This is a genomic window from Kribbella sp. NPDC051586, assembly GCF_044453965.1.
Classification (GTDB): Bacteria; Actinomycetota; Actinomycetes; order Propionibacteriales; family Kribbellaceae; genus Kribbella.
Genome location: NZ_JBITDF010000004.1, coordinates 1,265,780 through 1,379,705, shown reverse-complemented (window position 1 = coordinate 1,379,705; position 113,926 = coordinate 1,265,780). Strand labels below are relative to the sequence as shown.

The following is a 113,926-nucleotide window of genomic DNA, read 5'->3' as shown; positions in this document are numbered from 1 at the left end:
GGATCGACCCCAGCTCGTCCAGCTTGGCGAACGAGACCCCCATGAAGGTGGGCGTCGTCACCGCGATCTCGTCCATGATCTGCGCGGCCGAGTCGTAGTGCATCGGATACCCCATCGCCTGCGCGATCTCGCAGACGATCTCCCACTCCTGCTTCCCGGTCTGCGGCGCCATGATCGGCCGCACCCGGTTGATCCGACGCTCGGCGTTGGTGAACGTCCCGTCCTTCTCCAGAAAGGATGTCCCCGGCAACAGAACGTGCGCGAACTTCGCCGTCTCGTTGACGAACAGATCCTGGACGACGAGCAGATCCAGTGCGCCCAGCGCCGCGAAGACGTGCTGCGTGTTCGGGTCCGACTGGGCGATGTCCTCGCCCTGCACGAACAACGCCCGGAACGACCCGTCGATCGCCGCGTCGAACATGTTCGGGATCCGCAGCCCCGGCTCGTTCAGGATCGGCGTACCCCAGAGGTGCTCGTAGATCCCGCGGACGTCGTCGTCCGACACGTGCCGGTACCCGGGCAGCTCGTGCGGGAACGAACCCATGTCGCACGATCCCTGCACGTTGTTCTGTCCGCGCATCGGGTTCACGCCGACGCCGGCGCGGCCGATGTTGCCGGTCGCCATCGCGAGGTTCGCCATCCCCATCACCATCGTGGAGCCCTGGCTGTGCTCGGTGACGCCGAGGCCGTAGTAGATCGCCGCGTTCCCACCGGTCGCGTACAACCGGGCCGCCGCGCGGATCTCCGCGGCCGGTACGCCGCAGATCTCGGCGACCGCCTCGGGACTGTGCTCGGGCTGGGCGATGAACGCCTCCCAGGTCTCGAAGTCCTCGCACCGGGCGGCGACGAACTCGCGGTCGACCAGCCCTTCGGTGACCGCTACATGCGCGAGCGCGTTGATGATCGCGACGTTCGTGCCCGGCCGTAGCTCGAGGTGGTACGCCGCCTCGACGTGCGGCGACCGGACCAGGTCGATCCGGCGGGGATCGATCACGATCAGCTTCGCGCCCTGGCGGATCCGCTGCTTCATCCGCGACCCGAACACCGGGTGCGCGTCGGTCGGGTTGGACCCGATCACCAGGATCACATCGGACTCGTCCACAGACCGGAAGTCCTGCGTGCCGGCCGATTCGCCGAACGTCTGCTTCAGCCCGTACCCGGTCGGCGAGTGGCAGACCCGGGCGCACGTGTCGACGTTGTTGTTGCCGAAGACCGCGCGGACCATCTTCTGGACGGCGTACACCTCTTCGTTGGTCGTCCGCGACGACGTGATCGCGCCGATCGAGCCCTGGCCGTGCTCGGCCTGGATCTCCCGCAGCCGGCGCGCGGTGAACGTGATCGCCTCCTCCCAGGAGACCGTCCGCCACTCGTCGGCGATCGTGTCGCGGACCATCGGCTCGAGCACCCGATCGGGGTGCGATGCGTACCCGAACGCGAACCGGCCCTTCACGCACGAATGCCCCTCGTTCGCGCCGCCGTTCTTGTACGGGACCATCCGGACCAGCTCGTCACCGCGCAGCTCGGCCTTGGACGAGCAGCCGACCCCGCAGTACGCGCACGTCGTCAGGACGGTCCGCGTCGGCATCCCGAGCTCGACCACCGACTTCTCCTGCAGGGTCGCGGTCGGGCATGCCTGCACACACGCGCCGCACGACACACAGTCCGACTCCAGGAACGACACCCCGGCACCGGCCGCGACCTTGGAATCGAACCCACGCCCTTCGATCGTCAGCGCCAGAGTTCCCTGTACTTCGTCGCAGGCGCGGACGCAGCGCGAACAGGCGATGCACTTGGACGCCTCGAAATCGAAGTACGGGTTGGAGGTGTCGGTCTCCAGATCCATGTGGTTCGCGCCGGCCTCGACGCCCGAGCCGTAGCGGACCTCGCGCAGCCCGGTGACGCCGGCCATGTCCTGCAGTTCGCAGTCGCCGTTGGCCGAACACGTCAGGCAGTCGAGCGGGTGATCGGAGATGTACAGCTCCATCACGCCGCGGCGGAGTTTGCCGAGTCGCTCGTTCTGGGTGCGGACGTTCATGCCCTCGCGGACCGGCGTCGTACACGAAGCCGGAGTGCCCTTCACGCCGTCGATCTCGACCACGCACAGCCGGCACGACCCGAACGCCTCCAGGTTGTCGGTCGCACACAGCTTCGGTACGTCGACCCCCGCCTCCTTGGCCGCGCGCATCACCGACGTACCAGGTGGGACCGTCACGTCGACCCCGTCGATGGTCAGGTCGACCGTCGCCTCGCCGGGACGGGCCGGCGTACCGAAATCGGGCTCTTTGAGCAGAGTCATGCGTTGAAGTCCTCTCCGAAGTGGCGGACGGCGCTGAGTACGGGCATCGGGGTCAGGCCGCCCATCGCGCAGAGCGAGCCGTCGGTCATCAGTTCGCACAGGTCCTCGAGGACGACAAGGTTCTTGTCGCGCTCGGTGCCGGCTGTGGCAGCCAGGATCCGGTCGATGGTCTCCACACCGCGGACCGCGCCGACCCGGCACGGCGTGCACTTGCCGCACGACTCGGCCGCGCAGAACTCGAACGCGAAGCGCGCCATCGCGGCCATGTCCACGGTGTCGTCGAAAACCACGATCCCGCCGTGTCCGACCATCGCGCCGGCTTGGGCGAACGCCTCGTAGTCCATGGGCAGGTCGAACTGCTCGACCGGGAGATAGGCGCCGAGCGGGCCGCCGACCTGGACGGCTCTCGTCGGCCGTCCACTGGCTGTTCCGCCGCCGAAGTCGTTCACCAGTTCGCCGAGCGTGATGCCGAACGCGGTCTCGACGATCCCGCCGCGGGCCACGTTCCCGCCGAGCTGGAAGACGCTGGTGCCGAGCGATCGGCCGGTGCCGTAGTTCGCGTAGGCCTCGGCCCCGTGCGCGAGAATCGTCGGGACGGTTGCCAGGGACAACACGTTGTTGACGACGGTCGGCCGGCCGAAAAGCCCTTGCAGGGCGGGGATCGGCGGTTTCGCGCGGACCACGCCGCGTTTGCCCTCCAGGCTGTCGAGCATCGAGGTCTCTTCGCCGCAGATGTACGCACCCGCGCCGACCCGGACGTGCAGGTCGAAGCCGAACCCTGAGCCGAGAATGTCCGGCCCCAACCAGCCCTCCGCCCGAGCAACCTCGATCGCGCTCTTCAGCGTCGCCACCGCGTCCGGGTACTCCGAACGCAGGTAGACGTACCCTTCCGCGGCGCCGACGGCGTACGCCGCGATCGTCATCCCCTCGATCAACGTGAACGGATCACCCTCGATCAGCATCCGATCCGCGAACGTGCCCGAATCGCCTTCGTCCGCGTTGCAGCACACGAACTTGAGCTCCGCCTCGGCGCCGAGCACCGTCCGCCACTTGATCCCGGTCGGGAACCCCGCGCCGCCGCGCCCACGCAGCCCGGAATCGACCACTGCCTCGACGACATCGCCAGGCTCCATCGCGAGAGCTGTCCGCAGCCCGGCTATCCCGCCGTGCTCCGTGTAGTCCACGACCGACAGCGGATCCACCACGCCGACCCGCGCGAACGTCAGCCGCTCCTGCCGCCGCATCCACGGCAACTCCTCCACCAGACCCAACGAGTCACCTTCGCCGCTGAGCATCCCGCCGGCAATCAACCCGTCCACGTCCTCCGGCGCGACAGGGCCGTAGCCGACCCGTCCGGCGGCCGTCTCGACCTCGACCAACGGCTCCAGCCACAACATCCCCCGCGAGCCGGTGCGCACGATCTCGACATCACGGACCTGGGCCTGCGCGGCGATCCGCTCGGCTACCTCATCCGCCCCCACCGAACGAGCAGCCGAATCCCGCGGCACGAAGATCTTCATCGCGTTTCTCCCAGCAATGCATCGAGGCGGGCGGGGCTGACTCGCCCGTGCAGCTTCCCGCCGACCTGCACCGTCGGCCCCAGCGCGCAGTTCCCGAAGCAGAACACCTCGTCGAGCGTGATGCGCCCGTCGGCCGAGGTCTCACCGAAACCACAACCGGTACGCAGCCGCGCATAGTCGGCCAACTCGACCGCACCGACGGCACGGCAGGCCTCCGCCTGGCAAACGGCCACCGTCGTACGACCGGCAGGAGCCCGCCGGAAGTCCTTGTAGAACGTGACCACCCCGTGCACCTCGGCCACCGACAAGTTGAGTACGTCGGCCACCACCGCGACGTCGTCCTGAGCGACGTACCCCAGTTCCTCCTGCACCGCATGCAGGATCGGGATCAGGGCGCCGCGCAACGCGCGCAGTTCACCCGCGATCTCGCGCACTCGTTGGGCACGCCCGGGGACCGGGACGGGGGCGGTGGCCAGAACCTCACTCGTCATGTATACAACATTCCGTCGCCACTACCGCCTGGTCAAAGCAATGCTGCCTATGACCTGATAGCCGGCACCTATCAGGCGGCCCGACCTGCAGCTCGACAGTACGTATACGCCCACTGGCGAGGGACGCCCGGTCAGCCGAGCGTGGATCGGGCTCTGATCGGCGGACACCTCCTGTCGAGATGCAGAGCCGGACCGTAGAGGGCGGCGGGGCGGTCTTCGGTGTAGGCCCAGTAGCGGTCGCCGTAGGACCAGTGCCACCACTCGGTGGGGTAGTTGACCAGGCCGGCCGCAGTGAGTACGTCGGCCAGTAGGGCGCGGTTGGTCCGGGCCTCGCGGCTGATGTTGGTTGCGGCGAAGAAGCATGCGCCGTTGCTTTGCTCGGGTGTGGCGTCGATCGGGGTGCCGAGGTCGAGCGGGCCGTGGGCGCCTACCAGGGTCAGATCGACGGCCGCGCCGGCTACATGTGGCGCGACCTCGACCGGGGACACGAACCGGCTGGCCAGGACGTGCACGTCGTGGTCGGAGATGCCGGGATGTAGCCGTTCGAGCTCGGCGCGGTAGCCGTCGTAGATCTCCTGCTGGCTCTCGACCGGGCGCAGTCCTTCGACGACCTGCAGCCGGACGCCCGCCGGCAGGAACGTGTCGGCCAGCGCGAGCCGGTCCGCAACGCTCTCCCGGGCGAATTGCCGGCCGGTCGTCGCCACATCCCGGGTGAACAGCTCGACCAGCGGCTCGCCGTTCTCGATCGCCGGGATGCTCGTGATCCGGTCGTCGCTGAGCAGTACGGTCATCCGCGCGCCACCGCCGTACGGATCAGGGTGTCGACCACCTCGGCGTACGACAGTCCGGCCGCGGCCCACATCCGCGGGAACTGCGACGCCGGCGTGAACCCGGGGAACGTGTTGATCTCATTGACCACCGGCTCCCCGTCGTTCGGTACGAAGAAGTCCACCCGGGCAAGCCCCGAACACCCGAGGGTTTCGAAGACGTCGATCGCCGTACGCCGCAACCGCTCGGCCAATCCAGCATCGAGCGGCGCCGGTACGACGAATCGCGTGGCCGAGCTGTCGTACTTCGCGGTCGCGTTGAAGAACGGCTGCTCCGGGTCGGCATGGATCTCCAACGCCGGCGCGGTCTCGATCCGCCCGTCCGGGAACTCGAGCACCGCGAGGTCGATCTCGCGTCCGAGCATCTCCCGCTCCACCAGCACCTGCGGATCGAGTGCGGCGGCGTCCGCGATCGCGGCCAGTAGCGTCGGCAGGTTGGTTGCCCGGGTCACCCCGAAGCTCGAACCGCCGTTGCCCGGCTTCACGAACAGCGGGAAGTCCAGGCCGGCTGCCTTCAGCTTCTGCAGAGCCGCTTCGGTGTCGGTCAGTTCGGTCCCGCGGAGCGTGATGCCCGGTGTGACCGGGAGGCCGTGTGCCCGCAGGACGGCCTTGGTCAGGTGCTTGTCCAGGCCGACGGCGCTCGCCGCGATACCGCTGCCGACGTACAGGACCCCCAGTTGCTCGAGGAAGCCCTGCAGCCGACCATCCTCGCCGCCCTCGCCGTGCAGGGCCGGGACGGTGACATCGCACGCCTGCAGGATCTCGATCGCCTCGTGCTGCCCGTCCATCCAGTGGCCCTTGGCATCGATCACCATCGGGATCGCCGTATGGCCGAGCAGCTCGACCGCCTTCGCGATCCCCTTGCCGCTGGCAAGCGATACCTGGTGCTCCGGGCTCGCTCCACCCATCACCACTGCGACCTTCATCGACTGCCCTCCTCGTAACGACGAGTTACCCGGGACCCGATGCCGCAGTAGATCTCGTGCGGGATGGTGCCGGCCCAGTCGGCCCAGTCGGACGCGGTCGGCTCACCTGCCGACCCGTCGCCGAAGATCGTGACCGGTTCACCCGGTTCGACCGCGACATCACCTGCGTCGACCACGAACTGATCCATCGCGATCCGCCCGATCACCGGCATCCGTACGCCGCGGCACAGCACGCTCGCCCGCCGTACGGCGACCCGCGGGATGCCGTCGGCGTACCCGATCGGGACCAGGCCGATCGTGGTGTCGGAGTCCGTCACGAAGTCGTGCCCGTACGAAACCCCTTCACCCGCGCGGATCCGCCGTACCTGGGTCAGCTTGCTCATCAACCGCATCGCCGGCCGCAGCCCGAGCCCGACCTCGTCGATCCCGTACAGCCCGGCTCCGATCCGGACCAGGTTGCAGTCCGGCGCGTCGAGCGTGATCGCACCGGCCGAGTTGGCCAGGTGTAGGACGCCGGGCCGCAGCCCGGCCCGGCGCGCGAGACCTACCCCGGTCCGCAGGAGCTGCAACTGCCGCGTGCTCTGCACGGCACCGGCGGAGTCGCCGTGCGAGAGATGCGACCAGATCCCGCGGACCGTGACGGCGCCGAGCGCCTCGTAGTGCGCCGCCGTTCGGGTGAGTTCGATCCACTGGTCAGGTGCACTGCCGGCTCGGTGGAGACCGGTGTCCAGCTTCAGGTGCACGGAGTGGACGGATGGGATGGAGACGAGCCGCTGCAGCTCGGCAACGGTCGAGACGCTCACGTCGACGTCCACATCGCCGAGCAGCATCAGTTCAGCTGCGTCGTACAACCAGGTCAGGATCGGTACGGTCAGCCCGGCCGCGCGGAGCTGCAACGCCTCGTCGGCATGTGCGACGCCGAGCCAGGTCGCCCCGGCCTCGACCGCCGCGCGGGCCACCGGTACGGCGCCGTGCCCGAAGGCGTCGGCCTTCACCACGGCCAGGACCTCCTGCGGCACCTGCCGCCGGAACGTCCGGACATTGGCACGAATGGCGGACAGGTCGACGACGGCCTCCGACAATCCGGCGATCCCACGTGTCGCCGGGCGGTGGCGGGACTGAACCAGGGTCATGTCACTCATTGTTGTTTCCGGCAACGATCCGCTTCATCGGATCGCGGACGGATGTGCGCGGCTGCTGACTACGACCCTGGTATGACCCCCGTCATCCACCTGAATCAACTTCCCCCCGGTCACCGAACTTTCCGGGGGATACTGGAGGCGTGGAGGCCACCGATCACCTGAAGGCGTCGTTGTCCGCGGCGATCGCGCTGGCGAACACCTTCGGATCCGACCCGCGCCAGGGTCGTCCGGCGGCGCCCCCCGACGTCGGCGCCGTCCGCGCCGCGCTCCGCCTGACGACCAACCGCGTCCCCGCCGTCGAGGCCGCCGACTACGCGGCCGGCGCCACGACCTTGTACGACGCTCTGCGCCGGCTGCCGGATGTCGACGCTGCCGTCGACCTCGTGAACGGGCTGCTCAAGGAGACGAAGGCGGCACCGCAACTCGTCCGCGGCGAGGGCGCGCCCTGGCATCTGCACTTCGGCAGCCCGGACGAAGCCACCGGCTGGCTGGCTGAGCTCGCCACCGCCGTAGCGATGCTGCTCGGCAGCGGCGAGGTCGAACGGCTCCGCCGCTGCGAGGCGACCCGATGCGAGGACGTGTTCCTGGATTCGACCCGCAACCGCACGCAGCGGTTCTGCTCAACGGCCTGTCAGAACCGCACCAAGGTCGCCGCTCACCGCGCGCGCGTCTCCTGACGCCGTCACCATGGTTGCTTCTGGCAACCAGCCGAGCTTCCGGTAGAGGTGGAACCCGTCGGTGGTTGCCATCAGCAGGCCCATGGTCGCACCACGCTCGAGTGCGCGCCGGGTCAACGCACCCATGACGACGCTGCCGAGGCCTCGTCGCCGGAAGTCCGGATCGGTGTGGATGTCGTGCATCACCGCGTCCGTGCCGACGATCGCCACCATGCCGCGGGCGGCGATCGTGCCGTCGATCAGCACCCGCACGTACTCCAGCGGGCCGTCCGACTCGAGCTCTTCCACCGCCGATGTCCCGACCTGCGGCGTCGGGTGGTTGTGCAGGTCGATCGACATCAGCGTCTTCTGCTCCTCGAACGGCCGGACACCGGCGGCCTCGAGCAGGCGCGCAATCTCGTTGCCGTCTTGAGTGGTAACGGTCAGCCAGGTGTCCGCGCTCAGCCCTGCGGCAAGCCTGTCCACGGCGGCCGCATCATCACTGCGCGCGAACAGCTCCCGCTCCCGACCCGGCAAGCGCAGTACGACGGCGTACGCGTCGCCGTACTCGATCACCGGCTCCAGCCCGCGGCACAGCCGCCAGCCCTCCAACCATCGCCTCACGAGGTCCATGCCGGCGAGTGTAACTGCTTATCTCGAAATAGTCAGTTACGTAGTGCCGAGTACGAAGGTCTGGATGGCGACGACCGCGGCGCCTCGCGCCCATTCGCTGAAGTCGGCGGGCTGGAGAACCATCGGCAGTTCGGCGGCCGACGGGTGCCGGTCGGCGTGCAGGGCCGCCAGCAGATCGTCGTGCGCCACCTCGGCCAGGCGGACGCCCTCGCCGCCGAGGACGACGAGTTCGGGCATGGTGAAGTTCGCCGCCGCCGCGATCAGCTTGCCGAGCGCGCGACCGGCCCGGTCGATCACCTCGCGCGCGCCCGGATCGCCTTTGGCGGCGAGATCGAGCGCCTCGTCGTACCCGACCTGCCGGCCGATCGCCGTACCGACCTGGTCGGTGATGGCGCCGACGGTCAGCAGGCTGAGCGCGCAGCCGTGGTGGCCGCGGTCGCAGGTCGGGCCGTCCGGCAGAAGCGGGTGATGGCCGATCAGGCCGATGGTGACGTCGGGGCTGTCGACGACCTGGTTGTGGACGACGAGCCCGTACCCGACGCCGGCGCCGATCGTGACCAGCACGAAGCGGTCGGAGTTGCGGCCGGCGCCGAACCAGTGGGTGGCCTCGGTGAGCGAGGTCAGGTCGTTCGTGACCACGACAGGGACGCTCGTGTGCGCGGCGAGGATCTCTCCGAACGGTACGTCGACCCAGTTGAGGTACGGGCCCCAGCGGACCTCCGATCCGTCCGCGACCCGGCCGCCGATCGAGACGCCGAGCCCGGTGATCGCAGTACCGCCAGGCACCTGGACCGCCAGCTCGTCGGTGAGATCCAGGACGAGGTCGGCGACCACGGAAGGGGTCGGATCGGTCAGCGGGCGCTCGACGCTTGCGATCACGTCCGCGCGCAGGGTCGTCAGTACGCCGATCGCCGAGTCGCCGGTGAGCTTGATGCCGACGAAATGGTGGGCGTTCGCGTCGAGGTCGAGCGGTTGCGACGGGCGACCGACCCGGGCGTCCGTCGGGCCGCCTTCGACCTCGACCAGCAGGCCGGACTCGACCATCGGCTTGGTCAGGCGCGTCAGGCTGCCGGGTGAAAGGCCGACGCGGCGGGACAACTCGGCGCGCGACAACGGGCCGTCCAGCAGGATCTCCAACGCGACCTGCCGGGACGGACCGGACAACGGCTGCCAGGCGCCCATTGCGTCAGGGTAACCGGCGGCTCACCGCGACGAGAGCTGCTGCAAGGGTGAGGACGCCGGGACGTGACCCGGTCCGCCGTTCTGGCCGCACAAATCCCGGCGTCAAGCTCACCCAATGACAGACAGATGTCCACACCCCTCGAATCGAGTGAACACCGTGCAGGCGAAGTACCCAACTCTTCTCGAAGTATGCAACGGATTTCGGCCGGTGTTGCCTGGACAACGGTGTCAGAATGCGCCGCAGTCGGTCAGTGCGGGAGTTTCCGGGTGTCGACCAGGTGCTGGGCGACGTCGCGGAGCTTGGTGTTGGTGTCCTGGGAGTACCGCTTGAGGATCGCGAACGCCCGGTCCGCGTCCACGTCGAAACGCTCCATCAGGATGCCCATCGCCTGGCCGACCAGCTTCCGCGCGTCGACCGCCTGCGCCATCGTCTCCTCGTGCCGCGCGGAGGCCACCGCGACCGACGCATGCCGCGCGAGGATGTACGCGATCGCCTCGTCGTCGGCGCTGAACGCGTCCGGCATCGGGCTGTACAACCCCAGTACGCCGACGGTCTGTCGCGTTGCGTCACCGGTCGCCAACGGTACGTCGAGAACGCTGCGTACGCCGAGCGCCGCAACCTTCGCCGCCCACTCCGGCCAGCGGTCGTCGGTGTAGGTGTCCCGGATCAGGATCGCCGTGCGCTCCCGCAGCGCGGTGACCAGCGGGCCGGTCTCGGTGCTGATCTGCAGCTCGTAGACATCGGCGACCACGGGGTCGGTGACCGCGGCGATCTCCGCCCGGGAGCCGCGCGTGTACAAGGCCACGCCGGCGTACATGCAGTTCAAAGCCTGCAGCGCGAACTGCACAACAGCGTCGACGGTCTCCTCGACACCAGGCGCATCATGCAACTCGATCGCCAGCCGGGCAAACGTATCCGCCGACGTAGCGAGGTCAGACTCGGTCACAGGGGCTCCAGGACAGGTACGTGCATCGGGCACGCACATCATGCAGCCCAGCCCTCCGCCACCGTTAGCCAGTCCACCAAAAGAACACCCCACGGCCCTCCGCGCGGGGCTGGTTACAGTTTGCGTGTGGCGGACTTGTCTGGTCTGTTGAGTGGGCGGACCAACTGGCGGCGCGAGGTTGCGGCGCCGCTGCGGTCGTTTCTCCGGACCGAGGCGGGGAGTTCCGGCGTTCTCGCGGCCGCGATCGTGCTCGCCCTGGTCTGGGCGAACCTCTTCCCGGGCATGTACGACGACCTCTGGCGGACGCAGCTGTCCATCGGGCTGGGCGACGGCGAACTGAGCCTGGATCTGCGCGAGTGGATCAACAGCGGCCTGATGACGCTGTTCTTCCTCGTCGTGGGCCTGGAGGCGCGCCGCGAGTTCGACCTCGGCGACCTGCGCGAGCGCAGCCGCTTCGTGCTGCCGATGCTGGCCGGGATCGCCGGAATGGTCGCTCCGGTGCTCATCTACCTGGCGCTCAACGCCGGCGGCCCGGGGTCGCACGGCTGGGGCGTCGCGATGTCGACCGACACCGCGCTGGCCCTCGGTCTGCTCGCGCTCGTCGGCCGCGGTGTGCCGGACCGGGTGCGGGTGTTCCTGCTGACGGTCTTCGTCGTCGACGACCTGCTCGCACTGGTTGTCATCGCGGTCGTCTACAGCGAGGACATCAAGCTGATGCCGCTCGTGCTGGCGATCATCGCGTTCGCGATCGTACTGACCCTCTCGCTGTTCCACGTCCGCAAAGCCTGGGTGTACGTCGTTCTCGGCGTACTGATGTGGGCCGCTCTGCTGAAAAGCGGGGTCGACCCGGTCGTAGCCGGCCTGGCGATCGGCCTGACCGCCCCGGCGTACTCACCCGGACGGGAGGAACTGGAGGAGGCGACCGGCCTGTTCCGCCTGTTCCGCGAGCAGCCGACTCCGGAACTGGCGCGCTCCGCGACCGTCGGCCTCACCACGACGATCTCGCCGAACGAGCGCCTGCAGTACCTCTACCACCCGTGGACCAGCTACCTGATCGTCCCGCTGTTCGGGCTCGCGAACGCCGGGGTGACGATCGACATGGCGTTCCTCGGGCGTGCGTTCACGTCGCCGATCACGCTCGGCATCCTGCTCGGGTACGTGATCGGCAAGCCGGTTGCCGTGACGTCGGTGTCCTGGCTGCTGGAACGCCTCAGCGGCGGGCGGATCCGGCCGGGCGTCGGCTGGGCGGCAGTGCTCGGCAGCGGGACGATCGCCGGGATCGGCTTCACCGTCTCGCTGCTGATCGCGACGATCGCGTTCGACGGATCGCAGCTGGCCGAGGCGAAGGTCGGCCTGCTGTCGGCGGTCGTCATCGCGGCGGGGCTCACCTGGCTGGTGTTCCGCGCCGCCAAGCTGCTCTCCCCGCCGAAGAAGGCGCTCGCCCTGCTCGGCAACGCGGAGCAGCTACAAGACCTGACCGACCCGGTCGACCCGGAGCGGGACCACATCCGCGGGCCGGAGACGGCGTCGGTGACGCTGGTCGAGTACGGCGACTTCGAGTGTCCGTACTGCGGGCGGGCCGAGTCCGTCGTCCGGGACGTCCTGCAGGACGACGATCTGCGCTTCGTGTGGCGGCACCTGCCTCTGTCCGACGTGCACCCGCGAGCGCAGATCGCCGCCGAGGTGTCGGAGGCGGCGGCCGCGCAGGGCGCGTTCTGGGAGATGCACGACCTGCTTCTCGCGAACCAGGACAACCTGCAGCCGACCGACCTCATCGGGTACGCCAGGCAACTCGGACTGGACGCCGACAAGTTGCACGACGACGTGAAGCGGCACGTGGCCGCGGCCCGGGTCGCGCAGGACGTGGAGTCCGCCGACACCAGCGGAGTGTCCGGTACGCCGACATTCTTCGTGAACGGTCAGCGGCACTACGGCGCGTACGACGTGGAGACCTTGAAGGCGGCGATCAAGGTGGCACGCGCGCGGGCCAAGATCACCGACCGCAGTGGCTGAATCTTGATGCACTAGGGCATTTCCGCCACTGTCGCCGTACCGCCGGATCGCAGACGCTGGCTCCATGACCAAGCAGATCGACCAGGCCGCCGTCGCACACTTCGCGGAGCGGCTGGCCTATGAAACAGATGTGTCAGATGTCGCCTCGGACATCGGCGGCGGGGTGACGGGCTGGGTGCTGATCGACAGCCGCAGTCAGGAGAGCTGGGACCAGGGGCACGTGCCAGGTGCTGTTCACCTGCCGACCCGGGAGATCGCGGCCCGCGCGGCGTCCGTCGTACCCGAAGGCGCGGCCGTCGTCACGTACTGCTGGGGGCCGGGATGCAACGGTGCGACCCGCGCCGCGCTCGAGTTCGCGAAGCTCGGGTATGCGGTGAAGGAGATGATCGGCGGGTTCGAGTACTGGACCCGTGAGGGCCTGCCGGTGGAGACGGACGACGGGGTCGATCGGCGGCGGCCGGATCCGCTCACCGCGCCGCGTGGGGTGGCGTGCGCTTGCTGAAACCCCTGTAGGTGTTGAGGTTTTACACAGACTGAACTCGCCGTGGTGAAACGCTGACTCTCTGTGCGTTACCCTCGTAGTGGACGTGGAGAGCCTCGAGGCGAGGAGACAGTGTGACCGATCAGCCGATGAATAACGGTGGGCTGGTCGCGTTCGGGATCGACACGACACGGCCGAGCGTCGCCCGGGTGTACGACTACGCCCTGGGCGGCAAGGACAACTACGAGTCCGACCGTGAGCTCTATCGGCAGATCATGAAGATCGCGCCCGAGACCCCCGAGTGGGCGAAGGCGAACCGGCGCTGGCTCAACACCGTGATCACCTGGCTGGCCGAGGAGGCCGGAGTACGGCGTTTCATCGACGCGGGCTCCGGCCTGCCGACCGCGGAGAACACGCACCAGATCGCCCAGAAGGTCAACGCGGACGCCTCGGTGATCTACATCGACAACGACCCGTCCGTGGTCGCCCACGGTCGGGCCCTGCTGCTGGACAACGACCGGACGCAGTTCACCGCGGCGGACCTGACCAAGCCGGAGGAGGTGCTGGCCGACCCGTCGATCCGGGATCTGCTGGCCGCCGGCGAGCCGGTCGCGCTGGTGATGGCGCTGATGCTGCACCACATCGCCGACTACGAACAGACCCTGGACATCGCCCGGAAGTACGCCGCCGCCCTGCCGCCGGGGTCGTATCTGGCGATCACGCACGCGTGCAACCCGGGCGACGGAGGTCCGGTCGACGTGCTCGTCGCCGAGCTGCTCGAGAACGTCAAGGACGCGTTCCCGACGCTGGCGTTCCGGTCGGTCGAGCAGATCTCGTCCCTGTTCGGCGACCTGGAGATCCTCGAGCCGGGCGTCGTCCCGCTGAGCGAGTGGCACGTTCCCGGCGGCCGCGTCGAGGACGAGCACCCGACCGACATCCGCGACGCGATCTTCGGCGGCGTCGCCCGCAAGGCGTAGGTCTGGCCAACCTCAGCTGAGGTTGGCCAGGTAGTCGGCGTTGCCGCGGATGGCGGCTTCGTAGCGCTTGATCTCCGCGGAGTCGACCTTGTCGGCGATCACCAGCAGCAGTGTGGCCAGCGCCTTGTCGTTCTTCCCGGCCGCGTGCAGCGTCAGCGACTTGAAGACCCGCAGCGAGTCCGAATCGGGATACTCCGCGCACGCGTCCTTGAACACCGCGAGCGACTCGTCGAAGCGCCCGAGGTTGCGCAGCGTGCTGCCGTACTGGAGCAGGCACTTACGGCGGGTCTCCCCGGTCAGCCCCGGCAGCGCGCGTTCGTAGTACCCGACCGCCTTCTCCTCCTCGCCGGCGGTGTCGTACGACCCGCCGACCTCGTAGAGCACGTGCGGGTTGTCCGGGTGCTCGGTCAGCAGCTTCTCGAAGAAGGCGATCGTCGGGCCCATGTTCGCCCGGTCCCGCTTGGCGAACGCCTCCTCGATCGTCGCGGCCAGCTCCGGCGTCAGATCAGTCTTCACAGCTCCATCATGCCGCGTCCGGCTGGTTGGGCGCCGCCGCTTTTTCGCCGGGGCAGATGTTCTGGTTGAGGTGGAAGACATTCGCCGGGTCGTACGCCGTCTTCAGCGCCACCAGCCGCTCCAGCTTGGCCGGCGGGAAAGCGCGCTGGATCGGGTCGCCGTTCAGCGTGTTCACGTACGCCCCGCTCGCGTACGGCGCCAGCGTCGCGGCGTACTCGCGCAGTTGGGCGATCCGCGCGCGATCCTCCTCCGCGTCCTCCCACCGGGTCGCTGTGACGAACTCGAACAGCGTCTCCCGGTGACTGAACGCCGCGTCTCCGTCCGGTACGTCGGCGATCGCCCCGCCGTAGGCCTGCAGGCTCGCGGACACACCCGGCGTCCGTAGCAACGCGCGGATCGCGTCGTCGGGCAGTGCCTTGAAGTAGTGCCCCTTCCAGTACCGCCGGTACCGGTGACCCTGCACGCTGTCGTCGCGCGTCTGCAGCTTCAGGTACGTCGTCTCCTCGACAACCTCATCGACCACCGGGCCGAGCGCGCGGAACGCCGGCAGCAGGCTGTACCCACCCTCGCCGACCCACACGTACCCGATCGTCACCGAATCCGGCTTGATGCTCGCCGTGAAGGTGGCCTCGCGCGGCGCCCGCTCGTTCAGCTCGCGCCAGCCCCGCAGTACATGGAAGCCCGCCGACGCCGGGTAGGTGAACTCGACGATCAACGCCCGCGTCCCGATCTCGTGCAGCTGGAACTCGAACCGCGTGACGATCCCGAAGTTCCCGCCGCCGCCGCGCAGCCCCCAGAACAGCTCGGGGTTCTCGTCGGCACTCGCCCGGACGACGGCACCGTCCGCGGTGACGACCTCGTAGGACACCATGTTGTCGCAAGCCAGACCGAACCGCCGCGCCAGCCACCCCATCCCGCCGCCGAGCGTCAGGCCGCCGACGCCGGTGTGTGACACGTTCCCCGCCGTTGTCGCCAGGCCGTACTCCTGCGCCGCCTTGTCCAGCTCGCCGAGCATCGCCCCGCCCTGCACCCAGGCTCGCTTCAGCGCGGGGTCCACGTGCACCGCGTTCATCGGCGTCAGGTCGATCATCAGCCCACCATCGGGTACCGCGAGGCCGGCGATGTTGTGCCCGCCGCAGCGGACCGCGATCTCCAGCCCGGCCGCCCGGCCGAACCGCACCGCCTCGACGACGTCCGCAGTGCTGCTGCACCGCGCGATCACGGCCGGCCGGCGGTCGATCATCGCGTTCCAGACGGTCCGGGCCTCGTCGTACCCGGCGTCGCCGGTGCGCAGCATCGTGGTCATCGGTCTCTCCTTGTCGGTTGGTCTGCTCACAACCCTGACAGCGAAGCGGTACTCCGATAAGGTCCAGTTGTGTGAGCCGAATGAGGACCAGTTCCGGAGCTGGTGAACTCCTGGTGGAGCTCGACCGCGACAACGGCGTGCCGCTGCACCAGCAGTTGGAGGGCGGGATCCGGACCAGGATCCGGGCCGGCCTGCTGCGGGCCGGGACGGTGATGCCGTCCACCCGCGCGCTCGCTCAGGACCTCGGGCTGTCCCGCGGCGTGGTCGTCGAGGCGTACCAGCAACTGGTCGCGGAGGGGTATCTGGTCAGCCAGGGCGGCGGCTACACGCAGGTCGCGGATATCGCCGTGGTCGAACCGACGGCTGCGCACAGGTCCGCGAGTGGTCCGCCGCGGATCGATTTCCGCTACAGCCGGCCCGACGTCTCGCAGTTCCCCCGCGCCGCGTGGCTCCGGTCGATACGCCGGGTGCTGAACGAGACGCCGTACCGGAGCCTCGCCTACATCGACGGTCGCGGCACTATCGAGCTGCGGACCTCGCTCGCCGACTACCTCAACCGGGTCCGCGGCACGGCGGCACGCCCGGAGAACATGCTGATCTGCAACGGATTCGCCCAGGGGTCGCGGTTGCTCCTGCAGGTGCTGGCGGCGCAGGGGTACCGACGGCTCGCGGTCGAAGATCCGTCCGACAACGATCTGCGCGACGTCGCGCGGGCGGCCGGGCTCGAGGCGGTCGGCGTACCGGTGCTCGAGTCGGGGATCGATGTCGACGCGCTCGAACGATCCGGCGCGGATGTCGTGCTGGTGACGGCTGCGCATCAGTTCCCGACCGGGGCGGTCACCTCGGCGGAGACCCGCGCCGCGCTGGTCGCGTGGGCCTCCCGGCACGACGGGCTGGTGATCGAGGACGACTACGACGCGGAGTACCGCTACGACCGCGAGCCGATCGGCGCGATGCAAGGGCTGGCGCCGGAGCGGGTCGCGTACGCCGGGACGGCGAGCAAGACGCTCGCGCCCGGGCTACGGCTGGGGTGGTTGAGCCTCCCGGCCTGGCTGGTCGAGCCGATGGCGCAGGCGAAGCTGATGGACGACCGCGGGTCGCCGGTGTTCGACCAGTTGGCGTTCGCGGACTTCGTGGCGCGGGGTGAGTTCGACCGGCACCTGCGGCGGATGCGGCCGCGGTACCGGCTGCTGCGGGACACGCTCGTCGACGAGCTCGCGGCGCGGATCCCGGAGCTCGAGCCGGTCGGGGTGTCGGCCGGGCTGCACGTGATGACCTTCCTGCCGCCGGATCTCACCGAGGACGCGGTCGGGGCGGCAGCGTCGGAGCGCGGGGTCGGGGTGTACGGGCTGGCGCCGTACTGGGTGTCCGGATCGGGGCCGGGCGGGCTGGTCTTCGGCTACGGGTCGCTCAACCAGAAAGAAGTTGTCGAGGGCATCGAACTGCTGGCGGACGCGATTGCGACGATCCGCAGTCGATGAATAAATATCCATTTCATTGCAATTCGATCCGGACGGTTCTACTCTTGGTGAGGTGATCGCCCCAGCTCGCATCGACTCCCTGATGAACCAGGCCTGGCCCGCCGCGGACAGCACCGAACTCGACGGCTGGCTGGTCCGCCGCAACGCAGGAGTCACCCTGCGAGCCAACTCGGTCCTGCCGGCCAATGCGCCCTTCGACGTCCACGGGGCCTTGGATTACGTGGAACGCCTGTACGTCGCGCACGACATCACGCCGTCGTTCCAGATCAGCCCGGCGGTCCAGCCGAGCGACCTGGACGCCCATCTCGAAGCGCGTGGGTACACGGTCCGCAACCCGACGCTGGTCCAGTGCGCCGCGATCTCCGACGTGCTCGCGAAGCTGCCGGAGACGACGGCCGAGGTGAATATTTCCAGGGCTCCGTCCGCCGCCTGGATGGACTGCTGGTGGAGCGTCGACGGCCGCGGTGGTGCAGCCAGCCGCACCACCGCCGAGCAGATCCTTGCCCGGGGCAAGGCTCTCTACGCGTCGATCTCCGACGGCCGGCAGGCGAAGGCGATCGGCCGGCTCGCGCTCGTCGACGGCACGGCCGGCCTCTACTGCCTCGCCGTCGACGAACGCTTCCGCCGCCAGGGCCTCGCTTCGGCCGTCATCCGCGGTTTGTTGCAGGCAGCAACAACTACCGGAGTGAAGTGGGTCTGGCTGAGCGTGCTGGAAGACAACACCCCGGCCCGGACCCTCTACGACAGCCTCGGCTTCAGCACGGTCTCGCGGTACCACTACCGCGTCAAAGCGTGATCTTCTGCAGGTGATCGATGACGACGAGCTCCGCGCCGGTGCGTTCCACTGACGCCCGGAGCGGGGCGAGGTCGGTCCACGGGACGCCGGGGTCGTCGAGGGGCTTGTCGAAGTCGTCCCAGTGGGTGGCGATCACCTTGCGCACCGGCTTGATGGTCCGCAGCAGGTGGTCGGTGATGCCGGGCTCGCCGCCGGGGGCCGCGAAGACGACGTCGACCTGCAGGTCGCGCAGGGCGTTCGGGTCGAAGTTCGCCGTACTGAGGCTGAGGATGCGCAGGCCGCCGATCGTGATCACGAACGCGAGCGTGCCGCCCTCGACCAGGTCCTCGATCACGCGCGGACGCGGCGGTACGGCGTACCGATAGCCCGGGTACGCGTAGGTGTGGCGCTTGCCGCTGCAGGAGTGCAGCGACGGGAAGACCTCGACCGTGAAGCCGTCGAACGGCAGGTACTCGCCGCCGCGCACGGGTGAGAGCAGCTCGTCCGGCGTCCGCATCGCGCGCAGCAGGTTGGCGTGCGTCTCGGTGCACAGCACGGTGGCCTGCGTCTTCTTCGCGACGTACGGTACGTCGGCCATGTGGTCGTAGTGCCCGTGATGGACGAGGATCGCGTCGGCGGTACTCAGGTGCTTGTCGATCACCTCGGGCTTGATCACGAGCTTGGTCTTCGGGTCCGCACCTTCCGGCGTGAACGTGCCCGTCTTGAAGCGGGTCAGCCACGGATCGGTCAGTACGACGTTCTTGCCGGACCGGAGCTGCCACGCATGAGTCCCGAACCAGGTCAGCTCGACCGGCTCGCGTTCCGGCCGTGGCGCCGGCGTCGTCGCCGCCTCGCTCCGGCCCTCCAGGCCGACCACTCCGGCAGCTCCCACCGCCGCCGCACCGACCGCGGCCGCGCCGGTCAGCATCCCTCTCCGACTCACCTTCACGCTGTCTCCTCTCGTCGTCCTGGACCTTCAGTCAAGGCGAGCGCTGACCGGCCTGTCGAATATGCTCTTGAGCATGGGCCGATTGTCTGGAGATATCACCGCAGGTCAGTCACATCATGTTGACTGAGAGACACCTGCAGATCTTCATCGCGCTCGCCGAGGAGCAGCACTTCGGCGACGCGGCCCGGGTCGTCGGCATCACCCAGCCGCCGCTGTCGCAGGGGCTGCGCCGCCTCGAGGCCCTCGTCGGCGCCAAGCTGTTCGAGCGCGGCGCCGGCCAGGTCGAGCTCACGCCCGCCGGGGCCGCGCTCCTGCCGTACGCGCGCCGTGCGCTGACCTCGATCGAGGAGCTGCACCAGGCCGCGGTCGACCGCGATCCGGAAGGACCGGAGATCCGGCTCGGTCTCGCACCCGAGGTCCCGCCCTCGGCCGGCGCAGCTGTCGCCGCGGCCTCCGGCGCGGTGATCCCCGGCAGTCGGGTCACGGTGGTGACCGCCTCGACCAGTTCGCTGATCAACCAGGTGAATACGGGGCGGCTGACCTTGGCCGCCGTACTGCATCCCGTCGTCCTGGACGGGTTGGAAGCCGGCCCTGTCTCGCTGCTCCCGACCTGGGCGCTCGCGCCGGCCGGCCTCGTCGACGCGGAAGTCGCGGGTTTGCGCCAGTTCAAAGGACTCCCGGTTGCGGTCCGGCCGCGGACCGAGGCTCCGGCGGCCCGCGACCTGTTCCTGGACACGCTCGCCCTGCATCGACCCACCGGCGGGACGGTCGTCGTCACCGATGAGCGAGCCGGGTTGGCGATGGCCGCGGCGGGACAGGCAATCGTCGTGACCGCAGACCCGGGCCTGGCCGCGCCAGGGGTGACCCGGCACCGGCTGGCCGACGATCCGCTGCCGTTGCGGCTCCGGCTCGTGTGGTCGAGGACCCGTACGCCGTTCCTCCGGCCGGACGACGTGATGAGGCAGCTGACCGAAGCGTTGGTGGCGTCGTGAACGCCCGGATCCGAGGCGTGTTCGAGGACGCCGGCGTACGGGGCTGGCTGCATGCGGTCGCACTGGATCAGCCCGAGTCGACGGTCGAGGTCGACGCGGACGGGATCGTGCCGCTGGCGTCGGTCTACAAGCTGCCGTTGCTGGCCGGGTTCTGCCGGCTCGTGGAGCTCGGCGAGGTGGATCCACGCGAGCAGCTCACGATCGATCCGTCGACCAAGACGGCCGGGCCGACCGGGTTGTCGGTGTTCGCGGACCCGGTGACGGCGTCGCTGCGGGACCTCGCGCTGTCGATGATGACGGTCTCCGACAACGCCTCGGCGGACGCGCTGCTGGACGTCGTCGGGCTGCGGCGGCTGGGCGAGTTGCTGAAGTCGTTCGGTCTGCGGCGGACCTGGGTACGGCGCGGTACCGCGGGCAATCTGCTCGATCTGCAGCGGCGTACCAGGACGGACGATCCGGACGAGGCGCTCGCCGTACTCGCGGACAACGACCGGACCGATCCGGCCGGGATCTACGAAGCGGTGAACGCGTCGGCGAGCACTGCGCGCGAGATGACGCTGTTGCTGCGCCGGTTGTGGTCGGGGGAGTTGTTGTCGCCCGAGCAGACCGAGTTCGTCAAGGCGACGATGTATCGGCAGGTGTTCCTGCACCGGTTGGCGTCCGGCTTCCCGCACGACGGCGTACGCGTCGCGGGGAAGACCGGGACGTTCGGGGCGTTGCGGCACGAGGTCGGCGTGGTCACGCTGCCGGGCGGCGCGGCATTCGCGATCGCCGTCTTCACCCTCGCCGCCCGCGGCGACAACCGCCAACCCCGAGTCGACACCGCTATCGGCGAAGCCGCCCGCCTCGCGGTCGACGTCCTGCGTTAGACGATGGCGAAGGCCTCGATCTCGAGGAGCACTTCGGGGCTGAAGAGGGCGGCTACCTGCACCGCGGAGGCGGCCGGCTTGGTGCCGGGGATGTATCGGTCCCGGACCGCGCGGATGGCCGGCAGGTGCGTCATGTCGGTGACGAAGATGGTCATCTTCGCGATGTCCTCGAAGGTCGCGCCGGCGGCGGCCAGGCAGCGCTCCAGGTTTGCGAACACCTGCTCGGCCTGGGCGCCGGGATCGCCGACGCCGACGAGCTTGCCGTCGGGGTCCAGGGCGACCTGCCCGGCGATCGCCACCCACTGCCCGTGACCGGTCACGACGTGGCTGTAACCGTTGCCCGGGGCAACTCCTACCGCGCGCGGATACTCGAGATTGCTCATCCCCCAGATATACCCGGGCAGGGGTTGAGAAACCGGTTTCCGTCGAGAGAGGATACGCAGGTGGGCCGGACACCGAAGGACTCGATCACGATCGCCGACGTCGCGCGGTTGGCCGAGGTGTCGCGGGCGACCGTGTCCCGGGTGATGAACGGCCGGCTCAGTGTCGCACCCGAGATCGTCGCCCGGGTGCGCGCGGCGGCCGACCGGCTCAACTACCGGCCCAGTGACCTCGCCCGCAGCCTGTCCCTCGGCCGGACGAACATGGTCGCGCTGGTCGTCCCCGACCTGGGCAATCCGCTGTTCCAGCAGATCCTCCGTGGCATCACGAACGCGTCCGCCGCGGCCGGCTACCGGGTGCTCGTCGCCGAGACCGACGAGGACCCGACCGCCGAGGCCGAGATCGCGATCGAGGCGCGGCGGCGGTGCGACGCGCTGATCATGGTCTCGCCGCGGATGGACGAGGAGCGGCTGCTCGAGCTGTTGCCGCAGGTGCAACCGGTCATCCTCGTCAACCGGCAAGGTCCGGAAGAGGTCTCGTCGGTGGTGGTCGACTACGGCCGCGCCGTGCGGATCGTGGTCGATCACCTGGTGGGGCTCGGCCATCGGCGGCTCGCGTTCCTGTCGGGCCCGGCGGCGAGCGCGTCGAACATGCTCCGGGTGCGGGCGCTCGAGGTCGCCGAGCGGGAGATCCCGGGGCTGGACCTTGTCCGGCTCGAGTGCGGGCGGTCGATCGAGGACGGGTACGCCGCGGTGGAACGGGTGCTCGAGTCGCATGTGACCGCGGTGGTCGCGTTCAACGATCTGGTCGCGTTCGGTTTGCTGGCCAGGCTGAACGAGGTCGGCGTCGCCGTGCCGGCTGATCTGTCGGTGACGGGGATGGACGACATCGGGCTCGCGCGGTTCGCCGTACCGTCGCTGACGACCGTGCGGGTGCCGCAGAAGGATCTCGGGGAGCTGGCGTGGCGGCGGCTGCACGCGTCGATCGCCGCACCGAACGGCGGCGCGGACGCCGTACCTGAGCTGCGCTTGGCGGTGCGTGCGAGCACCGGGCCGGTGCGGCAGGAGCCGCGGTTGCAGGGCGGTGCGTCGGCCGGTCGGGTCGCGTGGCAGCAACAGGGCGACATCTTTGCGCTCGGGAGTGACTCGGGACTGCTGGCGCGGTACGAGTTCGGCCGACGGATGCCGCAAGTACATGCGCCGCGGCCGTACCTGCATCCGGTCCGGACGCTCGGCGGGCATCCGTTGACCGAGGTGAGCCCGGTCGACCACCGGCATCACTACGGCGTCTCGCTCGCGGTACCGATGGTCAACGGCACCTCGCATTGGGGCGGCCGGACGTACGTCCGCGACCAAGGACCCACCCTGCTGACGAACCACGGCCAGCAGCGCAGCCGCGGAGTCACCGCCAACGAGCACGAGCTGGTCGACGACCTCACCTGGTACGACGAACAAGGGCGACCCCAGCTCGTCGAACGCCGTCGTCTCGTCGGAGAGCAGGCTGTCGGCGGCTGGCGACTCGATTGGCAGAGCGTCCTGACCGCCCGCTATGGATCGGTGCAGATCGAGAACCCGACCACTGCCGGTCGTGAAGGCGCCGCGTACGGCGGGATCTTCTGGCGCTTGCCTGTGGCCGCGACGACGGTGCTCTCAGCTGATGGTGAAGGCCTCGACGCCGCGTTCGGCTCGACGAGTCCGTGGCTGGCCTTCGTCCAGGGCGACGTGACGCTGTTGCTGGTGCAGCCCGATGACGTGCGGCGATGGTTCCTTCGCGTCGACTCGTACGTCGGCGCCTGCCCAGCTCTCGCGTGGGACAGCCCGCTCACCTTGCAGCCCAATCAGGAGCTGGCCGTGTCGCTCAGCGCACTCCTGCTCGATCGGCCGGTGGACCTTGACGAGGCTAAGACGTTGGCAGGCCAGTTGTAGGCGACGACGCCAGCGCCGACTGCCAGCGCCGGGGGACCCGGCCGGCGAGGCGTGCGGCCCGGCCCGCCGAGACGGCGTCGCGCATCGCGGCGGCCATCAGCGCAGGCTTCTCGGCGCGCGTGACCGGGGTCGCGAGCATCACCGCGTCACAGCCGAGCTCCATCGCCAGCGCGGCGTCGCTCGCCGTACCGATGCCGGCGTCGACGATGACCGGTACGGCGGCCGCTTCCGCGATCAGCGCGATGTTGTGCGGGTTGCGGATCCCGAGCGCGGAACCGATTGGTGCGGCCAACGGCATGACGGCCGCACAACCTGCCTGCTCGAGCCTGCGGGCCAGGATCGGGTCGTCGTTCGTGTACGGCAGCACGGTGAAACCGTCGGCCACCAGCGCTTCCACGGCGTCGAGCAGCTCGAACGGGTCGGGCAGCAGCAGGTGGTCGTCGGCGACGACCTCGACCTTGATCAGGTCGGTCTCCAGCGCCTCCCGCGCCAGCTTCGCGGTCAGCACCGCCTCGGCGGCGGTGTGGCAACCGGCCGTGTTCGGCAGTACGGCGATGTTGTGCTTCTTGAGCACGTCGAGCACCGAGCCCTCGTGCCCTGTGCCGAGGCGGCGCATCGCGACCGTGGTCAACTGGGTGCCGGAGGCAATCAACGCCTCCTCCATCACTTCCAGGTTGGCCGAACCGCCGGTCCCCATGATGAGCCGGGACGTGTACGTGCGCCCGCCGAGCTCCAGTGGATCGTCCATCTCAGCCTCCCTGGGTTGCGCTGACGATCTCGACCCGGTCACCGGGCTGCACGGTGGTCTGCGCCCACTCGGCCTTGGTCAGCACGCTCTGATTCACCGCGACCGCGATACCCGTGGTGCGATCGGAGTACTCCGTGATCAACTCGGCCACGGACCTGCCGGCCGGCACGTCAACCGCCGTACCGTTCACCCAGACGGATTCCATCGCGCTTCCTCCCTACGCCGGAATTACCCGATTCAGGTTCAGCGGTCGGTGACGGGTCAGTCACCCTCTCAGCCCACTCACTGCGAGCTCCCGCGGACCTCTCGACTATAGCGCCCGGCCAGCTATCGTGACCAAAGGTGTCCGGGGAGGGGAGCGTCTTGGCCAAGCGCGTCGGGATTTCGGACGTGGCTGCTCGGGCCGGGGTCAGTCCGACGACGGTTTCGCATGTGGTGTCGGGGCGGCGCCATGTGTCGGAGGTGACGCGGGCGCGGGTGCGGTCGGTGATGGACGAGCTCGGCTGGGAGCCGAACCAGCTCGCGCGCAGCCTGCGGACGCAGCGGACCCAGACGATCGCGCTGATCGTGCCGGACATCACCAACCCGTTCTACCCGTCGGTCGCGCGCGGGCTGCTCGACGTGGTCACCGAGCCCGGGTACCAGGTGCTGATCGGCAACACCGACGGATCACCTGCGGCTGAGCGTGATCTGGTCGCGCGGATGGTGACTCGCAGCGTCGACGCGATCGTGTTCGCGGGCTACTACAGCAAGGCGAGCGACGTCACGGCCGCCGTCGACGCCGGGATCCCGGTAGCGCTGATGGGCGGGCGGAGGGCCTCGGCCGGGATCGACGTACTGACCTCCGACGACCTGGCGGCGGGCGAGATCGCGACGCGGTACTTGATAGGTCGCGGCTATCACCGGATCGGCTTCATCACCGGCGCCTCCGGGGACGGGCCGCCAGCCGATCGCGTGAGGGGCTACCGCCGTGCGCTCACCTCGGCCGGACTGCGTTTCAACAGCCGGCTGATCGTCCGTGAGGAGTTCTCCCGCGCCGGCGGTACTGCGGGTCTGCAAAAGCTGCTCGAGCTACGCAAACCACCCCGGGCAGTGCTGTGTACGAACGACATGGTCGCGATCGGCGCACTGGACGTCGCGCGGGAACGCGGCCTCCACGTGCCCGACGACCTCGCCGTGATGGGGTTCGACGACATCGACGCCGCAGCACTCATCTCGCCGTCGTTGACCACGATCGCGGGCGATCCGCGCGAGCAGGGTCGCGCGGTCGGCCGGGTCCTGCTGGGCAGGCTGGCGGGGACGGCCGCCGGCCTGCCGCAGCGCATTCTGTTCGCGCCTTCCGTGGTGCCGCGGGAATCCGCCTAGGGCGCGGTGACCGACGTCACAGTCGAGCCCGAGATGTACGTCGGCCACACGCCGACCGTCACCGTGATCTGGCCGCTCGCGTTCGGTGTCAGCGTGCTGGTCAGGCCGTAGAGGCTCGTGACCTGGACGGGGCCGGTCGCGTTGACTGTCACCGTCGTGTTCGATCCGGATGCGGCCCAGATCGCGCGGAACGGCGTACCGTCGTTCGCCCCGTACACCTGGTCGATCAGGCCGTTGCCCGGGTTCTCCTTGCCGAGGAACGTCGCGCCGCGGAGCTGACGAGCAGCGGTGGCATAAGCGACGTACGACGGTTTGGGGGTGTACTTGCCGAGCGCGTCGGCCTCGTTGTGCACCAGGCCGAAGTTGCTCTCCGAGGCGGCCGGGTCGATGCCGTCGTTCTTGAAGTCGTACATGTAGAACCGGTCGACGTCGTGGCCGGGGACATTGAGCATCTCGCGGGCCGTGTACATCGCCTGCGTGGGCTCGTCGACCGGGACCGCGCTGCCCGAGCCGGTGTACCAGCCGGCCTCGGTGATCCAGATCGGCTTGTCCACGCCGCCGTTGTACTGCCGGATCGTCGCCCGGACCTGATCGATCGCCGTACCGAGGCTCTCCGGGGCGTGCAGGAAGTTGTACGGGTGGATCGACACCACGTCGAGGTACTTCAGCCCGCCCAGCTGGCAGAACGTCTGGAACCAGGCCTGCTGCGTCACGTCGGTGTCACCGCCGCCGACGACGGTGAGACCGGGACGGGTGGTCTTCAGCTTCGTGTACGTCGCCTTGAGCAGCGCGAAGTAGCTGTCGGGTGTCTTGTTGGCCGGACCGGCCGCGTTGACGTCCCACTCGTTCCACACCGCGAGGTTGTGGACCTGCGGGTACTGGGTCGCCAGCGCGCTGGCGTAGTTGGCGAACGCGGCCCGGCCCGCGTCGGTGTGCGGCGCGTTGAAGAGCTGATCGGGGCAGTCGTAGAGGCAGTTGCCGTAGTCCGCGACCATGAGCGGGTCGAGACCGTTCGACTGGTAGGACTGCAGGTAGGTGGTGACCTTGGCAGGGAACGCGTACGTGCCGGCCGTGGTCTCGGCGGCGGACCAGTACGCCTCATCTCTCGCCGTTCGAGCACCGGCCTGGCCTACCAGCGGGATCACATCGGGCGCCCACGAACCGGCGAAGTGCGTGCCAACTCCGTTGTACGTCGTGGGCGTGGTTGCCGCGACCGCGTCGACGTTGACCGAGGCCGTCGTACCGCCGCCGAGGATCAGGCTCTTGTCCAGCGTGAGCATGATCGCCTTGGCGGGGCCGTGCCAGATGCCGTCGTCGGCGCCGCCGAAGTGCAGGTAGCCGGTTCCGCCGTCGAAGCGGGTGACGTTGAGCTGCTGCCAGGCCGTGGAACCCGACAGAGTGAGGCGTTGCTGGTGGACCTGGCCGGTCGAGTCGGTCAGCCGGAGACCGATGCCGGACAACTGGCTGGTCTTCACCCAGAGGCTGAGCGCGGTCAGGTTGATCGGGACCAGGTTGCGCTGGATCGCGACGTAGTTGCCGCCGCCGGTGAAGTCGCCGTCGAGCTTGGCGGATTTGGCACCGGCCTGCAGGTTCGTCGTGTCGTAGGTGAGGCTGCCGGTCGCACCCGCGAACTCGCTGCCGGGGTAGAACGACCACCCCTCCGCGGCGCTCTCGTAGTCGCCGAGCGGCGTTGTCGGCTTGCTGGACAGCGCATTGAGGGTGAAGTCGTCGAGACTCACGCTGCTGCTCGTCGCGCCGGTGACAGCGCCCTTGTCGAGGACGATCTCGAGGCCCTTGGCGGGGCCGTGCCAGACGCCGTCGTTCGCGCCGCCGAAGTGGACGTACTGCTTGCCGCCGTCGAACCTCGCGACGCTCAGCGGCTGCCAATCAGTTGCCCCTGACAACGTTAGGCGCTGCTGGTGGACCTGGCCGGTGGAGTCGGTGATGCGGAACGTGAGGAAGGTCAGGTTCGGGGACTTGGCCCAGAAGCTCACGCTTGACGCGTTGACCGACGGGAGGGTCCGGTTGACGCTGACGTACGCGCCGCCGGCGCTGAAATTCCCGGACAGTTTGCCGGAGCTGGTGCCGGAGTGGTTGTCGGTGGTGTCGAGCGCGAAGCTCCCGGTCGCACCGGGGAATTCGCTGCCCGGGTAGAAGGTCCAGCCTTCTGCGGTGTTCTCGAAATCGCCGACCCGGTTGGTGATGAGGCCGGCGATCGACGCCGTACTGAGTGGGCTGAGGATCGCGAAGGTTGTTTGTGCGCTGAGCGTGCCTGCTTGGACGGTCAGCTTGTACCAGCCGCGGGTGGTGACCGAGACCTGCAGCGTGCTTGCGGCGGCCTGGCTGCCGGTGGCGACGACGGTGCCGTTGACGTCGGCTGCGGACCAGGTGACCGACGACGCATCGGTGCTGAGGCCGACCTTCACCTGCTGGCCGTCGGTGAACACGTTGCCGAGGGTGATGGGGGTGAGGGCGAGCGTCGCCGCGTGGGCGGGGGCGGTGGTGCCGATGGTGCCGAAGCAGAGGAGGAGAACTCCGAGAACGATGGCAAGACTACGTCTCATGCCGACTCCTTGATCAGGGCGGTGTAGGTGAGACGTCGGCTGCCACGACGTGATGCAAATCGATTTGTACTATCGCTGTGGGTGACTGCGGTGTCAACAGCTCAGCTCAGGAGAGCTCGGTGCCGGTCAGGAGGGCGGCGAGTTCGGTCGGGCGGTAGAGGACCTGCTTGCCCGTGCGTTGCGGCTCGACGAGACCGGTACGGCGCAGCAGTTGGAGATGCTGACTCACGGCGGACGGCGTCACCTTCAGCTCGCCGGCCAGGTCGGTCGTGGTACGGGGATGCGTCAGTAGCTCGAGGATGTGGGCGCGCGGCGTACCGATGAGCTGGGCGAGATCCTGTTGCGACGGCGGCTCGACGACCGACCAGAGGTTGGCCTGCCCGCGAGGTGGGTATCCCAGCACCGGTTCGGCTCCCGGGTCGAACGGGATCACCGCGTGCGGTCCGAAGAGGCTTGGTTGCAGGACGAGCCCCCGGCCGTCTACCGCCTCGCTCCGGCTGATCGCGGCGACTCGGTCGACCTTCAGCAGCCCGTCCGCGTAGCTGATCGCGGGACCCAGCCCGTTGAGCATCGCTGCTGTGCCTTGCTGGGTGAGGATGTGGCCGCGATAGCTGATGTCCGCGGACAGGAGGGTGCGCATCCGGTCCCAGTACGGCTCCATCATCGCCTGCCAGTACTGGCGCAGCGCGTCGATGACCTTGTCGATCGTCAGGTCCTCGGGGAGTTCGCCGTTCACCGCGATGAGCTGGCGCTCGTACGTCTGGTGGTCGACGTCGGCGATCAGGTCCAGCTCGTCGGCGAGTTGCGTGAGCGGCGAGGTCGGGCGTGGCGTCAGGAAGTCCGGGCTGCCCATCGTGTCGTTGACCAGCCACCGCAGTACGTCCCAGTCCAGCTCTGCCACGCGAGGCTGCACCGCCCGCACCCACCCGAGCTGCAACGGAAACCGACCCGGCTCCCGCAAGGCCCGCAACGACAACACCATCTCTCCGGCGGGCGAGACCGCGAACCGAATCCCTTCCAGATCCCGGGAAGTCAGCTCATACGTCAGCACACCCGCATCCTAGGACGTCGCCTAACCGCGAACCCGCAGTTGGGCGCGTAGGCCGTCTACGGCCCGGCCGCCTTGCAGCAGATCCAGCGGATCCGGGGCGAGCGCGCAGGCTTCTGGCTTCCGTCGACCTTCACCGGCCGTTCCAGCCAGGCGTACCACGACGCGCTCGTCGAGGTCGCGGCCGAACTGGTGGGACCGCGTTCTGTCGGTGGCTAGTGGCAGGGTCGGGGGCGGTCACAGGAACGGAGGAAAACATGGGTTTTCGTACGATGGCGGACGACGAGGCAGCTGAGTTTCTGGCGCAGCCGTTGGTGGCTGTGCTGGCGATCGACGACCCGGGGTCGTCGCCGCATGTGACGCCGGTGTGGTTCCACCACCTGCCGGACGGCAACAGATTCCAGGTGATGACGCCGGCGAAGTCGAAGAAGGCGAGGCTGTATCGCGAGGGCTCGGGGGAGCTGTCACTCTCGGTCCAGACCGCAGACGGGCCGACCGCGAAGTACCTCAATATGCAAGGCGTGGCCCGCCTCCTTCCGCTGAGCGACGACCTGCTCAACGCGATGGTGGAGAAGTACCTGCAGCCGGAGTTCCGCGCGGCGTACCTGGCCGACCCGCCGGAGGACTCCATGTTCGACATCACCCCGCGGCGCATCACCACGGGGGTCATCGGCTGACACTTCGACTCGCTGCCTCGTCGTACCTGGCATGACGACTACGACGAGACTCAGCGAGCTCAACGGCGATTACGTGCTCGACGCCGGGCGGACGCGGATCGGGTTCGTCGCGCGGCACCGGATGGCTACCCGGGTGCGCGGCCGGTTCGACGTGTTCGAGGGCGCCGTACACCTGGACGGCGACGACCCCGGCCGGTCGAGTGCGCAGCTCACGATCCGGGCGGACAGCATCGACACGGGCGATCGGCGGCGCGATGCCCAACTGCGCAAGGACTTTCTCGGTGCGCCGGAGTACCCGATCATCACCTTCGTGTCGACGAAGGTCTCGCAGGTCGATCGAACGAGGTTCGACGTGACCGGCGACCTGACGATCCGGGGTGTGACGCATCCGGTGACGGTGCCGTTCGATCTCGTCTCCACGACAGACGGTGTCGCCTTCGCCGCCCAGTTGACGATCGAGCGCGCCCGCTGGCAGGTGAACTGGAACGCCTTGACCACGGCCTTGGTGGAGCCGACCGTGGTCCTGGACCTGCAGGTGTTCGTCACCGCTTAATCCTCGCAGGCGATCCCGTCATGGTCGGCGTCCAGGCGGTACTTGTCGGTGCCGATGACCTGGATCGGGCCTTCGACGTACTCCGGGCCGTTCCCACTGCCACCCGAGCAGTCGACGTCGCTCGCGATCGGGACGCAGCCGGAGTAGTTCGGGTCGCACGCCGAGGACTGTTCCGGCTCGTCGACCTTCGTGCCGACGGCGGTGATCTGCGTGCGCGGCTGCTTGGCAACCTCCTGCCGGAGCAGGTGTTTCGCAGTCTGCACACCGTTCACGAACGTGACGCGATAAGTCAGGCGACGTGTCCCGTTGACCCCGCTCGTGCGAACCGTCTTCTCCCCCTTCGGAAGCGAGCCATCGGTCACCGTCTTCTTCTTGAACGGAATCGCCCGAAACTCGACAACCTCCTTCGAGGTAGTCGTGGCGGTCGGCGTAACTTTCGCGATCGGCTTCGGCGCCGTCGTCGGCAGGCTGACTTCTGGTGACTGCTCTGCTGATGGTGTCGGTGTGGTGGTCACGTGAACGCTCGCGATCGCGGCCGGCTGCCCCGCCGACGCACCCGAGCCCGCCCCACACCCGACAACAAGCACGCCAACCGCCACAACCAGCCCAGCACGAATGAACAACACGGTCTTCCCCCCAACCCGCCGACGGTTCCCCCCGCGGCAGGACTGCCAACGCCCGGCCCACCCGAACGAATTCCGATCTGTACCACCACCCCAACCCACCCGCGAGGTCCAAGGGGCGAGCAGACACCAACCGAATCGATTTCGTGACCTACCGTGCAGCACCCCTCACCGGCAAGCACCACCAACTACACGCCGTAACCACCCCTCAGGTTCACCCCCACCAAGCAATCCCCCACCAAACCTGACACACTGTTCCCCACACCAACCAAGGGCCTCTAGCTCAACTGGCAGAGCAGCGGACTTTTAATCCGCGGGTTGTGGGTTCGAGTCCCACGGGGCCTACAAGTTTCCGCAGGTCAGGCGCAGATCGGCGCCTCGGCCTGGAAAGTCGGGTCTGCGCAAACTCTGCCAATACTCACAGTGGCCGATATGTGCCCGTCTGAGAGGGATCGGCGGCTCCGCGCAGCCAGCTGGTGGCGCGTTGCTGAGCGACGTATCGCATCCTGTCGCAGTGCTCTCGTTTCGTCTGATCTCCGGCTCGCCCAGCCGTTGAGCTGCCACGTGCAGCTGGACTGTGGAGGGCTGAGATGAGCAGACCGCACCTTCCGATCGGAACGTGGGGCCACGTCCGATCTCGTGCTGAGAGGAAGGACGCCGAGGGCAAGGTGGTCTCCTGGCGCGCGTCCGCGTATTTCCGTGACCACGACGGACGTACCCGTGAGGTCACCGCGTCTGCCAAGACCAAGGGCGCAGCCGAGCACCGCCTCCTCACGAAGCTGGGAGACCGGTCAAAGATCTCGCAGTACGGCGAGCTGCGCCCGACGGACAAGATCAACGACCTCATCGACTTGTGGATCGAGAAGTTCGAGGAACGTATCGAGGACGGCCGTCGATCACCGACGTCGTTGACGACGTACCGCACGGCCATCAAGAATTACGTGCGCCCTGCACTCGGTGAACTCCTGATCGGTGAGGCAACCACGCCCCGCATCGACAGGGTGATCGGAACCATCAAGCGCACCGCCGGTCGATCCACAGCGAAGACCTGCCGCGCGGTCATCTCCGGGATGATGCAACTCGCCGTCCGGTACGGCGCCCTGACCGTCAACCCAGTCCGCGAGGTCGAAGCGATCGAGGCCCGCCCGAAGGACCCGCCCCGAGCACTCACCAACGAAGAGATCGCCGGTCTACGCCAGCTCTTGACCACCGACGAAGCCGCCGTACACGCCGACCTTCCGGACCTAGTGCTCTTCATGCTCGGCACAGGCGTCCGAATCGGCGAGTCACTCGCAGTCCTCTGGTCACAGGTCAACCTCGAGTCCAATGCAGTCGAGATCACCCACACCATGGTTCGCGTCCCAGGCCAAGGCTTGATCCGCAAGGCCCCGAAGTCCAAGGCCGGCGAACGCGCCCTACCCCTCCCAGACTGGGCCGTCACCATGCTCCGCCGCCGCCACGCGGCCGGCATCCTGCCCGACGAACCCATCTTCGCCGACTCCCTCGGAGGCTTCCGAGACCCCTCCAACGTCCGCCGAGCCCTCCGCCGAGCACTGTCTCCCGTAGCCAGCACCGCACGCCGAGACCTCGGCCAAGTACTGCGATCCGCGCGACTTCAGGCTGGCCTGACTCGCAAACAGGTCGCCAAGAAGCTCGGCTGGCCAAAGACCAGACTCGAGCTGATCGAGACCGGCCGCATCAAGCTCGACCGCGAACTCGTAGCCACCCTCGTCAAGACCTACCGCATAAACCTCGACGCATCCCCCACCCTCAGCGCCCAAGTCGACCAAGCAGCCCAACCCTCACCCTCAGACGCCCTGACCTGGATCCGCTCCCACACCTTCCGCAAAACCACCGCCACCGCCCTAGACCGCCGAGGCCAATCCGCCCGCCAAATAGCCGACCACCTAGGCCAAGCCCAAGTCTCCATAACCCAAGACGTCTACATGGGCCGCCGAATCCACAACCCATCCGCCGCAACCGCCCTGGACCAGGAGTTCGCAGACCTCGACCTATGGTGAAATTGCATCGCGAGCGCAATGGAAGGTCGGAGCGTTGGAAAACTCAACCGCTGGTCTCTCTCGGCCACGGGTGCGTGGCAATGGGGTCGTGCTCGAGGGCAGCGGGCCAGACGGGGCTGCTGTCAAATGCGTCGAGTGCGGGCCACGAGGTGTTGCTCCTCGCGCGCGGAAGGCGTCGACTGGGGACGGACCTACTGGCTCGACGTTATCTGTGTGGGCTCCTCGTCCTCGCTGGATGAAATCACCTGAACGAGGTCGCCGCTTGCGTTCCTGAGAAAGAGGATCTCACTGTCGTTGTCGACCGTGGCCGGGGAAGCCAATTCGCGTAAGCGCTGCTGCTTGGCCGCTACGGCGTTGCCCCTGTCGTGCCACCGACCCTTCAGCTCTACTTCTGTGAGCATCGTGGTGATTGCGGTTGCAACGACCTCGGCTTCCTCCAGTTCGTGCACTTGCGAGTCCAAGAACTTGCGCAGTGCCGTATACGGGTTGTCCGGGTCTACCAGCGCTACCGCTGCCGCGTCCGCAACCAGTGCCTTTCGCCTGATTGCAATTGCTCCCCTTGCCATGTGGAGCTCTCGAAGGAAGTCGTCCAGATTGTTCGACTTCCCGCCGAGCGCCTCTTCCATGCGGCGGTAGTCGACCTTGCCGTCGGAGTCTACAAGCTGTTCAACGGTGCCGCGGTATTTCTCGAGGAACTGTTGAGAGCGGTGGAACTCGTCGTACGCACTCTTCAGTGCGAGCTCCAGGTTTGGGCTGTGGCCGTCTAGCATCAGGCTGATTGCACGAGTCAACTGGGCGTCTGCCGAGCGCTGATCCTTGATTCTCTCGATGTAGTGGCGCTCTTCCTGACGCTCGAGCATCGTCTCCACTCTTCGCTGATGTGCTCGCAGCTCCTTCTGGGCCAACATGTCGACCGCCATCACCGTGCCGGCAACGGCGAACACTGGCCAACCAGCCGCGATCGCTCCACCGGCGGCGACTGGCTTCAGCACCGCCTGGGACGTGATCTTGCTGCCGTTGCGAGCAAACCCTCTGAAGCCCGAAGTACCAACGGCTCTGACGAGTTCTGCGCCCTTCGGTAGCACTACTCGATACAGCGTGGGACTGTTGGGGTTGAGCGCGTTCACGATGTTCACCATCGACTGCTGGGCGGCGGCGTTGATAGGCACAGTGCGGTACTTCCTGATCTCCGACTCACTCACTGGGTAGTACTCGACGGCCACCGGAACCGCAGCTGCTTCAAGCGCATCCCAGATCGCAGTCGAGCTCGAACCAGCGGATCGAAGAACTGCTTCGGAGACCAGAAGTCCAGATGAAGGAAACTCGGCTCGCGGGCCGGTGACCGCATGGCTGGGCGAAATTGCTTCACCAGGCGCGGTCTTACGCCTCGCCGCGAGCCGCAATAGGAACCAACCAGAGGCAAGGGCAGCGATGGCTGCGAGGGTGATAAGCGTGGGAAGCATCGACATCAAGGGTAATTGGTCTGAGCCGAGCAGGTGCATGCTTCCAGCGGACACGGAGTATCCTCAGCTGGCTGACCAGCGTGCTCGCAGTACGCCATCGGGATCGGGCAGGACTCCCTCAAGTAGCGGGTTGTACTCCTCCTCGATGAGGGAGATTGCGGCTGCTGCAATGGCGCCGTCCGGAAAGTCTTCGGCCTTGGGGTCGCAAAGGGTCACGCTCTGAATGTCGCCGGTCTGGTCCTCCCAGACGTACTCGCAGAGGCTGCCAGCTTGCGCCTGGACGGCTTCCACGTCGGGAGAGAGGTCCGGCCAGACGCTCAGCATGGCGCGCGGCGCGAGCCGCACGCCGTCAACTGTTCCTGGCGCGAGCCGATGCCACCGAGACATATTCCGAACCGGGGATTCGCGTAGCAGGATCCTGCCGTGTCGGCTCGTGAGGTCGGCGAGGTTCGCCCAGAACCCGGCATCGGCAGCAGGCCCAGGTGTTTCATCGCTGTCCTCGTACGGCGACCGTTCCTGCCGGACCGGGAACAACCCGAGTTCGACGGCGGCGGCGAGGGCGCGTTCGCACGGGATATGACTTCCGATGTACATGTACTGGTCGAAGCCGACATGTACGAGGAACTTCTCCCCGACCTCGAGCCGATACCAAGCGCCGTTGTCCCGCAACATCGTCCGGACCAGCTCGATGGCGACGCTGACCGGCACGACGGCTCCGTCGTAGTAGTCACTCAGATCCGGCGACAGGAGCCCGTCCAGTCCGTACCCGTCGATCGGTGCCTCTAGCCCGAAGTTCACCGGGCCGGCAAGTTCGGCTCGCGGATGCTGACTTCGGCGACCTCGCTCTCCTCCGCGAACGCCAGCACCGCGGCGAGGTACGCGGCCTCCTTAGGGCCGTGATCGCTCGTCTCGACCTCAAGACCGACGTAACGGCCGTCTTCGTTCCAGTCGGTCGGGTCGTACTTCGTCACCTTGTAGACGTAGGGCAGCCGCACAGACTGATGATGTCAGGTTCGCTGTAGAGGCGCGGAAAACAATCCTTCATACGTGTTGCGTCAGCCCCAGAAGATGCTGGTGGGGTCGCGGTCGATCTCGGCCAGTAGGTCGTCGGTACTCCGCGACGGGGCGAGTTGGTCGTAGAGGTGGAAGCGTTGATGCCGGTCGCTCCAGTACAACGTCCAGGATTTATCGGTGGCGTTGTAGCGCAAGCGAGCGATCGCGGAGGTGGTCCAGTCTGACCCGAAGTTCTCGTGCCATGGCGGACGTCGTTCGACGATCGTCAGGTGGCGCTGAGCGAGTTCGCACTCGATGCGCAATTGGTCGCGGGCGTTGTCTGGCACCCGTGCGGCGCACCACCGCTGTACTCGCGCGACGTCCGATTCGGGAAGCGCCATTCAGATCGCCAGCCGTCGGGCGGCCTGCACGTTGATAGAGGCGTGCAGGTGGGTGACGGTCATTCCACAGACCCTACCGACCACCGTCGTAACGGTCTGACCGATCACCTGATTGATGATGTCAGTCTGGCTGTAGTGGCGGGACGGACTGTGTTGGCACCTCAGCGAATCCCGCACCGGCCGCCGATCGTTGAGCGGTCTCTGCTGAGACGCCAGCGAGCATGTTCACGAGCCGGAGGTGCTGACGATGTTGCTCGACTGCGTTGGCTGGTGGGGCGTCTCCGAGGATTGAGCGGCCCTGAATCTGGTGGCGCTCTCTGTAGGCGGCGATCTCCCGGATGAGTTCGGTGGGGTCCGGGTCTGGTGTCGCGCTGGCTGCGCGATGCAAGTCGCGATACCAGTCCGGCGGGTTGGCGGATACTTCGTCTGCGAGCCAGTTGGCGCGTTCGAGGATCTGGGATTCGAGTTCGCGGAGTGGTGCGATCAGTATGGGATCGCTGACGTGGGTGGCTGGTGTGACGAGGCCGACGATCTGTGCGGGGTGGCGGCCGGTCTTGTGTAGTGATCGGGCGGTCAGGCGGCGAACCCTGTGGTGGATGACTGCAGCGACGTCGATGGCGTTGGCGAGCGCTGATTGGTTGACGGCGCGGTGAAGTAGCTCGGTGATGCTGAGGCCGGCGTTTTCGGCGCGCCGGAGTTCGGCGATGAGAGGCCCATAGGCGGGGGAGGCTTGGAGTGCCGCCTGGTCGGTTCGGTCTAGGTCGGAGGAGGCAATGGCAGGTTGGTAGCGCTTCTTGGCGTCGAGTTGGCAGAGGTGTTCGTGGATGGGGACGAGGCGGTCGAGGCGGGTGGCGTTGTCGAGTTCTTGGCGCATCACCTCGTGTGCGGACTGCTCGACGCCGGGATCGTTGAGGACCGCTTCGAGCACGTCTTGCGTGGTCTGTTCGGGGTGGGATTCGTGGAGGTCGGAGCTCGCCTGGTGGGTGGCGACGTAGGCGTTGTTGGTGTGGCGGCCGCGAGTCATGCCGACGTACATCAGGGCTCGGGTGAGCTGTTCGGTCACGAGTAGGTGGGCGGTGTCCACGGTGGCGCCCTGGGCTCGGTGGGCGGTGGTGGCGTAGGCGAGTTCGACGGACTCCTGGACGTACGCAGTGGGCAGCGTGACGGTGTCGCCGATGTGGTTTTGGACGGTGAGGGAGCCGTCGGGCCAGCGGTGGATGACCGTCCAGTGGTCGCCGTTCTTCACGAACTGGCGCTGACCGTAGGGGAGGCGGCGGTTGTTGAGTCGGGTAACGATGTGGTCGCCGAGGCCGACGTGGTTGCCGTTGTGGAGTTCGATGCCGCCGGGTTCGACTTCGCCGGTGGTGATGCGGTCGAGGCGGGCGCGGGCGTTGAGCCGAGCAACCGTGGTGTTGTCGGCGGCGATCAGGAGGCTGGTCTTGCCGCCGTTGGTGTCGGCGAGCCAGGCCTTGTAGGCGGCCTCTTCCATCTCGTCTGATGAGCCGGAGGTCAGTCGGTCGTGGTTGTCATAGGCATCGATGGCGCTCAGCTCGCCGCGACGCAGCGCGAGGCTGGCGTCGCGCTCCCACGGGTTCGTGAAGCGCCAGACGTCGGTGAGTTCGGCTGCCTCGGTGTCTTTGGCGATGAGCCGGAACGCGCCTCCGGTGTCGACGGCGGACAGTTGTGCGTCATCACCGACGAGCAGGATCTTCGCTCCAGCCGCATTGGCAGCGCGGGCAAGACTGGCGAGCTCCATGGTGCTGGCCATGGAGGCTTCGTCGATGATGACGAGCTGGTTCTTGTGGAAGGTCCACCGATCGCTCTGAGCTCTAAGGCTTGCGAGCTGAACGATGAGTCGTTCACGGCGGAGACGGCGTCGTGAGCGGCGAGCGAGCTCGGCGGCATGTTCGGTTTGCCGGATCTGTTCGCGGCGTTGTTCGGCGCCGAGGCCGGCCGATTCGTAGATCCATTTGGCGATGTTCTCGGTGGGAGCGCCGATGGCATCGGACAGGACGGTTGAGGCGGCTGAGGATGGTGCGAGGGCGATGATCGATCCGTCGCCGTACTTGGATTCCCAGCTGGCGGTGAGCGCGGACAAAAGGCTGGTCTTGCCGGTGCCCGCAGGCCCGATCAGGGCCTCGAGCTTCTGCCCGCTGGTCGCGATTCGGAGCAGCGCGTCGGCCTTGTCGGCGGTGAGACCGGTGGTGTTGATCGATGCTGGCGCGATGGTGGGTCCGCTGGCGTCGCGGGCAAGATCGAGGAGGACCGCCTCGGCGCCGAGGATGACGGGTGAGGTGTAGACCTGGCCGTTGTGGATCGTGAACACGTTCTCGCCGCTGGCGCGAGTGACGGGGATGGTGACCAGTTCTGGTGCGGTCGGGCTGATCGAGTGCTGCTCGGCCCGCTCGACGATCGCTTGCAGCGCAGTGAACCGGTCACCGGGCGAGACGAAGCGCAGCAGTCGGGTCTGGCGTGCGGCCTCGGTGAGGAGGTTCCAGCGTGTCCAGGTCGCGCGTTTGGTTTGCAGCGTCAGGACGGTTGCGGCGCTGTATGCGTTGAGCGTTTCTGGGCTCAGGTCTGCCGCAGCCAGCGGACGCTCGCCGGCCGTGTTGAGGGATCGTCGGATAGCGGTGACTGCGTCGCGCCCGATGGCTTGGTCGGCGCGCTTTCGCCACTGCGCCATCAGCGCGGCGAGGGGTTGTGCGAGGTGCTTGGATGGGCGGTTCATGAGGGTCGCCTGCTGTCGTAGGGCATACATTTCGCGGACGTCGGGTGGGTGGATCTGTTCGACGCGGTCGTCGAGAAGTGCGTTCAGATTGGCCTCGATCTGTGCGGTTCTGGCCGAGAATTCGCGGATCAGGTCGTCGGGAATCGTGTCGATTTCGAACGCCGGATTCCGCCGGGAACCGCGTTCGCGCAGCTCCCATTTCACGCCCAAACGACGCGTGAGATGGTCGGCGAGAAGCACGTTGTGGATCTCCGACATCGCCACCGCGGCCCGGTACAGCACGCGCCCATCGAGGGTTCGCCATGCTCCGTCCGGGCCCTGGACGCGGTTCGCGACCACCACGTGAGTGTGGAGTTGCGGGTCGCCGCTGCGGCTGTCCCAGTGATCGAAGGCGGCCGCGATCACTCCGCGGGTGTCCAGTTGCGCGATGCCGCCATCGCCGCTCCTGGTAAACGCCGCGTGCTCCTCGATCAGCGTCAGCACATCCGCGATCGCTTCATGGTGGGCGGCGACGATCTGTTCTTGGGTGCCAACGTCGGTCGTTGCCCACAGCGCCGATACTGACTTGACCGGAGAGAACGTGAGGTCGAAACCGGCAACCGCCTGACGGGACTTCTTCCGCATCTCCTCCCGCTGAATCCGTGCCACCGCGTGCACGCGCTCGGCATCCGGCAGTGCCGTGTCGAGGTCACGGATCCGCTCGCGGATGCGCTCCTCAGGGCTCTTGAAAACGCGATACGGCTCGCCGAGCATCCGGCCGGTCAGCGGATCTTCCGCACGGCCGAACAGCGCAGCCATCTGGTCCTCGGTCACCTCGCTGCCGGGCACCAACTCGCCGTCGCCCAGGCCGCGAAGCCCCTGTCCCAACCAGCGGCCGGACGGGTATCCCGACGCCGTGTAGTACGCCGTCAGCGGTGTAGCCATCCGCCGATCAACGTCCCCAGCAGCAACATGCCGAAGCAAGTACTGGTAACCCTCTCCGGCGTTCAACCGGTGGATACTCATCACAGTGACCGGCCCGGAATTCGGCGGGTCAGTGGGTTCGCCAGCTCGCTCATGCAAGCTCAACGGCTGAGCGGCCAAGGGACCGATCGGTGCGGCACTTGGCGCGGACCGCCTGGCATGCAAGAGGTGTGATCGGCTCGAGGCTGTCATTTCATGGGCAGCGACGCTCGTCGACCCACGGCAACGTTGCTGCGCTCGGCGTCAGCGCCTTCACCCATTTGTCGAGGTCTGACGAATCACCGCCGGTTAGACTCGTTGTGGCAACGGCACGGAGGGCAGATATCGCATGGGTCGGTCGTCGGAGGCGGGCGCGCGGATCGCGGATCTTCGCAAGCGCCGCCAACTTACCCAGCATGGGCTGGCTGCCCGGGCCAACGTGTCGTACAGCTTGCTGACGAAAGTCGAGAGTGGCAGCAGGCCGGCTTCAGAGGCGTTCGTGGCGGCCTGCGCTCGGGCTTTGGGCGTCGACGTCGCCGCGCTTACGGATCAGACCCTGGCCGATGGCTCTGCAGACGGTCACCTGGGGGAACTCCTCGTCCGAGTGGAGACCCAGCTGGATCTGTACGACCTGGATCCGGACGAATCGGCTCGACCGCGACCGCTCGACCAGTTGCGCGCCGCCGTACGGCAGATCAATCAGGTCGCTCAGGCTGCTAAATATGAACAGATGGCTGGCCTGTTGCCGAGTCTGTACGCCGAGCTGCACGCTGCCGCCCACCTCTGGTCCGGCCGCGAACAGAGCGAAGCGTGGGGGCTGCTCGCCGAGGCATACCGGTGCGCTCACACCATCGGTATCGCGACAGGCTATCCAGATCTGTCCTTGATCGCCCTCAGCCGCATGGATTGGGCTGCCCAAAATGCCGCCGATCGAGCCCCAGGCCTGCGTGCTGCTCGTGAGTATCTGCGGGTGACTGCCTACCTCCGCAAACATGACTACGACACTTGCTGGAACCTCAACGCAGCCGGGCGGGCACATCTGGAGGGTACCGACGCAGAAACACCTGGCAGCCTTGTTGCGGCCGGCCAACTCAACCTCGGGGCTGCCGTGCTGGCTGCTCGCACTGGCGATGCGAGCGCCGCTAGCGAGTACCTGGACGAGGCCAGTCATTACGGGAAGTTGACTGGTGAAGATCTCGAGACCTTCTGGTTTGCCTTCGGACCGACGAACGTGGCCGTCCACCGCGTGATGACCCTGATTGAGCTGGGGGACTACTCCCACGCCGTCGTCCTTGGCGAACAGATAGAGTTCCCAGCCGGTTGGCTGCCCACTCGCATCGGGCACCACCACTTCGACATGGCCCGAGCCTACGAACGGCTGAACCTGCCAGATGACGCCATGCGACATCTGCAGCTGGCCCGCCAAGCAGCTCCCGGCCAAGCCCGTCGTCACCCGACTGTGCGGTCGGTTGTAGCGGACCTGGTGCGGTCCGCTCGCCACCCGTCTGACGTCCTCACTCGATACGCCAATTGGATCGGTCTGTAGGACGCCCTTGCCCAAGACTTGCACACAGGTGTGCAAGTCGGCCCCGTCCCCCGGAGCCAGGATTGGTCACGTAGCGCATCGACGCGGCTACCGGCGACCAGACGGTCGCCGCCTCCAACGGGAGCCAGTCATGACAACCGGGTTTTGGATTCTCACCCTCATAGCGGCGGGACTGTACGTCGTCATCGTCCGTGACATCGCCCAGGAGGTGCGGGGCGAATGACAGCACTTGCTGACGTGCCACGACCGGCCGCCCGGCGCGTCCGCGTCTGGTTCGGCGAGCATGTCATCGCGGATTACACCGGCGAACCGGCCGACGCCATCCAATACCAAGCGGGTATGACGCGGCGCTTCGCAAGTCTCCGCATCACCATCGAGCCTGTGACTGCGACGGCGGATGCGGACGCTGCCAACTTATGAACGGCCCTACGGTTCGAGCGGGTCACGGGGGCTCGCCTCATGCTGCACAGGGTCACCCATGAACTAGCGGAGTCGGTGGGGAGCCGCCGTCCTCAGCCCCTCACGCGCAGAAGATCGCTGCACACCCACCAGCTCCGCCGTACCGCGGTCCTTGTCCGAGTCCTCCTCTCCCCTGTGGAGGGCTCGGCCAGGGCCCGCTCAAGCACCGAGGCGCGGACGGGTGCCTCGGTTCCGGTCGGCTGAGTGGTTGGGGCATACGTCCCTGGGCGAGCAGCCACTCTCAGCCACCGCCGTTCAAGACCAGCGGGCGGGCGCACAGCCTGCAGAGCGGACGCCCGCCCGCTGTTCCACTTCGATGATAGGAGCGCAGTGGATACGCCCGTAATCCCGCTGGATCGGCAGACTGTCGATCCAGCGATCGAAAGGCACTACTCGAGTCGTTGGGACGAGGCTGTTCGGCTGAGCTCGACAGTAAAGGGGCGCTTGGAACAGGCCCGGCTCTACGACTTCCTTAGCCAGTGGTTCCCGCCGTCTCCGGCTCGTGTGGCCGACATCGGCGGTGGTCCCGGTGTGCACGCTGGTTGGCTCCGCGACCAAGGGCACGACGTCGTCCTACTCGACCCAGTCCAGCGGCACGTCGACCAAGCCAACGCGGCAGGTATCACCGCCGAACGTGGCGACGGCCGCCGACTCCCATGGCCGAACCAATCGTTCGACGCCGTGCTCATGGCGGGGCCGCTCTACCACTTGCCGGAGGCAAGCGACCGCCGCCTGGCACTTCGAGAGGCCATGCGGGTGTTGCGTCCCGGCGGCGTGCTCGCTGCGGTAGCGATCAACCGTGCAGCGAACCTGATTGGCTCCACGCTCGCGAACACGCTCCTGACGCGGCACGGCATCGTGCGCGACATCCTGGAGACCGGCCACAGCGCCGACAACGAGCGGATGGCGCACTGCTACTACCACCGCGAGAGCGAGCTACGCAGCGAACTCATCAGCGCCGGGCTGCGGCCAGTGAACATCTTCGGCCTCACCGGACCAGGTGGCTGGCTCACAGTCATGATCGACGCCCACTTCAAGAACCAGCCCTACACCGACAAGCTGGCCGAACACGACCCGCTCGACACGGCACTGGAGTGCTCGCGCCTGGCAGACCGGATGCCCGAGTTGGTGGCAGCTAGCTCACTGTTCCTGGCCGTTGGTCAGAAGGACTGAGTCACGGTGTCCTGCTGCACGGCTGGCGCGATCTCAGCCGAGCTGGCCGTGCAGCTCGATGTACTCCTTTTCGGCACGCAGAACCTTCGACAACACCGCATCTGCGCTCGGCAGCGGATGGAGCGGGAAGTTCGTCCCGTCCCACCTCAGCCGGCCATCCGTGGTCGTCGATGGCGGGATGACCACGGGTGTCCCCGGCTTGACGTACTCAACGCCGGTAGCCAGCCGGCCGAGATTGGTGTCCGGCTGGAGTGTGCAGGTGATCCAGTCGCCGTCCGGCAGCTTCATCGTTGGCGGCCAGATCCCAGGTCGCTCCTGCTCGTACAGCCGCTTGCCGTAAGCGCCGGCGATCCGCGGAAGGCGCCAGATCGCCACGGTCGGGCACGAGGTGACCGCCAGGTTCGGTGGCTCTGCGACGTCCCAGACCGCGCGGGCTGCGTCGGCATGGGTGATCCAGTCGCCGTCAGGCGTGCCCGCGATAGTTGCCGCCTGCACCGGAATCCCGCGCGCCACACAGGCGAGAGCCGTGTCCAACAAGGCGTTCTTGCGTCGAATCATCTGCCTGATCGTCCTCCCGTATCGAGAACATCATTGCCGCGCTACTGCGCGGCTTGTCAATCGGGACTCCAGCAGATCGCTGACTGTCTAACCAAGTGAGGAGCCGTACATGTCCCAAGTCGAACAGATGAAGATGCAGCTGCACGGCCTGGCTGATCAGTCGCGCCAAGGCGCAGCCAGCCTCGCCGGCTTCAAGCAGCGCTTCGAACAGTCAAGCCAACAGGTGCATGCCCTGATCCGCGGCACAGCAACGCGAGCCGACCAGGACATCGCCACCATGCTCGACGCCGCCGCGAAGTCCGTCGACCAAGCCGTGCAGTCGCTCCAGATTGCCGAGGCGGGCTGCCGCAGCTACGCCGATCAGATTTAGCAGGCCACGACGTATGCCCTCTGAGCTGCAGCGGGTGGCCGAACAGCTGCTCGCCAGCTTGAATCAGGTTCCGCGGGTGGTGAGCTACCTTCACGATCGAGCGGGGAAGCTCCGCGAAGCCGCGGCGTGGATCGGCAGCACCAGCAACAACCCGAACGCCCGCATAGCCGCCATGCAGCTCCACGAGGCAGCACGTCGTTGCGACGAGGCCGCCCACTACTTGACCCAGGCCGAGTCCCGAGCACGGCAGTGGGTCGAGCAGATGGTGAGCGGTGGAAGGGCTGTAGAGCCGAGTCATGGTCCGACGACTGAACGGCCGCTTGGTCCAGGTGGAAGCCGCCCGCCCACAGATGGTAGGCGAGAGAACGCCAGCGGCAGGCTGCGAGCAAAGGATGATGCAGACAAGGCCCCGGGGACCGGTGACAGCCCGACTCTCGAGGACTTACCGAGGCTACCGAAGCTGAGTGATGAGGAGGCGAGGCGTCTGCTCGACAAGCTGCCGGTCCGCGGTCAGAAGTTCGGACAGCGCGAGAAGACCCGAGGTATCTGGCGCGACGACCGCGGCACCGAGTACGACCTGGTCAGTGGGCGTGGAGAGGACGTGGTCGGTGACGCAAGCCAGGATCTGTACCGTCAGGCAGAAGAGTTCGCCATCGAGCACCGGCTGGGCAACCCACCCGGGACCCTCAGCATCACCTCACACGTCGAGATCAAATTCGCCATGCTGATGTGGAGGCGCGGTATTAGGGATGCGACGATCGTCATCAACAATCTTCCGTGCAAGGGCGACTCCAGCTGTGAGGAGTGGTTGGACAAGTTCCTGCCACCTGGCGCGAAGCTGACTATCCACGGCCCGGACAACTTCAAACAGACCTACCCCAAGCCACCGCCGACTGGAGGAGCCTGAGCACCGTGACCTACACCGTTCGAGCCTTCTACAAGCACGATCAGGAGCCGGATCCCTGGATCGTGTCCTCGTCCGAGGACGTCGACGCTCTTATCGATGCCGTGCTTCACGAGCCGCCGAGCAACTCCGTGATCACCTTGTACGTCGCGGAACGCCCCAAGACCGAGTACGACATGCCAGACCACGAACTGCGCGCTGCGATCAACCAGGACACGAAGGTCGGTGGCCTGCGGTACGCAGGTCCGGCCGACGGTGCGGTCGGCGTTTGGTATGCGAGTGGTCGAGACAGCGAGCGCGAGGAGGTCTTCTACTACTACATGGGGCACGATGAGGGCTGGCCGCACGATTCCGAGGTGCCGCTAGACGAACTCAGGTCCGCGATGAAGACCTTCCTGGCCAGTGGAGAACGTCCGTCGGATCTGGAGTGGCGGGCCTGGCCGGAAAACGTCAGCTGATTCGGTCCCGGCGACCGGAGGTACCTCCTGGAGATCAAGGCAAGACAGACGAGGGGGCGCGGCTTTCCTGGGATCGCGAATGCGGTCGCTGCCTCGATTGCTGGCGATTTCACGGAACCGAGCGAACTGGCTTGATCAAGGTCGTAGGTTCTCCCTACGAGTCCGGCGCCGCAACGCAGCACGGAGGGACGGATTGCGGCAGAGCTGCACCATGTTGAACGCTTCCCGGTTGGGCGAGTAAGAGGAGACGAATGCGGAACATGGCTTGGGATCCTTGGGCGATCAAGCCTGACTCCGAGCGTGAGATCTGGGACTTCAGCCCGCTATCAGCTGTTGGACCGCTTATCTTCTGGATGCAGCACCACGAGGTGGAACACGCGATCGGACATCGAGCGAGCCTTGGCCATTGGGGCGACACACTTAGTAGTGCGAGCTTCGGGCAGGGATTCACGACGTACTACGACGACGGACATCTACACGCGGTCGCTATCGATGCCTGTGTAGGTCCACTGGTGAGATTCGAGGGTGCCCAGTTGGTCGGTCGGCCACCGTCGGAGGTCGCCGACTGGTACGGCGACAACTTCGAGCGATTGGAGGCCGACTGTGTCGTCAATCAGCATGGTGACCCGTCCTCCGACCGTCTCGGTTTCGTTATCCGCGCGCAGCGTGCAGGCGATCGCCTTCTCACCCGTCCTGTCTTCGTCGGCTGGCAATGGTCCGGCCGCTGCGGCGACATCCAGGAAAGCTGCATCCCTGAAGAAGAGTGGCAGGTGCGCTGAGCTGAGGCCTTAGGCCAGGCTGCTCATGTATCCGTCGGCCGATCGATCGCGGCCTCGTAGAATGCGTCTGCGAGCGCGACGATGACTGCGTTGATGCCAGGTCCGTCGCTGAAGAAGTAGTCGGCCATCGTGTTATGAGCTTCCTGGTTGTCGACAACCGCCTCAGTGACGGCTGTTTGGAAGTCCTGCGACTCCATGAACTGCTTCGAGGTCTAGGAACTGGTGCGACGCTACCGTCGGCACTGGGGGAGCGTGAAGTCGTGGCCAAGGGCATCAGGCCGGGAGGAACCGGAACCACGGACCCCACAAGCTGCTAGGGGCGCCCGACTCACCCCAGCGAGCACCTCGAGCCCGGCGTGCAGTGATCTCGGTGGCAGCGGGCACAGCATGTCGGTGCGTGGCGCTATCGTGTCGGGCATCATCCAAGGGGGAGATCAATGAGCGACGAAGCAGACGTGCCTGTTTGGACCTTGTCGACGTCCGACGCGTCGAACGTGCCGGGAATTGCTAACGCCGATGCTCTGACGCCGGAACGCTTGGCTGAGCTTCGTACGGCGCTCGCCGCCTTCTCCTCGGTCCCGTTGGTGACCTTGGAGGCCCATCCGCTGCCGAAGAAGCGCGACCGTTCGATTGGCTTGCCTCTGGACGCCGTGAGTCCCCTCGCGCAGGAGCTCTCGCGTCTGGTAGCCGCGAGTGCCAAGAACGTGTCTGCGGTAGAGCAGGTCGCAGGCTCCGGAGAGGTGCTTTACCGGATGGTGGTGCCGGCGAAAGTTGCTGCACAGGTTGGCAAGGGCCTTGTCAAGCCGATGGCGTCGAAGACCGCCGCGAACGGGGTCTACGGCACCTTGGTCGACAGCGCGACGAACGTGGCGGTCGCCAACGCAACCATGGTTCCCGTCGGACGTGCGGTCGCGGGCGCTGCCAGTACCGGTGCCGCCGGAACCGCCGTTGGTGCGATCGCCGCAGGTGGAGCCATCACTGTCGCTGCTCCGCTGGTTCTGATGGCAGTCGCCGTCGGTGTGAGCGCGTACGCCGATAGTCAACGCCAGAAGGCGATCGAGCGTATCGCGCAGCTCCTGGAGAAGCTCCACGACGACAAATTGGAGCACGAGCGCAACGAGCTCGACGGCTGCAGGGACGCTATCGACAAGGCGACCGCACTGCTGCTGGACCGTGGCAAGGTCGGAGCTTCGCTCGGGCTGGATTCGGCAGTTCACGCCATCAGTACTGCTACGCAGAGCGCCGAGCGCCGCGTGAAGAAATGGGAAGCCGCGCTTGACGAGATCGTCGACAACCGCGCCGAGGTCGCCGATCTGGAGGCTGAGTTTCCCGGCATCAGCGAGGAAGGCGGCGAGTTCCGCACGCACCTCGAGTTGGCCGCTCTTGCGATCGCCCTGAAGCGCCGTGTGGTCGTCCTTCAGGGAGTGGAGGCTGGCCAGAGCGACCCGGACAACCCGTTCGAGAACTTCGTGCGGAGCCTCAAGACCGATCAGCAGAGAATCGACGAGTTGGACGCGCGAATCAGTAGGGTGGTCCTTCGACTTTCAGCCATTGAGTTGCGATCGCCCACGCGGCTCATCGACAAGTTCATGACGCGCGGGCAGGTTGACGGCCTCCTCGAGACGTCCTATCGGCTCAGAGCTTTGGGCGACTCGATCGGCGGAACCGGTCGAACGTCAGAGGTCATCATCGAGATCGAGAAGCACAGCGACGGGACACTCCTGGTGCTTCCGGCGCACGCGTCCTGAACGGCGGCCGGGCACACCGGTACCGGCGGATCCGTAGGAGATGCCCCAAGCGCGACGGGATCGTCATGCGCAGGTCATCCTGCGGAGTCAGCGCGCCCTCCAAACGAGATACCGCACCGACGATCTGGTGATCGTGGTGCGGTGTCTCGTTAAGTGCCGTCCCGAGTGCCCGAGGTCCGGTCCCCGAGATGCTAGGGAGCGGAGTTGCCCGGGGACACGCTCACGGTTCCTCAACGAGCCGGGCTCGGTCGGAGGTCGATCGTGCCCAACATCGTCTCAAGCAGTGCGAGCGCAGCGCCTCGGGACAGTACGTCGTGGTCGCGCTGATTTCCGTAGCTGCGCAAGCATCCGTAGCAGGAGGTCTCCGGGCCGCACTCGCAGGAGGCGACCCGCTTCAGCGCCGCCTTCAGCACGCGCTCCAGATGTTCTTCAACGAGAAGGACGTGTCCTGCTCCACCGGGAACGGTGTCGAACAGCACGATCGACCAGGTGGATGCGCCGGTCGGAGCCAGCGATCCACCGATGTCGTCGCGGGCGATCTGCAGCTCGTCGCACGCTGCCTCCAGCACGGCGTAGAGGAGTGACTTCCAATTTGCCTGAGTCTGGGACGCGGCAGGGATCCTGATGTCGATGAAGAGCAGGTCGGTCTCGTAGTTGTGGGCGAGGTCGAGCCATCGCGACTGACCAGTGCATGGCTTGCCAGTCAGTAGATGGTCGTGCGCGGGTGGCTTGCGCGGGTGAAGAACTCGGGCCGAACCGTAGCCGCACCAGGTGCAGATCCAGAAGCCTGAGTTGCCGGGCCCGTCGGCGACGGCGACCAGTCGTCCCCGCGGACCGACCCGGACGTCGCACGTTCCGTGCTTGATGCTGACCTTGCGTGCCTTGACCTCGTCGGGTTCCTTAAGAACGTACGTCGACCCGCTCCAAGAACGACGCGGAGGCCGCGGCCCTGGACGCGTGGGGTTTCGAGCGGCGACAAAGCCGAACTCCGGGACCGTGATCGTGCGGGCCGCGTCCGCTGACGCTTCGCCGCAGTGTGGGCAAAGCGGATCGAGGTCGGCGAGCGCTTGCCAGAAGCCCAAGCACCGCTTGCAGATCCGATACTCGAACTCCTCGAGGTCACGCCCGGGCATACGGTAGATACCCCTCGCCGTCCACAGCATGCCGCCGGCAACGAGGGTCGCGTCTGGTGCGTACTCGTGGATTGCCTGAGACAGGTCGCGAGACAAGTCGAGCTTTGCGCCGGCTTGGTTCCCGGAGTATGCCGTGCGCAGCTCGACCGAATCGACCGGAAACCCGTACTTGGGCAGCACGTTACGCGTCGCGAGGAAGCCGAGCAGGTCCCGGGTCTGCAGCGTGCGGCCGACCATCCTGTATCGCTCGGCGAGCTTGTAGTTCTTCGCGGCCGCCGCCTCAAGCTGGAGCGCTTCAAGGGCCGCCACGTCGCCGGAGAGTTCCGTCCGCACGCTCTCGAGGAGAGCGAGTAACACCGGCACCCAGTCGTTGGTCGCGAGTCCCAGCTCCCCAGCCACCGGCTTCGGGACAACGCGTGCGAGAGCGTCCGCGATCTCGGATGGAACGGGATCGAGGAAGGCCTTTAGCAGAGAAACCGGCGGATCCTCGCTGCTGTCGCCGGGAAGGAAGAACTGCCCAGCGGTCCGCGCGATGTGCTGGTGCTCTTCCAGATACCAGCGGAAAAATGCGGCCATCACAACCGAGTGTGCATGGCGGCGATCGACTCGGGCATTTTCGAGCGGGACGTAGGGGGCGCGGACCGCGCCGGACATCATCACTTCGGGCTCGGCGAATCTACTCAGGTCGTGGGATCTGCGATTTGCGTATGTGACCACGAGGGCTGCAGCCCCTGAGCGACGGCCGGCGCGGCCAGCGCGCTGGACATAGTTCGCCGTCGTCGGCGGCATGTTCCGCAGAAATACTGCCTGAAGCTCACCAACGTCGACACCGAGCTCGAACGTCGTCGAGCACGACAGGGTGTTCACCTCGCCACGGATGAACTGATGCTGGACGTTCGCCGCCTCGACGTTGGTCCACTGAGCCGTGTGCTCCTGAGCCTTCAGCGGGACGGCGAGCATGGATCGGTACAAGGCACGATAGTGGTTTCGCTCGGCATTCACGGATGGAGGCACGAACTCCTCGAGTTGGCCTTCGCAGCCCAGAGCCGGGCAGACACCGCGCACGGAGAAGGCAGCAACGCGGCGGCAGACCGTGCAGTGGTGGACCGGTCTATTGTCGGTTGCCCACAGCAAGCGCAGGAGCTCGTGGTCGACCTGGTAGACGACACCCAGTCCCTGTTGTGTGCTCGCCTTGAGCCAGTCGACAGGAGTCGCTGGTGCGGTGAGGAAGCTCCAGATTCCTTTGAGGAGAGCGGATGGATCGTCGTCACGTCCCAGGGCCAACAGGACTCGGCGGACGTAGTCGATGCGGCGATTTGTTCCCGCGCCGGGAAGCCAGGACAGCACCTTACGGATCGCCTGCGGTCCTGACTCGCGGGCGTAGATCGGCCCGAGGCGGGGCGTGAAGATCTCGTCTTTTGCGTCGACGTCGGCCGGCATTGTGACGGCACCCTGCTGCCGCAGAGTGCGAACGAGCTCCTGTAGGAATGCCCACGCTTCGTCCTCTCTCAGCCCGAGCGCCACGAGTGGCGCGGGTGCTGCCCAGGTGGGATCGCGGTCCATCACGATGGACAGTAGCCCGAGGCCTTCTAACGACTGGCGGTCGTCAGTGGCCACGACCTCTGCCATGACCCAGGGGCCGACTTCACGCGCCTGCTGCTGTGCCGTCATGCGGCGGGGGAAGGTCTGGACCTGCTCGGCTGCCTTGCGGGTCGAGAAGACGAGGTCTTCGATCATCACCGCGTCGTTGGCGGCACCGGCGTCGACGAGGCCCTGGCTGATGAGCCGGCGTCGCTTGAGCCGTTCGTAGGAGTCTTCGAGGTAAGGCGCAAAGTACGCGGCTGCCTGGCGGCTGTCGCTGAATGCTAAGAGCTTGCGGCCCTCGCCTGGCAGTTGTTGTTCCGTGATCTGCGGGCTGGGTGGGACGCTTTGGTACAGCGAGGTTGCAATGACCGCACCGCTCGCATCAGCACCGGTCTCGAAGACGCGGACGGTCGCCGGGCCGCGGGCGCCACACACGAGGCAGCCGGCGATCTCTTCGCCGCGCTGCTTCAGCTTTCGGACCCCCCGGAGGTGTGTCGAGTCGCAGGCAGGGCAAGAGTTGGCTGAGGAACTCGCAATGGCTCCACACGACGTGCACAGCTTCGCGTCGTCGGCACTAACCTCGGCGCCGTCGTCGGCGGCGGCTTGCTCATCCTCATCAACCTGCGCGTTGTGGTCGGTCAGCACGAGCCACTGGTTGGACTTGGTTGCCGCGCGTGGAAGGAGCTTCGTGACTCCGCCGGATGACACCACATTCCCGACGACATGCACGGCACCACAGCGTGTGCAGGAGCCGATCTCGAACATCGGTGCCTCGCACTCGGGGCACGAGTCATGGCGGGCGAGCTGCACGTGCGGGCCAGAGTCCGAGAGGCAGGCGAACGCGCCTTCGGTCGCGCGAAGGAATAGGTGGTAGCGGGCCGAGATCGGGGTAGACCCATCCCAACAGTGAATGGAACTGCCGAGATCGATGAGTGCCGCGAGGCCGGCCCGAGCTTCTTCCTGGCCAGTGAACACGGTCGCGGCCACTTTGTCGAAGGGCGCTGGCCTGGCGCCTAGCGTCTTGCGTACCTCGACGAGAGCTGCCTCGTGCAGCAGGGCCTCGTAGGCGGTGCCTGCGGAGAAGCCGGCCTCTTCCGCCTTCGCAAGCACAGCCTGTTCGCGATCTACTGCGCTCGCCACTTCGACATACTCAGCTGCGGTCAGCGGACCCCAATGTGGGCCGAGCGGGGTGTCGACGCGCTCTGCGGTGACGAGGTCCTGTCGACTCGTGTCTGCGTTGACCCACTCGAATGGCTGTCCGAACAGGTTGGATGCGAATCGCATGACCGCTGCCGGGTCAGCATCGGCACCGACCGTTGCCGAGGTGGCGATGCACTGGATCGGGCGATCGGGAGCGACGCGATCGCGAACTCGACGAAGCAGCATGGCGATCTCTGCGCCCTGTGTGCCGTCGTAGGCGTGCGCCTCGTCGACCACGATGAACCGCCAAGTTTTCTGGCCCTTAGGGAAGAGCGCCATGTCCTGGGGGCGGAGCAACAGGTACTCCAACATGGCGTAGTTGGTCAGAAGGAGCTGCGGTGGTGTTGCTCGCATCTCCTCGCGACTCAGCAGCTCGTTCGGGAGTACGGGCTCGCCGATGTTGAGCTGTGAGAACATGTCGCGCGCCGTCGCGGGGTCGTTCTCGGTGTCGCCTGTGTAGCGGCCGAAGGTGATATCCGGATACCCGGCCAGCAGCTGCCGAAGGCGTTTCAGCTGGTCATTGGCCAGCGCGTTCATGGGGTAGAGGAGGAGCGCGCGCACCCCTGGGCCGAGCGTTCCTGCTTCTTTCTCGCGCACCAAGCTGTCGAGGATCGGGAGGAGGAACGACTCGGTCTTGCCGGAGCCTGTGCCGGTCGCAACCACGACGTTTCGACCGGCCGCGACCTTCCGCATGGCCTGTTCCTGGTGAACGTACAGCGGACGGTCGGGGGGCAGCGCGGCGCTGCTCAGCGCGCCGAACGAAGGCGATAGGAGCCCATCTTCGATGAGCTCGTGAACCGTTGACCCCGGCGCATACGGAGGCGTGGCTTCGAGGTACGGGCCCTTGTCGAGCAGCGGCGTCGTCTCAATGGCTTCGCGGAGGGCGGCGTCGAGCTTGGAATCCCGTACGGCGAGCAGCGATTGGAGGTAGCGTCGGTACGTCGCCTTGATATCGGTACTGGTCCGGACCGCGTCGATGTTGCCGATCACGAAGACTGCTCCTTTGTCCTGGCTGCGGCTGCGGCTACGAGCAACTCGGCCAACACGAGATCGATGGTCACCAGCTGAGGCACAACGGTGGCCAGATCCACCCAGCCGCGCCGCAGATATTCCATGTGCTTCACAGCCAGGTCGTGACCTCGCGCTGCGTATCGGGCGGCGATAGCCAGGCCGATGGAGATAGCGGGAATGGCACGCCAGCCGTCGTTTCGCGTCGGGTGTTTGCGCGCTTGGAAGGACGCGTAGACCTCGGGGGCAGCGATCTGGGCCAGGAGCTTCTCCGTAACCGCGAGCACACTGCGCGCATTGCGGAGCAGCCAGTCGAGTCGCCTGTCGTTGCGCCGTGAGATGAGCTCCATGGCTGCGATTACACGAGTGTCACTGCCGAGAAGACCCTGGGGAACGAGTCCCATCATGGCGACGAATGCATCGCGTTGCGCGGGATTGTGGGCGTAGATGTCTGCGCCATCATCGAACCTGCCCGATTTGGCGTACAGGTCGGAGCCTTCCATTACCGTGGTGACGACGTCGCCACAGACCTCGATCGCGGCATCGACCTCTTCGGGCGACCACTCCGCATCAGCGGCAGACAGAAGGACAGCGGCAAGTGCGCCACGAGGTGTCCATGTCGGAGGCGCGTCGTCGTGCGCAGCTGCCAGGTTCGCCCATGCGAGCCCTGACCGGATCACCAGCGCTGGAATCTCTTCAGTAGGCACCGATGACTGTGCCATCGCCATAAGCGCTGGCCTTGGCTGACGGAACATGGCGGCCTCGACGGTATCGCGCACATGAATCTCGCGGTCGCCCAGACCAAGTTCCGGGAGGGTGGCCCGAATCGTCCAGAGCCGAGTGAAGTCAGTGATGTGCTCGGGCAGACCACGGACGCCCGCCAGGAACGCCGACACAGCAGACTCCTCGGCGTCGTCGCTGAGGAGCCACCCTAGCGCATTGACGAATCGAGACTGTCCCAGTTCAGGCCAGTCGGGAACCGGCTCGGGGGCCCAAGGGTCGTCAACGCGTGCCGTGACTAGGAGCGGTCCTGCCTCCTGTAGGTCGTCCGGAAGGAGTGCGGCGCCGTTTTCGATCGGGACCACCGCGGCCGTTCGCCATGGTGCGCGGGACGCATAGATCAAGGCAACCAGCCCACTGACGTCAGCGCAGTCGTCGAACTCCAGGCTCGGGCCGGCCATGCTGACGGCGGAGAACAGTCGCTTGGGGCGAATCGAGGCGATCGGCAGTTGACCCTCCGCGCCAAGGCTCAGAGCGAGCTGCTTGTGCGCGTTGAGGGTGTCGACGATCTGCGCCAGGTTGAAGCGATAGACGCCCTGTCGGCCTGCGCCCGGTTCAAGGGTCTGAAGGGACTGCGATCCGGTGAATATCGACAGAGCCGGCTGTGCGTTGGCCCCTACATCGAGGATCAGTGTGCCGGCGTCAGCGACGACGTCCTCAGTGTAGAGAGTCAGCGCACGCACCGACGGCCGTGTGGTCGTTTCAGTCGACTGATAGGCGATAGTCATGTGGGGCGGCGACACCGCGAGCGTCGTGCTCTGACTGCCCGCGCTCACCGTAATAAATCGGTCTCGTTGGCGAGGACTCAGCGAAACCGATCTATGGTCAACGTCCATCCCGGCAGGAGTGCTAACGGTGACGGTGGCGGGGACGAGTCCGTCAGGACTCAGCCTGCGCCATGACGGCGAACTCCGCACCTGAAGTCCCTCGGCAATGAACACCGTGCGCGATGCGCCGCGTCCCCACGGTCCACGAGCGCGGATCGTGAAGGAGCCGAGGATCGGGCGCTGCTGCTCAGTCCACAGACTGGTCGTTGGCTGGCCAGACTTGAACGTCGTACGACGAATGAGCGATCCCTTGCTGTCGAGGATCGACACCTCCCAGTTGGCATCCGCGCCAAGCCCCTGCGGTAACACAATCTCAGGGAGCTCGGTAAAGACAGGCGCTCCGCTCAATGTGCGTACGCCGACCAGGGGCTGGCCCACCTCGATGTGGGCAGCGCTAAAGGTGCGGATCGTATGCGCCTTCCCATCCGTCCCGAAACGCACCGAGCGGACATCCGCCAGGTCGACGAGCGTGAGCGACCACTGCGACCAGCCGGGAGGAAGTGCGGTCTCGGTGACCACCCTCGGCTCGCCCTCGAACACCAGGCCACTGGAATCGCCCGGCACGAGAAGCCACACAAGGCTGCCCGGCAGAGCAAGCCCCGACGGAAGACACACGCCGTCCTCGCCGAACGCAAGGAAGGGATCGTTGTCATCGACCACCGATACGTTCGCCGTCAGGTGCTCGCGGCCTTCGAGCGCAGCCGAAGCAACACGGATCGGGCGCGGGATTGGTACAGATGTCGCGGGAGCGGGTTCAGACGACCCCGGCCACAGGGCCTGCGTCCCAACGCGTTGTGGGTCGCCATCGAGCGTGACCACCCAGGTAGCGCGCCCGTCGGGCGCGTCGCCGACCGGCGGAAGCTGGAGCAGTGGGCCGCGGCCGTACGGGTCGAGGACGAGGTGCGGATAGAGCTTCCCCCCGCGCGTGCCGCGGGCTCGGGCCGGCTCAAGCCTGCCGGCCTGATGCAGCTCCAACGCCTTGAGGCGGAATCGGTCAGGCAGTGGGATCTCACTGCCGTCACCTCCGGCACCGATGATGTCGAGCAATTCGAAGATCCGGTCGGTCACATCGATCGCGAACTCGCCACCGAACCGCAAGAACCGGTTGACAGGCATGTCCACGTCGTAGAGACGGCCGGCCGCGGCGCGGCTAGCGGCCCACGCGACGAACGACTCAGCATCGAGCGCAGGGTGCCTCGTACGTTGCTCGGTCACAACGCGGTAGAAGTCGTCCAGACACCACGTCGGCACGCCGCAGTGGAGGAGGATCCGGCCGAGGTATCTCGTCCCGGCATCGGCGTCGGCATTCGCAAACGTGGGCAAGCCCAACGTTGCGAGGTTGTCGAGGAAGGCCTGACCCCACTCCTGCTGGAATGCCGGAGAGTTGCTGATTTGGAGCAACCCGGCCAGCTTGGGCCAGAAACCGTGCCCGTCGTACTTCCCGATTGCGGCATTCGTCGTCGACAGCACCTGGACAGCCGGATACACACGCAGGGCGAGCGAGCGGCGATACCCGTTGTAGGAGAACTTGCGGTAGTTCGCGCCAAGTACGCCGAGCATCTGCGCCGCATGATCTGGGTTCACCTGATACTCAGCCGCCAAGGACACGGCGGCGAGGCGCTTCGACCACTGCCTCTCGCGTGCCTGAAGCGCCTCGGTCGGCGTTAACACGCGCTGCTGCTCATGCTCCGATATCGACCCCACTGCCCCCACCCCAAAATTTGTGTCTCCAACACTGGCAGACCCCTCCGACACTCCCTGAGCAGAGTGTTTCCGGAATCCGCGGCCGTCGAAGCGATGCTCGGCATCGAGAACTCGGTTTCCCCCCCGGGTCATCTCAGCGAGCACAGCGCTCCATGCATGTCATCGCGAGTCCGTGTGCTCACCCCGATCCTCGAACTGAGCAACCTCGAACTTCAATACCCTGGTGCCCTCCGAGACCATCCGTGCTGTGGCATCTGGTATTCCGTCCTGAGAGCGCGCCCGGATGCCTCGTTGGGCTTGAGTAGCACGTTCCATGCGTCGTCGATCCGCGGCGCGTCGGCCTGGTCGGTGCAATCCATTCGAGCCTTGGCCCTGAGCCTTCTGGGGAGCGGTGGGATTCAGGTCTGAACGGCGCGGCGTCTTCAGGGTGTGACTTGACATGGGACATCGTCCAGATGCCGGTTGCCGACTGACATCTGATGCGGGGCAATTTGTGCCGGCCAAGCGGGCGCTCATCCTGGGAGCAACTCGCTGCGCGGCCCGCTCCACATGATCACCAACTCGTCTCGGGCACGAGTAGCCGCGACATACAGTAGTGATCGTTCCCGCAACAGAATCTCAGACCGCTCGGCGTCGGACGCGTTCTTCAGCAAGTATCGCGCCGGGGCATGCGCGTCGTTGACGTCGAAGAGCAATACCCGGGAGAACTCCATGCCCTTCGCGCGGTGCATTGACATCACGACCGGTTGGCCTGCAGGTACGCGAGGGCCGTCGACCAGTCGAACGCGTACGCCGCGCTCCTCCATGCCCCGCACAACCTGGCTGGCAAGTTGTGCGTCTCGCACCAATATGCCGAGTGTCTCGGGCTTATCGACCTCGCCGAGCCACTCCCTGACAATGTCCGCAGCTGAGTCGAGCTCGTCGACGAGCGACCCCGCTGAGATCAGTCGTGGCTCCGGTCCCGAACGTGCGGACCGATACGTTGCCGACGATTCCGGCTCCTCCTCCAGATCGACGTAGTCGGCGCCAGAGAGCACACCCACAGCCAGACGCAGGTTCTCGAAGGTCGTGCGGTAATTCAGGGTCAGCCGCCGGGACCGACCGACGATCTGGATCCCGTACCGACCCAGCACTACGCGCTGACCATAGATTCGCTGGTGCGAGTCTTCAGCGATGAATAGATCGTTCTGACCGGGCGCGGCCAGTGCACGCAGAAACTGCCAATGGCTCGGGCTCAGGTCCTGGCCTTCGTCGATGAGCACGTGATCCACCCGCGGTCCGCGAAGTTTCAGCCACGCCGCGGCCACGGCGGCGGCTTCGGTGAAGTCGATGCTGCCGTTGATGCTAGCGCGAGCCCGATAAGCCGAGACCACGTTCCACACCGCCTGTCGCCTCGCCCGATCGAGCGCAACGCCGCGACCCTGACGTCTGGCCCGGAGATACTCGTCCGGAGACACAATCTGCTGCGGCAACACAACCATTGCGTACTCCGCGATGAAGAACGTCGGACTGCGCAGGTCGTCTGGCAGCTCCGGTCCGCTGGCATCGATCGCTTCCTGCCACGCTTCGGAAGCGGTGCGTCGGCTGATGGTGGTGCTCCGGGGCCCGAGAACAGTTGCGACGGCCTCGGCAACGTCGTCGCCCGCAGCCTTCAGAACCGCGCTGACCGCCGCGTCGACACCTGTCACGTAGATCCCCGAGGCGCCAAGTTCGGAAGCAACAGGCAGTGACGGGTCGAGCCGGCGAAGATCAGTCCGCAGTGCGTCGGCAAGCGTTCGCGTGTACGTCGTCAGCATTATTCGGGCATGCCTACGACCCTGCGCGAGGTAGCGCGCACGGTGCAAAAGGACGACAGTCTTTCCGGTGCCAGCACCGCCCGACAAGCGGAAGGCACCGCGGTACGACGTCGTCGCGTACTTGCGCTGCTCCGGGTGCAGGAACACGCGCCACGCATCAAAGTCGTTATCCTCGATGGCCCGTCGCAGCTCGTCGTCATCTTCGATAAAGGCGAACTGCAAGCGTGCCGCCGGGTGCTGCAGTGCCCACAGAAGTCGGTCGTCCGCGCCGACGCTCAGCTCCGCTGGCGCCGCCTCGCCGATGCCGAGCGCCTCCTTGACGTCACTGAGACCGTCGCCCTCAGCAAGTCCGAGCAGGGCAAGACCTTGCCATTCGACTGCCCGCTCGGCTATCTCCATCAGTTCATCCTGCGACGTTGCTGCGAGCGCCTGCTCGGCAATCGATTGGTCGATGCCGAGCTCGTCGACGAGAGCCTGGGCGTCGAAGCCCCTCTCGACCAGTATCGGAGCGACAACCGGCGTGATCCGCGATTCGGCCGGAACCGGTGCTGGCGCGGAGGGAGCAGGCACGGGCTCGGATGTGATCAGCTCGGCAATCCCATTGACCGGATTGACGGAGAGAGACGTCTGCTTCGCGACCTTGATCGCATCGTCGTGGGGCCACACGCCGAGATAGACGTAGTGCGCGTCCTGACCCTGTCCCTGCACCTTGAACAACACCGCACGGTAGAAGCTGTCGACCCGTCCGGTGCGAACTCGAGGATCGGCCGCGTTCATGATCGGCTCGATATGCAAACCGGGAATCGAGTCGTCGTCCGTCAGTTTCTCGAGGAATGCATACGCCGACTTCCGCACGGATGGCTCCAGCTTTGGCGCATCACGGTGGGGGCTGATCACAATCTGCGGCACTACCGATCCCCTCCTGTCGATCCCACTGCGACGATGATGGCCTCAGGATCGTCTCGGACGACTTTCCAGTGGTCGGCCTCAAGGTCGATCCGATCCTGAGCTGCGAGGTCGACGTCGACGGCGATTCGGCGATCGGGCCAGCTGAGCACGATTGGGATGCCGTCCGCTGACTCGAAACCTTGCACGGGCGGCGGATCTACCGTTCGCTCCGCGAGGGCAATGAGTAGTTCCCGTTCGCGATCGCTGATCGCGTGGTCAACCAGCGCTTGCCACTTCGCGGGAAGCAACTGCGCCGCCGGCTGCTCGGGCTGCAACGTCGTTGGATGGACAATCTCAGCGTCCACCCGACTGACAGTACCTACCGTCACAGGTAGGCCGCGGAGGTTGAGAAGATTGCTCATCCGCAGCCACTCACGCCAGGCTGGCGCGTGGTCGCGTCCTACCTGTTCGTGGCGGTCGTCGAGCATCAGCGCGACCTCTGTCGCGGTGTGATTGATCTGTCGTGCCACAACAGCCATGGTGTCGAATTCCCAGGCCCATCCCATCGCCGGACCTGACGAGTCCCGACGACCGACGAGAAGGTCGACCGCTACCCTGGCTAATGGCTGCTCGGTGGATGACTTGATCGGGGTCGACTTTCCAGCAAGGAAGAACGGCATCCACTTTGCGAGACTCGCCATCGACTCCGGGTCCGGCTGCTGGATCCATTGCACGAGGTAGTCGAGCGGCCCCTTCCCGAGTAGTTCCACTGCAGCCGGTGCCAGTTCACCACGCGAGTAGGCAACGATGTCGCCGACCTTGGCTGGGTCCAGCCAGTCGGGATGTGACGCCTTTCCCTGCTGGGCCTGCTCAAGGTCATCCCAAGTGACCGCGAGCACGACCCATCCTGCGTCGCGCAAATGGCGCCGCTTGACCGCGTCCTCGGCGATCCTGTTGATCGACGGCGAGGCGTGGTACTGCCAGCCGTCCGTGAAGATCGCCACGCCAGGGATGCCCATCTGGTCGCAGCGCAGTACGAAGTCGGGCCTCGAATCAAGCACGATCTGCTGCGGCTCGAGCGTCCACAGTCGCTGACTTCCACCGATGCGGATAACCGCGCGGTTGCCCTGCGGGCCCGGAGTATCGGTTACCGCTGCGCCTACGGTCGCCAAGCGTTCCAGCAACACAGCTCGGAATCGCTGCTCCAGCACTGTCTCGGGATCGAAAATGGCCGGTTGCTCCTCCGTACACGCCCACGTCATCGTCTCGGCCGGCTCGACCTCCGTGTCACCGGAGGCCAGGATAATGCGCAGGTGACGCTCGGCGGCAGCGCGAGAGACAACCCGCGCGTCGCCGTACGGCGTGAATGGCAGCAGGCATCGGTGGCACGCCAGCCGCTGTTCGCCGGCACACTCGCAGTCGCGCACGATCTTCCACGCGGTGTGCAGGATTTCCCACACGACGTCCGGATCGGCCAACTCCGCGAGGTATCCCGTTCCGCCCGGCACGACGTCGTGCAGAAGCAAGGCCGCCGCGTTCTCGGACCCGTCGCTGTATGTCGGATCAACGACCGCGGCGACGTCGATGTGATCTGGGGTTCCGCCGATCCGTTCGCGCAGGCCGAGCAGGATCGCGGCCGACAGGCTCGGAACGGCGAAGCGGTCGCCGAGCGTCACCGTTGCCGGCAGGCGAAGGACGGTGCCTTCCGTGACGAGCGTCCGGCCCAAGGTGATGTCGCGGGTTTCCTCGTTCGTCGCGGTTCGCAGTGGACACCAAGGCCGGTGCTCCTGTCGCGTGTTCGCGCGGGATGCCTGGTCGAGCTTGCCGCATGCAGAGCACACCCGGAACGACGAGGCCGTGTACTCGTTGCCCGAGATGGTCCGAGCTCCGCCGTGTGCGGTGGCCTTGCCAAGGTTGAACCAGCGGATCGTCAAGTCACGGAGGTGCTTGGCGCCGAAGCCGTAACCCTCGACGTACCAGCGCTTCGTGACGTTGTCCGGGTCGATGTCCGCTGAGACGGCCACTGTGAAGCGCTCGGTGTGTCGCTCGTCGTCCCGGTCGGTGATGACGGCCTCATCACGGCGCATCTCCGACGAGACCCGCTCGAGCTCAACGACCTTGAGGCGTTGCCGTACGTCCGCGATCCCGGCTGAACCGCAGCGCGGACACAGTGCGACGCCATCGACAGCGGATGCAGTGAGGTCTTGGCAGTAGCCGCACTCCGGACACACCACGACCGTGTGGATCCCCTCAGCGCGTTGCCCGAGGTCGACCGCATCGATCCGAATCTCATGTCCCCCGGCGTAGAACACGGAACCGGGTGCGAACTCGCGCAGGGCCATTGCGGCGCCGCGCTGGTAGCTGTGCGGCTCGGTGCGGTATTCCCCTGTGTCGGCGTCGATCCACGACAGCCCGACGTTGAGGACCACCGTGTCATCGAGAAGCGTGTAGTTCGGCAGCAGACCGAACTCCTCGAGGACACCGATCCAATACTCGCCCCGTAGCTCCGCCAGCTGTGCCAGGACAAGGCGGCGTGATGCCTCGGCCGTCCGGAATGCACGCTTGTCGTCGTCCGTGGCGGCCGGCGATTCCGCGCGTTGCATCAACTCAGGAAGGCTTCTCACGATTGCCTTCTCGCGGTATTGCAACGTCTCTATCGTGTGGGTGAAGCGCCGGGACTCGGTGTTCAACCGGATGGCGAGTGGACTCGTCCCCGCACCGGACGTGGGCGTGACCCAGTCCCGCAGGGCATCACGCGCCGCGTCGCCGAGCATGGAGAAGCCACCGAGGAAGGCGTCGAGATGGATGTCCGCGTTGGCCTCCGCCTCGGTCATCAGCGCGTGCAGCCAGCTCCCCTCCTCGATGCTGCCTAGCGCCGCACTGGCTCGCTGCGGCGTGGTGACCGTGCCGGAGCGTGCGAGGTAGTCGGCCACGGAAGCGAGGTATTGGCGGCGCAGGATCTCTTCCGCGCGCAAGTACGTCGCGGGCGGTCGCACCTGACCATTGATTACAGACAGCGGATCGCCGAGACGCGGCAGTTGCTCGCCACGCCCGCGGACGAAGGCAAGGCTGAGCGCGTTACCGGTCAGCCGCCCTGCACGGCCCACGCGTTGCAGGTACGACGCAACCGACCGTGGTAGCGAGGCGAGCATGACCGTCGATAGGTCGCCGATGTCGATTCCCATCTCGAGCGTCGGCGTCGCGACGAGGACATTCGGTGACTGCGGTTGGGCTGCGTGCTGCCGAAAGCCCTTCTCGTACGCCAGCCGCGTCTTGTCCTCGAGCAGACTCGTGTGCTCGCGCGCCACGACCCTGTGGATATTCGGCGAGGCATACATCTGGCGGTAGAAATTGTCGCCACGCCCGGTCCGTTCGAGTGAACCGTTGCATCGGGCAACCGTGCAGGGCGCGCCAGCCAACTGGTCGATGACGCGGGTCGTTCCTGGGACCTGGGTGCGGCACACCGTGCAGGTCAGGAGATGCCGTCCGTTCTCCAGTGCCGCGAGGTCGATGGGTTCGACGAGAACCGAGGAGGGTGCGATCTGGTAAATCTGCGCGCCGCTCTTGGTGGCGACGGCCGTGATCACGCCCTCTGTGGCCATCCATTGCAGCAGCAGGCGCCCTAGCTTCGCGCCTTCCGCGGATGGAACCTCCAAGCACTTGGCGGTCCAGGCCGCGTACCAGGACTTTGCGCTTGTGACCGGGTCCAGGTCGGACTCGCGGATCTGTGCGGCGCCCCCGATGCGCGGGTAACCCGGTGCTGCGCGGCCGCGCGGAAAGGCGGGCATACCCTGCTCGCGAGGCCGACCTCCCCAGATAGAGTATCTGGCGCCGTCGTCGTTGATGTAGCGCTTAAACCAGTCATGCTCCAAAGCCCCGCGCTCGCGCATGCGCTCCAGCACGCCACGTGCCCACGCGATCTTGCTGCGGCCGTCGACCCCGTCGGAGCCGTCGAGCGTTCCCCCGTACTCGGAGATGACGTGGTCCGCGGCGCGCGCCAGCACAAGCGCAGGGGCGCTCACCTCGGCCGCCAAGCTTCCGGTTAGCTCGAGTGTTCGTCCGACCCGGGACTGCAGACCGAACTCGAGGACTGCGTCGAGCAGAAGCCGACGGCGTACGCGCTTGCTGACCCCTGGAGTCACGGCCCGCAGGCTGTCGGCCTTCCAGAACTGTTCGAAGTTTGCGCGGTCGGCAACCTCGGGCGGCAGGATCCGGTAACGACGATGTGGGTCGTCACCGGCCTGGTTGATGACTTCTCCGACGAGGTCCTCCAGGTTGATCGGCTGGTCTCCCACGGCCTCACGGAAGACAGCACGCAAAGTCAAGCTGTGCGAGCGGCTCTGCACGAAGCCGGCGCGGTGCGCGGCATCCTGCACGCTGTCGGTAAAGACAAGAGCCTTCTTCTCGCTGGTGTCGAGGCCGGCTGCGCCGAAGATCGTGGACAGCGACACCGAGAGAACCGTGGCGATGGCAGAACCGAGGAATCGCATCCCGTCGTTCTGCTCACAGGACGGGCAGGCGTCCTTGGTCGACAGCGTTCCGGCGTCGCTCGTCGTGTGGGTGAGCACGGGGAGAATTCCACCGGAGCGCAGCTCCTCTTCGTCATCAGGGCGGCGCGCGACCAGTCGACGTTGCCGGACCTCGAACCACATCAGCCCGTCGATGTTCTCGCCATTCGCCACGAGGTCGCCCTCGGTCGGTGCGTAGATCAGCGGTCGGAAGCGCTCGTCGCCGCTGACCCGGCGTCGCCAGATGCCCTCGGTGTCGTTGTCGAGGTCATGCCCGGTCGGCGCGAGCACGACGCCCCAGCCCGAGCGGCCGCAGTGCCGGCAGTACATGGCCGGGAGGCCAAGGCCGTGTTCGGACGATGTGGATTCATCGGGCTCGGTGACCTCACCGTCATCGACCCATCGGTAGTGCGGCGTGGATGTCGCTGTGCGATGGATCCGCGTTAGCTCGCGGATCCACAGGTGTGTGTCAACTGACAGAGCATCGCGGCCGACGACGGCACGCACGTGGCTCAATGCGGAGACCACGTCACGGACGAATGCCTCGGCACTCGCCTGATCGGGATCGGCCGGGATACGGTCGGGGTTCCAGATGTGCTTGGTGAGATCCCGTACGGCGACCGCCTGCGTCGCGGCTTCCGTGAGTCGGCGCGTCAACGGGTGAGCCTTGACCAGATCGAGCAGCAGGCTCTCGTCGGCCGTGGCTAGGTCCGGCCGAACAGCACCGTCGCTATAAAGCTCAGTGAGGACCGCCTCGGCTCTGGTTCGACCGTCGGCGTCTGGTGGGAGCCGATCGATGACGGTGATGATCCTTGTGGCGAGGTCATTGTCGATGTCGTACGACTGAAGTTGTTGCGCGGCAACGCGTTCAGCGGCGCTTGCGGACCACTCGTCGTACGTCAGTCGCGACTCGGTGATGACGGCATCGTCACCGAACTCGTCGCCGAAGACCGTGCGCGCGAAATCGAGCATCGCAACCGGGTCATTCTTGTCCCCAAGCGTGGCCGACGTGGCGACCGGCGTAATACGGCCGAGCGGCCTCGCCCGGTCGGCGCCTGTGAGTCGCGTGTCATCGTCGGACCAGTAATGCTTGAGGGCCAGGCCGAGCCGGCGCAACAGCATCGCGACGTCGGTGCCTTGCGCGCCGTCGTACGTGTGGAACTCGTCGAGAACGAGATACTGCAGGCTGTGCGAGCTCTGCTGCCACAGCGATGCATCGTCGGCGCGTAGCAGGAGCTGGTCCAGCATCTTGTAGTTCGTGAGCAGGATGTCGGGCGCGGTATCGCGGATAACGTGCCGGTCGTTGATGAGGCCTTCGGCGCTGACCTTCGTGCGCTTGACGTCGTCCTGTCCGGTGTAGAGCGCGGCCTTCACGCCGGCGAGCTCGTCGTGATCGGTGATGAGCTTGGCGAGGCGTCCAGCCTGGTCGTTCGCGAGCGCGTTCATCGGGTAGAGGATGAGAGCTTTCATCCCAGTCACACCGGCGCGCTGCGCACGCAGTACGTGGTCCACGATTGGGTAGAGGAACGCCTCGGTCTTGCCCGAACCTGTGCCGGTCGTAACGAGAGTGGGCAGTGGACGTGGTTTGTCGGGACCGAGATCAGCACTCGTGAGGCGCGCGAACGCGGCTGCCTGATGACCGTACGGCGTGGGGCCTTCGTACCAGTCGAGATGGCTCCGCCAACCCTCGTCGGCGGGGCGGAACGGCATACGAAGGCGTAGATACGGGCCCTTGAATATGCCGATGTCTGGGTCCGAGACGAAGTCCGTCAGCGACTGACGCGCGTCATCGTCCGCGAGGGTGAACGTGGTGCCGAGGTAGTCCAGCAGAGCGGCACGGATCGCGTCCGCCTGGATGGTCGGGAGGAGCTCGCTCACGATCGCCCCGCGAGGATGCGTTCGAAGTGCTCGTATGCGACGCGCATGTCCTTCTCCCGGTCAAGCGTCACGAACGGAGGCTCGTAGGTGTAGATCCTGCCTGCCAGATGCTTTGAGGTTCGTTCTTCGTCGGTGAGGTCGTCACCCTTGGTGCGCCAGACCTTGAGCACATCCTGCGGCACCAGCCTGCCGTTCGCGTCGTAGTGATCGCGCCGAGTGTCATAGCCGTACAGCACAGGGAACTGCGTGCGATACACCGTGCAGAGCTCGTCGGCCGTCAGACCAAGCATCAGCGCGACCAGCGCGTCGATCTCAACGAGCGCCTGCCGTCGATCTGCCGCAACCCGCAACGGAGTGGCCGTGGTCCATTCCGAAGCCACGTCTCCAATCGGCGGTCGGAGCACAGCCGGAAGCCCCCCTGTCCATTCGTCGTCCCGAAACGATGAGTCGTAGCACTCGCTCCACAGGCCCGAATACTCATCGACCAGACAGTTCAGTCGCAGGGTCCGAAGCAGAAGCGCGGGTATCAGTTCGTGATCCGTCACGACGGGCAAACGACTAATGGTGCTGAACAGAATCTCTGACTTTGGCGCCGAACGCACCATGAAATCCGAACTGAGCGAACTGGTGAGGCCAGCGACTATCACGAGTTCGCGACTGCGACCGGGAAGTCCCAAGGTGTGCACTGGATTTACATGCGCTGTGCCGGGCGGGATGATAGCAGGGATCAGTGTTCGCTCTCCGGTGTTAGCTGCCATCCGACGCCAGGCGACGCGATAGTAGTCGCGCGCGGCAACCTCCCCTGACTCGCCCCAGTGAGTATACGCCCTATCATAGTTGGTGCGGACTGCCACAGGCTTGTATGCAGTGACTGGGATTGCATCACTCGCCAAAACCTCGAGGTCGGTTAGCGACCAATCCTGATTGTGTTTCATTGTTGGGTTAGGTGATTTAAAGAAAGGCGTAGCGACGTGGAAGTTCGGCCCTTGGAGGATCACATCGACCCACGATCCGGAAACACCCCAGTGGAGGCCGAATATTCCGCTCTTGCGGTCCCGGCTCTCATCCCAACCTCGAGAGAATTCGGGGCGAAGGGATTCGATTCTCTGCGCAGACGCCAGCTTCTTGATTACATCGGCGGCAGCGCGGTTTACAGAATAGACCATGCGGGCATTTCTCACCGGAACGGAAGCATCTTCCAATACATCGTGCCACGTTTGAAGAACGCCTTCGTTCACCTTCACAATGCGACCTCGGTGCGCCCGCAGGTCCCACTTACCATCAAGGTCTTTGAATCCCGGCTCTTCGCCGATTCCGTTATGTCGCAGAGAGTGGACCACCGTGTCCGGGTGATACATGCACGCGGCGTGAAGGAATTCGATAACGTTCCTGCGCTCACCATAGATATGCACACCGTACGGCTTCTTATCGTCTATCTCGAAAAGCATGAGCTCGTTAAAGAACTGCCAATGCCTCCTCAGGCGCTTGTAAGCCGCACCCCTGAGGATGCCTCCGTTCTCATCCGTAAAATGCGTTTCTGGGTGAATCAGCCCAATCGTTCCCTCTGGTGACACATGCCGCCATGTCTGCTCCATGAAGCACCGATATAGGTCAGGCTGCAGTCCAAGCAAATGCGGATAGTTCTCAGCCGCAGCTAAATACGCCATCGTCGCAGAAATCTCGGCCGTGCCGTCGACCGCAAGCTCCGCTATCCCCGCCAGGCTCCAGGCGTGTTCCCGCTTCTCCCGCTTCTCCGGTTCGCTCGCGCGGGAGACAAGCTGCCACCACGGATCCCCTTCGGCAAGCAGGGCGCCGAGGTCTGTCCGTGGGCGAACCCACGGCGGGTTCCCAAGCTGCAGATCGAAACCGCCGCCTGCGAAGACGGGAGCGAAGTCAAGTTCCCAGTGGAAGAAGCCTTGTTGCTCAGCTACGGCCTCGCAGACCTGCAGCCACGGATGTGCTCTGAGAGTGGCATCTATCGTCGACACATTTGCGAGGCTGCGGTCCAGATCTTCGTAAGTACCCAGCTCGTCCCAGCTGACGCCACCGGCAAGCGTCTCCTGACCAATGACCTGTGCCTGCTTGCCTTTGTGCACACCCAACAGCATGCGCAGAGCGTTTATCCACTGGTCGAGCGTCGGCGGATGAATGCGTCGCTCCTGTCCGTCGACTTCAACGGTGATCATGGTGTCGGTGAGCGGCCAGTACCATAGCGCGCACCACGCGTCCATAACGCGGCGCAGTCGCTGATACGCGCCCGACGGGTCCGCAAGCGCCAACTCGATATCGGCACGCTGCACTGCCCCACCAACGGGTAGGTCGTCAGCGCCCCACACGTCGATTGACCGCCGGATCTGGGCGTCTGCGATCTCCTGCCGCCTCAACGTGATCTGCCAGAGCGTTTCGACCCGGTGCGACAGATCGACCAGTGTGTCCACCTGCTTCTTGGTCGGTCTAACTGTGACGGACCTCCGCCACGCTTTCAGGTCGTTTCTCGCCTCGGGAACGAGCTCCTTGAGTTCCTTCGCTTCGTTGAGCTCACCCGAGGAGCCCCATCCCTCAGAGGGCAGGAGGAAGTGGTGCACACTACCCTCGGCAGCAGCGAGACGCTCTACATGTGTGTCAGCGGCGAGCGAGGACATTGGTATGTCACGTGGTGGGCCAGCCTTCAGCCAGGCTTTGCTCGTCACCTGATCGCGGCGGAATACGGCACGCCGCGCCCCTATGAGCGAGTTCCCGCGCTTGAGGTGCAGGCCGAACCACGGGGCCGCAAGGCCCTCGACCATCGTATCGAGCCACAGTGAGACTTCGGCGAGCTCGACGGCGGTGGCGTTGAGATCTACCCCATAGACCTGATGAAGGGCGATGTACGCCTTGACCTTCTGCAGCTCACGTGGGTACTCCTCCGGATCGATCCGATCGCCGAGTTCGTCCTGCCGACGCTTGAGGTACTCCTCGGCCAATTGTCGTGCTGCCTCGATCGCGAATGCCCCGGATCCCAGGGCGGGCTCACAGATCGTCAACCGGAGGATCTCGGCAGCAGTGGTGCGCCCTCCGCCCTGATCAAGCAATTCTTCCAGGGCCTGCTGCACGGTGAACCGGGTGAGGACCTCTGGCGTGTAGTACGACGCCGACTGCTGCCGTTCGCGGCCGGCCAGCCGGAACACGAACGTCCCGCGTCCATGCTGCACCGGCATGGAGTGACCGGTCCGCGGATCCTCAGCCATGACAAAGTCCTCAGGGCTGATTCCTTCAGAACGTTCGACGGGGACGACCCACGAGCCCTTCGAAGCATCGCCGCCCTTCGCCACCTCGTAGAGATCCGTCTCGGCGAAGAAGCCCGTGTACGACATCAGGCCCTCGTACACGGCCCCAAGCTGGTTGATGCCCAGCTCGGCGTACGAGATGAACCCACGATCCTTCCCGGACGCCTCTTTGCTCAGCAATAGATGCCGCAGCACCTGCTGCAGCGCTTCGTTACCGAGGCCGACCTCGTCGATCAGAGCCGTTGCCTTCGGCAAGAACAGGTCAGCGCGGAGGCTGCGGAACCGAAGACCTTGCTGGTTGACCGCCTCGTCTTCGATATTGGGCGGTTCGTGCCCCTGGTCGACAAGCCGGAAGAGCACTCCAAGCGACTCGTACAGATGTGTCCCGCTCTTCGCCCGTGGTGTCGCGAGTTCGACCAGCGTGATGTCGCGGAGGCGGTCGAGGCTGTAGCCGCGCTCGTACTCCGGCGCACCGGTCGGAAGAACTCCGAGCTCGGGCGACGCCTCGGCGTAAAGGAGGAACAGGATCCGATAGAGGAATCGCAGCGACTGCTTCGCCAGCGGTTGTGCCTGCGATGCGGGCAGCGGATCCAGTTCGCGAGCGGCACGACGTCGTACCACCTCGTTGGCGATGATCTCGATCGACAACCGCACGCCCTCGCGCAGGTCCTGCGATACTCCGACGGTGTGCTTGATGGACTCTTCCAGCACACCGTGCCACCAGATCGCGCCGTCGGCGTCCGGCGCGAGCGACTCCGCCGAGACGCTGGTCAGCGCTCGGTCGACCTCTCCGCCGCGCTTGTCGTCGCTGCGTTCGCAGACCAGCTCGAGATTGATCGCGAGATAGCGCCCTTCCGGCCAACGCTCCCGCTCTGCGACCAGAAGCAAACCGCCGGCCATCACGAGCGCAAACGCCGGAGCGTCGTCGGCAACAAACAACGTCGACAACGCGCGAGCGACCGAGCGCAACCCTTCCTTCTCGTCCAGGGCGTACGGCAGGAGCAGTGTCGGCGCATCCTTCGCCAGGAGATCGTCGACGGTGTCTACTGCTTTTGCCTCGACGATCACCAGCGGAGCGCCTTCGGCCAAGCCCGGTGCGCTGACCCTCAGGACCGGTCCCGTCCGCTCCACCTTCAAGCCGCCACCGACGAACCCGAGGACGTCGTAGAGCCGACCATAAAGCTCGCTCAGCCCGTCCTGGTCCTCGCCTAACGTCGCGAGCGTGCGCTGCACCCACCCGCGAGACTCGCCGAAACGGCTGCGGACCGTGTCGTTCCCCTCGGCGAAATCTGCATCCCACGCCTTACGTCGTTCGAGAACCTTGGCCTGGAACGACTCCTTCCGGGAGTCGGTCATGAAGTAATGTTCGCTGATCCAGCCTTCGCCGACGATCAGCGCGTCACTGACGGCCATCACGCCTCCCCTCGTGGTATGACGACGAGCAGCGGCCGAACATACGTACGATCCGGCAGCATCCGTTCCGCCGTCGTCATCTCGTCGTCTACCCGACGCCGGCGCTCCTTCACCTCCGCGCGCTGGATCAACGCGTCTACCTCGTGGTCCCATTCGCGACTGCGCTCTGCCCAGCGCCGTACGCGCTCTCGCGTGTGGTCCGCCGCCGCCTGGACCAGGACGCCCATCTGGCGCTGCGCGGCCTGCACCGCGGGTGCGACGTACTGCTGCAGATCTTCGGTATTGCCGAGAGCGCCGGGGTTGACCTGCGCCCCTCTGAACCCGACCGAAGCGAGTGCAGTCGACGCAGAGCCGAACGGAGTGAGCGGGCTGAAGGCGAGATTCTCGGAGTCAGGAAACGCGGCGGTGAGGTACGACGCTGCCACCACCTGACCGCGTGTGTTCGTGAGTGTTCCCTGCAGGACGACGGTCACGTCGTCTACGTCACCACGCACCGCGAAGACCTCGTTACGACCGAGCACGCTGAGCGCCCGGTCGGTCGACCACTCCAGCACGGGATGTAATGGCGACAGGTAATGCGCCTCGGGCCAGAGGGATGACGACTCGTCCTGTAGTGCCTGCGCGAGTTCCGCTTTGCCCTTGTTTACGGTTGTTGCGAGCCGAAGCTGTTCCGCGACCCGGCGCTCGGCGAGGTACGACTGGGGCAGTACCTCAAGGCGCTGCCGCAGATCGGGTGTTGGGACCAGCTCGACGATCGAGTGTCGAGTGTGCTCACGCCAGGACACACCGCTCGGCGGTTCTGCATCGGGCGTCTTGAGAAACTCGACCAGTGCCTCCCTGAGGAACGCCAGGTCACTGTCGTAGACTCCAGCCGGCTCGGCGTCCGCCGTCGTGGGCTCCTCGTCCGTCGAGTCGGTCCCGAGCAATCGTGCGAGTAGGCCCTCGATTCCGTCCTCTGCGCGGATCTGGTCCGGCGTACGGAGCACGTCGTCGAAATCACGCTTGCCGGCGAGTACATCACGGATGGCTCGCTCCTCAGCCAAAACGTCGTACTCGCCCATCAGAGACGCCGAGTCCCCGAGGGCCCGGTGCGCCTCGTGCTCCTTCTCCACCAGGGATCGAAGAATGCGGATATCACCGGCGAACCGTTCGCTGTCCGGGTTGAGCAGCAGGGTGGTGATCTGGGGTGGGTGCTTCTGACCGTACCGGTCGATTCGGCCATTGCGCTGCTCGATCCGGATCAAGCTCCATGGAATATCGAAGTGGATCAGCTCGTGGCACTGGGTGTGCAGGTTCACGCCCTCAGATGCGACGTCACCGGTAACCAGCACGCGGATCGGGGACGATTCCTGCTTGAACGACTCGACGATCTCCTGCTGTACGACATCGCTCAGTCCGCCGTGCATGACGACCACCTGGTCCTCGGAGAAGCCGAGGTCGGTCCGGAGGCGGTCGCACAGCCAATGCAGGGTCGGAATCCGCTCGGCGAAGATCACCGCGCGCTCGGTGCTGCGCGGGCTGACGGTGATCCTGTGCAGGTACTCCACCAGGGCGTCGTACTTGGCCGATCCCGAATCCAGGGCCTTCACCGCGAGATCGTCCAGGCGGCGGAGCGCTTCGGCCTCGTGCCGCTGGTCCGAGCTCAAGGTGGAGCCCAACACTCGGAGTCGGTTCGCAATGGAGTCGCGCAGCGCGGCCGGGGACGAGAGGAATGCCTTTGCGAGGCTCCAGGGGAACAGTGCAGAGCTGACACCGCTGTAAGGGCTGGAGCCCGACCGTGGGAACAACCAGGTCTCCTCGAGCTCAGCAACGATGGCGTTCTCCGCGTCCGAGGCTGGGACGAGGAGGTTCTGCGGCTCGCGGCGCTCGGCCCAGTTGGCTCCGACCACACTCGCCACATCCGGGCTGTGCCGGTGCCGTCGGATGATGAGCCGTTTGAGGTCCTCCTCGACGAGGTCACCGTCCGGCCGAACGGCGCTTGGCTCCAGCATTCGGACAAGTTCAGCGAACGACTCCTTGCGGCCGTTGTGTGGAGTCGCCGAGGCCAGGATGAGCGCTTCAGTGCGCTCGGCGAGAAGCTGGGCGAGCCGGTTGTTCTGTGCCGCGGAGTTAGTGACATTGTGGGACTCGTCGATGACGACCGCGTCCCAGCGCTGCTTCTGCAAATGCGCGAGGTAACGGTCGCTCTTGAGCGTGTCGATCGAGATGATCACGCGCTTGTAGTACGTGAATGGGTTGCGGCTGGCCGGCAGCTTTTGCCGGATGCGCTGAATGCCGAGAGAGTCAAGCCGAACGAACGGCAGCGCGAACCGAGTCCAGAGCTCGAACTGCATCTGTTCCAGGACGTGCCGGGGAGTCACCACCAAGATGCGCTCGCCACGGCCGCGTCGCACAAGCTCGGCTAGGATCATGCCGATCTCCAGCGTCTTCCCGAGACCCACCGCGTCGGCGAGCAAGATACGCGGACGAAGGTTGTCAGGGTGGAGGGCCTGGCGAACCGCCGTCTGCTGGTAGGCGAGCACATCGGCGAGCCCACGTGTCGAGACCGTGAGGGCGGGATCATTCAACGGGACCGGCGTCTTGCGGAGAGTGGCTTCAAGCCACAGCCGGGTACGTCGAAACTGCGGACTGTCGTCCCCGATCACCCTTGCTGCAGCCGGATCAAGCGGCTTGATCACATCGAGTGCGGTCGAGAACGTAGCCTCTGTCTCGCGCACCAGCTCTGAAAGGCCCTGGACATGGACGAAGTGGCCATCATTGGCCGGCTCCACAGCCGTGACTAGCCATTCCTCATCGCGAACGACAACGACGGCCCCCGGGGCGGCTGAGAAGCTCTCGTTCTTGTAGTTAGCACTCACAGAAGCACCCTACGGTCACGCGTTGCAGTCATCCGTAGGTAGTCAACCACGCGCATGCCGTCATCGAGAAGGCTGAGACGTCCACCCGTCAAGTGCCGGCCCCCAAGTATGCCGTCGTACTCGCGCCCAGGTCTCGTCACGGTTCGTGAAGCGAGATGCAGACGCGCCCCCAGTGTTACATCGGACGTATCGAGGCCTCGTGACGAACTGTTACATCATTGGAGCGGCTGATGCAGATCTGTGATCTGGCCCGAGGGTTGGGCGCACACTGTAGGGCTGGAGAAGTCGCCCTGCTCGAACCGGCTGACAAATCGCTGAGCGTTACACAGCTGGCCTACATGGCTGTACACGACCAGCCTGAGGTGTTCGGGCCGGTGAAGCGTGATCCGTGGCATTCCGCAGCCGGTTCGCAGCCCGACTCACTGGGTACACTCCATCGGCCAGAGTCGGCCTTTTACTCGGCACAATCAGTAGGAAGCGCTGATTGTGTACGAGCACGAATGCGAGGCCCCGATGTGTGAATCTGCAGGTCATGGGTAGATTTGGCAATTGATGACAAACGATGAGCGAATTCTTTCCAGTTTCCGCGGGTTGTGGGTTCGAGGCCTACGGGGTCTACCAAACGGCCAGGGTAGGGCGCACGTGACCGGGGCCAGACCTTGGCGGCCCGACACTTACCCATCACTTTGAGCTTTCGGGTTGTCTACGGGCTCGATCGCGAGACGGCGTTCGCCTATTCGATTGTCTGGGCGTGGCGGATCTTCCGGCTTAGGTAGCTGTCTTGGGTCGTCGAGACCTGGCTGGGCCTAGTTGGTCTGGGATTTGCCGGGCCGGCTGACCGGCATCGTTCGGGTACGGTTGCGAGTCTTGTGGAAGTTGTGGGAATTGACGGACTCGAGCGGACCGATAATTAGCCCTGACCTTTCGGAGATCGGACAGGGTGTTGTTCGGGTTGCGGAAGGCGCCGGTGCATTTGTGGCGCTGTCGGGTGGGTGGCGCGGTCGGCGGACTCGGGATGGTGGGGATCGTGCGGCGTCAAGGGCAGATTCGTTGAACTCTGGGGCGTGGTGGGTCCCGGTGGGGGCGGGTAGTGTCCTTGGTGGGGTGGGAGGTGGTTCCCTTGTGGGGTGGGTCTGGGGGCTTGAGGATTTTCTTGAGTGCACCGGCTGCGGGATGCGTGGTTCGGGCCTCGAGGGTCAAGGGATCCGATTAGCGTAGGAGGTAGCCATGAAGGATGGTGAGCTCGACAAGGTCATCGAGCAGGATCACGAAGCGCTGGCAGCTTTCGGCTTGGGGGATCCCGGACCGAAGAAGCGCCTCTACTCGCGCGGCGACGACGTCACGTTGGCCAATCCACTGGGACCGCCGGTGCGTGGATGGCAGGGGGTCTCCGCAGCGCTCGACGCCGCGGCTGCGATGTTGCGCGACGGTGCGGTGACGGGGTTCGAGCGCATCGCAGAAGGTGAGACAACGGACCCGGCGTACATCGTCGAGATCGAGCGGAGTACGACGAAACTCGGCGGTGCCGAAGAGCTGTCGCCGGTGGCGCTGCGCGCGACGACGATCTACCGCCGCGAGGAAGACGGATGGAAGATCGTGCATCGTCACGCCGATCCGATCACCACACCGCGCCCCGTTGAGTCGGTTGCGACGCCGTAAGACCCAAGTTCTGGAGGGTGATAGTCGGCGGGCTGTCGGTTCGAGTCGCAACGCACGTAGGAGCAAGCGCTAATCGCGGCGTCCGGCGAGCCCCGGCGTCAGATGGTGGCGTGTCGGAGGGCCGTCCTGGAGTTGCTCCGGTGACCTCAGCCGGACCTGTTCCGGCGGGGTCGGGCTCGGGGCGCCGAGGCGCGCCCGGTCTCGTACTGCCCCTCGATGCACCGATGCACCGATGCTCCGATCGATGCCACGGGAATTGGGGCGCTCGAATTGTCGGCGTGCCTTTGCATACTGGCGATGGCGGCGAGGAGGGGATGGGTGTGGAGTTTCAGTTGGTGGTCGATTGTGCTGATCCTGGATTGCTCGTGCGGTTCTGGGCTGATGCGCTGAGGTACGAGGTGCAGCCGGCGCCGGAGGGGTTTGCTACCTGGGATGACTTCTACCGGCGGTTGGGGGTGCCCGAGGAGGAGTTGGGTGGTGGTGCGGACAGGATCAGCGATCCGGAGGGGCGGGGGCCGGATATCTGGTTCCATGTGGTGGCGGAGGGCAAGGTGGTGAAAAACCGGTGGCACCTTGATCTTCACGCGAGCGGTGAGTGGTCGGACCCGATCGAGGTGCGGACTCAGCGGGTTGACGCTGAGGCGACCAGGTTGGCGGAGCTAGGTGCGACCATCACCGGCGCGTTCGAGGAAGGTCTCGACCACTACGCGGTCGGGATGAAGGACCCCGAAGGCAACGAGTTCGACATCAACTGACCGGCCAGTTCGGGTTGCGGCCGAGGTAGGCGACGATGCGGTCGAGGGGGGCGTCGCCGGTCCAGGGGATGTCCATCGCGAAGGCGGCGCCGGCGGCGCGGCGGACGTCGCCGGTGGGGACGACCTGGGCGACCGTGGTGGCTGCCTCGAGGATGGCGGGGGAGAAAGTCACTGACCGGCCCAGGGATTTTGCGACGTCCCAGCTGTGGACGACGTAGTCGATGAAGTGGAAGCTGATCGCCTGCGAACCCGGGAACGACGTGTTGGGGCTGAATTCGGCGAGGGAGAAGGTGCGGTCCGCGACGCCGGGCTGGGCGAAGGCGTCCAGGACGTGCTCGGCGGACTCGACGTACGCCTTGACCGGGTCGTCGCCCAGGTCGCGGAGCTTCCAGATCGTGGGGTCGGCTTCGCCGCGGGAGGCGGCGGCGAAGCCGTAGTGCTGGGTGGCCATGTGGGCCAGGAGGCCGTAGAGGGTCCAGGCGCGGCAAGGGGTCGGCTTGGCCAGGTCGGCTTCGGTTGCGGTGGCGACCAGCTCCATGCTGGTCCGGACGGCTTCGGCATCCAACGCGATGTAGTCAACAGTAGGCATGCGCCTATCGTAAGCCAGTGCATATGATTGCGCCAGTGCTACCTTTTCAGGCATGGCAACCGAGCGCCCCGATCTGGCCGCGATGCTGTATCCGCTGGTGCGTGAGCTGATCGCGATCGAGTTGCCGCTGCTCGCCGGGCACGAGGTCTCGATGTGGGGCTACTCGGTGCTGACCGCGCTCGACGGCACCCCGGTCCGTACGCAGGCCGCGCTCGCGGAGGCGATCGGCGCGGACAAGTCCCGCATCATCGGCACCCTCGACGAGCTGCAGAACGCCGGCCTGATCGAGCGCACTCCCGACCCGGACGACCGCCGCGTCCGCCTGCTCTCGATCACCGCCCAGGGCCGCAAGGTACGCCGTGCCGTCCGCAAGGACATCCAGTCGCGCGAGGAGCGGGTCCTCGATACGCTCTCGGCCGCCGATCGCAAGACGTTCATCCGCATCCTGCAGCAGCTCCACGCTTCACGCTGACAGCAGCTTCACGCTGGGCCGGCGTACGTCGGCCTCACGCTCGTCGCCCGCGGCTACCAGTCGTACCCGGGTGAACCAGATTGCGCGGTCAATCGTTGGAATCAGGGACCACGTACCCACCGCGAGGAGTGAAACCCTGTGCAGGCTGTGCAGAATGGTGGGGAGTGAGCGATGTCCGACAGAGCAGGAGCGCCGATGGCCGACGACCGGGCTGCGCTGCTGCGTGAGCTGCACGACGTGCACGCTCCCGCGCTGTGGCGGTTCGTCGTCCGGCTGACCGGCGACGACCGGCTGGCCGAGGACGTCGTCCAGGAGACGCTGCTCCGGGCCTGGCGCCGGCCGAACATCCTGTCCGAGGACGAGGCGGGGGCGCGGGCCTGGCTGTTCACGGTGGCGCGCAACCTCGTCATCGACGACCGGCGCAGCGCCCGGGTCAGCCGGGAGGTCGCCAGCGACGACCTGCCGGAGAAGCCGAGCGCCGACCACGCCAACGCCGTACTCGACGCGTGGCTGGTGGCCGAGTCTTTGGCACAGTTGTCGGAGGAACATCGGCAGGTGATCGTTCGCGCGTACTACGGCCGCCGTACGGTCACCGATATCGCCGAGGAGCTGGACATCCCGTCGGGCACGGTGAAGTCACGCCTGCACTACGGGCTGCGCGCGCTGAAGCTCGCGCTGCAGGAGAAGGGGGTGACGAGCCAGTGAGCGACCCGTACCGGGAGTGGGATGCGGCGTACCTGCTCGGCGCGTTGTCGGCAAAGGATCGCCGCGCGTACGAGGAGCACCTGCGCACGTGTGCCGAGTGCTCCGCCGAGGTGGCGTCCCTGGCCGGTGTGCCCGGCGTACTCGCGGCGCTCCCGGCCGAGCGGGCTCTGACCACGATCACGGCCGACCCGCCGAACCTGCTTCCTGGTCTGGTCCGCAATGTCCAGCGTGATCGCCGCAGGCAACGGATTCGCCTTGGTGCGCTGATGACCGGCATCGGGGTCGCCGCCGCCGCGATCGGCGCGGTGATAGCGATCCCGCTGTCCCACGACGAGCCGCAGGGCGATTACGTCGTACTCGCGCAGACCGTCAACAGCAAGCTGTCCGCGGACGCCCGGCTGGTGCCGGAGCGTTGGGGTACGACGATCGAGATCAGCTGCCGGTACGACGAACTCGCGACGCCGAGCGAACGAGCCCGAGGCTACGAGTTGTACGTCACAGACTCGTCCGGCAAGGCTTCGCTGATCGCCAGCTGGACCTCATCGCCCGGTACGACGGTGAAACCGGCGGCCACCACCAAGCTGCAGCGCAGCGAGATCAAGGCCCTCGACATCCGCAGCTCGGAGAGCGGCCGCGTCCTGCTCGCCGTCCACTTCTGAGTCATTTCCGGACACGAATGATCACGGGCTGTCGGGGCACCTGAGGGGTCACGAACGGTTGTCGCTCGAGAGGCCGCCGATCCAGACCCCGGTGTTCAGGGACGTGCACCGGGGTCGTCGGCCTGCCGCCGCAGGCCACTCGTGCTGTGACCTGACTGGAAGATTCTTCCTGGGATCCTGTAACACTCACGCCGTTATCAGCGATACACCGTGTGTAACGCCACTGAGGATCCCGTCCCAGGTCAACCGCCCGAAGGGCCTGGGGCGGGTTTCTCTCGTTCGTTCGAGGCGCCACGGCAGCGTTACCGACGAAGGCCCCCGGTGATGCTCACCCGGGGGCCTTCGTGTGTGCGTTCCCTCCCGAGTGTCCTGAGTCGGAGGTTCGGCGGCGCTTTCGGCGCCCAGGCACGCACCTCGCGGCACTTGCCCAGCGCCCACGATGCTCCGCATCGAGGCCACTGACCAAGCACCACGATGCACGCACCTGAACACCGAAATCGCTCGCCCCACCTCCGACTCAGGACACTAGGACGCTCTCTCCGTGCCGTCCGACTCGGGCAAGGCGATCCGGTCCGCCGGCAGGCGTTCCGTCCGCTCGTTACCGTCGTCGCCCTCGTACTGCACCAGGGCGGTCCATCCCGACTCCTCGTGGTCGCGGCCGATCAGCCAGCCACGACGCCACTGACCGTCAACGCGGACGACCACATGGCTGGGCAGAGGGAGTCGGGACACCAGCTCGGTGCCGGGCTCGAAACCAGTCATGGCCGAAGGCTAAGGGCAATCGGCGCCGAGCGCCTCTTGAAAGCGTGTTCCCTTATTCACTTCTCAGACTCCGGACGACAGTCCAAACGCTTGTACTGCGCTGTTCACCTTCAGGGCACGCCCGCCTGGTATGTGCGTGACCCATCCGTGGTGCAACGCGTGTGCACACAGCGCCGCGCCGACATCGCCGGCGAGATGCGGTCGTCGTTCGGTCACGTCCAGGCAGGATCGCAGCGGCGGGCGCCCCCGGCGTACCTCGACTTCGACGCCGAGATCCTCCAGCCAGGCTTGGCCTTGCGGGGTCAGCGCGATCCCGTCCGACCAGTCGATCAGGCCACGCTCCGTCATCGCATCGGCCAACGCGACACCGAGCTTCCCGGCGAGGTGGTCATAGCACGTCCTAGCTCTGGCGAACGCGTCCCGCTTGCTCACCGCGGACAGGCTGTTCGCGACCTGGGTACGTCGTGGCGCCAGCGCGGCGAGCCCTTCGAGCAACTCGGCCGTATCCGGTCCGGCAAGCTTCACGTACCGATGCCGCCCCTGCCGGACCTCGGTCAGCAGCCCGCCGGTCACCAACAGGTTGAGGTGCTCACTGATCGTCGGCCGCGATACTTTCGCCAGCTTGGCCAGCTCGCTCGCCGTCCAGGCCCGGCCGTCGAGCAACGCCAGGCAGACCGTCGCCCGGGTCCCGTCCGCGAGCATCCGCGCCCAGCCCGCCAGCTCCTCACCTTCGGCACTCATAGCCCCATCATGCCGCCCTGTCGGTTAGGCGCCCGCCGAATCGTCCGGTGCCTACTGTCGATCCACATGACCCACCTGACCATCGAACCGTCCATCCTGTACGTCGGAACACCAGTAGCCCTGCTCAGCACGATGAACGAGGACGGCACCGTCAACCTGGCGCCAATGTCGTCCGCGTGGGCCCTGGGTGACGTCGTTGTCCTGGGCATCGGCGTGTCCGGTCAGACGGCAACCAATCTGCGTTCGCGCCCGGACGTGGTCATCAATTTCCCGTCCCCGTCCCAATGGGAAGCGGTCGAGCGTATCGCCGGTCTGACCGGCCGCAACCCCGTCCCCGAACACAAACAGGCCCGTTTCCGCTACGAACGCGAGAAGTTCGCAGCCGCCGGCCTGACGCCGGTCGCGTCCGAACTGGTCGTACCACCCCGGGTAGCCGAATGCCCGATCCAGTTCGAGGCCACCGTTGCCTCCCAAGAATTAGATGCTGAAGGCAACTTCCTCATAGCCCAAGCGCGGGTACTGCGCGTGCACGCCGACGAGCGCGTCGTCGTACCCGGCACCTCCCACGTCGACCCCGCCGCCTGGTCTCCTCTGATCTACAACTTCCGCCACTACTTCGGCCTGGCCGACGAACTAGGCGAATCCTTCCGTACCGAAACCCCGCGGCACCGCCAGCACGCTTAGAGGAGCTGAAGGCGGTCCGCCTCTTCTTCGCTGAGGTGGACGTCGAGGGATGCGAGTACTTCGGCGAGGTCTTCCGGCGGCACGGTGCGCTCCGTGGTGCGGCCGTCGGCGTACTCGACTGTGAGGGTGGTCCCGACCAGTCGGCGTACGACGCCGTCGGAGACGCGCATGACCACCGGGCGGCCGGTGAAGGGGGATTTCGGGTGCGATGAGACGTAGTGGTGGTAGACCTCGTAGTCGATCGGCCGGACCGGCTCGTCGTTCGAGGCGTGCTGCGGGATCCAACCCTCGGGCGTTTGCTTCGAGAGCGTCCACACGTCGCCGTCGAGCGTCAGCCGGTGATCCCAACCGGCCTGATCGACGACAACACCGTCTTTCAACGGCGTCGGGTAAAGCTGCCCCGCCCCGAAACCCACGTCTGCCAGGAACTCCTCCCCGTCGACGCCCACCTTCAGCAGCGCGTGCGTACGCGGGCCGGCCTTGTGCGGCTGGACCCGGGCAACCCGCCGTACGACGTCGAACCCGAGCCGCTCGAGAGCAGCACCGAACAACAACGCGTGCTCGTAGCAGTACCCACCGCGCTGCCGACCCACCAGCTTCGCCTGGATCGCGTCGAGGGCGATCCCGGGATGCGTCCCGAGGATCACGTCGATGTTCTCGAACGGTATCGCCAGCACATGCGCCCGATGCAGACTCCGCAACGCATCCGCCGACGGCGCCACCCGCGCATGCCCGATCCGCGCGAGATAGGCGTCCAGGCCGAGGCTCTCGATGTTCCACATAAGGCCTAGCCCAACACTTCAAGCCTACTTCAGGTCAAGCTCCGTGAAGAGCGTCAGTTGAATCCCGCCGGGGGTTTCGAGCCGGGCGTTGAGCGAGTTCCACGGCGTACGCGTCGGCTCGGCGATGACCGTGGCGCCGGCGTCGGCCAGCTTCCGCGTGGTTGCCGCGGAGTCGTCCACCTCGAACGCGACCCGGTACTTCCCGGCAACCCGGCGACCAACCTCCACCTCGTCGATGAAGTCCGCCTGCCCCGGGTCCGCGATCTCGAGCGTGGCCCGCTCCACCTCGAGGATCGTCACCCGCCCGTCCTCCGACGAGTACGACGCCCGCTCCGGCAGCCCGAGTGCGTCGCGGTAGAACGCCACCGCCTCGTCGTAGTCGTCCGCCGTCACCACCAACCGCAGTTCCTTGACCGTCATGCAATCAGTATCTACAACCGCGAGACCTGACAGTGCGAGCTGAGCCCGCCATCATCGGTCCGCCGAAGAACGACAAGCAGGTTGACCGGGTCTCCAGCAGCTTGTACTGCGGCGCCAGGCCGACGGGTTGCGATTCGTAGTACGCGGCGGCTCCTTCGGTTGATGGCGGACCAGGAGCGCGGCGGTCGCGGCGAGGGCCACGACGCCGGCGCTGACCAGGAGCGCCTGGTGATATCCATTGTGAAGCAGGGGGCTGACAGCGAGCGGGCCGATGATCTGGCCGAGGCTGTAGCCGGTGGTGAGGATCGCGACCGCGTGCGGCCCCCGCAGTTCGGCGCCGATCGCGATCGCGAGGTTGGCCACGCCGAGGAACGTCGCACCGAAGAGCGCGGCGGACATCAACGCGGCGGCAACCCCGTGGACAAAGGTCGGCAGCGCGATGCCGATCGCCTGCAGGACGAGCGCGATCAGGAGGAGCCTCGATCGGGACCACGATCGGCTCAGCCACGCCCAGAGTGCTGTTGACGGCAACGCGGCCAGGCCGACGATGATCCAAGCGCTGTTGCCGACGGCACCTGATGCCGTTTCGTTGATCGCGGCAACGAGGAACGTGCCGGCGATGATGTAGCCGACGCCTTCCAGGCTGTAGCTGGCAAGGAGTGCGTTGAAGTGTCGCGACGCTGTCCCGCGCGGGGCTGCCGGCGGCGTGGGTGATCCGGTCAGCTGCCACGCGGGGACGGTGCAGGCGATCGTCAGCAGTGCCGCGATCCACCACGCCGTACGCCAGTTGCCTCCGGCAAGTACTGCGCCCGACAGCGCGATGCCCGCACCGACTCCGCCGAAGGTCCAGCCGACCTGGTGGCTGCGCAACCGGGGGAGTACGGCGCTGACCGCGATCACGAACACCAGTGCGCTCGCGATTCCCGCGACCAGCCGCAGGCCGAGCCAGAGCGATCCGCTCCGGCTCAGCGGCATCAGGGCGAGAGTCGCGGCGAGGACGAGCATCGACAGGCGGAGTCCCCAGCGTGAGTGGAGCAGCCGCGGTACGGCGATCGCGGCGACTGCCCCGGCGAGGTAGCCGACGTAGTTCGCGGTCGCGAGCGTCGCTCCGAGGCGAGGGGTGAGGCCCGCCTGCGCGTGCATCATCGGCAGGATCGGCGTATAGGCGAACCGCCCGATCCCCATCCCGCCGGCCAATGCCGCCGCACCCCGCCCCACCAACCGCCAATCCTCCATGTCAGTGGCCGGTCTGCTGGCCGCGGTTGACGCCGTTGATCCGGTCGAGGTGCTCGTCGGTCGCCGCCCCGATGCCCTGGGAGGCTCCGGTGATCACTTTCTGGCTGTTCATTCGTCTCGCTTCCGTCGAGTTGTCAGTTCGATGGTGGTCGAACCAGGTGCGGTTCTCCACGACCGCGTTGCTCCCAGCTGGGAGGCTCGGCCTATTACGCTGTGGACCGTGGAGCTGCGGCAGTTGCGGTACTTCGTGGCGGTTGCCGAAGAGCTGAACTTCGGACGGGCCGCGACCCGGTTGCACATCGCCGGGCCGTCGTTGTCGCAGCAGATCAAGTCGCTCGAGCGCGATCTCGGCGTGCGGTTGTTCGAGCGCGACCGCCGTACCGTGACGCTGACCGCGCTCGGCGAGACGTTGCTGCCGCAGACGCGGGCGTTGCTGGAGCAGGCCGACGCGTTGCGCCGTACTGCGCGGGGCTTCGCGGCGAGCGAACCGGTCCGGTTGGGGTATGTCAGCTGGCGGCCGCCGGATCTGGCCGAGCGGGTGTCCGGGGTTGCGCAGCTGCTGGTCGACGCCTGGGTGATGCCGTCGCACACACAGGCCGCGCGGGTCGCGGACGGGAGCATCGACCTGGCGATCTGCTGGGTGCGCGCGACCGACTTGGCCGAGCAGGAGCTGTCCGGCCGGCTGATCGGCGTCGACCGGCTGTTCGCCGTGTCCGCGGGCGGCGACGAGTCCGCCGTACGCGCGGCGGACGCGGCGATCCTGGTCGACGCGGACACCGAGGCGTGGGCCTCGTGGAACATCTACGCAGTCGAGTTCGCGCGGGCGACCGGCGCGTCAGTCGTGCAGATAGGCGACGGTGGCATCACCGGTCCGGCCTTCTACGACCACGTACGTCGCCTACGCCGGCCCGTCATCAGCTCGCCCAAACGCGACGCGACCCCAGTGCCGAAGGACGTCGCCCGTCGCCCGGTCATCGACCCGATTCCGCTCTGGACCTGGGCCCTCGTCGTACGCGGCGACGAGGAGCGCCCCGCCGTACTCGCCGCCGCCGAGGCTCTGACCCGGGACGTGAATCTCGACTTCGACCCGGCAGCGTCGTGGCTACCGGCGGACGACCCGTTTCACCAGGCCTGAGACAGCGCAGTGGTGCTCGGCGTGAGGCGGTAGCCGGCGTTCGCCGAGAACTCTGCGGACAGTGCGAACCGGTCGCCGCGGACAAGTGTGTGCCGCCACTCGACCGGACGGTTCTGAGCGGTGCCCTCGCGAACGATCGAGAACACCGCGGCATCGGCCGGGCAGTGCAGGAGCGCGCGCTCGGACGGGTTCGGATTCACGGCGCGGATGTCTTCACGCCCGTGGTCGAGACTGATGCCGGTGCGGGTGGAGAGCTCGTTGTAGAGGCTGGTGTGGGTGAAGTCGGCGTCGAGCAGCGGCTCCGCGAGCGTGGCCGGGAGCCAGACGCGATCAAGGGCGAGCGGCTCGTCGCCGGCGTACCGCAGGCGCTCGAGGTAGAGCAGCGGAGTGGATCCGTCCAGGTTGAGGCGGGCGGCGATCACGCCGTCGGCGCGGACGTCGAGCGCGCGTACGGCGCTGCGCTGCGGCAGGCCTGATGCTTCGACGGACGAGAACAGGCTGTAGAGCGCGCCCATCGGCTGCCGGATCTCCGGAGCGGTCGCGACGCGTGGCTGGCGGCCGCGTTCGGCGACGATCAGCCCGTCGGTGCGCAGTTGGCCGAGCGCCTGGCGAACGGTGTGCCGACTGACCTCGTACTCGTCGACCAGCGCGAGCTCGCCGGGGAAGGCGTCGTCGAACTCCCCGGAGCGCAGCCGCCGGACGAGATCCTCCTGCAGTTGCTTCCACAGCGGACCTCCGCCGGCACGGTCCAGCCTGCCCACGCTCATCCGTTCCTTCCGGGTTGCGAAATGTCCGGTCATCTCCTACCGTAAATGTGCGTACATTTCCGCGGGAAGGACCGGGCTCAGTGGTGCACCTTGAGGTTAGGCCACGGCACACCTCTCCAACTGCTCCGAAGCCCCCGTCCCGGATGCCAGGCCTGGCAGCGGTCCTTGTGATCACCGCGGTGGCGGTCCCGCTCGGGCGATTGGTGCCTGTGGTGGGCGGGCCAGTGTTCGGGATCGTGCTGGGCGTGATCGCCGGTCTGTTCATCCGGCCGCTCCGCAGCGAGGCCTGCCGCCCCGGGTACGACTTCGCCTCGAAGACGCTGCTCCAGCTGTCGATCGTCGTACTGGGAACCGGTCTGTCTCTCCAGCAGGTCGCCCGCGTCGGCGTCTCGTCGTTGCCGGTGATGCTCGGCACCCTGGCGCTCGCCCTCGGCGGGGCGTGGTTCTTCGGCCGGCTGCTCGGCGTACGCGGGGATACGCAAACCCTCGTCGGCGTCGGTACGGCGATCTGCGGCGGATCGGCGATCGCCGCCGCGACTGCCGCGATCGGCGCCCGGCGCTCCTCGGTCGCCTACGCGATGGCGACGATCTTCACGTTCAACATCGTCGCGGTGCTGACCTTCCCGCCGCTCGGCCACCTGCTCGGCATGAGCTCGGAGTCGTTCGGGCTCTGGGCAGGTACCGCGGTCAACGACACGTCGTCCGTCGTCGCCGCCGGGTATGCGTACAGCCAGGCCGCCGGCGATCAGGCGATCGTGGTGAAGCTGACCCGTTCGCTGACCCTGATCCCGATCGTGCTGACGCTGGTCGCGCTGAAGATCCGGCGCGAGAACCGCGCGGCCCGTGCACTCGACGCGGCAGCGGGCCGTTCGTACGACGGCGCCACGGCGTCCATCCGCCGGCCGTTGCCCTGGCGGAAGCTCGTTCCGTTGTTCCTGATCGGCTTCATCGCCACCGCGGGCCTGCGCTCGGCCGGCGTCGTACCTGAGTCCTGGCTGCCGACCCTCACGATCATCGGCAGCACCCTCATCACCGCGGCCCTCACGGCCATCGGCCTGTCACTGCGTCCCCGCGAACTCCGCGACGCAGGACCCAGGCCGCTCCTGCTCGGAGCGATCCTCTGGGTCCTGGTCGCGGTCGGCAGCCTCGGGCTTCAGTCCTTCTCGTAGGCCGCCTGGCGGTCCTGGACCGCCTTGATGCGCGGTACGTCGAGCTTGTCGGAGCGGTCGAAGTTGTAGACGCCGTTCTCTTCCTGGAAGACGTCGGTCAGCTGCGTGTAGCAGTAGCCGAACATCAGCTCGTTGTCGAGCAGTGCGTCGACCAGACCGGCGAAGCGCGTGTAGAACTCCTCCTCGTCCGCGACCCGCTGACCGTAACCCCACGAGTCCGCGGAGTTCCCGCTCTTCCCGGCGGCGGCCTTCTCGGCGTTCCACCAGATGCCGCCGAACTCGCTGCAGAAGTACGGCTGACCGTCGTACGCGAGCGAGATCGGCTTGCCCTGCGGGCCGCCGGTGTTGCCGTACGGCTTGTCGTTCACCAGGTCCGCCATCTGCTCGGCGAACTTGGCCGGGTCCTGCTCGTAGTTGTGCGAGTCCCAGACATCCGTCTCCGGCACACGGTGCGAGTACCCGGACGCGTCCAGCACCGGACGGCTGGTGTCCGCCGCCTTCGTGGCCAGGAACATCGCGCGGGTGACGTCGTCGAGCTGGGTGATCCGGTCGTGCAGGAGCTGGTGCGTCTCGTTCAGCGGGCACCAGCCGACGATGCTCGGGTGGCTGTAGTCGCGCTCGACCGCCTCGAGCCACTGACCGACGTACGACGCCGTCGGCTGCTGGTTGTCGTTGCCGGTGTCACCGACCCCGGAGCCCCAGTCGCCGAACTCGCCCCAGACCAGGTAGCCGAGCCGGTCCGCGTGGTAGAGGAACCGCTCCTCGAACACCTTCTGGTGCAGCCGCGCGCCGTTGAACCCGGCCGCCAGGCTGAGCTCGATGTCCCGCACCAGCGCTTCCTCGGACGGCGCGGTCATCAGGCTCTCCGGCCAGTACCCCTGGTCCAGGACGAGCCGCTGGTACACGTGCTTGCCGTTGATCAGGATCGCCTTGCCGTTGATGCTCACCGACCGCAGGCCGGCGTACGAATCGGCGCCGTCGGCAACGTTGCCATCGGCATCGATCAGCTCGAGGCGTACGTCGTACAGGTGCGGGTCCGTGGTGTCCCAGAGACGGACGCGGTCGGCCGGGAGCTGCAGGGTCAGGCGCGGGGCCAGGTCGAGGTCGGCGCGGACCTCCTGCGTGACGACGTCGCCGTCGGCGTCCTTGAGGGTGGCGCGGATCTTGTAGCCGGGCTTGTTCGCGGACACCGGTACTTCGAGGTGGAAGCTGGAGCCGGCCACATCGGGGGTGATGCGCGGGCGCTTCAGGTGCACCGTCGGGACCGCTTCGAGCCAGACGGTCTGCCAGATGCCGGTGGTGCGGGTGTAGAGGCAGCTGTGGTTGAAGTACAGCTGGCTCTGCTTGCCGCGCGCCTGCGGACCGCGGTGGCTGTCGCGCGCGCGGACGACGATCGTTGCTTCGTCGCCGGGGTTGGCGACGTGGCGGAGGTTGGCGCTGAACGGCGTGAACCCGCCGCGGTGCCGGACGACCTCGACGCCGTTCACCCAGACGGTCGCGTCGTGGTCGACGGCCTGGAAGTGCAGCACGGCTTCCTTGCCGGCCCAGTCCGCGGGGATCGTGACGGTGGTGCGGTACCAGACCGCCTCCAGGAAGTCGACGTCCTCGACCCCCGACAACTCGGTCTCCGGCGCGAACGGCACGACGATCCGCTGCGTCAGCTCCCGCTCCCGAAGCCCACGCTCCAGCCCGGAGTCCGACCGGTCGATCTCGAACTGCCAGTCACCGTTCAGATTCACCCACTCCGGACGAACGAACTGCGGACGCGGGTACTCCGCACGAGGCTGCGACATGAACTCTCCCGGATGCTGATCTCGGTGGGGGCATCAGCACTTTACAACGTTGGAATAATTCGGGCAACGGACTCTTGTTTTCTGCGGTCGGCAGATGGCCGCCTCGATGACACGATCGCCTGTTAACTTCACTGTGAAAAAACCATCAAATAATGGTAGGAGAGCCAGATGAAGATGCTGTCAAGGAGAATCGGGGTGGCGGCCGTCGCGACGGTGACGGTCGTGGCAGGTATGTTCGCCGTCGCACCGGAGGCGTCGGCCGTGACGTACAAGTACGAGCTGCACAGCGACGACGGCGATCCCGGTGCGGTGATCCGGTTCGCGCCCGACGGCGACTACGTCGAGGTCTGCGACATCGAGGCAGACGGCTGGGGTGCGCAGGTCATCGTCGACCAGCCCGGGAGCGATATCGGCTACTCGATGAGGGCGAACGGCAACGGCGCCTGCTCGGTGACGAGTGCTGCGACGGCCGGTCATAACCTGGCCGAGGAGAACTACGCGGAGTTCTGCGTCTCGCTGGGGAAGAACGGCAAGTACGGCTATTACACGGACTGTGAGTACTGGTGCGCGGGCGGAAGCTGCTGATCGACCGGCTCCGGTCAGCCGCTGGGACAGGGCAGGCCGGAGCCGTCCAGCCCGTCGCTGGCCTTGGTGGGGGTGTCGGCCAGAACGAGCGCGCCACCGGCCGCTCCGAGGATGGCGGCAATGAGCAGGACGCCGGACAGCGCCTGAGTCAGCGGACGGGCTCGCGGTAGGGAGGCGAGGAGGCAGCCGACTGCTGCCAGGCACAAGATCAAGCCAGTGACGGTCACCACGCCGACATGAGGAAGCGGTGGCACGTGCTGACACCTCGTCGCGACGACGGTGTGCAACCACTCCTGGCGCTCATGCCACCGAACCCAGTACGCGACGACCGCCCCGGCCAACGCCAGCAGGCCGGCCAGCAGGGTGGTGGATCGTCGGGACACGGCCCACCACGCTAGAGGTCCGAGGGGTCCACATTCCTGAAGAGTGCGGCGTTGAGGAAGTCGGGGCCGAAGGTGCCGGCGCGGTCGGGCTGTACTGCGCGGAGCTCGACCGGGGTGAGGGTGCCGAAGATCGTGTGGAGGTCGTCGAGGGAGAACGTCATGCCGCCGTACGTGTCGCCGGTCATGACGACGTCGAGGTCGGTCGGGGTCTCCATCCGCTCCGCGGCGAACGTGACGATCGCGAACCGGCCGCCGGGTCGGACCAGGGGGAGGATCCGCTCGAGGTAGGTGATCCGGCGGTGCGGCGCGATGTGGTGGAAGCATCCCGAGTCGTACACCACGTCGAACGGCCCGGCCGGCAGCGGATCCCGCAGTACGTCGAGGGCTGTCAACGTGACCGGCGACGGCATATCTGGGCGGATCGTGTCGAGGAGCCCGGCCGCGAGATCGACGCCCTCGACCGTCGCGCCCCGCTCGGCGAACCAGCGGGTATTGCGGCCTCCGCCACACCCGACGTCGAGCACCCGGGCGCCGGCGAGATCGCCCAGCAGGCCGCGCTCGTTCCAATCCACCAAGGGCTCGTCCGGCAGCTGGCTCGTCAGCGGATGTCCAGGCGTCGTCAGCAGCCCGGTCCAGTACTCCGCGGCGGACGCATGCGATCGATCGCCCCGACCGCTCGCCCCCACCACCTGATCGAGAACATCGAGCAACTGATCGACGGTGTGGAGGCGCGCCATGCTCAGAGTGCCTTTCGGTAGCAGCGGGTCAGCGGCTCGTTGACGTACTTGCCCCACGGAGCCGTCCGGACATAGCCGCTCGACTCGTACAGCGCGATCGCCTCCGGCTGTCGCTCCGCGGTGGTCAGTCGTAGGACCGGATGTCCGGCCGACCGGGCCGCCTCCTCCAATCCGGCCAGCAACCTCCGCGCATACCCCCGACCGCGGGCGGCCGGCGTCACGTACACCCGCTTGATCTCCGCGTCCCCCGGGTGAGCGGTGTCCGGCCCGAACACCTGTACGGCGCCACAGCCGACAGGCTGCCGCTCGTCGTCGAGCGCCACGAAGTACCGCGCACCGTCCTTGACCTGCGTCCGTCCCTCGGCGCCGTTCCGCACGACGAGCTCGTCGAACGCGGCCTTCAACAGGACGGCCAGCTCGGCGTCGTCCGCCGACCGTTCCTCCACGTCTGCCATCCGCCAACAAAATCAGATGAGGACCGGTGGCGCGACCTAATACCCTGCCGTTGATGTCGTGTTTCTGAAGGCGTAGGTGCGACCCTGGCGGGCTCCGGACGGAGTCGGCCGGCTGCGTCGTGCGTGCGCCGCGCTTCGACTGTTCTGTCGATCGCGACCCTTCAGGAGCCTCGTCGTGCCCTGCTGCACCGACCGTCTTGTCCTGCACACCATCGACGGCGCCGCCGATCTCCTCATCGAGGAGCTCCGCGCGATGTCGTCCGTCCATTCGATCCGTCAACTGTCCGCAGAGACCGTCGAATGCGCGGTCGACGGCCCGTTGGACGAACTCGTTGCCTGTGCTCTCTACTTCACGATTACCGGCTCCGGCAAGGCGCCGTTGTCCTGGATGCGCCGCTTCGGCCCGCTGGAACGGTTGCCGTGGTCAACCAATCCGGTGGTCGCCGAGGTGCTCGTCCGGTTGGCGAAGATCCGCCCGGAGCATCGCGTCGTCGACCCGTTCTGCGGCACGGGGACCATTCTGCTCGCCGTGCGCCGTCGCGCGCCGGCGGCCCAGATCATCGGCACGGATCACGATCCGCGCGGGATCGAGATCGCGGCCAGGAACTGGGGGCAGGAGCTCGCCCAGGCCGAAGCTGAAGCTCTTCCTTTCAAGGGCGGCAGCGTGGACCGGGTCGTCACGAATCTCCCGTTCGGCAAGCAGGTGGGCAGCCATGCGCTCAACCGCGCGCTCTACCCCGCCGTCCTGTCCGAACTCGACCGAGTCCTGACCCCACCCGGCCGGGCCGTCCTCCTGACCGAGGACAAACGCCTTCTCCATGACGCGGTCCAGCGGCACAGACGCCTCAAGATCGTCCGCCAACGCCTCCTCAAGTACAACGGCGCCACTCCCACGGCCTATGTACTCACCCGTCCAAGGTGACCAGGCTGAACGCTGTCGTCGCCGACTCGACCCAGACCCTGCTGTGCACCTACCTCGCGGCGATCCTCCTGGTCGGGCTGCTGCTCACCCCTCGGCGGCGCTTGCAAGGCCGAGTAGCCGCGCGCCGTTCTCCCAGCAGACGGCCCGCAGCCAGTCGTCGCCCAGCTCGAGTGACTCCAGGCTGGAGAGCTGTACGGCGTACTCGTAGGGGATGTTCGGGAAGTCGGAGCCCAGCACGATCCGGTCCTGCAGGTCACCCATTCGCGACGCCAGTTCGCGAGGGAAGGGCATCATCGCCTCGACGAACGGGGTGAGCGCCATCGTCGTGTCGAGGTGGACGTTGGGGTACGACGTGAGCGCGAGATGCTCGGCGTACTCCGGCATGCCGAGGTGAGCGATCACCGCGGTCAACCGAGGGTGCCGCCTCAACACCTCACCCATCGGCCCCGGACCGGTATGCCGGCCCGGGATCGGACCGGAGCCGCAGTGCACGACCACCGGCGTACCGGCCTCGGCGAGCTGACCCCACACGTCGTCGAGCTCGCCGGACCGCGGGTCGAAATCGCCGACCTGCACGTGGACCTTGAAGATGCGGGTGCCCAGCTCCAACGCCTCGCGGACATAGCCGGCCGCCGAGGGCTCGGCGAAGAACGTCCCGCTCGGCACGCAACCCGGCGTACGGGCAGCGAAGTCCCGGGCCCAGGAGTTGAGCGACTCCGCCATCCCCGGCTTGTGCGGATAGACCAGCGCGGGGAACGCCCGCACGCCCAGCTCCGAAAGGGTCTTCAGCCGTTCCTCGACCGATGTCCGGTACGTGATCGGCCACTCGGTCCCGTAATGCTCACCAGCCTGGTCGAAGTACGCCCAGACCGCGTTCATCACCCGGTCCGGCAGGAAGTGCACATGCACATCCACCAGCCCGTCGAGTCCGAGTCGCCGCCACCACGCCGGTACCTCTGCGTCACGCACGCCCTCTAGCCTGCCTGATCGGCCAGCCACAGGTCGGTCAGGCCCTTGAAGTGGGCGTAGAACTTCTCCTGCTCGTGCTCCGGGTACGTCGCGACGACGGTCTCGCGGAGCAGCCGGGCGAAGTCCGGACCGCTGACCCAGTCGCGGACCCGCAGGTCGAAGTCGCCCAGATGAGCGGCGCACCATTCCTGGTACTTCGTGGTTTCGAAGTGCTCGTCCGCGAGCGCAAGGTATCCGTCGAGCTTGGCGTCGTAGTCCATGGACTCGTCGTCGGCGATCTCGAAGTACCGCTCGGTATGCAGGTCGACCTTGCTGCGACGCCCGGTGGCGAGCGAGAACACCGACCATTTGACCAGCGCGCTGATCGCCCACGGGAAGTAGTAGTGCAGCGACGTGACCGCGACGTCCGGGCAGGCGTTGGCATAGTCGATCGGGTACACCTCGTCGCCCGCGACCAGCATCTCGCAGGAGTTGAACTCCCAGCCGAAGAACGCGTTCACGATCCGGCTGATCGCCACGGTCTGGTGCCCGGCGGACGGGCTCAGGAAGCCGTGCGAGACGGCGTACCGGTTGTGCATCGGCTCGTCCGGGCGGAAGTCCATCACCATCGTCTCGGCGCCGATCGACAGCGCGCGGGCGAACTTGTCGTACTCGACCGTGGCCTGCAGGTGCATCAGCATCTCGTCGGACTCGTCGTACGCCCGGTGCAGGTCGTCGCGGTTGTTGATCCGCGAGACCCCGCGCCAGCCACCGCCGTCGAACGGCTTCATGTACAGCGGGTAGCCGAGGTCGTCGGCGATCGCGTCCAGGTCGAACGGCCGGTTGTACTTCGCCGACGTGTACGCCCAGCGCACGTTGTCGACCGGGTTCTTGTACGGCACCAGCACGGTCCGTGGGATCTTCAGCCCGAGCCGCAGCATCGCGCAGTACGCCGAGTGTTTCTCCATCGACTGGAACGTGAACGGGGAGTTCAGCAGGTACGTGCCGTTCATCAGCGCGGCCTTCTTCAGCCACTCGCGCGGGTGGTAGTACCAGTACGCGAGCCGGTCGATCACCAGCCCGACCCGGACCGGATCGTTCAGGTCGAACGGCTCGATGGTCAGCCGCCGGGACCCGAACTCGTGCTCCTGCCCGTCCAGGGCCACCGGCCCGACCCGCTGCAGCAACGCCTCGAACGCCTGCGGCCAGTCCTCCTCGGCCCCGAGCAACAACCCGATCAGATGACGCGAACGGTCAGACACAAGATCTCCTACTGGATCGAGGAAGGGAGGAAAGAAAGAGAGGAAGTCTCCTTCAGCAGAAGCGAGGAAGATGATGGGCGAGCTGCTGCTGCCACCAGGGCCAGTCGTGTGCTACGTCGTACCCCCACAGATCCAGCTCATGCGGGATGGCTTTCTCGGTCAGCATGGCGTCGGTCGCGCGGGCCGACGGCAGCGAGCCGGTCGGATTCGTCTCCCAGTCACCCTGACCCACGGTGAGCAGGATGAACAAGCGCTTCCGCAACCAGTCGAGATGCTCACCGGACAGGTTGGGCAGGTAGTCGGCCGGATTGTTGAAGTACGTCGCGTCGCCGCGCTCGCCCCAGGCGTGCCAACTGCTCGCGTCGTAGTTGCCCGACTGGCAGATCGCGATCGGGAACAGGTCGGCCCGTTTGAAGGCGAAGTTCAGCGCATGGAACGCGCCCAGGCTGCAGCCGGTGGTGACGATGTCCGCGACCCCGGGCGAGTCGGCCGCGATCGTCGGCACGACCTGGTTCACGATCCAGGACTCGTAGAGTTCGTGCCGCCGGGCCCGGTCCTCGAGCTGGATGCTCCGGTCCGACCAGCTGACGTGGTCGTAGGAGTCGACGCAGTACAGCTTCACCCGCCCGGCCTCGATGAGGTCGGCGACGGCGTCGACCATGCCGTTGTTCTCGTAGTCCCAGGCTCGGCCCTGCTCGCTCGGAAAGACCAGCACCGGGCGGCCGAAATGCCCGTAGCGGATCACTGTTCCGGGCCGGTCAAGCCCCGGCGCCTCCAACTCGGCCTGTTCCCGTTCCATCAGCCCCACCCCAGGTCTGCCGCAGAAGATCCGTCAGATCAGGATGGAGCACATCCCGCCAGGCTGTGAAGTTGTGCATGTCGGGTGTTTCGTCGAGCGTCACCTCGAACCCGAGCTCGGCGAGCCTCGCCGCCATCACCCGGTTGTTGTGCACGTTCTCCTCGGTCGTCCCGGCGGTCATCCCGACCGGCGGTGTGCTCGGGGCCGTGGTTGCCGTCAGCACCTGCTCGACGAACCCGGTCACCTCGGCGTAGAACTCGAACTTCGACTCCTGCGGATCGGTCTCCATCGTGAAGAACGACCCCGACTGCAGGAACAGGCCCGCGAACGTCCCCGGGTGGCTCCACTCCGCGTGCAGCGCGGCCAGCGCCCCGAGACTCGCCCCCATCATCACGGGCTGACGGCTCTGGTACTGCGCCTGCACGGCCGGCACCACGTCCTGCGTCAGGGACGAGGCGTACTGCGGATTCGCGGCGTACCAGAGGTTCCGCGACGTCGGCCGGACCAGCGCCAACCGGAACGGCGGGAGCGAACCGGAGGCGATCATCGCGCCGGCGTAGTGCGTCAGACCGGCGTACGCGGCGAACTCGGGGCCGTCGTGGGACAGCAGCAACGGCAGCTCGAACGTCGGCGCGATGCCCTCCGGCGCCCAGATCTGGACGTCGACCGGCCCGACCGGGGCGTCGACCACGAGCGGGACCTGGGTCGACGCGATCGGAGCGACCGTGATCCACGACGGCTCGACGTACCCCGGCAGCGGCAGCCACGAGTGGTCGCCGAACGCGCCGCCGACCACCCGCGGGTTGGTCGGATCGGTCCGCATCCCGAGGTCGGCGATGTCGAACAGGTACTCCATCCGGTGCACCGATGGGCGTGGCAGCCGCAGCTCCCAGCCGTAGGTGACCGGCTTGAACTCGAGCAGTTCCGCCGGCAGACCGAGCTCCTGCCACAACCGAACGCCCGTGAACGCATGCGCAGCGTCACCGAGGCGGAACACCACCTCGGCTCCCTCGACCGCGCTCACGACAGCAGGCATCCAACCAAGGTACCGGCGAAATCACTGACAGAAGTTGTCAGTGATGGCGGTCTATCGTGGCAAGGTGGTCGATCTCACCGACATCCGCGAAATCACTGCGGACCTCCCGCGCAGCTACGAGGTGCTGGTCCGCGACCGGATCAAGTTCCGCGTCGGCCAGATCGTCTACCTCGCCGTCGCGCCCGACGAGCAGACGATCGGCCTGGGTTTCCCGCGCGAGGAACGCGCCGCCGCACTGGCCGCGGAGCCGGACAAGTTCCTTCCGCCGCGCCCCTCCGAGGAGCGCTTCCAGTGGATCGGGCTCAACCTCGCGGCCGTCGAGTACGACGAACTCCGCGAACTGATCCTCGACGCCTGGTCGCTGTGCGTCCCGAAGAAGGTCCGCCGCGAGTACTTCGGTGACGCCTAGCGATCCGTCACGACGACCGGCGTGTCCTTGCTGCCGATCAAGGTGAGGAGCTCAGTCGCTTCGGCCTGGACGGCGTCCCGCGCGTCGGCGGTGATCGGTCCGTGGGTGATGACCTTCAGACTCGGGTCGGCGCCGCGGTGATGGCGCCAATCGGCCGCGTAGTCCCCGTCGATCAGGACGGTGCCCATCGCGGCGCCGTTGCCCGGCGGCAGCGGAACCGGCCGTCCCGCCGGGTTGACCCGCCGTCGATCCGCGTGCGAAAGCAGCAGATTGTCGTACTCCGGCAGGAACCGCACCGGCGCCGGCGTCTCGCCATCAGGCAACGGCCCGTCCGGTACGTCGAACAGCTCCCGCCCGTCCTCGTCGGCGTACACACGCAAGCCGGGCCGGAGCCGGTCCACGACCTCTCGCAGCTTCGTCAACCCCGACCATTGCTGTACGTCGGCCACGCTCGCCGGTCCGAATGCGGCCAGATAGCGCAGTACGAGCGCGTCGATCGACGGATCCGCCACCGGCGACCGGCCGAGCCAGCTCTCGATCGTCTGCAGCGCGGCCGGACCGGTCTCGCCCCAGACCCCGCGCGGTGTGACCTGGACGGTGCCGGTCAGATAGCTCACGGCGTACGCCATCGCCGTCGCGTCCCAGTCCGGCCAGCGTTCGCCGAGCACGTCCCGGAGCCGGCTGCGGCTGTACGGCTCCCGGCTCAGCAAGTCGGTGCCATAGGCAACGACAGCGTCGATGTCGGCCCCGGCGAGTTGCTTGCCGAACGCGCCTCGCAGTCCACGGTCCGCGACCGGATGCACGAGCCGCCACAACAGCACGCAGTCGTCCGCGGTGACCAGGTGGATCGTGGCCCGCATCAGCGAGGCACGAACCGCCTTGCGCTCGGTCATCAGCTCGGACAACCCGGCCGGGTCGAAGTCCTCGAGCCTCGACCACAGCGCGACGTACGCCGCCAGCGGCGCCTGCGCCTGGAGTCCGACCAGGCGCTCGACCAACTCGGCGACCGAACCGGGCTCCCGGCGCAACAACTGCTGCCGCTGCAGGAGCGCCCGATTGAGCTCGCGACGGCTGAGGACGGGGTTGTTCATCGGGCCAGCGTACGGAAGAAGGCGCGCATGTCCTCGACCAGCAACTCGCCGCACTCCATCGCCGGGAAGTGCCCGCCCTCGGCGAAGTCCGACCAGTGCGCGATCCGGTGCTCCGGGTCGGTGATCCGGCGGACGACCGGGCTGCTGTTGAAGACGGCCCAGCCGGCCGGCACCGACGACTGCGCGCCCCAGCCGAGGTTGGAGTGCGCCGCCTCGTACAGGAAGCGCGCCGCGCTCGCGCCCGCGCCGCGGAACCAGTAGATGCTCACCAGGGTCAGCAATTGGTCCCGGTCCACCGACTCCTCGGGAGACTTCGACGGATCGGTCCACAGCTGGAACTTCTCCGCGATCCAGGCCAGCTGCGCGACCGGTGAGTCGGTCAGCGCCGGCGCGATCGTCTCCGGCGTGTGGCTCTGCAGATCCAGGTAGCCGCGTCCCGCCTTCCAGGACGTCTTGGCCTGCTCGATGACGGTCAGGTCGTCGGCGTCGAGGTCGTCCGGCAGCGGCAAGAACTCGCCCGCCATCCCGAGGGTCCCTCGATCGCTGTTCACGTGCGTGCCGATCACCCGGTCGGGCACGGTCGCGCCGAGGTGGCCGGTGACACCCGCGCCGATGTCGCCACCCTGCGCCGCGAAACGCTCGTACCCGAGTCTGGTCATCAGTTCGGCGAACGCGGCGGTGGTCCGCCCCAGCTCCCAGCCGCCACTGGACAACGGGGTCGAGAACCCGAACCCGGGCAACGAAGGCACCACCACGTGGAAGGCGTCCGAGGCCTGCCCGCCGTGTGCGACCGGGTCGGACAACGGTCCGAGCAGACGGAGGAACTCGACCGCCGATCCGGGATAGCCGTGGGTGATCAGAAGCGGCATCGCGTCCGGCTCGGGCGAGCGGACATGGAAGAAGTGGATCGTCTGGCCGTCGATCTCGGTCGTGTACTGCGGAAAGCTGTTGAGCTCCTGCTCCGCCTTCCGCCAGTCGTACGAAGTACGCCAGTACTCGGCGAGGTCACGCAGGTGGCCGGCGGGGATCCCGCGGCTCCAGTCGTCGGTGTCTCCCGGCACGGGATGCGGCCGGCGGGTGCGCTCGAGCCGGAGCTTCAGGTCGGCCAGATCAGCGTCGTCGACCTCGATCAGAAACGGACGGATCTCTTGTGCGTCGGTCATGATTCGACCCTAGAAGCCACTGCGGAAGACTTTCTTCCGCAGTAAGCGGCATCCTGGACGAATGTTGAACACCTCCGCCCGGCTGCTCCGGCTGCTGTCGTTGCTCCAGGCCCGCGCGCTGTGGTCCGGCCCGGAGCTGGCCGGCCGGCTCGGAGTGACCACGCGGACCATCCGGACCGATGTCGATCGCCTGCGGCAACTCGGCTATCCGGTGGAGGCCGCGCCCGGTCTCACCGGCGGCTACCGGTTGGGGGCGGGTGCCGCGTTGCCACCTCTGCTGCTGGACGACGACGAAGCCGTGGCGGTCGCGATCGGACTGCGCACCGCCGCCAACGGAGGCGTGGAGGGCATCGGCGAGACCTCGATCCGGGCGCTGGCCAAACTCGAGCAGGTCCTGCCGCCACGCCTGCGCCATCGGGTCAGCGCGATGCAGTCGGCGACGCTCGCCGTACCGGGCGCCGGGCCGAAGGTCGATGCCGACGTGATGATCGCGATCGCCGCGGCGATCCGCTCCGAACACCGCCTGCGCTTCGACTACGCGAACCACGACGGGCGGTCGAGCAGCCGCGAGGTCGAGCCGCACCGGCTGGTCAGCATGGGCCGCCGCTGGTACCTGATCGCCTGGGATCCGGATCGCGACGACTGGCGGACCTTCCGGGCCGACCGGATCACGCCGAAGATCCCCGGCGGCCCGCGCTTCACTCCCCGGGAGCTGCCGGAGACCGAGGTCGCCGCCTACTTGCAGCGCGGCGTCGGCACGGCGACCTGGCGGTACTTCGCCCGCGTCCTGCTGCACACCTCCGCGGCCGACGTCCGCGCCAAGCTCCCGCTGCCGGTCGAGATCGAAGAGCTCGGCCCGGACCGCTGCCAGATCCGGCTCGGATCGGACACCCCGCAGATGCTCACCCTCTATCTCGGGCTGCTCGACGTCGACTTCGAGGTCATCGACGCGCCGGAACTCTCGGCCGCCCTGACCGCACTGGCCGATCGTCTGCACCGCGCGGCCCGTTCGGATGCCCCTGGCAACGATCAGTCATCCTGAGGTAGTAGGCCGGAACCATCCTGACGGCCGATGGGCGGCGAGGTTCCGCGAGCGACTCTTGAAGCATGACTGGGGATTTCCTACCCCGGCGCCAGAAGGCGTCGGTGCTGAGCCAAGCCTTGACTGTTCTGATTCTGCTCGCCGTGGGGGCGGTCGCGCTCTGGCTGTATCTCTAGGACATCTCTAGGAATCCCACCGCACGTCGGCCTCACCCGGCCGGACCACGCCGGCCTCGTAAGCGACGACGACCGCCTGGACCCGGCTCGACAGGCCGAGCTTGGACAGGACCGAGCTCACGTGGGTCTTGATCGTGGTCTCGCTGACGAAGAGCTTGGTCGCGAGGTCGCGGTTGGACAGGCCACGAGCCATCCAGACCAGGATCTCGCGTTCCCGTTCGCTGAGCTGGGCGAGCAGTCCGACCCAGCGGGCGTCCGGTTGCGCGGGCACGGCGTTCGGCGTACCGCCGTCGACCTGGCGCTCCAGCTCCATGCAGCGCTCCAGCAGCACCCGCGTCGAGGCCGGGTCGACGAGCGAGTCGCCGCGGTACACCGCGCGGACAGCTGACACCAGCAGGTCCGGATCGGTGTCCTTCAGCAGGAACCCGGACGCCCCGGCCCGGACCGCGGCCAGCACGTACGCCTCGTCGTCGAACGTGGTCAGCACCAGTACGGCGGGCCGCGCGCGCCCGGCCTCCCGGTTGGCGGTGGTGATCCGCTCGGTGGCGACCAGGCCGTCCATCACCGGCATCCGGATGTCCATCAGCACGACGTCCGGGTCGTACTGCTCGATCAGCCGGAGCGCCTCCTCGCCGTTCTCGGCCTGGGCGACCGTGGTCAGGTCCGGCTCGTGGTCGAGGATCATCGCCAGGCCCATCCGGATCACGCCCTGGTCGTCGGCGACCAGGATCCGGATCGACTCGCTCAGTTCTGCGGCGGCAGCCATGCCTGTACTCTCCATCCACCCAGGGGGCCGGCCGCGACGGCGAGGGTTCCGCCGACCGCTGTGGCCCGTTCCCGCATCCCGATCAGCCCGTTGCCGCGACCGCTCTCGCTGCGCCGGGCGGTCTCCAGCACGTTCACCGGCGGCGGCCCGCCGTTCCCGTTGTCGTCGATGGTGAGCAGCTCACCCTGCGGCCCACTCTGCCAGGTCACCCGCGCGGCGGTCGCCTTCGCGTGCACCATCACGTTGGTCAGCGCCTCCTGGATGATCCGCACCGCGGTCAGGTCGGCCGCCGAGGTGAGCTGGCGCTGCCGCGGCGGCAGGTCCATCGTCACGTCGATCCCGACCGCCTTCAGCCGCTCGCCCATCCGCGCGACGTCGGCCAGGTCGGGCACCGGCGCGGTCCCGCCGCCCGAGCCGGTGTCGCCGGCGATCTGGGGCGAGGCCGTGTTCAGCACCCGGACCGTCTCCCGCATCGCGGTCAACGCTTCCTTGCCGCTGGCAATGATCCAGCGGATCGCCTCCCGCAGTACCTCGGGGCGCTGGTCGGCCACCCGGTCGGCCGCCTGGGCCCGGATCACGACCGCGCTGACGTGGTGCGAGATCACGTCGTGCAGGTCGCGGGCGATCCGGGTCCGCTCCGCCACGGCCGCCCGCTCGGCCTCGACCGCGCGCAGGCGGACCAGTTCGGCGTTCCGCTGCTCCAGCAGAGCCACGCTCTTGCGCCGACGCCGGGCGTCCGCGCCGAGCAGCACCATCCCGCAGATCAGTGCCTCCGCGAACACGAACAGTGAGACGTCGATGTAGCTGTACAGACTCGCCACGTCGCGGGGGAGGCTCCGGTACCGGTCGCCGAGCAGGATGTCCCGGTTCACGTGGCTCAGCACGATCGCGACCACAGTCGGCAGCCCGATCATCAGCGCGGCCAGGCTTCCCATCGTGAAGAACAGACAGGTGAACCGCCGTACGCCGGCCGACGCCGCGAGGTACCCGACGACGAGCAGCGGGACCAGATGGATCTCCGACTGCAGCGCGGCGTCGCTGATCTGGGGCTGGCCGAACATCGTCAGCCCGACCTGGGCGGCCAGGCCGGTGCCGGCGGCGGCGTACAGGAACGGGTAGAGCACCGAGACGACGAGGAGCATGGTGCGGGGGATCCGCCGTACGAAGGCGACCGTCGCGACCAGGAAGACGCCGGTCACCACGGACACGGCGGGGTTGTGCGGGCGCAGACCGGTGCCGTTGATCAGGTTCAGCGCGGCGAACCAGACCAGGCCGATGACCGCAGCGAGCAGCAGATCCTGCTGCCCCTGCGACAATCGACGCCAGACTCCCATCACGTCGCCCAGCGTAGTCAGTTCGTGTTTGCCGAAGCTTCATCTGCCCGGAGGGGCAGTCTCTCCAACTTTTGGAGGAGGCTCGGCGTCCGAACTGATACTCAGGGGCTAGAAGTGGGACGTGAGGACGGTCCCTGGGACCGATGTGCCACCGTGCCCGATCCGAGAGGCTGTACCCCATGAGGAACGACCTGCCGCCACGCCGACCCGGCGCGGTGCGGACGCGGTTGCTGTCCGTGATCGGTGTGGTCGGGGTCGGCGCGGTCGCCGGATCGCTGCTGCTGTGGCACGCGCAGGTCGGGGACTTCCTCGGCCTCGCCGCGGACAAGGAGCCGGTGGTGTCGACCGTGAGCGCTCCGGCCGTCGGTGCGCCGCCGGCGAGCACGCCGTCCACCACCACCCCGACGCCGACCCGCCGCCCCTCCACGCCTGCCAAGACCCCGACCAGGACCACGTCGACGACTCCCACGAAGAAGCCGGCGAAGGAGTCCACGCCGGTGGTGGCGGAGGAGAGCATCAACGGGCTCTCGCCGAAGCTGAAGGCGCGCCTGAAGAAGGCGATGGCGGCCGCGAAGGCCGACGGCATCAGGATCAGCATCACCTCCGCCCGGCGCAGCGCGACCAAGCAGCAGCGCCTGCTGAACGCGGCGATCAAGAAGTACGGCTCGTACAAGGTGGCCACGCGCTGGGTGCTGCCGCCGAAGTACTCCGCCCACGTGCAGGGCAAGGCCGTCGACATCGGTCCGGCCGCCGCCATGACGTGGCTGAACAAGAACGGCTGGCGGTACGGCGTGTGCCGCCGGTACGACAACGAACCGTGGCACTTCGAGGCGCTGACCGCGCCCGGTACCAAGTGTCCGCCGCGCGAACCGCACGCGGTCGCCAAGGCTGACTGAAACCCAAGGGGGAACTCACCATGACCATGACCTACGCGCAGCCCCTGACCCGGCGCTACACCCGCGCCCGCCTGGCCGTGCCCGCACTGTGGCGGCAGGTGATCCGCTCCAGCGAGAAGGGAGACGTGACGGTCGTGCCGGAGCCGGACCGGTCCGCGTACACGCAACTCGAGATCTACGACGGCGTGCTGGCCGCCTTCGAACGCCGCGACGAGGTGGCCGAGGTACTGCGAGCGTCCGCGGACCGCGACACCGCTGTACGACGGCTCCGCGCGCAGTTCGGGCTCAGCCACCTGCAGGCGACCGCGCTCCTGGATCTGCCGCTGACCGGCGAGGTCCGGGACCGGATCGCGCACCGCGCCGAGGAACTGCGCAGCGCACTCGACCGCTGACCTCCGTCCCCCCACGGCTCGCCGCGAACCTGCGGTGTTTGTGTGCCGTGGGGAGGATGGAGGGGTGATCACGATCGAGCAGGCCGGACGACTGCGCAAGGCCGGGGTGCTGTGGAGCCCGTCGGCGGGCGACCGATTCGTCGTACCGGACCGGGACATGGACGAGGACGTGTTCGTGGTGAGCGACATGACCGTCGAGGTGCACGACTACCAGGGCAGCAAGGTGATCGGCTTCAACGGCACCACCGAGTGGGCACTGGACAGCATCGAGCAACGCGAGGTCATCTGGCTGCCACGCGAAGAGCAACTCCGCACCCTGCTGGGCGACTACTTCCGGTCCCTGGAGTCGGTCCCCGAGGGCTACCAGGTCAGCCTGACCGAAAGCACCCACACCGCCGCAGACGCCGAACAGGCCTACGCCCAAGCAGTCATCCACCTCCTCGGCGCCTAGCCCGGCGGCCGCCAGTACTGCTTCTTGTCCCTGTCTTTCACCGTGTAGCCGAGATTGGCGAGTTCGGCACGCAGTTCGCGCAGGTCGGCCTTCCCCTTGTCGCCCTGGTCGAAGGCCTTGGAGCGGACCTTGAGGATCGCGTTGACCGCAGGCGGGAGGTCGGGATCGTCCTCGATCCAGCGGCGGAAGTCGGACTCGTGCGGGTCGCCGGCGTCGGACCACGGGTAGCCGTGCGCGCGGAAGGCGACCGGGATCTGCTTCGCCTCCGACTTCAGCTGGTCGTGCTTCTCGCGCGCCAGCTCCCGCGACGAGGCGTCCTGCAGCACGATCTCCTTGCCGTCCAGGAACGCGACCGCGACCTTCTCCCGCGGCACCGTCACGGTCTTCTGGTTCTTCAGGAACTCGACCGACCGATGGGTGATCGTCACCTTCAGGATGTCGTCGAGCGCCATCCCGGCCAGCAGTACGCCGGCGACCAGCCCGAGTACGACGCAGACCACGACGACCCACCAGCCGTTCCAGTGCGCGATCAGCTTCAGCGCACCGTCGAACGGCACCCAGTCCCGCGCGGCCGCCCAGCGAGCGATCCGCGGCAGGAAGAACCCGAGCACCAGTCCGACCAGCGGCAACCCGCCGAACAACAGCACCTTGTCCCCGGTGGAATGCCCGATCACCGTGCGCTGTGGTGTCCCGGTCGTCGACCCCATGATCCGAACGTAACGTGACGACGCGAAACTTAAGTATCAACCGACGGCATCCGAAGGAGCGAAGTGGCGGACGGTATCTGGTTGAGGTTCCTGAGCGGCCCGGACATCGATGCGCTGGGGCTGACCCGGCTGGAGATCGTGGACGCGGTCGAGGAGGCGGTGCGCGAGCACGGTGAGGGGCGGACGGCGTTCGAGCCGCGGGTGCACCTGACGCCGGACAACGGCGGCATCGGGCACTTCAACATCCTCCGCGGCCACCTCGACGGACTCGGCGAGCACGGGATCAGTGGCGTGAAGGTCGTCGGCGACTTCGTCCCGAACTACCAGAAGGGTCTGCCCAGCGAGCTCGCGATGGCGACCCTGTTCGACCCGACGACCGGTATGCCGCTCGCTGTGCTGGACGCGACGATGATCACCGCGGCCCGGACCGGTGCGATGACCACGGTCGGCGCTCGCCACCTGGCGCGTCGCGACAGCAAGATCCTCGCGCACGTCGGCGCGCGAGGTACGGCGTGGTGGAACGTGACGATGCTCGACGACCTCTTCGACCTCGACGAGATCCGCGTGACGTCGCGGCGGCCGGAGTCGCGGGAGAAGTTCGCTGAGGAGTTGTCGGCCGAGCTGTCCACGCCGGTGCGGGTGGTGGCGACCGCGGAGGAGGCGTTCGACGGGGCCGACATCCTCGTCGAGGCGACCCGTCTGACCGAACCCGAACCGCTCCTCCGTACAGCTACGGTCAAGCCGGGAGCCTTCGCCATACCATACGGTACGGTATCCGCGGTCGAGCTGGATCTGCTCGACGTGATGGACAAGGTCGTCGTGGACGACTGGCGCGAGGCTCAATCCGGGCGCTTCGGGTCGCTGCGGCGGCATGTGGACACCGGCCGGCTGTCGCCGGAGACGCTGTACGCCGAGATCGGCGAGATCGTCGCGGGCCGCAAGCCCGGGCGTGAGAACGATGCCGAACGCAACCTCTTCTGGCATCGCGGCCTGTCCCTGCTGGACGTCGCCATCGCCCACCTCATCCTCCGCCGGGCCGAAGCCGCCGACGCCGGCACGATGCTTCGGTTCCACTGATGATCAACGAACCCGCGGAACTCGATCCATCCAGCCCCGAGCCGATCGAGCTGGCGCCGGCACTGCTCGAGCGGATGGCCGCTGTTCGTGCCGCCGCGCTCCACACCCTCGAGGCCGGGGAGCCGGTGTACGGCGTCAACACCGGGATGGGCAACCTGAGCAAGGTCCGCCTGAGCGAGGCCGGGCAGCGCGTCCACCAACGCAATCTGCTGCTGGGCCGGGCTGTCGGCGGCCCACCTTGGCTCGCACCCGACGAGTCCCGCGCCGTCCTGATCGGCCGCCTGAAAACCTTCCTCACCGGCGATTCGGCGGTCTCCGTCGGCTTGATCCAGCAACTAGTTGCCCTCATCAACAGCGACTACACCCCCGCCGTCCCCGCGGAGGGAGCCGGCTCCGCCGGCGAAATCATCCCGCTCGCCCACGCCGCCGGCCCGCTGGTCGGCATCGGCTGGCTCCTCGCCCCCGCCCGCGGTGACTCGGGCGGTGCGGGTGACTCGGGCGGTGCGGGGAGCGCAGGCGGGTTGCGGCCTGCGGGTGGGTTGTTGCCGGCGTTCGAGCTCGGGCCAAAGGAAGGGATTGCGCTTCTCGCTGGGACGCCTGGTGCGGCTGGGCGGGCGGCGCTTGCGGCGGCGAAGGTGCGGCGGCTGGCGGATCGGCTGACTGACGTGGCTGCCGGGGCCATTGCTGTGGTGGGAGCCAACCGGGATCCGTACGAACCGGCCGCGGCGCGAGGGGACGACGTACTGGCCGCCGAGTTCGCCCGACTTCGAGAGCTCGCAGGGCCCGAGCCTGAGCCGCGCAGCCTGCAGGCGCCGGTCTCGTTCCGGGTGGCGGGTCACGTGAACGCGCATGTGCGCCGGACGTTGCAGCAGTTGGACGACGCGGTGGACCGCGCGTTCACGGGTGTGTCCGACTCACCGGCGTACCTGGACGGCGACTTCGTCGGCACCGCGGGCTTTCACGGTATCGACCTCGCCGCGTACTGCGACCACCTGACAACCGCATTGGCCCACGCCGCTGAAGTCTCGACCGCACGTCTGCATCGGCTCCTGGACCCCACCGTCACCGGCCTCACCGCCCAGCTCGCCCGCGAACCAGGCCCGCAGGCAGGCCTCGTCGCGGTCCACAAACGCGCCGTCGCCACCACTCACCAGCTCCGCCGCCTGACGTTGCCCACGGCAATCAGTACGGCCGAGACGTCCAACGGTCAGGAGGATGTGCAGACCTTCTCCTGGGAGGCCGTCGGCAACCTCGCCGAAGCGATCCGCCTGACCCGTAAGACGACGGCCTGCGAGCTCCTCGCCGTACGGCAGGCCTTCGCACTCTCGGGCAGAGCGATCCCACCCGGCCTGCAAGATCTCGTGCGGGCGGTCGATGCTGTCGTACCTCCGATCGACGTCGACCGCCCATTCGGCGAAGACCTCACCCGCCTGCTGGCCGAGGTGATCTAGCTCCCGGTGTCATTCAGCCGGCTGAGAGACATCTGGGGTTGAGGCCCGGCTGGGCGAAGGTCTCCGGAAACAAATGTGCGCCAGGTGGCCGGAATGATCCGCAAAGCTGCCCCCGGGGGCGATGATGCCCTCGGCGGTGTCGCCTGTTCGGTGGGTTGTGGCGACGGTGGGTTGTGGGCGCGGCGGATCTGCACCACGCATCAACCTCGCCGATTCCAGGCGGCACACGCTTGGCAGCGAGAAGGCGCTAGCCGTCGTTCAGCCTTGCTGAGCGCTGCAGGTTCGCCTGCCACGGCACGCCGGCGGGGAAGACGGCAGATTTAGGTAAGGCTAACCTGGCTGACAGCCGTTTCATTCAGGGGGTTGATCGTAAAAGCCAGCCCGACACGCGGGTGACGTGGAGTCGCAAGTAGCCTGCATCGGGTCTGAGTCGTTGGCCTGGGTGCGCGCGCCTGCACGAGAGCTTGGAGGAGTTACTGGTGAAGCGGTTCGTAGTACCGCCGAGCTGGCCGTCCCCGCCCCGTCGCAGCTGGGTCCCACCGAAGACGTGGCGCCCCGATCCGTCCTGGCCGCCGGCCCCGGACGACTGGCACTTCTGGTCCGACGGGAAGGGCAACCCGGTCCGCGGCCCGATCGGACGGTACGGGGGTCCGTCGCGCCGGGTCGTGTACGCCGGCGGCACCGCGCTGATCCTGTTCCTCGCGGTCAGTCTGTGGGCGGTGTCCGCGATCGGCCTGTTCGGCGGCAAATCCGATGACGCGGCTGTGAAGGTCTTCGACGACCAGTCTCCGTCGCCCAGCGTCTCGTCGAGTGCGACGCCGCCCGCGACCCCCGTCGTACCGCGGACGACGACCACGCCGCCGCTCGTGCCGAAGACGATCCCCGTGCCGACCCATGCGCCGACGCGGCGGCCGACGCAGGAGCCGACCCGGCGACCGACCAGCACCAGGACTACCGAGCGCACCCGGACGCCCGATCCGAAGCCGACCCAGACGACCACCAAGACTCCGACGCCGACCCGCCCGACCAGCCGGCCGTCGACCCGCGACGAGATCCTGCGGCAGTACTGCATCGACCACGGTTGGGACCCGTCGTTGTGCGACCCGGACCGCTGGGAAACGCCGCAGCATCCCTGATCCGGGGTTGACGGCCGGAGCGTAGCGGCGCATTCTTAACCATATGGTTCTGAAACCATCTGGTTCTGAAGTCGTGTTGACCGGTGTCTTCGCGGCACTCGCCGACCCGACCCGCCGGGCGATCCTCGCCCGGCTCAAGGGCGGGGACGCAACCGTCGCGGAGCTCGCAGCGCCGTTCAGCATGTCGCAGCCGGCCGTGTCGAAGCACTTGAAGGTCCTCGAGCAGGCCGGTCTGATCACCCGCTCCCAGCGGGCGACGGCCCGGCTGAGCCACCTCGAGGCCGAGCCGCTCCGGGCGGCGGTCGGCTGGCTGATGGACTACCGCGCGTACTGGGCGGAGAGCTTCGACCGCCTGGACGATCTCCTGGACGCCCTCAAGGACGACCTCAAGGAGGAATCGTGAAGGTCGTCGCGGAGCCCGGCGTACCGCAGGTCGTGGTGGTGCGGGAGTTCAACGCTCCCCGGGAGCTGCTGTTCCGCGCGTACACCGAGCCCGAGCTGGTGAAGCGCTGGCTCGGACCAGCCGACCTCGAACTGGTCGTGAACCAGCTCGATCCGCGGCACGGCGGTCGCTGGCGGTGGACGCACTACGACGGCGACGGCAAGGGCTATGTGTTCCACGGGCTGTACCACGGGGAGCCGACGCCGGAGCGGATCGTGCAGACGTACGAGTTCGACCAGGCGCCCGGGACCGTCTACCTGAACCTGATCACCTTCGACGAGGCCGACGGGGTCACGACGCTGACCCAGAACACGGTGTTCTTCGCGGTCGAGGACCGCGACCTGTACGTCGCCGGCGGCATGGAGCGCGGCATCCGCGCGTCGATGCAGCGACTCGACGACCTCGTCGCCGAACTGGCCGAGGAGGCCCAATCATGATGCTCACCGACAAACACGCGATCGTGTACGGCGCGGCCGGCCCGCTCGGCAGCGCGGTCGCGAAGACGTTCGCCGCCGAGGGCGCCACCGTCCACCTCGCCGGCCGTACGGCGGAACGCCTGGAGCGGGTCGCCGACGAGATCCGCGCCGCGGGCGGGACCGCCGAGGCCGCCGTCGTCGACGCCCTGGACGAGAAGTCCGTCGACGACCATGCGGCCGCGGTCGGCCGGATCGACGTCTCGTTCAACCTCATCGGGCACCAGCAGTTCTTCGGCACTCCGCTGGTCGACATGTCCCTCGCGGACTTCGAGCAGCCGGTCACGACCATGGTCCGCACCTTCTACCTGACCTCGCGGGCGGCCGCGCGGCAGATGATCCGTCAGGGTTCGGGCGTGATCCTGACCTTCGGCGGGTACGGCGACCCGGCGGCGAACCTCGGCGGATTCCAGATGGGTTTCGGGGCGGTGGAGGCGCTGCGCCGGAGTCTCGCGCTGGAGCTCGGACAGCACGGGATCCGCGTTCTGACGTTGCAGACCAACGGGATCCCGGAGGCTCTGCCGGCCGACTTCCCCGAGAAGGCCGCGAAGGCGATCGCGAAGCACACCGCCGACGGCACGATGCTCAAGCGCGCCGCAACTCTGTCCGACGTCGGTGCTGTCGCCGCCTTCGCCGCGTCCGACCTGGCTCGCTCCCTCACCGGCACGGCCCTCAACCTGACCGCGGGCGCAGTCGTCAACTAGCTCAGGAAGTCGATCGCCCGACCGCGCCCCTGCATGGCCTGGTAAACGGGCCAGGCAACCGCAAGATCCTGCCAGGGCAGGCCGACGGGCGCGTACACCGTGATCTGGTCATCCGTGCGACGGCCGGAGGCGACTCCCGTCAGCACTTCGGTCAAGGTCGCGTCCGCCGCGTCGGCACCCAACCCAACGTTGCCCAGGGCACCCATCTGTACGGCGAGCGCGCGGTCGTCGACGACCACCCGCGCGGCGGACAGCAGATCCGCGGACAGCTCCACCTTGCCCGGCTCGTCGGCTCCCAGCGTCGTGAAATGCAACCCTGGCCGCAGATCGCGGGAGGTCAGCAGCGCCTCCCGCGACCAGGTCGCCAGTACGACGATGCGTGCCCGCTGCACCACCTCCCGCGGAGTACCGACCGCGACGCCCGGGTTTTCTTGCTGGGCGAGGAACTGGGTCGCCCGCTCGCGATCAACGTCGTGGACGACGAGGCGGCTGACCTTGCGCAGAGCTGTCAGCCCCGCAACAACCATCGCGGCCTGCGCCCCCGCCCCGATCACCCCCACCACGTCGGATCCTGGTGGCGCGAGGACGTCTGTTGCCAGGGCGGTAGCCAAACCGGTCCGCCAGGCGGTGATCGTTGTGGAATCGAGGACACCCAGGAGCGTGCCGTCGGTCAGGTCGTGGAGGCAGACGATGCCGCGGAGCGCGGGGGAGGCTGCGGGAAACTTGGCGTTGACCTTGACGGTGTAGGCGGGGATGCCCGGGATCAGGCCGGGCAGGAGGGCGGTCGCCGTACCTGGACCGGGCAGGTCGGTGCGGATCCTCAACGGCTCGATGTCGGCGGACTGGAGGAAGCCTGCGCGCAGGCCCGCGAGGGAGGTGGGTACGTCGAGCGCCGCGAGGATGTCGGAGCGGGTGAGGAGAAGCGTCATCAGACGATGTTCCGTTCGGCGCGCGCGGCGGCGTGCTGGAAGCGGCCGGCGTCCAGCGGGCTGATGTCGACGACGGGCTCGCGGCCGAGATACAGGTCTCGGATGACCTCGCCGACGGCAGGGCCCTGCAGGAAGCCGTGGCCCGAGAATCCGGTGGCGTACAGGAAACGGGAGACGCCGGATGCCTCGCCGATCAGTGCGTTGTGGTCGGGCGTCACCTCGTACAGCCCGGCCCAGCCGCCGGTGAGGCCGATGTCGAGGAGAGTGGGCGCCCGCCGCGCCATCGTCTCGGTCAGGCGCGGGATCCAGGTGTCCGTGCGGTTCAGATAGAACCCGGGCTGCTCATCGGGATCCGACATCCCGACCAGCAGACCGGGACCTTCGCGATGGAAGTAGAACGTGGTGCCGAAATCGATCGTCATCGGCAGGTTCGCCGGCAGGCCGTCGATCGCCTCGGTCACCACGATCTGCCGGCGCAGCGGCGTGACCGGCAACTCCACCCCGACCGCCGCGGCGAGCTCCGCCGACCAAGCACCGGCCGCGCAGATCACCGCGCGCGTCCGGACCGTGCCCCGGTTGGTTCGCACCGCGGTGAGTTGGTTGCCGACAGCATCGAGCCCGACAACCTCGCAACCAGTCACGAGCGACGCGCCGCGCCGACGAGCGGCCGTCGCATAACCGAGTACGACGGACTCCGGCGTACAGTGGCCGCCCGTCGGCGAGAAGCAGGCCCCGACCAGGCCGTCGGCGCTGCAGATCGGGGCGAGTGCAACGGCCTCCTCGACGGAGAGCATTCGCGTCGGCTGGCCGAGCCGGTTCTGCAGCTCGGTGCTCTCGCGGAAGAGCTCGACCTGCTCGTGAGTGTCCAGCAGGAACAGGTAGCCGACCTGGTGCAGGTCGATCTCCTGCCCGGGCCGTTCCCCGAACCGTGCGAACGCGTCCAGACTGCGCGCCCCGAGCGCGATGTTCACCTCGTCGGAGAAGTTCGCGCGCACCCCGCCCGCCGCCTTGCACGTCGACCCCGAACCGAGCTGGTCCTTCTCCAGCAAGACGATCCGCTCGACGCCGGCCTCGGCCAGATGGAACGCGATACTCGTCCCCATCACCCCGCCGCCGACGATCACCACGTCGGCGGCCCCGGGCAACGCCGTCTGGGTCACGGCAGCTCGAAGGCGAGATCCGCCTCGACCGTCTCGGTGTCCATCTGGGCCTTCTGGAGTTTGCCCGAGTAGTCCCAGTTCAACGACTGCCAGCGGGTGAACTGGTCCAGGACCCAGATCCCGCTCTGCCGCGACCCGTTGCCCGACTTGCCGTTCCCGCCGAACGGCAGGTGCGCCTCCGCCCCCGAGGTCGAGTTGTTCACGCTCACCATCCCGGCCGAGATCCCCTGCGCGAACCGGAACGCCTTGTTCGGATCGGTGGTGTAGATCGAGCTCGACAGCCCGTACCCCGACTTGTTGCCCAGGGCAATCGCCTCGTCCAGTTGGGCGTACGGCGTGACGCCGACCAGCGGGCCGAACGTCTCGTTCAGGAACAGCTCGTCGTCCGGCTGCACCCCCGCGACGACGACCGGATGGTAGAAAAGCCCGTCCGACGGATCGCCGACGAACCCGGTGCGCGGATTGTCCGCCGTGACCCGCCCGGTCCGCCCGATGACCCGGTGGTGCGGCCCGATCCACCCCAGCGACTTCTCGAACCCGGCTGCGAACTTCTCGTCCAGCAGCGGCCCGAACAGCACGTCCTGCGCCGGATCACCCATCGCTGCCTCGCCGACTGCGGTCGCGAACCGGACGAGGAACTCGTCGTACACGGACCGATGCACGATCGCCGTACCGAGTGAGGTGCACCGTTGGCCCGCCGTACCGAAGCCGGAGAAGAGTGCGCCCTCCACGGCCAGGTCGAGGTCCGCGTCCTCGGTGATCACCATCGGGTTCTTGCCGCCGAGCTCCAGGCATGGCGTCTGCAGATGCCGGCCGCACAGCTCACCGATCCGCTCGCCGACCGCGCTCGACCCGGTGAAACCGACCTTGTTGATCAGTCCGGCCTGCAGGGCCTGCTCGAGACCCGCGAACGTGTCGGGCCCGTCGGCGTACACCACGTTGAAGACGCCGGCCGGTACGCCGGAGTGCGCGAAGATCTCGTAGAACGCGTCCGAGACGACCGCGGAGTACTCTGCCGGCTTCCACACGACCGTGTTGCCGCAGAGCAGTGCCGGCACGATGTACCAGGACGGGACCGCGACCGGGAAGTTGCCGGCCGTGATCACCGCGACCGTGCCGACCGGGCGGCGGAATGTGAACAGCTGCTTGTCCGGCATCTCCGACGGCACCGTCTGCCCGTAGAGCCGGCGCCCCTCCCCGAGGAAGAAGTCGCAGGTGTCGATGATCTCCTGCACCTCGCCCAGCGCCTCGGCGAGCGGCTTCCCGATCTCCTGGGTGACAAGCGCAGCCAGCCGCTCCTTGTTGAGCGTCATCAGCCGGCCGACGTTCGAGATCACCTGACCGCGCTGTGGCGCCGGCGTCGCCGCCCACGCGGCCTGTGCGGAGTGCGCCACCGAAGCCGCCCGGACGAACACCTCCGGCGCGGCGCTACCGACCGTCCCGACGACCTCGCTCAACCGAGCGGGATTGGTCGACGGAGCACGCCGTACCGCTTCCGCCACACGCTCGCCACCGACAACGGACAGCACCTCAACAGCCATGCGGATCCTTCCTCAGTCGTGAGGATCCACCCTAAGTGGCACCTTGCCGGCGGGGTAGAGATCCGGAATCGGGATCGGCATCCGCCACAGATGCGAGTCCGCGTGGATCATGCCGTGCCGGATGGCGACGTACCGGAGCAGGCGGAGCGGGCCGGCGATCAGCAGGAAGGCCAGCGGGAGCTCGACCAGGCAGGCGCTGAGCAGGGCCTGGGTGAGGTCGCCGCCGCGGTGACTCGTCATGACGTCGAACCAGGCGTCGCAGATCAGCAGCACCCCGGTCGCGAACGCGGTCGGGAAGACGAACTGCTTGCGCTTCCAGCCCGCGAGCGCGGTCAGGATCATCATCGTGAGCAGCAGGATGTCGAAGCCGACCCAGGTCGCGACCCAGTTCCGCGCGACGTAGTGGCTGGGCAGCGTGATCGCCAGGTAGACGGTCCACGGGATCAGGGCGGCCGCGCAGACCAGCATCAGCACGGTCCGCCATTTGCGCAGCCGTTCCAAGGTTCGCCGGGACGGCAGTCCGCCCGGACGGGGCGCCAGCCGCAGGATCAGGTCCCGCCGCTCGGCAGGCGTCATCGCCGCGATCTCTTCATCGGTCAGCTGCACTCCTCGAGTATGCCTTGTGATTGCGTTCACAAGCTAGTAATCTGGTACCTGGTAAGCAACTGTCGAATGACAGCGAGGTGTGGCCATGACCAAGCGCAGACCACCGGGTATGAGCAACCAGGAGTGGGTCGAGTCGCAGATCAAGCTGGCGCAGAACCACGGCGAGTTCGACAACCTGCCCGGTGCCGGCAAACCACTCAAGCTGGCCGACCAGCACGATCCGGACTGGTGGGTCAAGGAATTCCTGCATCGCGAGGACGTCGAGACCGAGGCGCTGCTGCCGCCGGCGATGCTGCTCCGCAAGGAGAAGCAGCAGGTGCACGAGAAGATCCGCGGGATGCGGCGCGAGTCCGAGGTCCGCGACTACCTGGCCGATCTGAACAAGCGGATCCGGCTCAGCATCCGCGACACCACCGGCCCGGTCGTGCCGACAGGCCCGGTGAACGAGGACGCGATCATCGCCCAGTGGCGGATGGAACGGCCCGCGACCGAGCCCCGGTCCACGTCCGAGGAGCACCGGCCGGCCAAGAAGAAGTCGGTCTGGCAGCGGCTGTTCAGCTGAGCATCGAGCGGGCGGCGGTCTCGATCGTCTGCTCACTGAGCAGTACGTCGTGCGCCGCCGCGCCGAGCGGGACGTACGAGTCGTAGCTCGTGACCCGGGCTAGCCGCCCGGTGTAGCCGTGGTCGATCAGCGTGGCCAGGATGCCCTCGGACACGCCGCCGGACCGCCGGGTCTCGTCCGCGACCAACACCCGCCCGGTGATGTTTGCCTGTAGCAACAGATCTTCGACAGGCAGTGGCGCCAGCCAACGCAGGTCGAGGACGCGAACACCAGGCACGCGGGCGGCCACCCGCAGGCTCATCGGCACGCCGTTCCCGAACGTGACGATGGTCAGCTCGGTCCCGTCGCCGTACGTGCGGCCGCGCCCGATCGGCACGGCTTCCTCCGGGTACGCCGCCAGCCACTGTTCGTCGCCGTCCTCGTACAGATCTCGCCGGTGGTAGAGCGCGATCGGCTCGAGGAACACGCTGACGGTGCCGGACGACCGCGCCGCCGCCGTACATGCGTGCAGCATCGCGGCCGCGTCGTCGGGCCTCGACGGTGAGGCGATGACGATGCCCGGGATGTCCCGCAGTACGCCGATCGCGTCGTCGTTGTGGAAGTGGCCGCCGAAGCCCTTCTGGTAGCCGTACCCGGCGATCCGCAGCACCATCGGGTTCGCGTACTGCTCCTGCGAGAAGAACTTCAGCGACGCCGCCTCGCCGCGGAGCTGGTCCTCGGCGTTGTGCAGGTAGGCGAGGTACTGGATCTCGGGGATCGGCAGCAGCCCCGACACGCCCGCGCCGAGCGCCAGCCCGAGGATCGATTGCTCGTCGAGCAGTGTGTCGAACACACGAGGCGGTCCGAACGCCTTCTGCAACCCGCGGGTGACGCCGTAGACACCGCCCTTCCGGCCGACGTCCTCGCCGAAGACCATCGCCTCCGGGTACGACGCGAGCACATCGCTCAGCGCGCGATTGATCGACTGACTCAGCGTGAGCCGCTCCGTCGACGGCGTGCGCTCGGGCAGTGCGTCGGCGACCTCGGTGGCTACCGGGAAGCGCAGTGGAGCCGCGACGGTCTCGGCGGAGGAGAGCTGCGGCAGGCCGGCGACCTCGGCCGCGATCCGGAGCGCCTCGGCCTGCTTGTCCTCGTAGAGCTCGACGATCTCGTCGACCGTGTAGCCCGAGCCGAGCAGGTAGCGCGCCGTGCCGAGGAGCGGGTCGCGTTCCTCGTCCGCGGCCAGCTCGGCGGGAGACCGGTACGCCGTCTCGACGTCGGAGCCGGCGTGGCCGAGCAGGCGGACGGTGCGCAAGCGGAGGAAGGCCGGGCGCCGGTTGCGCCGTACGAACGTCGCCGCCTCGGTCGCCATCGACAACGCCGCGTCCAGGTCGGTGCCGTCCGCGTCGAAGTACCGCAGGCCGGGGCGCTGCCCGTATGCCTGCCGGATCCAGCCGTCCGGCGTACGCACGCTGATGCCGATCCCGTTGTCCTCGCAGACCAGCAGCAAGGGCATCGGCAGCCCTTGGTACGACGCGTGCAGCGCGGCGTTGATCGCGCCGGTCGCGGTCGAGTGGTTCGCGGACGCGTCGCCGAAGCTGGTCACGACGATCGCGTCAGCCGGCCACGGTGACGGTACGCCGAGCTTGGCCGACCGGTTCAGCGAGAAGGCGACGCCCATCGCGCGGGGCAGATGGGAGGCGATCGTCGACGTCTGCGGGATGATCGACAGCTC

At 67.1% G+C, this 113,926-nt stretch carries 100 protein-coding genes, 1 tRNA gene and 1 riboswitch (2 of these 102 cut by a window edge); of the genes, 45 read left to right on the top strand and 56 right to left on the bottom strand.

The features are described 5' to 3' along the window. The 6 genes from fdhF to alr all read right to left on the bottom strand — a co-directional run. On the bottom strand, window positions 1-2,296 hold the 5' portion of the coding sequence (fdhF, locus tag ACIA58_RS33435; RefSeq protein ID WP_396407805.1) for a formate dehydrogenase subunit alpha. 527 nt of this gene lie to the left of the window's left edge; the window shows 2,296 of its 2,823 coding nt (coding positions 1-2,296); the start codon lies at window positions 2,294-2,296; its stop codon lies beyond the left edge, outside the window. Further along, entirely contained in the window at window positions 2,293-3,816 is a 1,524-nt protein-coding gene (locus ACIA58_RS33430) for a formate dehydrogenase beta subunit (protein WP_396407804.1), read from the bottom strand. The genes fdhF and ACIA58_RS33430 overlap by 4 nt, the downstream gene beginning before the upstream one ends. Next, a complete protein-coding gene (locus tag ACIA58_RS33425; RefSeq protein WP_396407803.1) occupies window positions 3,813-4,307 on the bottom strand; it encodes an NAD(P)H-dependent oxidoreductase subunit E in 495 nt (164 codons plus the stop codon). The genes ACIA58_RS33430 and ACIA58_RS33425 overlap by 4 nt, the downstream gene beginning before the upstream one ends. A gap of 131 nt (window positions 4,308-4,438) precedes the next feature. After that, window positions 4,439-5,098: a M15 family metallopeptidase gene (locus tag ACIA58_RS33420; protein WP_396407802.1), complete on the bottom strand. Its 660-nt coding sequence runs from the start codon at window positions 5,096-5,098 to the stop codon at window positions 4,439-4,441. Then, window positions 5,095-6,060: a D-alanine--D-alanine ligase gene (locus ACIA58_RS33415; protein ID WP_396407801.1), complete on the bottom strand. Its 966-nt coding sequence runs from the start codon at window positions 6,058-6,060 to the stop codon at window positions 5,095-5,097. Before ACIA58_RS33415 ends, ACIA58_RS33420 begins: the two co-directional genes overlap by 4 nt. Next, the gene (gene alr / locus ACIA58_RS33410; protein ID WP_396407800.1) at window positions 6,057-7,193 is read right to left on the bottom strand and encodes an alanine racemase; all 1,137 of its coding nucleotides are present in this window, start codon (window positions 7,191-7,193) and stop codon (window positions 6,057-6,059) included. The genes ACIA58_RS33415 and alr overlap by 4 nt, the downstream gene beginning before the upstream one ends. 149 nt (window positions 7,194-7,342) lie before the next feature. On the opposite strand from alr, the gene ACIA58_RS33405 reads away from it, so the two are divergent. Continuing rightward, a complete protein-coding gene (locus ACIA58_RS33405; RefSeq protein ID WP_396407799.1) occupies window positions 7,343-7,879 on the top strand; it encodes a CGNR zinc finger domain-containing protein in 537 nt (178 codons plus the stop codon). Here the strand turns inward: ACIA58_RS33405 and ACIA58_RS33400 are convergent. The 3 genes from ACIA58_RS33400 to ACIA58_RS33390 form a co-directional block, all read right to left on the bottom strand. Continuing rightward, window positions 7,823-8,491, bottom strand: coding sequence for a GNAT family N-acetyltransferase (locus ACIA58_RS33400; RefSeq protein WP_396407798.1), 669 nt, complete (start codon window positions 8,489-8,491; stop codon window positions 7,823-7,825). The genes ACIA58_RS33405 and ACIA58_RS33400 overlap by 57 nt on opposite strands. Window positions 8,492-8,527: 36 nt before the next feature. Then, on the bottom strand, window positions 8,528-9,673 hold the full coding sequence (locus ACIA58_RS33395) for an ROK family protein (RefSeq protein ID WP_396407797.1): 1,146 nt from the start codon (window positions 9,671-9,673) through the stop codon (window positions 8,528-8,530). Window positions 9,674-9,921: 248 nt separating this feature from the next. Further along, window positions 9,922-10,620 carry a GAF and ANTAR domain-containing protein gene (locus tag ACIA58_RS33390; RefSeq protein WP_396407796.1) on the bottom strand — a complete coding sequence of 233 codons (699 nt, stop codon included), beginning with the start codon at window positions 10,618-10,620 and terminating at the stop codon, window positions 9,922-9,924. Between the two features lie 126 nt (window positions 10,621-10,746). Here ACIA58_RS33390 and nhaA point away from each other — a divergent pair, with 126 nt between their 5' ends. From nhaA to ACIA58_RS33375, 3 genes are all read left to right on the top strand, one after another. After that, window positions 10,747-12,633 carry a Na+/H+ antiporter NhaA gene (gene nhaA / locus ACIA58_RS33385; RefSeq protein WP_396407795.1) on the top strand — a complete coding sequence of 629 codons (1,887 nt, stop codon included), beginning with the start codon at window positions 10,747-10,749 and terminating at the stop codon, window positions 12,631-12,633. 64 nt (window positions 12,634-12,697) lie between these two features. After that, window positions 12,698-13,135: a rhodanese-like domain-containing protein gene (locus tag ACIA58_RS33380; RefSeq protein ID WP_396407794.1), complete on the top strand. Its 438-nt coding sequence runs from the start codon at window positions 12,698-12,700 to the stop codon at window positions 13,133-13,135. Between the two features lie 113 nt (window positions 13,136-13,248). Further along, window positions 13,249-14,091, top strand: coding sequence for an SAM-dependent methyltransferase (locus tag ACIA58_RS33375; protein WP_396407793.1), 843 nt, complete (start codon window positions 13,249-13,251; stop codon window positions 14,089-14,091). A gap of 12 nt (window positions 14,092-14,103) precedes the next feature. Here the strand turns inward: ACIA58_RS33375 and ACIA58_RS33370 are convergent, their stop codons facing one another. Together ACIA58_RS33370 and ACIA58_RS33365 are read right to left on the bottom strand one after the other, a co-directional pair. Further along, on the bottom strand, window positions 14,104-14,607 hold the full coding sequence (locus ACIA58_RS33370) for a tetratricopeptide repeat protein (RefSeq protein WP_396407792.1): 504 nt from the start codon (window positions 14,605-14,607) through the stop codon (window positions 14,104-14,106). Window positions 14,608-14,614: 7 nt separating this feature from the next. After that, window positions 14,615-15,913 (bottom strand): FAD-binding oxidoreductase, encoded by a 1,299-nt coding sequence (locus ACIA58_RS33365; RefSeq protein WP_396407791.1) that lies wholly within the window; start codon window positions 15,911-15,913, stop codon window positions 14,615-14,617. Between the two features lie 80 nt (window positions 15,914-15,993). Between ACIA58_RS33365 and ACIA58_RS33360 the strand changes: the two genes are divergently transcribed. Both ACIA58_RS33360 and ACIA58_RS33355 read left to right on the top strand, forming a co-directional pair. Further along, a complete protein-coding gene (locus ACIA58_RS33360) occupies window positions 15,994-17,394 on the top strand; it encodes a PLP-dependent aminotransferase family protein (protein WP_396407790.1) in 1,401 nt (466 codons plus the stop codon). Between the two features lie 52 nt (window positions 17,395-17,446). Next, window positions 17,447-18,190, top strand: coding sequence for a GNAT family N-acetyltransferase (locus tag ACIA58_RS33355; protein WP_396407789.1), 744 nt, complete (start codon window positions 17,447-17,449; stop codon window positions 18,188-18,190). Here ACIA58_RS33355 and ACIA58_RS33350 read toward each other — a convergent pair. Then, on the bottom strand, window positions 18,180-19,118 hold the full coding sequence (locus ACIA58_RS33350) for an MBL fold metallo-hydrolase (protein WP_396407788.1): 939 nt from the start codon (window positions 19,116-19,118) through the stop codon (window positions 18,180-18,182). The genes ACIA58_RS33355 and ACIA58_RS33350 overlap by 11 nt on opposite strands. 116 nt (window positions 19,119-19,234) lie before the next feature. Here ACIA58_RS33350 and ACIA58_RS33345 point away from each other — a divergent pair, with 116 nt between their 5' ends. Continuing rightward, window positions 19,235-20,110 (top strand): LysR family transcriptional regulator, encoded by an 876-nt coding sequence (locus ACIA58_RS33345; protein ID WP_396407787.1) that lies wholly within the window; start codon window positions 19,235-19,237, stop codon window positions 20,108-20,110. Then, a complete protein-coding gene (locus tag ACIA58_RS33340; protein WP_396407786.1) occupies window positions 20,107-20,979 on the top strand; it encodes a serine hydrolase in 873 nt (290 codons plus the stop codon). Before ACIA58_RS33345 ends, ACIA58_RS33340 begins: the two co-directional genes overlap by 4 nt. On the opposite strand, the gene ACIA58_RS33335 is transcribed toward ACIA58_RS33340, so the two are convergent. Then, the gene (locus ACIA58_RS33335) at window positions 20,976-21,362 is read right to left on the bottom strand and encodes a RidA family protein (protein ID WP_396407785.1); all 387 of its coding nucleotides are present in this window, start codon (window positions 21,360-21,362) and stop codon (window positions 20,976-20,978) included. The genes ACIA58_RS33340 and ACIA58_RS33335 overlap by 4 nt on opposite strands. Before the next feature lie 60 nt (window positions 21,363-21,422). Here ACIA58_RS33335 and ACIA58_RS33330 point away from each other — a divergent pair, with 60 nt between their 5' ends. Next, entirely contained in the window at window positions 21,423-23,285 is a 1,863-nt protein-coding gene (locus ACIA58_RS33330; RefSeq protein ID WP_396407784.1) for a DUF6807 family protein, read from the top strand. Here the strand turns inward: ACIA58_RS33330 and ACIA58_RS33325 are convergent. Continuing rightward, window positions 23,260-24,033 (bottom strand): thiazole synthase, encoded by a 774-nt coding sequence (locus ACIA58_RS33325; RefSeq protein ID WP_396407783.1) that lies wholly within the window; start codon window positions 24,031-24,033, stop codon window positions 23,260-23,262. The two genes, ACIA58_RS33330 and ACIA58_RS33325, sit on opposite strands and share 26 nt — an antisense overlap. A 1-nt stretch (window position 24,034) precedes the next feature. Further along, the gene (thiS, locus tag ACIA58_RS33320) at window positions 24,035-24,238 is read right to left on the bottom strand and encodes a sulfur carrier protein ThiS (protein WP_396407782.1); all 204 of its coding nucleotides are present in this window, start codon (window positions 24,236-24,238) and stop codon (window positions 24,035-24,037) included. Next, window positions 24,231-24,342, bottom strand: a riboswitch (TPP riboswitch). (Overlaps the previous gene by 8 nt.) An 81-nt stretch (window positions 24,343-24,423) precedes the next feature. On the opposite strand from thiS, the gene ACIA58_RS33315 reads away from it, so the two are divergent. Further along, complete coding sequence (locus tag ACIA58_RS33315; RefSeq protein WP_396407781.1) at window positions 24,424-25,398, top strand: LacI family DNA-binding transcriptional regulator; 975 nt, start codon at window positions 24,424-24,426, stop codon at window positions 25,396-25,398. Here ACIA58_RS33315 and ACIA58_RS33310 read toward each other — a convergent pair. Both ACIA58_RS33310 and ACIA58_RS33305 read right to left on the bottom strand, forming a co-directional pair. Further along, a complete protein-coding gene (locus ACIA58_RS33310; RefSeq protein ID WP_396407780.1) occupies window positions 25,395-27,962 on the bottom strand; it encodes a glycosyl hydrolase in 2,568 nt (855 codons plus the stop codon). The genes ACIA58_RS33315 and ACIA58_RS33310 overlap by 4 nt on opposite strands. A gap of 106 nt (window positions 27,963-28,068) precedes the next feature. Continuing rightward, window positions 28,069-29,013, bottom strand: a complete 945-nt coding sequence (locus ACIA58_RS33305) for a DUF5937 family protein (RefSeq protein ID WP_396407779.1) — start codon at window positions 29,011-29,013, stop codon at window positions 28,069-28,071. A gap of 72 nt (window positions 29,014-29,085) precedes the next feature. Between ACIA58_RS33305 and ACIA58_RS33300 the strand changes: the two genes are divergently transcribed. From ACIA58_RS33300 to ACIA58_RS33290, 3 genes are read left to right on the top strand one after another with little or no spacing between them, the layout of a single operon-like run. Then, on the top strand, window positions 29,086-29,229 hold the full coding sequence (locus tag ACIA58_RS33300; protein WP_396407778.1) for a hypothetical protein: 144 nt from the start codon (window positions 29,086-29,088) through the stop codon (window positions 29,227-29,229). 38 nt (window positions 29,230-29,267) lie between these two features. Then, entirely contained in the window at window positions 29,268-29,687 is a 420-nt protein-coding gene (locus ACIA58_RS33295; protein ID WP_396407777.1) for a pyridoxamine 5'-phosphate oxidase family protein, read from the top strand. Between the two features lie 31 nt (window positions 29,688-29,718). Next, window positions 29,719-30,240 (top strand): YceI family protein, encoded by a 522-nt coding sequence (locus ACIA58_RS33290; protein WP_396407776.1) that lies wholly within the window; start codon window positions 29,719-29,721, stop codon window positions 30,238-30,240. Here the strand turns inward: ACIA58_RS33290 and ACIA58_RS33285 are convergent. Next, window positions 30,237-30,827 (bottom strand): G5 domain-containing protein, encoded by a 591-nt coding sequence (locus tag ACIA58_RS33285; protein WP_396407775.1) that lies wholly within the window; start codon window positions 30,825-30,827, stop codon window positions 30,237-30,239. The two genes, ACIA58_RS33290 and ACIA58_RS33285, sit on opposite strands and share 4 nt — an antisense overlap. Before the next feature lie 308 nt (window positions 30,828-31,135). On the opposite strand from ACIA58_RS33285, the gene ACIA58_RS33280 reads away from it, so the two are divergent. Together ACIA58_RS33280 and ACIA58_RS33275 are read left to right on the top strand one after the other, a co-directional pair. After that, window positions 31,136-31,208, top strand: a tRNA-Lys gene (locus ACIA58_RS33280). A 245-nt stretch (window positions 31,209-31,453) separates the two neighbouring features. Next, the gene (locus ACIA58_RS33275; RefSeq protein WP_396407774.1) at window positions 31,454-32,884 is read left to right on the top strand and encodes a helix-turn-helix domain-containing protein; all 1,431 of its coding nucleotides are present in this window, start codon (window positions 31,454-31,456) and stop codon (window positions 32,882-32,884) included. Between the two features lie 191 nt (window positions 32,885-33,075). On the opposite strand, the gene ACIA58_RS33270 is transcribed toward ACIA58_RS33275, so the two are convergent. The 5 genes from ACIA58_RS33270 to mobF all read right to left on the bottom strand — a co-directional run bounded on the left by ACIA58_RS33270 (window position 33,076) and on the right by mobF (window position 39,474). Further along, window positions 33,076-34,347, bottom strand: a complete 1,272-nt coding sequence (locus ACIA58_RS33270; RefSeq protein ID WP_396407773.1) for a hypothetical protein — start codon at window positions 34,345-34,347, stop codon at window positions 33,076-33,078. A gap of 63 nt (window positions 34,348-34,410) precedes the next feature. Beyond that, the gene (locus ACIA58_RS33265) at window positions 34,411-35,055 is read right to left on the bottom strand and encodes a hypothetical protein (protein ID WP_396407772.1); all 645 of its coding nucleotides are present in this window, start codon (window positions 35,053-35,055) and stop codon (window positions 34,411-34,413) included. 86 nt (window positions 35,056-35,141) lie between these two features. Next, window positions 35,142-35,342 carry a hypothetical protein gene (locus ACIA58_RS33260; RefSeq protein WP_396407771.1) on the bottom strand — a complete coding sequence of 67 codons (201 nt, stop codon included), beginning with the start codon at window positions 35,340-35,342 and terminating at the stop codon, window positions 35,142-35,144. Window positions 35,343-35,402: 60 nt separating this feature from the next. Continuing rightward, window positions 35,403-35,687 (bottom strand): DUF3024 domain-containing protein, encoded by a 285-nt coding sequence (locus ACIA58_RS33255; protein ID WP_396407770.1) that lies wholly within the window; start codon window positions 35,685-35,687, stop codon window positions 35,403-35,405. A gap of 175 nt (window positions 35,688-35,862) precedes the next feature. Further along, a complete protein-coding gene (mobF, locus tag ACIA58_RS33250; RefSeq protein WP_396407769.1) occupies window positions 35,863-39,474 on the bottom strand; it encodes a MobF family relaxase in 3,612 nt (1,203 codons plus the stop codon). A gap of 286 nt (window positions 39,475-39,760) precedes the next feature. Between mobF and ACIA58_RS33245 the strand changes: the two genes are divergently transcribed. The 3 genes from ACIA58_RS33245 (at window position 39,761) to ACIA58_RS33235 (ending at window position 42,589) form a co-directional block, all read left to right on the top strand. After that, entirely contained in the window at window positions 39,761-40,957 is a 1,197-nt protein-coding gene (locus tag ACIA58_RS33245) for a helix-turn-helix domain-containing protein (RefSeq protein WP_396407768.1), read from the top strand. 219 nt (window positions 40,958-41,176) lie between these two features. Next, entirely contained in the window at window positions 41,177-41,377 is a 201-nt protein-coding gene (locus tag ACIA58_RS33240; protein ID WP_396407767.1) for a hypothetical protein, read from the top strand. A gap of 483 nt (window positions 41,378-41,860) precedes the next feature. Next, a complete protein-coding gene (locus ACIA58_RS33235; protein ID WP_396407766.1) occupies window positions 41,861-42,589 on the top strand; it encodes a class I SAM-dependent methyltransferase in 729 nt (242 codons plus the stop codon). A gap of 33 nt (window positions 42,590-42,622) precedes the next feature. Here the strand turns inward: ACIA58_RS33235 and ACIA58_RS33230 are convergent, their stop codons facing one another. Next, complete coding sequence (locus tag ACIA58_RS33230) at window positions 42,623-43,147, bottom strand: hypothetical protein (RefSeq protein ID WP_396407765.1); 525 nt, start codon at window positions 43,145-43,147, stop codon at window positions 42,623-42,625. 109 nt (window positions 43,148-43,256) lie between these two features. On the opposite strand from ACIA58_RS33230, the gene ACIA58_RS33225 reads away from it, so the two are divergent. The 4 genes from ACIA58_RS33225 to ACIA58_RS33210 all read left to right on the top strand — a co-directional run bounded on the left by ACIA58_RS33225 (window position 43,257) and on the right by ACIA58_RS33210 (window position 45,658). Beyond that, a complete protein-coding gene (locus tag ACIA58_RS33225) occupies window positions 43,257-43,517 on the top strand; it encodes a hypothetical protein (protein WP_132407017.1) in 261 nt (86 codons plus the stop codon). Between the two features lie 34 nt (window positions 43,518-43,551). Beyond that, a complete protein-coding gene (locus ACIA58_RS33220; RefSeq protein ID WP_396407764.1) occupies window positions 43,552-44,424 on the top strand; it encodes a DddA-like double-stranded DNA deaminase toxin in 873 nt (290 codons plus the stop codon). A gap of 5 nt (window positions 44,425-44,429) precedes the next feature. Continuing rightward, window positions 44,430-44,879 (top strand): Imm1 family immunity protein, encoded by a 450-nt coding sequence (locus ACIA58_RS33215; protein WP_396407763.1) that lies wholly within the window; start codon window positions 44,430-44,432, stop codon window positions 44,877-44,879. Between the two features lie 251 nt (window positions 44,880-45,130). Continuing rightward, on the top strand, window positions 45,131-45,658 hold the full coding sequence (locus ACIA58_RS33210) for a hypothetical protein (RefSeq protein ID WP_396407762.1): 528 nt from the start codon (window positions 45,131-45,133) through the stop codon (window positions 45,656-45,658). Between the two features lie 23 nt (window positions 45,659-45,681). Here ACIA58_RS33210 and ACIA58_RS33205 read toward each other — a convergent pair whose 3' ends face one another. Further along, on the bottom strand, window positions 45,682-45,855 hold the full coding sequence (locus ACIA58_RS33205; protein ID WP_396407761.1) for a hypothetical protein: 174 nt from the start codon (window positions 45,853-45,855) through the stop codon (window positions 45,682-45,684). A gap of 240 nt (window positions 45,856-46,095) precedes the next feature. Between ACIA58_RS33205 and ACIA58_RS33200 the strand changes: the two genes are divergently transcribed. Next, complete coding sequence (locus tag ACIA58_RS33200) at window positions 46,096-47,406, top strand: hypothetical protein (protein WP_396407760.1); 1,311 nt, start codon at window positions 46,096-46,098, stop codon at window positions 47,404-47,406. Window positions 47,407-47,636: 230 nt separating this feature from the next. Here the strand turns inward: ACIA58_RS33200 and ACIA58_RS33195 are convergent, their stop codons facing one another. The 6 genes from ACIA58_RS33195 to ACIA58_RS33170 all read right to left on the bottom strand — a co-directional run bounded on the left by ACIA58_RS33195 (window position 47,637) and on the right by ACIA58_RS33170 (window position 72,249). Continuing rightward, complete coding sequence (locus tag ACIA58_RS33195; protein WP_396407759.1) at window positions 47,637-52,313, bottom strand: DEAD/DEAH box helicase; 4,677 nt, start codon at window positions 52,311-52,313, stop codon at window positions 47,637-47,639. Next, complete coding sequence (locus ACIA58_RS33190) at window positions 52,310-55,609, bottom strand: hypothetical protein (protein WP_396407758.1); 3,300 nt, start codon at window positions 55,607-55,609, stop codon at window positions 52,310-52,312. The genes ACIA58_RS33195 and ACIA58_RS33190 overlap by 4 nt, the downstream gene beginning before the upstream one ends. 545 nt (window positions 55,610-56,154) lie before the next feature. Next, on the bottom strand, window positions 56,155-58,347 hold the full coding sequence (locus ACIA58_RS33185) for a UvrD-helicase domain-containing protein (protein WP_396407757.1): 2,193 nt from the start codon (window positions 58,345-58,347) through the stop codon (window positions 56,155-56,157). Continuing rightward, window positions 58,347-64,712 (bottom strand): DEAD/DEAH box helicase, encoded by a 6,366-nt coding sequence (locus tag ACIA58_RS33180; protein ID WP_396407756.1) that lies wholly within the window; start codon window positions 64,710-64,712, stop codon window positions 58,347-58,349. Before ACIA58_RS33180 ends, ACIA58_RS33185 begins: the two co-directional genes overlap by 1 nt. After that, window positions 64,709-69,391: a class I SAM-dependent DNA methyltransferase gene (locus ACIA58_RS33175; RefSeq protein WP_396407755.1), complete on the bottom strand. Its 4,683-nt coding sequence runs from the start codon at window positions 69,389-69,391 to the stop codon at window positions 64,709-64,711. Before ACIA58_RS33175 ends, ACIA58_RS33180 begins: the two co-directional genes overlap by 4 nt. Continuing rightward, a complete protein-coding gene (locus ACIA58_RS33170; protein ID WP_396407754.1) occupies window positions 69,391-72,249 on the bottom strand; it encodes an SNF2-related protein in 2,859 nt (952 codons plus the stop codon). Before ACIA58_RS33170 ends, ACIA58_RS33175 begins: the two co-directional genes overlap by 1 nt. Before the next feature lie 1,227 nt (window positions 72,250-73,476). Here ACIA58_RS33170 and ACIA58_RS33165 point away from each other — a divergent pair. Next, window positions 73,477-73,908, top strand: a complete 432-nt coding sequence (locus ACIA58_RS33165; RefSeq protein ID WP_396407753.1) for a YybH family protein — start codon at window positions 73,477-73,479, stop codon at window positions 73,906-73,908. Window positions 73,909-74,132: 224 nt separating this feature from the next. After that, a complete protein-coding gene (locus ACIA58_RS33160) occupies window positions 74,133-74,663 on the top strand; it encodes a VOC family protein (protein WP_396407752.1) in 531 nt (176 codons plus the stop codon). Here the strand turns inward: ACIA58_RS33160 and ACIA58_RS33155 are convergent. Beyond that, a complete protein-coding gene (locus ACIA58_RS33155) occupies window positions 74,656-75,252 on the bottom strand; it encodes a TIGR03086 family metal-binding protein (protein WP_396407751.1) in 597 nt (198 codons plus the stop codon). The genes ACIA58_RS33160 and ACIA58_RS33155 overlap by 8 nt on opposite strands. 52 nt (window positions 75,253-75,304) lie before the next feature. Between ACIA58_RS33155 and ACIA58_RS33150 the strand changes: the two genes are divergently transcribed. The 3 genes from ACIA58_RS33150 to ACIA58_RS33140 all read left to right on the top strand — a co-directional run bounded on the left by ACIA58_RS33150 (window position 75,305) and on the right by ACIA58_RS33140 (window position 77,088). After that, window positions 75,305-75,724: a MarR family winged helix-turn-helix transcriptional regulator gene (locus tag ACIA58_RS33150; RefSeq protein WP_396407750.1), complete on the top strand. Its 420-nt coding sequence runs from the start codon at window positions 75,305-75,307 to the stop codon at window positions 75,722-75,724. A 171-nt stretch (window positions 75,725-75,895) separates the two neighbouring features. Continuing rightward, complete coding sequence (locus tag ACIA58_RS33145) at window positions 75,896-76,429, top strand: sigma-70 family RNA polymerase sigma factor (RefSeq protein ID WP_396407749.1); 534 nt, start codon at window positions 75,896-75,898, stop codon at window positions 76,427-76,429. Next, window positions 76,426-77,088: an anti-sigma factor family protein gene (locus ACIA58_RS33140; protein ID WP_396407748.1), complete on the top strand. Its 663-nt coding sequence runs from the start codon at window positions 76,426-76,428 to the stop codon at window positions 77,086-77,088. Before ACIA58_RS33145 ends, ACIA58_RS33140 begins: the two co-directional genes overlap by 4 nt. Before the next feature lie 525 nt (window positions 77,089-77,613). On the opposite strand, the gene ACIA58_RS33135 is transcribed toward ACIA58_RS33140, so the two are convergent. Both ACIA58_RS33135 and ACIA58_RS33130 read right to left on the bottom strand, forming a co-directional pair. Further along, window positions 77,614-77,850 carry a hypothetical protein gene (locus ACIA58_RS33135; protein ID WP_396407747.1) on the bottom strand — a complete coding sequence of 79 codons (237 nt, stop codon included), beginning with the start codon at window positions 77,848-77,850 and terminating at the stop codon, window positions 77,614-77,616. A gap of 63 nt (window positions 77,851-77,913) precedes the next feature. Next, window positions 77,914-78,591, bottom strand: a complete 678-nt coding sequence (locus ACIA58_RS33130; RefSeq protein WP_396407746.1) for an ArsR/SmtB family transcription factor — start codon at window positions 78,589-78,591, stop codon at window positions 77,914-77,916. 66 nt (window positions 78,592-78,657) lie between these two features. On the opposite strand from ACIA58_RS33130, the gene ACIA58_RS33125 reads away from it, so the two are divergent. Next, window positions 78,658-79,275: a flavin reductase family protein gene (locus ACIA58_RS33125; RefSeq protein WP_396407745.1), complete on the top strand. Its 618-nt coding sequence runs from the start codon at window positions 78,658-78,660 to the stop codon at window positions 79,273-79,275. On the opposite strand, the gene ACIA58_RS33120 is transcribed toward ACIA58_RS33125, so the two are convergent. From ACIA58_RS33120 to ACIA58_RS33110, 3 genes are read right to left on the bottom strand one after another with little or no spacing between them, the layout of a single operon-like run. Continuing rightward, entirely contained in the window at window positions 79,272-80,057 is a 786-nt protein-coding gene (locus ACIA58_RS33120; protein WP_396407744.1) for an arylamine N-acetyltransferase, read from the bottom strand. The genes ACIA58_RS33125 and ACIA58_RS33120 overlap by 4 nt on opposite strands. A gap of 24 nt (window positions 80,058-80,081) precedes the next feature. Continuing rightward, complete coding sequence (locus ACIA58_RS33115) at window positions 80,082-80,477, bottom strand: VOC family protein (protein ID WP_396407743.1); 396 nt, start codon at window positions 80,475-80,477, stop codon at window positions 80,082-80,084. 51 nt (window positions 80,478-80,528) lie between these two features. Next, complete coding sequence (locus ACIA58_RS33110) at window positions 80,529-81,695, bottom strand: YbfB/YjiJ family MFS transporter (RefSeq protein ID WP_396407742.1); 1,167 nt, start codon at window positions 81,693-81,695, stop codon at window positions 80,529-80,531. A 238-nt stretch (window positions 81,696-81,933) separates the two neighbouring features. On the opposite strand from ACIA58_RS33110, the gene ACIA58_RS33105 reads away from it, so the two are divergent. Continuing rightward, the gene (locus tag ACIA58_RS33105; protein ID WP_396407741.1) at window positions 81,934-82,848 is read left to right on the top strand and encodes a LysR family transcriptional regulator; all 915 of its coding nucleotides are present in this window, start codon (window positions 81,934-81,936) and stop codon (window positions 82,846-82,848) included. On the opposite strand, the gene ACIA58_RS33100 is transcribed toward ACIA58_RS33105, so the two are convergent. Then, window positions 82,836-83,615, bottom strand: coding sequence for a GntR family transcriptional regulator (locus ACIA58_RS33100; protein ID WP_396407740.1), 780 nt, complete (start codon window positions 83,613-83,615; stop codon window positions 82,836-82,838). The two genes, ACIA58_RS33105 and ACIA58_RS33100, sit on opposite strands and share 13 nt — an antisense overlap. A gap of 143 nt (window positions 83,616-83,758) precedes the next feature. Here ACIA58_RS33100 and ACIA58_RS33095 point away from each other — a divergent pair, with 143 nt between their 5' ends. Beyond that, entirely contained in the window at window positions 83,759-84,784 is a 1,026-nt protein-coding gene (locus tag ACIA58_RS33095) for a YeiH family protein (protein ID WP_396407739.1), read from the top strand. Here the strand turns inward: ACIA58_RS33095 and ACIA58_RS33090 are convergent. After that, complete coding sequence (locus tag ACIA58_RS33090; protein ID WP_396407738.1) at window positions 84,769-86,577, bottom strand: glycoside hydrolase family 2 protein; 1,809 nt, start codon at window positions 86,575-86,577, stop codon at window positions 84,769-84,771. The genes ACIA58_RS33095 and ACIA58_RS33090 overlap by 16 nt on opposite strands. Before the next feature lie 168 nt (window positions 86,578-86,745). Between ACIA58_RS33090 and ACIA58_RS33085 the strand changes: the two genes are divergently transcribed. After that, the gene (locus ACIA58_RS33085) at window positions 86,746-87,162 is read left to right on the top strand and encodes a hypothetical protein (RefSeq protein ID WP_396407737.1); all 417 of its coding nucleotides are present in this window, start codon (window positions 86,746-86,748) and stop codon (window positions 87,160-87,162) included. 14 nt (window positions 87,163-87,176) lie between these two features. Here ACIA58_RS33085 and ACIA58_RS33080 read toward each other — a convergent pair whose 3' ends face one another. The 3 genes from ACIA58_RS33080 to ACIA58_RS33070 are packed head-to-tail and all read right to left on the bottom strand — an operon-like array spanning window position 87,177 to window position 88,737. Further along, the gene (locus ACIA58_RS33080) at window positions 87,177-87,545 is read right to left on the bottom strand and encodes a hypothetical protein (RefSeq protein WP_396407736.1); all 369 of its coding nucleotides are present in this window, start codon (window positions 87,543-87,545) and stop codon (window positions 87,177-87,179) included. Between the two features lie 11 nt (window positions 87,546-87,556). After that, the gene (locus ACIA58_RS33075; protein WP_396407735.1) at window positions 87,557-88,282 is read right to left on the bottom strand and encodes a class I SAM-dependent methyltransferase; all 726 of its coding nucleotides are present in this window, start codon (window positions 88,280-88,282) and stop codon (window positions 87,557-87,559) included. 2 nt (window positions 88,283-88,284) lie between these two features. Then, a complete protein-coding gene (locus ACIA58_RS33070; protein WP_396407734.1) occupies window positions 88,285-88,737 on the bottom strand; it encodes a GNAT family N-acetyltransferase in 453 nt (150 codons plus the stop codon). A gap of 175 nt (window positions 88,738-88,912) precedes the next feature. On the opposite strand from ACIA58_RS33070, the gene ACIA58_RS33065 reads away from it, so the two are divergent. Continuing rightward, window positions 88,913-89,659 (top strand): TRM11 family SAM-dependent methyltransferase, encoded by a 747-nt coding sequence (locus tag ACIA58_RS33065; protein ID WP_396407733.1) that lies wholly within the window; start codon window positions 88,913-88,915, stop codon window positions 89,657-89,659. Between the two features lie 84 nt (window positions 89,660-89,743). Here ACIA58_RS33065 and ACIA58_RS33060 read toward each other — a convergent pair whose 3' ends face one another. The 4 genes from ACIA58_RS33060 to ACIA58_RS33045 are packed head-to-tail and all read right to left on the bottom strand — an operon-like array spanning window position 89,744 to window position 93,704. Continuing rightward, entirely contained in the window at window positions 89,744-90,628 is an 885-nt protein-coding gene (locus ACIA58_RS33060) for an amidohydrolase family protein (protein ID WP_396407732.1), read from the bottom strand. Between the two features lie 5 nt (window positions 90,629-90,633). After that, window positions 90,634-91,869: a RimK family alpha-L-glutamate ligase gene (locus ACIA58_RS33055; RefSeq protein WP_396407731.1), complete on the bottom strand. Its 1,236-nt coding sequence runs from the start codon at window positions 91,867-91,869 to the stop codon at window positions 90,634-90,636. A gap of 52 nt (window positions 91,870-91,921) precedes the next feature. Then, complete coding sequence (locus ACIA58_RS33050) at window positions 91,922-92,668, bottom strand: esterase family protein (RefSeq protein ID WP_396407730.1); 747 nt, start codon at window positions 92,666-92,668, stop codon at window positions 91,922-91,924. Beyond that, a complete protein-coding gene (locus tag ACIA58_RS33045; RefSeq protein ID WP_396407729.1) occupies window positions 92,628-93,704 on the bottom strand; it encodes an alpha/beta hydrolase in 1,077 nt (358 codons plus the stop codon). The genes ACIA58_RS33050 and ACIA58_RS33045 overlap by 41 nt, the downstream gene beginning before the upstream one ends. Window positions 93,705-93,747: 43 nt before the next feature. On the opposite strand from ACIA58_RS33045, the gene ACIA58_RS33040 reads away from it, so the two are divergent. Next, a complete protein-coding gene (locus ACIA58_RS33040) occupies window positions 93,748-94,113 on the top strand; it encodes an MmcQ/YjbR family DNA-binding protein (RefSeq protein WP_396407728.1) in 366 nt (121 codons plus the stop codon). Here ACIA58_RS33040 and ACIA58_RS33035 read toward each other — a convergent pair. Together ACIA58_RS33035 and ACIA58_RS33030 are read right to left on the bottom strand one after the other, a co-directional pair. After that, a complete protein-coding gene (locus tag ACIA58_RS33035; protein ID WP_396407727.1) occupies window positions 94,110-95,204 on the bottom strand; it encodes a winged helix DNA-binding domain-containing protein in 1,095 nt (364 codons plus the stop codon). The two genes, ACIA58_RS33040 and ACIA58_RS33035, sit on opposite strands and share 4 nt — an antisense overlap. Further along, complete coding sequence (locus tag ACIA58_RS33030) at window positions 95,201-96,367, bottom strand: epoxide hydrolase family protein (protein ID WP_396407726.1); 1,167 nt, start codon at window positions 96,365-96,367, stop codon at window positions 95,201-95,203. Before ACIA58_RS33030 ends, ACIA58_RS33035 begins: the two co-directional genes overlap by 4 nt. 61 nt (window positions 96,368-96,428) lie before the next feature. On the opposite strand from ACIA58_RS33030, the gene ACIA58_RS33025 reads away from it, so the two are divergent. Continuing rightward, on the top strand, window positions 96,429-97,409 hold the full coding sequence (locus ACIA58_RS33025; RefSeq protein ID WP_396407725.1) for a helix-turn-helix transcriptional regulator: 981 nt from the start codon (window positions 96,429-96,431) through the stop codon (window positions 97,407-97,409). 183 nt (window positions 97,410-97,592) lie between these two features. On the opposite strand, the gene ACIA58_RS33020 is transcribed toward ACIA58_RS33025, so the two are convergent. Together ACIA58_RS33020 and ACIA58_RS33015 are read right to left on the bottom strand one after the other, a co-directional pair. Continuing rightward, on the bottom strand, window positions 97,593-98,333 hold the full coding sequence (locus ACIA58_RS33020; protein WP_396407846.1) for a response regulator: 741 nt from the start codon (window positions 98,331-98,333) through the stop codon (window positions 97,593-97,595). Continuing rightward, window positions 98,330-99,685 carry a sensor histidine kinase gene (locus tag ACIA58_RS33015; protein ID WP_396407845.1) on the bottom strand — a complete coding sequence of 452 codons (1,356 nt, stop codon included), beginning with the start codon at window positions 99,683-99,685 and terminating at the stop codon, window positions 98,330-98,332. Before ACIA58_RS33015 ends, ACIA58_RS33020 begins: the two co-directional genes overlap by 4 nt. A gap of 179 nt (window positions 99,686-99,864) precedes the next feature. Between ACIA58_RS33015 and ACIA58_RS33010 the strand changes: the two genes are divergently transcribed. From ACIA58_RS33010 to ACIA58_RS33000, 3 genes are all read left to right on the top strand, one after another. Continuing rightward, window positions 99,865-100,581, top strand: a complete 717-nt coding sequence (locus ACIA58_RS33010) for a M15 family metallopeptidase (RefSeq protein ID WP_396407724.1) — start codon at window positions 99,865-99,867, stop codon at window positions 100,579-100,581. A 20-nt stretch (window positions 100,582-100,601) separates the two neighbouring features. Continuing rightward, complete coding sequence (locus ACIA58_RS33005) at window positions 100,602-100,973, top strand: hypothetical protein (RefSeq protein ID WP_396407723.1); 372 nt, start codon at window positions 100,602-100,604, stop codon at window positions 100,971-100,973. A gap of 64 nt (window positions 100,974-101,037) precedes the next feature. Further along, window positions 101,038-101,424, top strand: a complete 387-nt coding sequence (locus tag ACIA58_RS33000) for a pilus assembly protein CpaE (protein ID WP_396407722.1) — start codon at window positions 101,038-101,040, stop codon at window positions 101,422-101,424. Here the strand turns inward: ACIA58_RS33000 and ACIA58_RS32995 are convergent. After that, a complete protein-coding gene (locus tag ACIA58_RS32995; RefSeq protein ID WP_396407721.1) occupies window positions 101,421-102,131 on the bottom strand; it encodes a hypothetical protein in 711 nt (236 codons plus the stop codon). The two genes, ACIA58_RS33000 and ACIA58_RS32995, sit on opposite strands and share 4 nt — an antisense overlap. Window positions 102,132-102,194: 63 nt before the next feature. On the opposite strand from ACIA58_RS32995, the gene ACIA58_RS32990 reads away from it, so the two are divergent. The 6 genes from ACIA58_RS32990 (at window position 102,195) to ACIA58_RS32965 (ending at window position 107,414) form a co-directional block, all read left to right on the top strand. Beyond that, a complete protein-coding gene (locus tag ACIA58_RS32990) occupies window positions 102,195-103,208 on the top strand; it encodes an ornithine cyclodeaminase family protein (protein ID WP_396407720.1) in 1,014 nt (337 codons plus the stop codon). Beyond that, window positions 103,208-104,659, top strand: coding sequence for an aromatic amino acid lyase (locus ACIA58_RS32985; protein WP_396407719.1), 1,452 nt, complete (start codon window positions 103,208-103,210; stop codon window positions 104,657-104,659). The genes ACIA58_RS32990 and ACIA58_RS32985 overlap by 1 nt, the downstream gene beginning before the upstream one ends. A gap of 479 nt (window positions 104,660-105,138) precedes the next feature. Continuing rightward, the gene (locus ACIA58_RS32980; protein WP_396407718.1) at window positions 105,139-105,795 is read left to right on the top strand and encodes a hypothetical protein; all 657 of its coding nucleotides are present in this window, start codon (window positions 105,139-105,141) and stop codon (window positions 105,793-105,795) included. Between the two features lie 73 nt (window positions 105,796-105,868). After that, a complete protein-coding gene (locus ACIA58_RS32975) occupies window positions 105,869-106,198 on the top strand; it encodes an ArsR/SmtB family transcription factor (protein WP_396407717.1) in 330 nt (109 codons plus the stop codon). Continuing rightward, window positions 106,195-106,674 (top strand): SRPBCC family protein, encoded by a 480-nt coding sequence (locus ACIA58_RS32970; RefSeq protein WP_396407716.1) that lies wholly within the window; start codon window positions 106,195-106,197, stop codon window positions 106,672-106,674. Before ACIA58_RS32975 ends, ACIA58_RS32970 begins: the two co-directional genes overlap by 4 nt. After that, window positions 106,671-107,414, top strand: coding sequence for an SDR family NAD(P)-dependent oxidoreductase (locus ACIA58_RS32965; RefSeq protein WP_396407715.1), 744 nt, complete (start codon window positions 106,671-106,673; stop codon window positions 107,412-107,414). The genes ACIA58_RS32970 and ACIA58_RS32965 overlap by 4 nt, the downstream gene beginning before the upstream one ends. On the opposite strand, the gene ACIA58_RS32960 is transcribed toward ACIA58_RS32965, so the two are convergent. From ACIA58_RS32960 to ACIA58_RS32945, 4 genes are read right to left on the bottom strand one after another with little or no spacing between them, the layout of a single operon-like run. Further along, window positions 107,411-108,343: an ornithine cyclodeaminase family protein gene (locus ACIA58_RS32960; RefSeq protein WP_396407714.1), complete on the bottom strand. Its 933-nt coding sequence runs from the start codon at window positions 108,341-108,343 to the stop codon at window positions 107,411-107,413. The genes ACIA58_RS32965 and ACIA58_RS32960 overlap by 4 nt on opposite strands. After that, a complete protein-coding gene (locus ACIA58_RS32955) occupies window positions 108,343-109,503 on the bottom strand; it encodes an NAD(P)/FAD-dependent oxidoreductase (RefSeq protein ID WP_396407713.1) in 1,161 nt (386 codons plus the stop codon). Before ACIA58_RS32955 ends, ACIA58_RS32960 begins: the two co-directional genes overlap by 1 nt. Next, window positions 109,500-111,044, bottom strand: a complete 1,545-nt coding sequence (locus ACIA58_RS32950) for an aldehyde dehydrogenase family protein (protein WP_396407712.1) — start codon at window positions 111,042-111,044, stop codon at window positions 109,500-109,502. The genes ACIA58_RS32955 and ACIA58_RS32950 overlap by 4 nt, the downstream gene beginning before the upstream one ends. 12 nt (window positions 111,045-111,056) lie before the next feature. Then, window positions 111,057-111,650 (bottom strand): hypothetical protein, encoded by a 594-nt coding sequence (locus ACIA58_RS32945; RefSeq protein WP_396407711.1) that lies wholly within the window; start codon window positions 111,648-111,650, stop codon window positions 111,057-111,059. Between the two features lie 85 nt (window positions 111,651-111,735). On the opposite strand from ACIA58_RS32945, the gene ACIA58_RS32940 reads away from it, so the two are divergent. Continuing rightward, window positions 111,736-112,212: a DUF1992 domain-containing protein gene (locus tag ACIA58_RS32940; protein ID WP_396407710.1), complete on the top strand. Its 477-nt coding sequence runs from the start codon at window positions 111,736-111,738 to the stop codon at window positions 112,210-112,212. Here the strand turns inward: ACIA58_RS32940 and ACIA58_RS32935 are convergent. Then, on the bottom strand, window positions 112,205-113,926 hold the 3' portion of the coding sequence (locus tag ACIA58_RS32935) for a thiamine pyrophosphate-dependent enzyme (RefSeq protein WP_396407709.1). It continues 369 nt past the right edge of the window; only the last 1,722 of its 2,091 coding nucleotides appear in the window; the start codon falls outside the window, past its right edge; its stop codon occupies window positions 112,205-112,207. The two genes, ACIA58_RS32940 and ACIA58_RS32935, sit on opposite strands and share 8 nt — an antisense overlap.

What these genes read in the sequence shown, in the direction of transcription:
- ACIA58_RS33295 (WP_396407777.1), top strand. Translation starts at nt 29,268, where the DNA reads ATGGGTTTTCGTACGATGGCGGACGACGAGGCAGCTGAGTTTCTGGCG.
- ACIA58_RS33025 (WP_396407725.1), top strand. Translation starts at nt 96,429, where the DNA reads ATGTTGAACACCTCCGCCCGGCTGCTCCGGCTGCTGTCGTTGCTCCAG.
- ACIA58_RS33345 (WP_396407787.1), top strand. Translation starts at nt 19,235, where the DNA reads ATGTTGACTGAGAGACACCTGCAGATCTTCATCGCGCTCGCCGAGGAG.
- ACIA58_RS33005 (WP_396407723.1), top strand. Translation starts at nt 100,602, where the DNA reads ATGACCATGACCTACGCGCAGCCCCTGACCCGGCGCTACACCCGCGCC.
- ACIA58_RS33335 (WP_396407785.1), bottom strand. Translation starts at nt 21,362, where the DNA reads ATGAGCAATCTCGAGTATCCGCGCGCGGTAGGAGTTGCCCCGGGCAAC.
- ACIA58_RS32965 (WP_396407715.1), top strand. Translation starts at nt 106,671, where the DNA reads ATGATGCTCACCGACAAACACGCGATCGTGTACGGCGCGGCCGGCCCG.
- ACIA58_RS33240 (WP_396407767.1), top strand. Translation starts at nt 41,177, where the DNA reads ATGACAGCACTTGCTGACGTGCCACGACCGGCCGCCCGGCGCGTCCGC.
- ACIA58_RS33270 (WP_396407773.1), bottom strand. Translation starts at nt 34,347, where the DNA reads ATGCTTCCCACGCTTATCACCCTCGCAGCCATCGCTGCCCTTGCCTCT.
- ACIA58_RS33365 (WP_396407791.1), bottom strand. Translation starts at nt 15,913, where the DNA reads ATGACCACGATGCTGCGCACCGGCGACGCCGGGTACGACGAGGCCCGG.
- ACIA58_RS33150 (WP_396407750.1), top strand. Translation starts at nt 75,305, where the DNA reads ATGGCAACCGAGCGCCCCGATCTGGCCGCGATGCTGTATCCGCTGGTG.
- ACIA58_RS33290 (WP_396407776.1), top strand. Translation starts at nt 29,719, where the DNA reads ATGACGACTACGACGAGACTCAGCGAGCTCAACGGCGATTACGTGCTC.
- ACIA58_RS33035 (WP_396407727.1), bottom strand. Translation starts at nt 95,204, where the DNA reads ATGAACAACCCCGTCCTCAGCCGTCGCGAGCTCAATCGGGCGCTCCTG.
- ACIA58_RS33420 (WP_396407802.1), bottom strand. Translation starts at nt 5,098, where the DNA reads ATGACCGTACTGCTCAGCGACGACCGGATCACGAGCATCCCGGCGATC.
- ACIA58_RS33165 (WP_396407753.1), top strand. Translation starts at nt 73,477, where the DNA reads ATGAAGGATGGTGAGCTCGACAAGGTCATCGAGCAGGATCACGAAGCG.
- ACIA58_RS33015 (WP_396407845.1), bottom strand. Translation starts at nt 99,685, where the DNA reads ATGGGAGTCTGGCGTCGATTGTCGCAGGGGCAGCAGGATCTGCTGCTC.
- ACIA58_RS33085 (WP_396407737.1), top strand. Translation starts at nt 86,746, where the DNA reads ATGAAGATGCTGTCAAGGAGAATCGGGGTGGCGGCCGTCGCGACGGTG.
- ACIA58_RS33160 (WP_396407752.1), top strand. Translation starts at nt 74,133, where the DNA reads ATGCACCGATGCTCCGATCGATGCCACGGGAATTGGGGCGCTCGAATT.
- ACIA58_RS33200 (WP_396407760.1), top strand. Translation starts at nt 46,096, where the DNA reads ATGAGCGACGAAGCAGACGTGCCTGTTTGGACCTTGTCGACGTCCGAC.
- ACIA58_RS33230 (WP_396407765.1), bottom strand. Translation starts at nt 43,147, where the DNA reads ATGATTCGACGCAAGAACGCCTTGTTGGACACGGCTCTCGCCTGTGTG.
- ACIA58_RS33145 (WP_396407749.1), top strand. Translation starts at nt 75,896, where the DNA reads ATGTCCGACAGAGCAGGAGCGCCGATGGCCGACGACCGGGCTGCGCTG.
- ACIA58_RS32950 (WP_396407712.1), bottom strand. Translation starts at nt 111,044, where the DNA reads ATGGCTGTTGAGGTGCTGTCCGTTGTCGGTGGCGAGCGTGTGGCGGAA.
- ACIA58_RS32940 (WP_396407710.1), top strand. Translation starts at nt 111,736, where the DNA reads ATGACCAAGCGCAGACCACCGGGTATGAGCAACCAGGAGTGGGTCGAG.
- ACIA58_RS32960 (WP_396407714.1), bottom strand. Translation starts at nt 108,343, where the DNA reads ATGACGCTTCTCCTCACCCGCTCCGACATCCTCGCGGCGCTCGACGTA.
- ACIA58_RS33135 (WP_396407747.1), bottom strand. Translation starts at nt 77,850, where the DNA reads ATGACTGGTTTCGAGCCCGGCACCGAGCTGGTGTCCCGACTCCCTCTG.
- ACIA58_RS33120 (WP_396407744.1), bottom strand. Translation starts at nt 80,057, where the DNA reads ATGTGGAACATCGAGAGCCTCGGCCTGGACGCCTATCTCGCGCGGATC.
- ACIA58_RS33380 (WP_396407794.1), top strand. Translation starts at nt 12,698, where the DNA reads ATGACCAAGCAGATCGACCAGGCCGCCGTCGCACACTTCGCGGAGCGG.
- ACIA58_RS33325 (WP_396407783.1), bottom strand. Translation starts at nt 24,033, where the DNA reads ATGGACGATCCACTGGAGCTCGGCGGGCGCACGTACACGTCCCGGCTC.
- ACIA58_RS33175 (WP_396407755.1), bottom strand. Translation starts at nt 69,391, where the DNA reads ATGGCCGTCAGTGACGCGCTGATCGTCGGCGAAGGCTGGATCAGCGAA.
- ACIA58_RS33095 (WP_396407739.1), top strand. Translation starts at nt 83,759, where the DNA reads ATGCCAGGCCTGGCAGCGGTCCTTGTGATCACCGCGGTGGCGGTCCCG.
- ACIA58_RS33225 (WP_132407017.1), top strand. Translation starts at nt 43,257, where the DNA reads ATGTCCCAAGTCGAACAGATGAAGATGCAGCTGCACGGCCTGGCTGAT.
- ACIA58_RS33115 (WP_396407743.1), bottom strand. Translation starts at nt 80,477, where the DNA reads ATGACGGTCAAGGAACTGCGGTTGGTGGTGACGGCGGACGACTACGAC.
- thiS (WP_396407782.1), bottom strand. Translation starts at nt 24,238, where the DNA reads ATGGAATCCGTCTGGGTGAACGGTACGGCGGTTGACGTGCCGGCCGGC.
- ACIA58_RS32985 (WP_396407719.1), top strand. Translation starts at nt 103,208, where the DNA reads ATGATCAACGAACCCGCGGAACTCGATCCATCCAGCCCCGAGCCGATC.
- ACIA58_RS33360 (WP_396407790.1), top strand. Translation starts at nt 15,994, where the DNA reads ATGAGGACCAGTTCCGGAGCTGGTGAACTCCTGGTGGAGCTCGACCGC.
- ACIA58_RS33310 (WP_396407780.1), bottom strand. Translation starts at nt 27,962, where the DNA reads ATGAGACGTAGTCTTGCCATCGTTCTCGGAGTTCTCCTCCTCTGCTTC.
- ACIA58_RS33245 (WP_396407768.1), top strand. Translation starts at nt 39,761, where the DNA reads ATGGGTCGGTCGTCGGAGGCGGGCGCGCGGATCGCGGATCTTCGCAAG.
- ACIA58_RS33400 (WP_396407798.1), bottom strand. Translation starts at nt 8,491, where the DNA reads ATGGACCTCGTGAGGCGATGGTTGGAGGGCTGGCGGCTGTGCCGCGGG.
- ACIA58_RS33030 (WP_396407726.1), bottom strand. Translation starts at nt 96,367, where the DNA reads ATGACCGACGCACAAGAGATCCGTCCGTTTCTGATCGAGGTCGACGAC.
- ACIA58_RS33415 (WP_396407801.1), bottom strand. Translation starts at nt 6,060, where the DNA reads ATGAAGGTCGCAGTGGTGATGGGTGGAGCGAGCCCGGAGCACCAGGTA.
- ACIA58_RS33040 (WP_396407728.1), top strand. Translation starts at nt 93,748, where the DNA reads ATGGCGGTCTATCGTGGCAAGGTGGTCGATCTCACCGACATCCGCGAA.
- ACIA58_RS32995 (WP_396407721.1), bottom strand. Translation starts at nt 102,131, where the DNA reads ATGGGGTCGACGACCGGGACACCACAGCGCACGGTGATCGGGCATTCC.
- mobF (WP_396407769.1), bottom strand. Translation starts at nt 39,474, where the DNA reads ATGAGTATCCACCGGTTGAACGCCGGAGAGGGTTACCAGTACTTGCTT.
- alr (WP_396407800.1), bottom strand. Translation starts at nt 7,193, where the DNA reads ATGACCCTGGTTCAGTCCCGCCACCGCCCGGCGACACGTGGGATCGCC.
- ACIA58_RS33075 (WP_396407735.1), bottom strand. Translation starts at nt 88,282, where the DNA reads ATGGCGCGCCTCCACACCGTCGATCAGTTGCTCGATGTTCTCGATCAG.
- ACIA58_RS33275 (WP_396407774.1), top strand. Translation starts at nt 31,454, where the DNA reads ATGAGCAGACCGCACCTTCCGATCGGAACGTGGGGCCACGTCCGATCT.
- ACIA58_RS33205 (WP_396407761.1), bottom strand. Translation starts at nt 45,855, where the DNA reads ATGGAGTCGCAGGACTTCCAAACAGCCGTCACTGAGGCGGTTGTCGAC.
- ACIA58_RS33130 (WP_396407746.1), bottom strand. Translation starts at nt 78,591, where the DNA reads ATGAGTGCCGAAGGTGAGGAGCTGGCGGGCTGGGCGCGGATGCTCGCG.
- ACIA58_RS33155 (WP_396407751.1), bottom strand. Translation starts at nt 75,252, where the DNA reads ATGCCTACTGTTGACTACATCGCGTTGGATGCCGAAGCCGTCCGGACC.
- ACIA58_RS33010 (WP_396407724.1), top strand. Translation starts at nt 99,865, where the DNA reads ATGAGGAACGACCTGCCGCCACGCCGACCCGGCGCGGTGCGGACGCGG.
- ACIA58_RS33070 (WP_396407734.1), bottom strand. Translation starts at nt 88,737, where the DNA reads ATGGCAGACGTGGAGGAACGGTCGGCGGACGACGCCGAGCTGGCCGTC.
- ACIA58_RS33395 (WP_396407797.1), bottom strand. Translation starts at nt 9,673, where the DNA reads ATGGGCGCCTGGCAGCCGTTGTCCGGTCCGTCCCGGCAGGTCGCGTTG.
- ACIA58_RS33425 (WP_396407803.1), bottom strand. Translation starts at nt 4,307, where the DNA reads ATGACGAGTGAGGTTCTGGCCACCGCCCCCGTCCCGGTCCCCGGGCGT.
- ACIA58_RS33210 (WP_396407762.1), top strand. Translation starts at nt 45,131, where the DNA reads ATGCGGAACATGGCTTGGGATCCTTGGGCGATCAAGCCTGACTCCGAG.
- ACIA58_RS33430 (WP_396407804.1), bottom strand. Translation starts at nt 3,816, where the DNA reads ATGAAGATCTTCGTGCCGCGGGATTCGGCTGCTCGTTCGGTGGGGGCG.
- ACIA58_RS33100 (WP_396407740.1), bottom strand. Translation starts at nt 83,615, where the DNA reads ATGAGCGTGGGCAGGCTGGACCGTGCCGGCGGAGGTCCGCTGTGGAAG.
- ACIA58_RS33125 (WP_396407745.1), top strand. Translation starts at nt 78,658, where the DNA reads ATGACCCACCTGACCATCGAACCGTCCATCCTGTACGTCGGAACACCA.
- ACIA58_RS33090 (WP_396407738.1), bottom strand. Translation starts at nt 86,577, where the DNA reads ATGTCGCAGCCTCGTGCGGAGTACCCGCGTCCGCAGTTCGTTCGTCCG.
- ACIA58_RS33050 (WP_396407730.1), bottom strand. Translation starts at nt 92,668, where the DNA reads ATGGAACGGGAACAGGCCGAGTTGGAGGCGCCGGGGCTTGACCGGCCC.
- ACIA58_RS33045 (WP_396407729.1), bottom strand. Translation starts at nt 93,704, where the DNA reads ATGCCTGCTGTCGTGAGCGCGGTCGAGGGAGCCGAGGTGGTGTTCCGC.